The organism is Paucibacter sp. PLA-PC-4 (assembly GCF_026241155.1).
GTDB lineage: Bacteria > Pseudomonadota > Gammaproteobacteria > Burkholderiales > Burkholderiaceae_C > Roseateles_E.
This window is the reverse complement of record NZ_JAPFGP010000004.1, coordinates 278,821-391,376: the sequence shown is the minus strand read 5'-3', so window position 1 is coordinate 391,376 and position 112,556 is coordinate 278,821. Positions and strand designations below refer to the sequence as shown.

Here is a 112,556-nt window from a genome sequence, read left to right as displayed (position 1 = left end):
GCGCTGGAAGGTCCTGGCTAGCCAAGTGGGACGTGCCGGCAGTTGCGCCGTGCGCAGACGATGGGAAGTGCCGAACACCGCCTCGATCAGCAGGCAAAGACGCGGTGCCACATCCGTCAGCCGGGTCACGGGCCGACTCGGTGTCTTGGCCCGGTGCTGTCGCCAGAAGTTCTGCGTGAAGACGGTCGCGTGTCGGGCCAGGTCGGTGATCACGTCCTCGGCTTCGGCCATCGCGGTCTTGCTCGATCAGGCAAAGCTGGCGTCGACCAGGTCGCGCATCGCGGCCACCAGCGCCTCGTCGTCGGACAGCGGTGACACCACAGCGCTGAGGCAGGCCTGCTGTATCGGGATGCCGCTGACCACCAGCGCCGCCGCCGCGATCAGCAAGCGGGTGCTCGGCACCTCGGCCAGGCCACGGTCGCGCAAAGCGCGAAGCCTATGCCCAAGCGATACCAGCGCCATGGCCGTGCCATGGTCGGCGCCGGTCTCGTTCTCGATGATCGCCCCTTCGCGAGCGGCAGGTGGGAAGTCGAAGTCGAGCGCGACGAAGCGCTGTCGCGTGCTGGGCTTCAGGTCCTTGAGCATGCGCTGGTAGCCCGGGTTGTAGGAGATGACCAGCTGAAAACCCGGGGCGGCCACCAGCGTCTCGCCGGTCTTGTCGATCGGCAGGATGCGGCGATGGTCGGTCAATGAATGCAGGACCACCATGGTGTCTTGGCGGGCTTCGACCACTTCGTCGAGGTAGCAGATGGCGCCTTCGCGCACGGCGCGGGTGAGGGGCCCATCCTGCCAGGCGGTACCGTCGTGGCGTATCAAGAAGCGGCCGATCAGATCACTGGCGCTCAGGTCGTCATGGCAGGAGATCGTGATCAGGGGGAGCTGCAGTTTCCAGGCCATGTGCTCGACAAAGCGGGTCTTGCCACAGCCGGTAGGACCTTTGAGCATCACCGCCAGCTGCAAGGCATGGCAGTGTTGGAAGACGGCCACCTCGGCACCTGAGGGCTGGTAGTAGGGTTCATCGGCGATCGATGGCGCCGGCCCCTCCTGCGGGCCGATGGCGCGGATCAGTGCAGCGGTCAAGAGGCACTCACCGCGTTGGGCGCACCTGCTGCATTGAGCTCTTCTTCAATGTCGAAGCGGGGTATATGGCGGAAGAAGTCATAGATGAACAATCCCACGCCGACTGCGAACAGCGAACCGGTGGCAATCAGCATCACGAAGTGCACCTGTATCTTCAGTTGTGCGTCGAGATAGCCCATGCCCATGATGCGCTCCAGGTACACCTGCGCAATGCCTGCGGTGGCAAACGACAGGGTCATGCCAAACATGCCGCCCAGCTGCATCCAGAATGCCCAGTAGCCAAGACTGCTGCCCTGCTCGCTGCGCCCCGGCGTCATCGCCGGCAGGGCATAGGTGATCATCGCCAGCACGATCATGGCGTAGGCGCCATAGAAGGCCGCATGCCCATGCATCGCGGTGATCAGCGTGCCGTGGGTCCATTTATTGACGTCGGGGAAAGTATGCGCCAGGCCCAGCAGGCCGGCTCCGAAGAGCGTGAACAGTGCACTGCCGATGGTCCAGTGCAAAGCCAGCGTATTGGGGTGCGAGAAGCCCGCCCGGCGCATGGCCGAGTAAGCGAACATCGCCATGCCCACCAGGGCTGCGGGCTCAAGCGCGCTGAAGATGCCGCCGATAGGCAACCAGTAGGACGGGACGCCCACCCAGTAGTAATGGTGCGCCGTTCCCAGGATGCCGGCGATGAAGACCAGGCCGACGATCACATACAGCCACTTCTCCATGACCTCTCGATCGGCACCGGACAGCCGTATCAGCAGGTAGGCCAGGAAGCCGCCCTGGATCATCACCCAGACCCCCTCGACCCAGAGGTGAATCGTCCACCAGCGGTAATAGATGGATACGGTGTAGTTCTCGTACTCCAGCAAGGCGGGCAAGTACAGCAGCGCGCCCAGTGCCAGTCCGAGCACGAGCACGCCCTCTGTCGTGGTGAAGCGTTTGGATTGCCAGATCGTCATGCCGATGTTGTAGAGAAAGATCAGCATGCAGATCACGATCACGATTTTGTGGGGCAGCGGCTGCTCCAGCAGCTTGTTGCCCGTGCCGTAGCGGAACAGATAGCCCACCACGGCGGTCACACCCATCAGGGTCCAGAGGATCAGTTGCACATAGGCGAGCTTGGTGCTGTAGAGCTCGGTGCGCGATTCGTCCGGCACCATCCAGTAGGTGGCGCCCATGAAGCCGGTCAGCACCCACACGATCAGCAGATTGGTGTGGATGACCTTGGTCACATCGAAGGGCAGGATGTTCAGCAGCGGATCAGGTCCGACGTACTTGGCGGCCGAAAGCAGGCCGAACACCAGTTGCAGCCCAAACAAGACCATCGCCACGGCGAAGTACCAGTAAGCAACCGATTGAGACCTGTAGCGCATGGGGATGCTCCTGCAGAGGCGGCCGCAATGGACCGCGGCCTGTTTTGGAATGGGCGCGAAAAGTCCGCTACTTGAAGGTCGCCAGGTACGCAGCGAGGTGGCCGAGCTGTTCGGCGCTCAGGTCTTTTTCGTAGGTGTTCGGCATGAACGAGACGCCGTCGGCGGAATACATTGCGCCCGTCACCAGGTGCGCGCTGGGGTGGGTGACGGATTCGCGAATGAAAGCCTCGAGGTCGGTGGCCTTGCCCTTGTAGGCAGGAGACGCCAAGGTCTGCTGAGTGCGCGTGGCGATGCCGGCAAGTGAAGGTCCGGCCATATCGACGCCCGCCACGATGGAGTGGCAGGCGGTGCAGGCGGGCGCGGCGCTTCTGAACACGCGCTCGCCCAAAGCCACCGGATCCTTGCCGGAATCGGTCGCACGCGATCCCGCAACTGACGTTGAAGGCCCAGCCAGTGCGGCCTGAGGAAGGATCGCGACTCCCGCCGCTGTGCCCACGCCGGTGACCGTGATCGGCCGAGGCGGCCAGCCCTGGTTGTCCACCCGACTGACCCAGTCTAGAAAAGCGATCAGACCATCGATGTCGGCGTCGCTGAGATCTTGCTGTGGCATCAGCCGGCGGTGGCGCTGCTCGTCGTAGAACTTCGACGGGTCCTTCAGGAATGCCCGCAAGTAAGGCGCACCGCGCTGTTGTGCGATCTTGGTGAGGTCCGGTGCGTAGTAGGCACCCTCGCCGAAGATCGTGTGGCAGTTGATGCAGTTGTTCTTGTGCCAGACGTTCTTGCCCAGGGTGACCGCCGGCGTGATGTTCTGCGCGTTGGTCAGTTTCGGAAACTGACGGTGACTGTCGACGGTGAGCCCCAGAAAGATCAGTGTGGCGACCAGCGTGGAGCCGATTGCAAAGTAGCGTGCTTGGCGTTTGTTCATGGGGCTGCGACCTGCGTCAGACGCTGATGCCTGTCCAGTAGATGACGCTGATGGCGCCTGCGTACGCGATACCGGCGCCCATTAACCCGAGCACGACGTAGCTGAACACCTGGAGGCTTCGGAATGCGGTCATTGCAGGCACCTCGACATTGCATTCACGCGCTCTCTCAGGGCAAGGGAGGCAGTGAGCCGATGCAGGGTGGCAAGTCCAACTCCTGCCGTCAGTGCGGCAGCGCACATAGCTGAAACTTTCGCAAACGTGCGTGCGTCGCGAACGCCCAGATGCCCGCATCGGAATGACCCGGCGACGCGCCAATTTGAATGACCGCTCATTCGCCAACAGCAGGGGAAGGCTGCGGGCTGAGCTTGCGCCAATCTCTGCTGTTGCGATGCACCGCCGAGCATCTGCGGGCGCGGCAGGACGGCGGAGGCGACGGCCAAGCCAATATCGCTGCGGCCTGCGCCCACTGCAACGCATTGCGGCATCGGGCTCGGGATCCCCTGTCGCCGCTTGCTTTCGCGGCCATGTCCAGCACCGTTGAATCGGGGTGCTTGGCTGCCTATCGGGATGCTGGGCAAGCTGGGCGGGCGGGGCGGCGTTGCGCGCCGAAGTTAGAAGCTGTCGCGCATCGGCTTGTCGCGCGGGATGCAGGCTTGGACGCAATTGGACTGGGCGGGGCAGCCCGTCCCGTGCCAGGGGTAGCGGGCCTGTTCCCTTCCCGCGTGGCGGGAATGGCCCGCCTGGCCGAACTGGCGTTGCCAGATCGGCTGCCCTGGCACCCGCCACGCCCGATGCCGGGCTGCCCTTGCTACGTCGGGCTTGGCTTCTGCTTCGTCCTGCGATCTGGTGGTGGTGGTGCGGGCGCAGGTTTTGGTTCTGCGGACAGCTTCTCGGTGCTGGGATCTTCAGCCTTCTGATGAATCTCGCTCATGAGCTTGTCGAAGGCACTTGGCGGCTGGTCGTCGATGAACTTGAGGTCGCTTTGGGCCAGGAGCCAATACAGGGGCGCGGGGCTGTCGACGCCGCAGGCGGAGCAGGAAGCTCGCTCTGTGAGGAAGAGCGACATCGCGTTGGCCCGGTCGAACTTGAATGGCCTCTTGCAATGCAGGCAGGTCAACATCGACTTCAGCGCTTTGGTGATGAACCTTGTCGATGGCCGCGGGCCACGGCTCAAAAGGTTCTCGTGTGCGCACAGTGAAACCAAGACCAAGTGATTGGCCGTCGCAACGTTTGCGTGGGCGATCTCGGAGAATGCGCGCAGCGACAGTTGTACGAGGAACAGCATCAGGTACGGGAGCATGGTGTAGGCCGCGTCATAGAGGTGGTCCGACCTGGCATCGTTGAAGATGAAGTTGATGTTCAGGTCTTCGGTCCTCAGGTGCCTGCCCTGGCTGGTGATGAGATGGGTCGCCTTTTGCCATAGGGGTTCCAGTCCGTTCTCCATCTCCTTGGAAAACACCCATTGCTCGATGAGGTTGCCGTCGAAGGCCTCCTTCATCGCGAGCTTGTCTGCGGCGAGCTTGAAGATTTCCTGCCTGCGTGCCGGCTGCAGTCCGTTGAGCGAGCTGTAGTTGTCCTTCTCGAACCGGGCCAGAAAGTCTTCCGGGTCTGCCAGCAGCCAGGCGAGGAACAGCATGTTCTCCTTGAACGGCTTGCGCAGCAAGGAGAACGCCACGGCGAACTTGCGCTTCTCCAGGCAACGCATCCCCTCATACAGGAAGTGGAGCATGTCGGCCGTGAGCGCGAGCACCAGGTGCCCGATGAGTACATGCTTCACCGCCTCGGTCAGACCTGCCTCCTTCAGGAGGTCCAAGACGTCCAACTCGCCCTGGCGTCCGGTTTCCGTCGCAGCTTTTGCAATGGCGTCCGCAACCCATTGATGCGCACCCGAGGCTTCGTACTGGACCAGCAGCTCGCCGATCTGGTCATGCAGGTAGAAGCAGTACTCGTGATGGGGCCAGTACTTCGGCGGAATGTGCTGCAGATCATCCGGCGGACGCATGCCGAGATAGTGCGGTTTCATCGATCCTCCCTCGTGGTGCATTCGTATCCGGCAGCTTTCGCGTTTGGCCTGGATTTTTGATCAGATTGCCGGTTCGGCGCACGCAAAGCCGGCCCAGACGCTGGCGAGCGCCACCGGCCTGGATATGGCCGACTGGTGGCAGGCCTCGGGCGAGACCTACCTGGGTCGGGTGTCCAAGGCGCAGATCGTGCAGGCGCTGGCCGAGGTAGGAGAGGGCGAGGCCTGCGTCGGTCTGGCCAAGCTGAAGAAGGAGCAACTCGTGGAGAAGGCAGAGGCGCTGCTGGACGGCAGGCGCTGGCTGCCGGCCCTGCTGCGGGCGCAGGCCTGAGTGAGCGATCCGGGGCAAGGGCGGCGCCCTTGCCCTATGCCCTTGGCCCTGGCCCTGGCCCTGGTCCGGCGGCCCGATCCCGTGCCAGGGGACGGCGGGCTTGTTCCTTCCCGCTGCGCGGGAACGGCCCGCCGGCTGCCGAACTGGCCTTGCCAGATCGGCACCCCTGGCACCCGCCACGCCCGAAGCCGGGCCGCCTCTTTAGGTGATCGCCCCGGCTCGAACGGCGCGCCAGCCGCTGCGCTTGATGGCACGCCGCCCGCGAAAGACGCCGGGGCTCAGCCAGGGGACGGTCCTTCGGCGCAGCCTGGTGCCAGGGGACTTGGCACGGCGGCCGCGATGCCTGCGGACCGGTGATGGGGCAGTCCCCGCGCCGAGCGGGCCCACCGCGATCCCCCCACGGCGCCCCCATCCGTGGGTGAGGGGGACTTGTGGGGGGATCTTCAAGCGGCGGGCCGGGACAGCGGCGCGCCGCTCGGGCTGCCGATGAAGACACCCCACCCATCCCCAACCCCTTCCCGTGAGGGAAGGGGCCGTGCCCACCCCCCGCCCGCCCGTGGGCGGGAGCGAGGAGTCCAAGCGAGAGGATCTGCTGGAAGGCTTCCATCACGGGGCCGGTGGATCTTCTTGAAGGAGATTCATCATGGCAATCGTTCGTGTGGAACAGCGCAATGCGCATCTGGCCGGCGCGGTGCGGCTTGAGTACCTGGTCAACGGCGAGGAGCGGCTGGCCAAGGCCGTGCTGACCGCGATCAGCAATGTCCGACGCGGCAGCGGCGAGGCGCGGGAGGAGCAGAGCACCGCCGTGCAATGGACCCTCTGGGGAAAGCTCGCGGAGAACGCGAACCAGTACCTGGGCAAGGGCTCGCACGTGAACATCGTCGGCCGGCTGCGCAACAACAACTACCAGGACAAGAGCGGCGTCAATGTCTACGCCTTCGGCTTCACCGCCGAGGAGATCGACTTCCTGGACAGCCGGGGCAAAGCGTCGGAGCGCGGCTCTGTGCCAGAAGACGAAGGCTGGGGCGAGTCCTCGCTCGAACCGCCGGCCCGGCGTGGCCGCTTAGCCCCCAGCGGCTCCGGTGCGCGGGCCAAGCGCTGAACGTTCGGTCTTCATCATTCCAATCGACAGGAGATCATCATGTCTTCATCTTCCCTACTGGCCGCTCGCTTCGGCCGTGGCAGCCGCGTGCTGCAAAGCGCTGTCCCACTGGCTGAAGACCAGATGCGAGCTGCCGCTCCCTCGGTCTTTGCGGCCGGCAAGCACTGCAGCCGTTCGGAGCGCTATGCCTACATTCCGACCATTGAGGTTCTGCGTGCCCTGCACACGGAGGGCTTCGAGCCCTTCATGGTCGCGCAGAGCGCGAGCCGTATCGCCGGCAAGGCCGAGTTCACCAAGCACATGATCCGGATGCGCCATGCCGGGCAACTGCAGCAGGGGAAGTCCGAGGCCAACGAGATCATCCTGATCAACAGCCACGATGGCGCGAGCTCCTATCAGTTGTTGGCCGGGGTGTTCCGTTTTGTCTGCTGCAACGGCCTGGTGGTGGGCGATGTGGTCGAGGACATCCGCATTCCCCATAAGGGCGATATCCAGGGCGAGGTGATCGAGGGTGCGTTCCGCGTGCTGGAGGACTTCGAGGCGGTGGATGCCGCCACCGAGGGCATGAAGGCACTGACCCTGCGTGCCGAAGAGCAGCAAGCCTTCGCGACGGCCGCGCTAGCGCTGCGCTATGGAGAACCGCAGGCGGGCACCTCCCAGCCAGCGGCGCCGATCACCGCACAGCAACTGATGCAGCCGCGTCGCATGGAGGACCAGGGCGACAGCCTGTGGCTGAGTTTTCAGCGGACGCAGGAGAACCTGCTGCGCGGTGGACAGCCAGGGCGCAGTACCCAGGGCCGGCGCATGCAGACCCGCGCTGTCGGCAGCATCGACCGCAGCGTGCAGCTCAACCGCGCACTCTGGGTGCTTGCCGAGGAGATGCGCAAGCTGAAGGCCTGAGCAGCCATTCCGGCACGGCGGGCAAACCAACCAACAACCTGTCCGCTGCGCCGTGGACCGGCAGGGCATGCTGCACGGGCCTACAGGTGCAGCATGCATAAGGCCAGCAACCCTGTCAGCATGACCGAGGCCGCCGCCGATACGGTACAGGCCCACCAACTGATGCGCGAATGGTCTCGGTTCTCAGCGCAGGCCTTTGCAGCCTGAAGGAGGCTGTGCAAGGCGGGGTTCAGCTCGCTGTGGAAGAGCGCGCGGGCGAAGGCGGCCATCGATCGGCATTCGTCGTCGGCGGCGGTGTGCATGGTCTCGCGGGCGCTCCGCGCGATGTGCTTGGCCGCCACGCCCTGGGCATGCTCGGCCAATTGGGCCATGCGCGGCTCCGCCGCAGCGGCGTGCGCTTCGAGCCGTTCACAGGCACGGTCGACCGCTTCGGCGGCGGATCTCATCTCCAGCGCGACCATTTCGGCGCGATCCAAAAGCACCCCGATGTCGCCCAGCGCTTCGGCGACGAGCGCATCCCGTGCTGTGAAGGGCTCGTTCACGAGTAGCGCACCGCCGGCGCGGTGTCTGCATCAGCAAGCTCATCCAGACCGAGTGCAGTAAAACAGGCGTCAAGCGCGGGAACGGCGCCGATAGCCAGCCTGCGGGCGGCCAGCTTGAGGCCGAGCGCGAGCTTTTCCTCGCTGTCGTCCGAGTCACGGATCAGGCGCTTGTAGTCGGTCTGGTCGAGGGCCAGCGTGCCGATGTCGGTATTGCTGTCTCGCGCCAAGCCATAGATGTCGCTCGTGTACAAGCGGCAAGCCGTGTTTTCCTCCGCCAGCCGTTGCTGGGCGAGGAAGGCGAGCACGAGGTAGAACGACTCCTTGATCGGCACGCCGGGCTGAGCCATGTTGAAGACCAGCTTCAGACGCTGTGGCGGGATGCCAAACCGCGACAGCTCGATCAGCGTGGCGATGGTGTCCTTTTGCTGCTTGATTGAGGGCACAGTCGGCACGACAAAGCAGTCGAAGTCCTCGTGGCTGCCGCAGTAGGCCTTCATCAGGGTCAGAAACTCCTCGGCATTGCTCGCGCCGATGTCGATGACGGCGCTGTCGATGGTCTGCAAGTACTGCTGCAGTGCGCCGAACTGGCGGCCCCGCAGGGTCTGTGCTGTTTCAGTGTCGGCGTTGACGCTTTCCACGGCGATCAGCTCCGCAGCGGGAATGCGGGGCAGCAGAAGGTGGCGGGCCACGGTGGTCTTGCCCACGTTGCCCGAGAAGTTGATGACGGCGATCTTCATGGGTTTTCCTTTGCGCGCTTCAGGGGGTGATGGTTCTGGCTGCTGCAGAACGCCTGAGCCAGGTCTTTGCCGCTGGGTTGCTCGCATAGCTCTGCGGGGGATGGCTGTGCGCCAGGCTGCTGTGACCGGCTTGCGGCGTGGGCCGGTGCGGAGTGCGAGGCTGTGCTTGCTATGAGTAGACCGGATGAGGTGACGGCAGGGACTGCGGTTGCCATCGTGATTGGCAGCGCGCGCGTGGGGCGCTTCAGTTCCCGCCGGATGGTGGCGAGGCTGACCTCTACGCCGGCCGCAGCCAGTGATCGGCGGATGGCGGCCAGCGTGTAGCCCTCCGCTCGGAGTCTGGCGATCTCGGCCTCGAATTGCCGCGCCTTGCGCGTGGCGCGCCCGGGCGGCTCACCAGGCATCAGCTTCAGGCCTGCCGCTGAGGTCAGTCCGGGGACGCTCAGGTGCCTCTCCCAGGGCGCTCCCGGAACGCTTGATGGACGGTCAGTGGACGGACCTGAGTCACCGAGGGACGCTGCGTGGACGGCTGAGGTATTCATGATCAATCTTTAGTCCACGATTGGTCGGGAATCGGTGCTGATTTTTGCCAAAAATCAGCGCCTCAAAAGCGCGATTTCGGACCAATACTTGGTCTTGGGTTAGTGCAGCGATAGGGGCGAAGGCGCCCCGATGTATTGCACCCATCGGCGATGGAGGTGGCCATGGACAAGTCGCATCGAGAACTCTTCTGCGTGGACCTGAAGGGGATGCGAGCGCCACTGCTGGCGCGTGCGCGACTGGAGGGCGTGTCGCCCACAAACCTCATTCGGCGCGTGCTGGCTGAGCGGTTGGGTAAAGAGGAGAGGCGCGACGTCATTCCATCCGTGCTCATCAACCCCGTGAGCCGTGGGCCGGTCCGTCTGTCGCTGCGCTTGAGCGCCGCAGACGCCCAACTCATCCGCCTGGCTGCTCGGCAGGCCCGATTGTCACCAGGCGCCTACCTCGTGGGGCTTGCGAGTGAGGTGCCGTCGTTAACCGGAGGAGGAGGGCGGCCTGCGTTGCTGAACGAGCTGCACGCTTCGACAGATGAGCTGGTGACCGTACGCCGGGGACTCCTGCAACTGGCTGCTTTGCTGAGGCACGGGGAAGGTGAGGCAGCGCGCGCATACCGGGACTTGCTGCTGCGGATCGAAGCGCCAATCCACCGGCACCTGAGGCTGGCCTCGGTGGCCTTGGCGGAGGCCGGGTTGGGCAGGCCAGGATCTCGGGCGGGGTCAGCGGGAGGCGCCCGAGCAAGCGGAGAACGTCATGAATGAGCAGCCCCAGTGGATCGACGGACTGCTGGTCCAGTGGGGCGATAGGCTCTTCTACCCACCAAACCGTGTGGTGAGAAGCTCGACTCCGAAGCTCTCGGTGCAGTCCATCCATGAACGCGCCGCAGCGATTCGCCGTCACATCGGGGCAGTGGTGCTGCGGCGCGTACCGCAGGTCATGGTCAAGGTGACAGGGGGCGGACGCGGCATGAAAGCGATTGCCGCTCACTTTCGCTACATCAGCAAAGCGGGGCGGCTGGAGATCGAAGACGAGCTGGGAATGAAGGCATCCGGGCGTGAAGCGGTGCGCGAGCTGACGGACGCTTGGCGCTATGGCGGGTCGAGGATTCCGGAGGAGGGCCCGCGGCGGGAGGCGCTCAATGTGATGCTGTCGATGCCGCAGGGTACAGATCCGCTGGCCGTGCTACGGGCGGCCCGGGAGTTTGCACAGATCGAGTTCAAGGACCACCGATACGTGATGGTGCTGCACGATCACCAGGCCAATCCCCACGTTCACCTCAGCGTGCGGACGGAATCCAAGCATGGACATCGACTGAATCCGAGGAAGGCGGACTTGCGGCGTTGGCGTGAGCTCTTTGCCGAGCGGTTGAAGGGATGGGGTGTCGAGGCTGGCGCCAGCTCGCGCGCGTCACGAGGAGCCATCAGGGGCTACGAGCCGCTGTGGCGCATTCGTGCTCGTAGTGAGGGGCGCCTGTTCATGACGGAGCATGGGCCGAAATTGGAGGCCAAGGGGGGGGCCGCCAACGCCCGCAGTACTGCATGGCAGGCCATCATCCAAGTGCTGGAGTCGTCGGACGACCCTGCGGATATGAAACTGGCAAATGCGGTTCGTGGCTACATGACGGGCGGAAAAAGGCCTGCCGCTGTGCGCCAGCCACGCGTAGTCCGCGCGATGGAACTACCTGATTTGGATCGAGGAAGTCGCTGAGCCCGTCCGAGTCCATTTCTTGCGCTTCGGGCGGGGATCGGCGCCAGCCTTGCGTCGCCCAGCTCTGCTGCTTACTGTGGTGGTGTTGGACTCCGGCGGCTGGGCGGCAACTCCGCGATGGCTGACGATTGGCCATGCCGCCAAAGCCGGCCTGGCCCGAAGCTGCTCAGGCCGTGGTTGTCGCCAAACACGGAGCAACGACTGAGCTGCAGAATTTCGCCCAGTCGTCCATGAGGAGGCGACGTTTAGCCAGCATATCGCCACGCAGGTAGGCCGCAACGGTCTGGTTCGCCTCGCTATGCGCCAGTGCCTTGTCGTAAACCTTGAAGTCGTGGTCAGTTGTTTCCGCAGCCCAATCGGTCAGGGTTGACCTGAAACCGTGCACGGTCACACGGCGGCCTTCCATCCTCGGATCAATCCATGTCTTGGGTTCTCGCTCGTCCATGTTGCCGATGACGTTCAACATCGAGGTGTTGTAGAGCCCGACTCCGCGCCACTGAAAGACCAACGGGCAACTGTCCAAGCGATGGGGCTTCATCAACTGAAGGATATCCATAGCCCGGGCTGATAAGGGAACCCGTATGGGGAACTTGCCCTTCATGTGTTCCGTCGGGACTGTCCAGAGTCGCCTTTCCTCATCGATCTCGCTCCACGTGGCCAAGATGATGGGATTGGTCCGCATGGCAGTCAGGATGGCGAACTCCAAGGCCATTGCCGGAGAGATCGAACGGCGGAACTTGATGTTGGCGTCTTGGATCTCGTGTAGCCGCGTCATGAAGGCACCCATCCGCTCGTAGGGCAGGGAGGGATGATGGCCTTCGTCTTGCACCTTTTCTGGAGACGAGAGCAGATGCTGGAGGTTTGCTTTCCAGACTGCTGGGTTGTCGCCGCTGCAGTAGTTCTTCACCTTGGCCCAGCCCCACACAGCTTCCATCCGAGAGCGGACCCGGGTGGCGGTCTCGTTGATCTCAAGCCAGATCGGCTTGAGGACGGCAAAGACATCGTGCAGGGTGATCTCGTCCACCCACTTGTCGCCTAACAATGGATAGGTGTATGCGGAAAGCGTGGTTCCCCACTGCGCGGCGTGTTTAGCGTTGGTCAGTTCGGGGATCTTGACGTCGGCAACGTAGGTCTCGCAGCACCAACTCCACTTCTTACGATCGCTCCGTGCGCCCTCTTTGGCGAGTAGCGCACTTCTCTCTGAATTGCGGCTGTCGATCGGATCGACCCCTGAAAGCAATCTCGTGCGGTGTGCCTTGGCCAATTGGCGGGCCGCTTCGAGGTCAATGGAATGGAGCGGCCCGAGCCCCATTTCGCGGGACCGTCCCTTCAAGCGAAAGCGAAACAGCCAACTCTTGGCGCCACCTGGGGAGACCTGAAGGTACAAATTCCCCCCATCTGCGTAGTAACCAGGCTTCCTGGTGTTCTTTACGACCAGCGGACTCAGTCGGTGGATGACATGAGGGCCTTGCTTGGTTGCCATGGCGACTTCTCCAAAAAGTCTACCCACAAAATTTCGAGGATCTCGAAATTTCTACCCACAAAGCTTACCCCCAATCCCACCCACAAAAAAGTGCGGGAAGCAACAGGATGTTGCGAGGCGACCTGGGATGTCCTCTTGGGGTGGTGGGGGCCTTTTCCCCATGAAAAAGACGAAAAAAAGCCGTCTCTGGGACGGCTTTGGACTTCTTGAGAAGTGTGTCTTGGCGGAGAGGGCGGGATTCGAACCCGCGGTGGGGATAAACCCACACACGCTTTCCAGGCGTGCGACTTAAACCGCTCATCCACCTCTCCGAAGCCCGCCATCATAGCGCAGTTTTTGCCTGGCTTGAGCAAATGTCGCTCCGCTAGATGGGCACGCAAGTCGCACAGCGGACACCGGTGGAGCGATGCGCGCCGCTACTATGTTGGTGCCGGCGCAAGCCGGCACACGTCTTCAGGGCGGGGCGAAATTCCCCACCGGCGGTAGGCCAGCGCAAGCTGGTGAGCCCGCGAGCGCTCGAGCCTCCCCGGTTCGAGGTCAGCAGATCTGGTGCGATGCCAGAGCCGACGGTCACAGTCCGGATGAAAGAAGATGTGCCAGCAAGCGCTCGGTTGCGGCGTGGGTGACTATCGCCCGCGCGGCTGCGGGTGCTTGTTTGCGCGCCCTGAAATGTCTTCTCCCACCTTTCACGAGGAGCGTTTCAACCATGTCTCAACACGATATTTCTACCCCTGTGTACTCCGACGCTGTGGCCTGCAGCGAGCAAGAGATACTGCGCATGCCTGCACGCCTGGCGGCGGCGCTGATCGCGATGCGTGCCGGCCAGCCGGTGCTGCTGACTGACGATGACGACCGCGAGGACGAGGCCGATCTGATCATCGCGGCCGAGCACCTGACCGAGGCCTCGATGGCCCTGCTGATCCGTGAGTGCAGCGGCATCGTCTGCTTGTGCCTGCAGGATGCACACATAGAGCGGCTGGCGCTGCCGCCCATGGTCGCCAGCAACGAAAGCCGCTATGGCACGGCCTTTACTGTCAGCATCGAGGCGCGCCAGGGCGTGGGCACCGGTGTCAGTGCAGCCGATCGGTTGACGACCGTGCGTGCGGCGATTGCGCCCGATGCAGTGCCGGCAGATCTGGCCCGGCCCGGCCATGTGTTCCCCTTGCGCGCAGTGCCTGGCGGCGTGCTGGCAAGGCGTGGCCATACCGAGGGCTCGGTCGATCTGGCCTTGATGGCCGGCCTGTCGGGTGCTGCGGTGTTGTGTGAGCTGATGAATGCCGATGGCACGATGAGCCGTGGCCAGCAGGTGCTGGACTTTGCCCAACGCCATGGCTTGCCGATGCTCAGCATTGCCGAGCTGGCCGACTACCGTCAAAAAGGGTGGCGCCAGGCGGCCTGAATTTGGAGTTCAGGAGGGCTTGCTGCCCCTCATCAAGGCCATGGCTGTGCCGATCAGGCCGCCGACCTCGCTCATATTGCCGGGGACAATCATCGTGTTGTTCTTCTGGGCCAGCTGGGCATAGGCGTCGACGGCCTTTTCCGCGACCTTCAGCTGCACGGCCTGCTGACCGCCCGGTTGCTCAATGGCGGCGGCGATCTTGCGGATCGCGTCGGCGGTGGCATCGGCCACCGCCGTTATTGCGGCGGCCTCACCCTGGGCCTTGTTGATCTCTGCTTGCTTCTCGCCCTCGGAGCGGGCGATAGCCGCTTCGCGCTCGCCGGTAGCGATATTGATCTGCTCCTGACGCCGGCCCTCGGAGGCGGCGATCAGCGCACGCTTTTCTCGCTCAGCGGTGATCTGGGCCTGCATTGAATGCAGGATGGCCGGCGGCGGGGTCAGGTCTTTGATCTCGTAGCGCAGCACCTTGACGCCCCAGTTCAGCGCGGCCTCATCCAGCGCTTCGACGACCGAGGTGTTGATGATGGCGCGCTCCTCGAATGTGCGGTCCAGTTCCATGCGTCCGATCACAGAACGCAGCGTGGTCTGAGCCAGCTGGGTGATCGCGACAATATAGTTGCTGGAGCCATAGCTGGCGCGCATGGCATCAGTGACCTGGAAGTAGAGGATGCCGTCTACTGTCAGCTGGGTGTTGTCCTTGGTGATGCAGACTTGGCTGGGCACGTCGAGCGGGATTTCCTTCAGCGAGTGCTTGTAGGCTAGTCGGTCGACGAAGGGGACAAGGAAGTTCAGTCCGGGCGTCAAGGTCGCGTGGAACTTGCCCAGGCGCTCGACTACCCAGGCGTTCTGTTGCGGTACGACCTTGATCGAGCGGGCCACGAAGATGGCGGCGATGACCAGCAGAACCAGTGCGATTTCCATGAGCGAGGCTCCCTCTTGATGTTGGTGTCAGTGATCCAGCAGCAGGCAGCTGCCTTCGACCGCGCGTATCACATAGCGGCCTGTGACGGGCGTGTCGCTGCCCTGGTAGCGGGCCTGCCACTCGGCGCCGCGGTACTTGACCGTCGCGCGTCCGCCAGGCAGCCAGTGATCGACCTGCACGCTTTGGCCGATGTCAAGGTTGACATCGGGATTCGACCCGGCAGGGGCCGTCTGGCCGCGTGCGGCGCGCTTTTGATGCCAGAGCACGACGGCAGCGCCACCGATCACCGCGGCTGTGGCGATCTGCGCCGTCAGGCCCAGGCCAAGGTGGGCGGCGAGTGCGGCGGCTGCGGCGCCGACGGCGAGCATCAACAGATAAAACGTGCCGGTGGTCAGTTCGATTGCCACCAGGCCTCCGGCGATCAGCCACCAGACGGTGGCCTGATTCATGTCCATGTCACCTCCCCAAACTCATGATGTGATTCGAGTGTAGTTCTCGGGCCCGTCCGCTTTGTGAGACAAAGCACGAAGCCGTGCCCGCGTAGGCAATGCTTGGCCCTACACTTCGCGCCTTCTGTTTTTTTTGCCCCAGCCCTTTGGAGGCCCCGAATGCTGCGTTTTCGCTTTCCGATTGTGATCATTGATGAGGACTACCGCTCGGAGAATACGTCCGGTTTGGGAATCCGAGCCCTCGCCGATGCGATCCAGAAAGAGGGCTTTGAGGTGCTGGGGGTCACCAGCTACGGCGATTTGAGCCAGTTCGCCCAGCAGCAAAGCCGGGCCAGTGCCTTCATCCTGTCGATCGACGACAACGAATTCACGCCCGGCCCGGAGCTTGATCCGGCTGTACTGAGCCTGCGCAAGTTCATCGAGGAGATCCGCTTTAAGAACGCGGACATTCCGATCTATGTGTATGGCGAGACCCGGACCTCCCAGCATCTGCCCAATGACGTGCTGCGCGAGCTGCATGGCTTTATCCACATGTTCGAGGACACGCCGGAGTTCGTGGCCCGTCACATCATCCGCGAGGCAAAGAGCTACCTGGACGGGCTTGCGCCGCCGTTCTTCAAGGCGCTGATGGACTATGCGCAGGATGGCTCATACAGCTGGCATTGCCCCGGGCACTCCGGCGGCGTGGCCTTTCTGAAAAGCCCGGTGGGTCAGATGTTCCACCAGTTCTTCGGCGAAAACATGCTGCGCGCCGACGTCTGCAACGCGGTGGAGGAACTCGGTCAGCTGCTGGACCACACCGGCCCGGTTGCCGCCTCGGAGAAGAATGCGGCGCGCATCTTCAATGCCGACCATTGCTTTTTCGTCACCAATGGCACCTCGACCTCCAACAAGATGGTCTGGCACCACACGGTGGCGCCGGGCGACGTTGTTGTCGTCGACCGCAACTGCCACAAGAGCATCTTGCACGCCATCATCATGACCGGCGCTGTGCCGGTCTTTATGACCCCGACGCGCAACCACTACGGCATCATCGGTCCGATCCCCGAGAGCGAGTTCTCGCCGGAGTCGATCAAGAAGAAGATCGCAAAGAACCCGCTGCTCAAGGGTGTGGACGTCAAGAAGGTCAAGCCGCGCATCATGACCCTGACGCAGAGCACCTATGACGGTGTGCTCTACAACACCGAGACTATCAAGGCCAAGCTCGACGGCTGGATCGACACCCTGCATTTCGACGAAGCCTGGCTGCCGCACGCAGCCTTCCACAATTTTTACGGCAGCTTCCATGCGATGGGCAAGAACCGCCCGCGCCCGAAGACGGCCATGGTCTATGCCACGCAGTCGACCCACAAGCTGCTGGCTGGCCTCAGCCAGGCTTCTCAGGTGCTGGTGCAGGACTCGCAGAACGTCAAGCTGGACAAGCATCTGTTCAACGAGGCCTATCTGATGCACACCAGCACCAGTCCGCAATACTCGATCATCGCCAGCTGTGATGTTGCGGCCGCGATGATGGAGCCACCCGGCGGCACCGCGCTGGTGGAGGAGAGTATTTCGGAGGCGCTGGACTTTCGCCGTGCAATGCGCAAGGTCGAGAAGGACTACGGCAAGAAGGACTGGTGGTTCAAGGTCTGGGGACCGGATAAGCTGACCGAGGACGGCTTCGGCAAACCGGCCGACTGGATGCTGAAGGCCAACGAGAAGTGGCATGGCTTCGGCAATATCGCCGCCGGCTTCAACATGCTGGACCCGATCAAGTCCACCATCATCACGCCCGGCCTTGACATGAGCGGCAAGTTCGCGGACAGCGGAATTCCGGCCTCCATCGTCACCAAATTCCTCGCCGAGCATGGCGTCGTGGTCGAGAAGACCGGCCTGTACTCGTTCTTCATCCTGTTCACGATCGGTATCACCAAGGGCCGCTGGAACACCTTGCTGACCGCCTTGCAGCAGTTCAAGGACGACTACGACAAGAACGCGCCGCTGTGGCGCATCATGCCGGAATTCGTTGCTGCCCAACCGCGCTATGAGCGCATGGGCTTGCGTGATTTGTGCCAAAGCATCCACGAGGCCTATGCCAAGGGCGATATCGCCCGCCTGACTACTGAGGTCTATCTGTCGGACCTGGAGCCGGCGATGAAGCCCAGCGATGCCTATGCCCATATCGCACACCGAAAGACCGAGCGGGTGGCGGTCGATCATCTGGAAGGCCGGGTTACGACGTCCTTGCTGACGCCTTATCCGCCCGGCATTCCGCTCTTGATCCCTGGCGAGCGCTTCAACAAGAAGATCGTCGATTATCTGAAGTTCACCCGCGAGTTCAATGCCAAGTTCCCCGGCTTTGCCACCGATGTGCATGGCCTGGTGGAGGAGAAGGGTGAGGATGGCAAGTCGAGCTACTACGTCGACTGTGTGGCTTGATTCGTGAGTCCTTCGCCCGGAGCTCAGCTGGGCGATTCCCTGCGGGAATAGAAAAAGCGCCGGCTAGACCGGCGCTTTTTTCGTTCGGCTGCCCTTGGGTGCGGCTCGGCGGATAGCCGATTATTCGCTGGTCAGGGCGACGTGGCTGAAGCCGCCGTCGACATAGATGATCTCGGAGCTGATTCCGGCGGATAGATCGGAGAACAAGAAGGCGGCGGTGTTGCCGACATCCTCGATCGTCACATTGCGCCGGATCGGTGCGCTGGCGGCGAACTGGCTCAGCAGCTTGCCGAAGTCCTTGATGCCCGAGGCGGCAAGGGTTTTGATCGGGCCGGCAGAGATGCCGTTGACGCGCACGCCCTTGGCGCCCAGCGAATGCGCCAGATAGCGCACGCTGGCCTCCAGCGAGGCCTTGGCCAGTCCCATGGTGTTGTAGTTGGGTACATAGCGCTCCGCGCCCAGATAGCTAAGCGTCAGAAGCGCGGCACCCGGGCGCAGGCGCGGCGCGGCCAGCTTCGCCATGGCCGGGAAGCTGTAGGCGGAGATGTCGTGGGCGATGCGGAAGTTCTCGCGAGTGAGTCCGTCAAGGAAGTCGCCGGCGATTGCTTCGCGCGGCGCGAAACCGATCGAGTGCACAAAACCATCAAACTCGGGCCAGGCCTCGCCCAACTGGTCGAAAAGAGCCTGGATCTGAGCGTCGTCGGACACATCGCAATCAAAAACGAGCTTTGAGCCGAACTCGCTGGCAAACTCGGTGATGCGCTCCTTGAAACGCTCACCCTGGTAGCTGAAAGCCAGCTCGGCCCCCTCGCGGTGGCAGGCTTTGGCGATGCCGTAGGCAATCGAGCGGTTGGACAGCACGCCCGTGATCAGCAGTCGCTTGCCGGCGAGAAAACCCATGGTGGCTCCTTGTCATTAAAATAAGCCTCGGATTTTGGCATGCCATCGGTACTTCGCGAGCGCCGCAGCTTGCGGGCATGGTGCTTGCATAGTACAATCCTGCCTTCGCTGAGGGGCTTTGAATACTGTTTAACGGTTGTTCGAGGGCTTTTCGGCGGGGCACTGAGGTGGGCGGATTCATCCAGCCCATTTTTTTTGCTTGATCGCTTTTGCATACCAACAGTACCCACGAGAGCCCGAGACACCCGCTGCATGAGTCAAAGCATGAACTGGCAAGCCGCCGTTGAAAAAACCGTGACCGGTCTGGGTTACGACATGGTGGACTGCGAACGCAGCCCCGGCGGCCTGCTGCGTGTCTATATTGACAAATTGGCTGAGCAGGCCTTGGCCGGCGAGCTGATCACGGTGGAAGACTGCGAGCGCGTGACGCGCCAGTTGCAGTATGTGCTCGAAGTCGAGAACTGCGCCTATGAGCGCCTTGAGGTGTCCTCGCCCGGTCTGGATCGCCCGCTGAAGAAAGCGGCCGACTACCAGCGCTTTGTCGGCCAGGAGATCGAGGTGACCTTGCGCATGCCGTTCCAGGGGCGCAAGAAGTACAAGGGTGTGCTGGAAGCCGAGGGTGAGGGCTGGCGGCTGGTCTTCAATGACGGCAAGAGCGATCAGGCATTGGATTTTTCTCTTGAAGAAGTCCGCGAGGCGCGACTGGTGCCGGTGGTGAACTTCAAGGGGCGCGGCGCCAAGCCGGCGCCAGACAAGAAGGCCGGCAAGCTCAGTGCCGTGCCCAAGGATGACAAGGTTGACGGAGGTCCTGATCAATGAACCGCGAACTTTTGATGTTGGTGGATGCGATTTCGCGCGAGAAGAGCGTGGAGCGCGATGTGGTGTTCGGCGCGGTGGAAGCTGCCCTGGCCTCGGCCACCAAGAAGTTGTATGGCGGCGAGGTGGACATCCGCGTCTCCGTTGACCGCGATTCGGGCGCCTACGAGACCTTCCGTCGCTGGCATGTCGTGCCCAATGAGGCCGGCTTGCAGAATGCTGATGCCGAGATCCTGCTGTTTGAAGCCCAGGAGCAGATCGCCGATATCGAGGTCGAAGACCATATCGAGGAGCCGATCGACTCGGTGCCGATCGGCCGTATCGGCGCCCAGGCCGCCAAGCAGGTGATCCTGCAGAAGATCCGCGACGCCGAGCGCGAGCAGTTGCTCAACGACTTCCTGTCGCGCGGCGAGAAGATCTTCATGGGTACGGTCAAGCGCCTGGACAAGGGCGACATCATCGCCGAGTCGGGCCGCATCGAAGGCCGCCTCAAGCGTGGCGAGATGATTCCCAAGGAAAACCTGCGCACCGGTGACCGCGTACGCGCCGTCATCCTTGGTATCGATCCGACGCAGCGCGGTCCGCAAATCATGCTCTCGCGCTCATCGCCCGAGTTCATGAAGGAGCTGTTTGCCCAGGAAGTGCCAGAGATCGAGCAGGGTCTGCTGGAGATCAAGAGCTGCGCTCGTGATGCCGGCAGCCGCGCCAAGATCGCCGTGTTGTCCCACGACAAGCGGGTCGACCCGATCGGCACCTGTGTGGGCGTGCGGGGTTCTCGCGTCAACGGCGTGACCAACGAGTTGGCCGGCGAGCGGGTGGACATCGTGCTGTGGTCGGAGGACCCGGCCCAGTTCGTGATCGGCGCGCTGGCGCCTGCGAATGTGCAGTCCATCGTGGTGGACGAAGAACGACATGCCATGGACGTGGTGGTGGACGAGGAGAACCTCGCCATCGCGATTGGCCGTGGCGGCCAGAACGTGCGGCTCGCTTCCGAGCTGACCGGCTGGCGTATCAATATCATGTCGGCCGAGGAATCTGCGGCCAAGCATGAGATCGAATCGGAATCGGTGCGCAAGCTCTTCGTCGACAAGCTCGACGTCGATGCCGAAGTCGCCGACATCCTGATCGCCGAGGGTTTTACCAGCCTGGAAGAAGTGGCCTACGTGCCTATGCAGGAAATGCTGGAAATCGAGGCCTTCGACGAGGACACGGTCAACGAGTTGCGCACCCGGGCCAAGGATGCGCTGCTGACCATGGAAATTGCACGCGAGGAAAAGGTCGAGGAAGTGTCCCAAGACCTGCGCGACCTGGAGGGCATGACGCCCGAACTGGTTGCCAAACTCGCTGACGGCAATATCCATACCCGTGACGACTTGGCCGATCTGGCCGTCGACGAGCTCGTTGAACTGGCCGGCATGGACGAGGCTGCGGCCCGCGCCATGATCATGAAGGCCCGCGAACATTGGTTTGTTTGAGGCAGCGAAATGCCCGCACAAACCCGTCATTCGCACAGCAAAGAACGCATAAGTTAAGGATCCAACAATGGCTGTGACTACCGTCGCCCAGTTCGCTGCAGAGCTTCAAAGGCCTGCGAGCACGCTGCTTGAGCAGCTGCAAGCTGCGGGCGTCAAAAAGGCGTCTACCGATGACGCCCTCAACGAAGCCGACAAGGAACGTCTGCTGGACTACCTGCGCACCGCGCACGGTACCGGTGGCGCCGACCGCAAGAAAATCACGCTGACCCGCAAGTCGACCAGCGAGATCAAGCAGGCCGACGCCAGCGGCAAGGCTCGCACCATCCAGGTCGAGGTGCGCAAGAAGCGCACTTTCGTCAAGCGCGATGACGCACCTGGTGGCCTGGACGAGGCTGGGGCCGCCGCCGCCGAAGAGGCTGATCTGCAGCGCCGCGAAGAGGAAGCCCAGGCCCAGGCCGAAGCCCTGCGTCGCCAGGAAGAAGAGTTGGCGATCCGCGTGCGCGAGCGTGAGGAAGCCGAGCGCGCCGCCCGTGCCGCCGAAGAGCAGCGCCGTCAGGACAAGCTGGCTGCCGAAGCACGCGCTGCCGAGGAAGCCGCTGCCAAGGCTGCGGCCGATGCTGCTGCGGCTAAAGCCGCCAAAGCCAAACCGGCCGCTGCTGCCGACAACTCGGCAGCCCGTGAAGCCGCCAAGGTGGCCGCTGCCGCAATCAATAAGGCAGTGGCCGGTGGCGGGCGTCGCGCCGCACCTGCGGCCGCCGCACCGGCGCCCGAAGTAGCCGCACCGGCTCCGGAAGTCGCCGCACCTGCTGCGCCCGTGGCTGCGCCGGCAGCACCGGTCGAGCCGCCCAAGCCCGCGCTGCGGGTGATCAAGGCGGTCGATGTGGGTGCCGAAGAGAAGCAAAAACAGGTCGACCTGGAGCGCCGCCGCAAGGCAGCCGAGGCCGAGGCTGCGGCGATCCGCGCGATGATGAATGCACCGAAGAAGGTGATGGTCGCGAAGAAGCCGGAAGAGCCGAAGCCGGACCCGGCCAAGGAGATCAAGGGCACCATCCATAAGAAGCCGGGCACGCCGGGCGCTCCGGCGCCGGCCGCTGCTGGTGCTGCCAAGCCGGGCGACAAGAAGTCGGTCAAGTCCGAGAAGCTGTCGAGCAGTTGGGCCGACGACGCTGCCAAGAAGCGCGGTCTGAAGACCATTGGTTCGACCGGCCCCGCCGGTGCCCGTCCGTCCACGGGCTGGCGCGCACCCAAGGGTGGCGCAGGTGGCCGTCGCGGCGGTCGCGATGATCGCGGTGGCGCACCCTCGAACTTCGTCGCACCGTCGGAACCGGTGGTGCAGGAAGTGCACATCCCCGAAACCATCTCGGTGGCCGATCTGGCGCACAAGATGTCCATCAAGGCCTCCGAGGTCATCAAGCAGTTGATGAAGCTTGGCCAGATGGTCACGATCAACCAGCAGCTGGACCAGGAAACCGCGATGATCGTCGTGGAGGAAATGGGTCACAAGGCCTTCGCGGCCAAGCTGGACGATCCGGATGCTTTCCTCGAGGAAGAGGGCGTTACCGAGCAGAGTCACGAGCTGCTGTCGCGTGCGCCGGTGGTCACCGTTATGGGTCACGTCGACCACGGCAAGACCTCGCTGCTGGACTACATCCGCCGTGCCCGTGTGGCCGCAGGCGAAGCCGGTGGCATCACGCAGCATATCGGTGCTTACCACGTCGATACGCCGCGCGGCATGATCACCTTCCTGGATACCCCGGGTCACGCGGCCTTTACGCAGATGCGTGCCCGCGGCGCCAAGGCCACCGACATTGTCATTCTGGTGGTGGCGGCGGACGACGGTGTGATGCCCCAGACCAAGGAAGCCATCCACCACGCGAAGGCGGCCGGCGTGCCCCTGGTCGTGGCGATGAACAAGATCGACAAGCCCGGTGCCAATCTGGAACGCCTGAAGAGCGAACTGGTCGCCGAAGAGGTGGTGCCCGAAGAATTTGGCGGCGAGTCGCCATTCGTGCCGGTGTCGGCCAAGACCGGCGAGGGCATCGATGCCCTGCTGGAACAGGTGCTGCTGCAGGCCGAAGTGCTGGAACTCAAGGCCGCCAAGGACTCGATGGCCAAGGGCCTGGTGATCGAAGCCAAGCTGGACAAGGGCCGCGGCCCGGTCGCGACCATCCTGGTGCAAAGCGGCACCCTCAAGCGTGGCGACGTGGTGCTGGCCGGCTCGACCTATGGCCGCGTGCGCGCCATGCTGGACGAGGACGGCAAGCCTTGTACCGAGGCAGGCCCGTCGATCCCGGTGGAAATCCAAGGTCTGACCGAAGTGCCACAGGCCGGTGACGAGTTCATGGTGCTGTCCGACGAGCGTCGGGCTCGCGAGATTGCGACCTTCCGCTCGGGCAAGTACCGCGATGTCAAGCTGGCTCGCCAGCAAGCCGCCAAGCTCGAGAACATGTTCGAGAACATCGGTGGCGACCAGCAGACCCTGAGCCTGATCATCAAGGCCGATGTGCAAGGTTCGCAGGAGGCGCTGGCTTCCTCGCTGCTCAAGCTGTCGACGCCCGAAGTCAAGGTGCAGATCGTGCACGCGGCGGTGGGCGGCATCAGCGAGAGCGACGTCAACCTGGCGATCGCCTCAAAAGCGGTCATCATCGGCTTCAACACTCGGGCCGATGCCGGTGCGCGCAAGCTGGCCGAAGGCAATGCGGTCGACATCCGCTACTACAACATCATCTATGACGCCGTGGATGAGGTGAAGGCGGCGATGACCGGCATGCTGGCTCCCGAGCAGCGCGAGGAAGTCATCGGCACGGCAGAGATCCGCGTGGTCTTCGTGGCCTCCAAGATCGGCACGGTGGCCGGTTCGATGGTCACCTCGGGCCTGGTGCGCCGTGGTGCCAAGTTCCGCCTGCTGCGCGAGAACATCGTGGTTTACACCGGCGAGGTCGACTCGGTCCGTCGCGAGAAGGACGATGTCAAGGAAGTCAAGGAAGGCTTCGAGTGCGGTATCAAGCTGAAGAACTACAACGACATCGCCGAGGGCGATCAGTTGGAATTCTTCGAGATCAAGGAAGTGGCCCGAACGCTGTAAGGCGGCGTTGCCCTCAGTCGAAAGACTTGTCAGCAAACCCCGCCTTCCACACGAAGGCGGGGTTTGCGTTTACAGGGCGCCAAGGAGTTGAGCATGCGACATAAACGAGCTATTCCCAACCGCGGTTTCCGCGTTGCCGACCAGATCCAGCGCGATCTGGCCGAGCTGGTCCGTGAGTTGAAAGATCCGCGTATCGGCATGGCCACGGTCAATGCCGTCGAGGTCACGCCCGATTACGCCCATGCCAAGGTGTTTTTCTCGGTGTTGGTCGGCGATCCGGTCGAGACCGAGGCGGCGCTCAACGAGGCCGCCGGCTTTCTGCGCAACGGTCTTTTCAAGCGCTTGCAGATCCACACCGTGCCGACCTTGCACTTCCATTTCGACCGCAGCATCGAGCGTGCGGCCGAGCTGAGCTCGCTGATCCACAAAGCCAATGCGACGCGGGCACTGGACGACGAGCCCGCGCTGCCCGACAGTAGCGCTGGCGAGCCTGCCAAGGACTGAGCCATCGCGATGAACAGCCCCGCCCAGCGCCCCAGGATCACACGCCGTGCCGTGCACGGCGTGTTGTTACTGGACAAGCCGCTGGGCTTGTCCAGTAACGACGCGCTGCAGAAAGCCAAATGGCTGCTGCGGGCGGAGAAGGCCGGCCATACCGGCACCTTAGATCCGCTGGCCACCGGCCTGCTGCCGCTGTGCTTCGGTGCGGCCACCAAGTTCAGCCAGGTCAGCCTGGATGCCGACAAGGCCTACGAGGCCGTACTGCGGCTGGGCCTCACGACCACCACTGGTGACGCCGAGGGCGAAGTGCTGGAGCAGCGCGAGGTTGCGGTGACGGCCGAGCAGATCGCCGCTGCGCTGGCCGCGATGAGCGGCGAGATCGAGCAGAAGCCGCCGATGTACTCGGCGCTCAAGCACGAAGGCCGGCCGCTGTATGAATATGCCCGCGCAGGCATTGAAATCGAGCGCCCGACACGCCGTATCACGATTCACTCGATTGACATGCTGGATTGGCAGCATGACATCCTGAGCTTGCGGGTGCGCTGCTCCAAGGGGACCTATATCCGCACGCTGGCCGAAGACCTGGGCAAAATCCTGGGCTGCGGCGCCTCTCTGGGCGCGCTGCGCCGCATCGGCTCCGGCCCGCTGAGCGTCGACCAGGCCATCAGCCTGGACGCGCTGGCGGCGCTGACCGAGACTGAGCGCGAGGCCTTGCTTCGGCCCCCGGACGCCTTGTTGGCGGACTGGCCCGCGCTGTGCTTGCCCGGCGACGAGGCCGCCCGTTTTCTCACCGGTCTGCGGCGCCGTGTTGCCGTTGCAGATGCGGCGCATGTCAGGGTCTACGGGCCCGAGCCGCATGTACTTTTAGGCAGTGCATACATCAGCGCCGGCGAGTTGATCGCCGACCGACTATTGAGCGCTCAGGAGGTTGAAGGCCTTCGCAGCGAACCCAGATTTTTTGAAAGCGTCGTATGAGTAAGCAGATTCGCAACATCGCCATCATCGCCCACGTTGACCATGGCAAAACCACTATGGTCGACCAACTGCTGCGCCAGTCGGGCACCTTTGCCGAGCACGAGAAAGTGGTCGACACCGTGATGGACAACAACGCCATCGAACGCGAGCGCGGCATCACCATCCTGGCCAAGAACTGCGCGGTGAGCTGGGAGGGTACCCACATCAATATCGTCGACACCCCCGGACACGCGGACTTCGGCGGTGAAGTCGAGCGCGCGCTGTCAATGGTTGATGGTGTGGTGCTGCTGATCGATGCCCAGGAAGGCCCGATGCCGCAGACCCGCTTTGTCACCAAGAAGGCGCTGGCCCTGGGCCTGAAGCCCATCGTCGTCGTCAACAAGGTGGACAAGCCTGGTGCCAAGCCTGACGCCGTGATCAACGCCGCCTTCGACCTGTTCGACAAGCTCGGCGCCAACGACGAGCAGCTCGACTTCCCGGTCGTCTATGCCTCCGGCATCAATGGATGGACCTCGCTGGAAGAGGGCGCACCGGGTGAGCAGTGGGGCCCCGATATGTCGGCCCTGTTCAACACCGTGCTCAAGCACGTGCCGCCGCAAAAGGGCGACCCGTCCGCGCCGCTGCAACTGCAGATCTCGGCGCTGGACTACAGCACCTTCGTTGGCCGCATCGGCGTGGGCCGCATCAGCCAGGGCACGATCAAGCCGGCGATGGACGTGCTGGTGATGGAAGGCCCGGACGGCAAGGCTGTCAAGGGTCGCGTCAACAATGTGTTGACCTTCCAGGGTCTGGACCGCGTGCAGGTTACCGAAGCCGGCCCCGGCGACATCGTGCTGATCAACGGCATCGAAGAAATCGGTATCGGCGTGACGGTGACCAGCGTGGCCAACCCGGCTCCGCTGCCCATGCTCAAGGTCGATGAGCCGACCCTGACGATGAACTTCTGCGTCAACACCAGCCCGCTGGCCGGTCGCGAAGGCAAGTTCGTCACCAGCCGCCAGATCTGGGACCGCCTGCAAAAAGAGCTGCAAAGCAACGTCGCGCTGCGCGTCAAGGAAACCGACGAGGACGGCATTTTCGAGGTGATGGGTCGTGGTGAATTGCACCTGACCATCCTCTTGGAGAATATGCGCCGTGAGGGCTACGAGCTGGCTGTGAGCAAGCCGCGCGTGGTGTTCCAGGATATCGATGGCGTCAAGCATGAGCCTATCGAGCTTGTGACGGCCGATGTCGAGGAAACCCACCAGGGCGGCGTGATGCAGGCGCTGGGCGAGCGCAAGGGTGAGCTGGTCAATATGGAGCCGGACGGCCGTGGCCGTGTGCGCTTGGAGTACCGCATTCCGGCGCGTGGCCTGATCGGCTTTTCCAATGAGTTCCTCAACCTGACCCGCGGTTCGGGCCTGATCAGCAATATCTTCGACGGCTACGAGCCGCACAAGGGCGATATCGCCAGCCGCAAGAACGGCGTGCTGATCTCGATGGATGCGGGTGAGATCTTCACCTATGCGCTGGGCAAACTGGACGACCGCGGCCGCATGTTCGTCAAGCCCAACGACCCAGTCTACGAAGGCATGATCGTCGGCATCCACAGCCGCGACAACGATCTGGTCGTCAACGCCACCCGCACCAAGCAGCTGACCAACTTCCGCGTGAGCGGCAAGGAAGACGCGATCAAGATCACGCCGCCGATCGAGCTGACCTTGGAGTATGGCGTCGAATTCATCGAGGACGACGAACTTGTCGAGATCACGCCTAAGAGCGTGCGTCTGCGCAAGCGTCACCTCTCTGAAAACGAACGCAAGCGCGCGTCGCGCAACTAAGCAGCCCTCGCTGTCTGGCGGCCCTTCGGGGCCGCTCTCAATTTTGTCTATGACCCATCGTCGTGCGGTATTGCTGATGGTTGTTGTCACGCTGCTGTGGAGCACGGCGGGCGTGGTGACGCGGCATCTGGAGGCGGCACGCAGCTTCGAGGTGACGTTCTGGCGTAGTGCCTTCAATGCGCTGGCGCTGGCGGTGGCCCTGGCCTGGATGCGCGGGCCGGCGCTGGCCGGGCAAATTCGGCGGGCCTCGGCCAGCGTCTGGGTCTCGGCCCTGTGTTGGGCCACCATGTTCACCGCCTTCATGGTGAGCATCACGCTGACCTCGGTGGCCAATGTGCTGGTGACGATGTCGCTGGGACCCTTGCTGACGGCGCTGTTCGCCCGTGTCTTTTTGCGACATCGGCTGCCCACTCGTACCTGGGCTGCGATCGCGCTTGGCAGTTTGGGCATGGCCTGGATGTTCGGCCACGAGATGCAGGGTGGGCCCGGTGCGCTGATCGGCGTGGCGGTGGCATTCGCCGTGCCGCTGGCCGCCGCCACCAACTGGACCCTGCTGCAACATGTGCAACGCGGCAAGTCCGCTAGCGCCACTGACCCGGACATGCTTCTGGCCGTGCTGCTTGGCGCACTGATCTCCGCCTCGCTGACCCTGCCTTTGGCCTGGCCTGTGCAAGCCGGCGCGCATGACCTGACCCTGCTGGCCGCCCTCGGGGTGTTCCAGCTGGCCGTGCCCTGCCTGCTGGCGGTGCGGCTGACCCGCGTGCTGGCCGCACCCGAGATCGCGCTGCTGGGTTTGCTGGAAGTGATCTTCGGCGTGCTGTGGGCCTGGCTCGGTGCTGGGGAAGCCCCGTCTTCCGCGGCCCTGGCTGGGGGTGCTATGGTGCTGCTTGCTCTGCTGGGCAATGAATTGCTGGGGCTGCGCTCGCGGGCCCAGGGCACAAACTGAAAACCAAGAACAACGGGAGTTGGACATGCCGTCCGCTGCGCTAATCCCCACGCTGCAATCCGAAGGCCAGATCCTGGCCGAGACCAATGGCTGCCTGGGACTGATCACCCTGAACCGCGCGAGTGCGCTGAATGCGCTGTCGCTGGCAATGATTCGAGACATCACCCTATTGCTGCAGACCTGGGCGAGCGCGCCGCAGATCCAGGCCGTGGTGATCCTGGGCGCCGGCCGAGACGGTAAGCCGGCAGCCTTCTGTGCTGGCGGCGATATCCGCTTCTTCCATCAGACCGCGCTGTCGGCCAATCCCGACGATCGCTGCGCGCTGGAGGATTTCTTTACTGAGGAGTACGCGCTCAACCACCTGATCCACCAGTACCCCAAGCCCTATATCGCCCTGATGGATGGCGTGGTGATGGGCGGTGGCATGGGCATCAGCCAGGGCGCGAAGCTGCGCGTGCTGACCGAGCACTCGAAGCTGGCGATGCCCGAAACCCTCATCGGCCTGTTCCCCGATGTCGGGGGCGGCTACTTCCTTGGGCAATGTCCAGGTCGGATCGGCGAGTGGTTGGCGCTGAGCGGCCATGTGATCGGCGCCGGTGACGCGATTGAGCTGAACTTGGGCGATGTATTCGTGCAGAGCAGCGCGCTGCCCTCGATCGTCGAGGCCTTCCGCCATGGCGAGCAGAGCAGTGCTGAGCATGTGGTGGCCACCGTGATGGAGCGCGCTGACCTTGCACCAGCAGCTGATCACCTGGGCTTGCGCGCCCGTATTGACCGACATTTCTCGCTGCCCGATGTTGCCGCCATCATGGCCTCGTTGCGCGCCGCGGTCGATGACGAGTGGGCCCAGCACACCTATGCGGCCCTGGACAAGCGCTCGCCGCTGATGATGGCGGTGACCCTGGAGCAGTTGCGCCGCGCGCGCCAGATGAGCCTGGCCGAGGACCTGCGCATGGAGCGCGATCTGGTGCACCGCTGTTTCCAGTTGCGCCCGGGTGCGGCCAGCGAGACGGTCGAAGGCATTCGCGCGCTGGCGGTGGACAAGGACCATGCGCCGCGCTGGAACCCGTCGCGCATCGAGGAGGTAACGCCGGCCATGGTCGAGACCTTCTTTGAGAGCCCCTGGGCGCCGGATCAGCATCCGCTGCGGGCCTTGTTCTAGGGGTATCGATCCGGCATTCGCACGACGCAGCTGAGGCGGGGCAGGGAAGCAGCCTAGGATGGGGCGCCACCCCCACGGAGATTCTCATGCGACCAGCTGCCCGCCCGCTTCAACTCGCTTTGCTGCTTGCGCCGCTCTGGCTGCTCGGCAGTTGTGGAGGCAGCGATGATGACGATGAGGCGCCCGTTCCACCGCTGGCGGACACGGCTTGCCAGGCCATCAGTGATACCGGCACGGTCGTGGTCGGTTCCGGCCTGCCCGGCGATCCGGCGGCGCCCGAACCGGCCTCGGGTTATCGCGTTGGCAAGAAGCTGGTGCACGCCAAGAGCTATATGGTGGTGACGGCCAATCCGCTGGCAAGCAAGGCCGGCTGCGAGGTGCTGAAGGCCGGCGGCACGGCCACCGATGCGGCCGTGGCCGTGCAGGCGGTGCTGGGCCTGGTCGAGCCGCAGTCCAGCGGATTGGGTGGCGGAGCCTTCATGCTGCACTTTGACGCCAAGACCAAGACCGTGGTGAGCTACGACGGCCGCGAGACCGCGCCGGCCGCCGCCACTCCCAACTACCTGCGCTGGATCGATGACGCTGGCGACCAGAGCGCGCCCAAGCCGAATGCCCGAGCCAGCGGTCGCTCGATCGGCACGCCCGGTGTTGTGCGCATGCTGGAGATGGCCCACAAAGCCCATGGCAAGACCGCCTGGAAAGATCTGTTCCAGCCCGGTATCCAGCTGGCCACCAACGGTTTTGCGATCAGTGGGCGGATGGCCGCCGCGATCAGCACCTCGCGCAGCAATCTGCTGGCCGATGCCGAGGCCGCCGCCACCTATTTCAATGCAGACCAAAGCGCCAAGGCACTGGGCACGACGCTGAAGATCCCGGCTTATGCCGCAACGCTGACGGCGATCGCCAACGGCGGCGCCGATGCCTTCTACACCGGCCCCATCGCGCAGGCCATCGTCGACAAGATCGGCGTTGCGGCCACGACCGGCGGCACGCCGATCACCCCGGGCAAGACCACGCTGGCCGACCTCACCGCCTACCAGCCAAAGAAGCGCGAGGCCGTGTGCACCACCTACCGGGCCTACTGGGTCTGCGGCATGCCACCGCCCTCGTCGGGCGGCATCACGGTGGCCTCGGCCCTGGGCGTGCTGGAGAACTTCAACCTGAGTCTGCACGGCCCCAGCGCAATCGACCTAGAGGGCGGCAAGCCCAGCGTGTTCGGGGTGCACCTGATCAGCGAGGCCGGGCGCTTGGCCTATGCCGACCGCGACAAATACATCGCCGACACCGACTTCGTGCCGCTGCCCGGAGGCAACTGGGATGCGATGCTGGCCAAGCCCTATCTGCGCGGCCGCGCCGGTCTGATCAGCTTTAGCAAGAGCATGGGCACGGCGCAGCCGGGTGACTTCGGCACGCCTGCCCAAGGCCTTTCCAGCACAGCCGAGAACGGCACCACCCACATGACCATCGTCGACAAGGAGGGCAATGCCGTTGTCATGACGACCACGGTGGAAAGCTCCTTCGGCTCCTTCCACATGACCCAAGGCTTTATCCTCAACAACCAGCTGACCGATTTCTCTGCCACGCCGACCGACGCGGCCGGCCTGCCGATCGCTAACAGCGTGGCCGCCGGGAAGCGTCCGCGCAGCTCGATGGCGCCGACCTTGGTGTTCAAGACCGGTGCCGACGGCAAGATCGGCGACTTCTACATGGGCACCGGCTCGCCCGGCGGTAGCACCATCATCCAGTACGTGATCAAGACCGTGGTCGGCGCACTGGACTGGGGGCTGGACGCCCAGCAGGCGACCAATCTCATCGACTTCGGTGCCGCAAACAGCGCGACCACCAATGTCGGCGGCGAGCACCCGAATGTGAACGCCGCCAACAGCGGTGCGGCCGATCCCCTGGTCAGCGGCCTGCGAGCGCTGGGCCACACGGTGTCGGTCAATGCCCAGTCCAGCGGCATCTCCACGATCATCCGGGTGCCGGTCAATGGCACGCCCACCTTGACCGGCGGCGCCGACCCGCGCCGTGAAGGTGTTGTGCTGGGCGATAGCTTTAAGCCCTGAGTCGCACCCGCGTTCGGCCACAATCACAGGCAGCGATCAAATAAACAATGAGATGGCGGCGCTCCCAAGAGGGCGCCGCAGGGAGATGCGGTGATTGCCGTGATGCGCAGGCGTGTGGACGCCCTGGGCCGTCCGTTTCGGGCCTTGCTGTGCAGCGAGCTGCTGAGCTGGCTGGCACTGATGGTCGGTGCGGTCGCCGCGCCCTGGTGGATTGCCGGCCACGGCGGGGCCCGTGATCTGGCCATTTACGGCTTCAGCGCGGCCGCCCTAGCGGTGATCGTGATGCCGGTGCTGTCGCCGCTGGGTGACCGCCTGGCCAAACGTCGGTTGATCATGCTGGGCCTCGTGCTCTATGGGCTCGTAGCCTTGCTGCTGGCCACCCTGGTCAGCCTCGATCACTACCACCTCGGCTGGGTCCTGCTGGCTGCGCTGCTGGGCGCGCTGGCCTCGGGTCTGTTGTTGCCGGCGGTGATGACGGTGGCTGCCGACCTGGTCGAGAGCCCGCAGCTGCCCGATGCCCTGAGCCTGCAGCGCAGCGCGCAGTCGTTGGGCCGGGTACTGGGGCCGGCCTTGGGCGGCAGCCTGCTGGCCTGGTCGACCGGCGCGGCGCTGTGGCTGCAGGCCGGCCTGCTGTTCAGCGCGGTGCTGCTGGCGCGCCGGTTGCCGCATCGGGCGCCGCCGGCGCGCCAGGGGCGTGGCATGAGCGCCTGGCGCGACGACCTCCGTCTGGGTCTGCGGGCCAGCTGGACCATGCCGCTGGAGCGGGGCTGGACCCTGGTGAACTTTGTCGGCATGCTGTTCATGTTCCCGGCATTCACAATGTTGGTGCCCTTGAAGATCAAGGTCCTGGGGCTCTCGGGCGCTTGGCTTGGCGCGGCCGAGACCGGGCTGTCGCTGGGCATGCTGGTCGGCGCGTTGGGCGGCTCGGCCTGGGTGGCTCGACTTATCGGCCGCTACGCGACCCGGGTCGGCGCCACCGCCGCCCAAGGCCTGGGCCTGGCTCTGGCGGGCTGGACCGGCCAGGGCGAGGTGCTGGTGCTGGCCCTGTTTTTGGTCGGCCTGGCCAATTCCTGCGGCGTGCTGGTCGGCCAAACCCATCGCTTGCTGGCCATCCCAGAGCATTTTCGGGCTCGCCTGAGCTCGGTGGGCATGATGACGATGAACATCGCGGCGGCGGCCGGGCCTGCGCTGGCCGGTCTGGCCCTGCTGAGACTGGAGGTGTCCACGGTCTACTTCCTGTTCGGCTTGCTGTCGGCGGCCAGCGCACTCGGCTATCTGTTCGTACCCGATTTCAAAACGCTCTTGACCCTCGATCACGATCAAGTCAAGGACTGGTATGCCCACCGTCATCCGGAGCTCTTCGGCCCGCCGCCAACGCCGGGTTTGCGATAATCCGGCGGGTGCAGACCTCGCAAATCAATCCCTGGCGCCTGTCGGTCGCCCCCATGCTCGACTGGACAGATAAGCACTGTCGCAGCTTCCACCGCCTGCTGACCCGGCGCACCCGTCTCTACACCGAGATGGTGACCACCGGCGCTCTGCTGCATGGCGATCAGCCTCGCCATCTGGATTTCAACGCGCAGGAGCACCCAGTCGCGCTGCAGCTGGGTGGCTCGGAGCCGGCGGATCTGGCGGCTTGCGCGAAGCTGGCCGAGCAGTGGGGCTATGACGAGGTCAATCTGAACTGTGGCTGCCCCAGCGAGAGGGTGCAGCGCGGGGCCTTCGGCGCTTGCCTGATGGCCGAGCCGGCCCTGGTGGCCGAGGGCATGAAGGCGATGAAGGATGCCGTCAGCATCCCGGTAACGATCAAGCACCGCATCGGCATCGACAAGGTCGAGAGCTATGAGTTCGTGCGCGACTTCGTCGGCACGATTGCGCAGGCCGGCTGCGAGGTCTTCATCGTGCACGCGCGTAATGCCTGGTTGCAGGGGCTCTCGCCCAAGGACAACCGCGAGATCCCGCCGCTGCGCTATGAGCTGGTCCACCGCCTCAAGCGCGACTTTCCGGCGCTGACCCTCGTCATCAACGGCGGCCTCAAGAGCGATGCTGAGATCGCCGAGCAGCTGCAGCATGTTGACGGCGTGATGGTCGGCCGCCAGGCCTATCACGAGCCTTGGCAGATGGCGCAATGGGATTCGCGCTTCTTCGGCACGGCCGACCTGGCCGCCAGCCGCGAGCAGGTCGAGGCTGACTGGCTTGACTATCTGCGTGCGCAGGTCGAGGCCGGCCGGCCCTGGACCCAGGCGATGCGCCATGCGCTTGGCCTGTGGAATGGCCAGGCCGGGGCCCGGCGCTGGCGCCAGGTCTGGAGCGATGCGCAACTCAAGCGCCTGCCGGTGGACGAGGTCGCGGCTCTGGCCACCCGGGAGCGTCTGGGTGTTGCCGCCCATGTGGCGCAGGACAAGGCCGAGCGGGCCATCCAGATGGTCTGACGGTCGGTCTGATGGACGCACTGTTCTTCCACTGCTACGAAACGGCCTTGGGGACCTGTGCATTGGCCTGGGGAGGACAAGGCATCGTCGGCTCACAGCTGCCCGAGGAAAGCGCTGCCGCGACGCGCGACCGCATGCGAGTGCGCTTTCCGGCTGCGCGCGAGGTGCTGGCGCTTGAACAGTTGCCGGCGCAGGTGCAGCAGGCGCGCGCCGGCGTGCAAGCTCTGCTGGCCGGCGAGCCGCGCGATTTGCTCGATATCGTGCTGGATGAACGTGGCGTGCCCGAGTTCAATCGCCAGGTCCTTGCGCTGACCCGGCGCATCCCAGTTGGCCAGACCTTGAGCTACGGCGAAATCGCGTCGCGCCTGGGTCAGCCCGGCGCCGCCCGCGCTGTCGGTCGCGCCGAAGGCAGCAACCCGTTTGCGCCTATCGTGCCCTGCCACCGGGTGATGGGGGCGGGGGGCGTCGGCACGGGGTTTTCAGCCCATGGCGGCGTCGCGACCAAGCTGCGCCTGCTCGCCATCGAAGCACGCGCCACCGGTCAGCAGATCGGTGAGCAGGCGCCGCTGTTCTAGCTTCCAGCTAGAACGAATCGCGCAAGTTTAGGCCCAGCTAAGTCTTTCGTCAGGCAATGGGGGCGCGGTCGTCCCACATGCTAAAAATCCCCAGCAGCGCAGCCTGCGGGGGATTCCTTCTGGCATTGGCGTTGCTTACTTCTTCGGCGGCATCAGCACGCGATCAATCACATGCGCCACGCCATTGGTGGCCTTGATGTCGGAGCGCTGCACCATCGCATCTTCGACGGTGACGAAGTTGCCGGCCTTGGCCAGGGCCACATTAGCGCCTTGAAGGGTCTTGGCGTTGCCGGGTTTGATGTCGGCGGCGCTAAGCTGGCTGCTCAGGATGTGATAACTCAGCACAGCCTTGAGCTGGGCGTTGTCCTTGGCCAGCGCCTCCAGGGTCTTGGCCGGAACGGCCTTGAAGGCCTCGTCGCTGGGCGCGAACACGGTCAGTGGTCCGCTGGCGCGCAGGCTGTCGCGCAGGCCGGCCTGGTCGACCAGACGGTTGAAAGTGCTCAGCTGCGGATCGCGGCCCAGCGTATCGGCCAGGGGCGCCGGCGCTGGTGCGGTGGCGCAGGCGCTCAGGCCCAGCGCCAGGGCGGCCAAGGCCAGGAATTGAGTGGATTTGTTCATGTCAGGGTCTCCGGTCCAGGGCATCAGGCCCAGCGGCACGGACTTTAGGGAGCACATGTGACAAACGGGTGAATTGATTGTGACAATGGCGTTGACTGCTTTCGCGGGTCTGGAGAGACTTCACGAGTGCCTAACGCTGTCACTGACTCGTCACATTCAAGTCATAGGATTGCGCCCATCGTCAACCAAGCACTGCGATAGGTAACTCATGAACTTCGTACATTTGAGCAAGGGTCTTGTTTTTGCGGCCGCTGCAACGCTGGCTCCGCTGGCCATGGCCCAGGACGTGACTGGCGCTGGTGCATCCTTCCCTGCACCGGTTTATGCCAAGTGGGCTGATGCCTATAACAAGGCGGTCGGTGCTCGGATCAATTACCAGTCTGTTGGCTCGGGCGCCGGCATTCGCCAGATCAAGGCCAAGACGGTGGACTTCGGTGCCTCCGACGCGCCGCTGAAGGACGATGAGCTGGCCAAGGACGGCATGATCCAATTCCCCACCGTCATCGGCGGTGTGGTCCCGGTGGTCAATATCAAGGGCATCACCCCGGGGCAGATCAAGATGACCGGCCAACTGCTGGGTGACATCTACCTGGGCAAGATTACCAAGTGGAACGACGCCGCCATCGCCGCGCTGAATCCCGGTGTTGCACTGCCGGACGCTGCCATCGCCGTGGTGCGTCGCGCCGATGGCTCGGGCACCAGCTTCCTGTTCACCAACTACCTGTCTAAGGTGAATCCGGAGTGGAAGAGCAAGGTGGGTGAGGGCACGGCCGTGAACTGGCCAACCGGTGCGGGCGGCAAGGGCAATGAGGGCGTGTCGGCCTTCGTGACCCGTCTGCCCAACTCGATCGGCTATGTCGAGTACGCCTACGCCAAGCAGAATAAAATGTCGCATGTGCAGCTGAAGAATCTGTCCGGCGCCTATGTCAATCCGGATGACAGCGCCTTCAAGGCTGCTGCTGCCGGCGCGGAATGGACCAAGAGCTTCTACCAAGTGCTGACCGAGCAGCCTGGCAAGGACAGCTGGCCGATCACTGGCGCGACCTTCATCCTGATGCACAAGAACCAGGACAAGCCCGCCAGCGCCACCGCTTCGCTGAAGTTCTTCGACTGGGCCTTTGGCAGCGGCGACAAGATGGCCGAAGACCTGGACTATGTGCCGCTGCCGGCCAGCGTCAAGGATCTGATCCGCAAGCAGTGGGCCGACAACCTGAAGGATGCTTCGGGCAAGGCCATCGCCTACAAGTGATTCTGAACTGAGCAGTCCCGGCGGCCCGGCAGTCAACGCTGTCGGGCTGTTGTCGAATGTGCCGCTGACTTTTAACGCCTGACTCCCAGGAGGCCCCGTGGCCGCAATACTCCCAGCCAATAACTTCGAGTCCGGCGACCGTCCGGTAGAGCGGGCCCAGCCGCAAGGCAGCCCGCCGCCGCGTCGCCGCGTCGCGCCCTGGGCCGACACCGTGTTTTCGCTACTGGCGCACAGCGCCGCCTGGCTGACGCTGGCCTTGCTGGTGGGCATCATCGTGTCGCTGCTGATCGGCGCGGCCCCGGCCATCCAGGAATTCGGCCTGAGTTTTCTCTGGACCAGCGAATGGGATCCAGTTCAGGAGAAATTCGGCGGCCTGGTGATGATTTACGGCACGCTGATGACCTCGTTCATCGCGCTGCTGATCGCGGTGCCGGTGAGTTTCGGCATTGCGCTGTTCCTGACCGAGCTCTCGCCCAACTGGCTGCGTCGGCCACTGGGCGTCGCGGTCGAGCTCTTGGCCGCTGTGCCATCCATCGTCTACGGCATGTGGGGCCTCTTGGTGTTCGGCCCCATCCTGGCCACCTATGTGCAGCAGCCGCTACAGGCTCTGCTGACCGGTGTGCCCTTCCTGGGTGCGCTGGTGTCGGGCCCGCCGGTGGGCATCGGCATTCTGTCGGCCGGCATCATCCTGGCCATCATGATCATCCCCTTCATCGCCTCGGTGATGCGCGATGTGTTCGAGGTCACACCGCCGATGCTGAAGGAAAGCGCTTACGGTCTGGGCGCCACCACCTGGGAGGTGGTCTGGAAGATCGTGCTGCCCTACACCAAGACCGGTGTGGTCGGCGGCATCATGCTGGGCCTGGGCCGTGCGCTGGGCGAGACCATGGCCATCACCTTTGTGATTGGCAATATGAATCAGCTGGACTCGTTGTCGGTGTTTGAGGCGGCCAATAGCATCACCTCGGCGCTGGCCAACGAGTTCGCCGAGGCCGGCGAGGGCCTGCATCAGGCTTCGCTGATCTATCTGGGCCTGGTGCTGTTCTTCATCACCTTCGTGGTGCTGGCCTGCTCCAAGGTGCTGTTGTCGCAACTGAAGAAGAGCGAGGGGACACGTTCATGAGCGCCACCACCATCTCCGCCTTGGATGCCAAGCGCCTTGCTATGCACACCAAGCGCAAGCGGGTCAATGTGATTGCCCTGGTCCTCTCGCTGGCCGCGATGGCCTTCGGCCTGTTCTGGCTGATGTGGATCCTGTTCGAGACCGTGCGTCTAGGTTTTGGCGGCCTGGCGCTGGCCACCTTCACTGAGATGACCCCGCCACCACAGGCAGAGACCGGCGGCCTGGCCAATGCCATCTTCGGCTCGGTCGTGATGGTGGGACTGGCCACCGCGCTGGGCACGCCGGTCGGTGTGCTGGCCGGTGTCTACCTGGCCGAGTACGGTCAGAAGACCTGGTTGGGCAGCACCGTGCGTTTCATCAACGACATTCTGCTGTCGGCACCGTCCATCGTCGTCGGTCTGTTCATATACGCGGTCGTTGTCGCCAAGATGAAGAGCTTCTCGGGCTTTGCTGGCATCCTGGCGCTGGCGCTGATCGTGATCCCGGTCGTGATCCGCACCACCGAGAACATGCTGAGCCTGATCCCAAATGCCTTGCGTGAGGCGGCCTACGCCTTGGGCACGCCGAAGTGGAAGGTCATCATGTCGGTGACCCTGAAGTCGGCCCGCGCCGGCGTGCTGACCGGCATCCTGCTGGCCCTGGCCCGCATCTCCGGTGAGACCGCGCCGCTGCTGTTCACCGCGCTGTCCAATCAGTTCTGGACTTCGGACCTGGGTGCGCCGATGGCCAGCCTGCCGGTCACGATCTTCAAATTCGCGATGAGCCCCTATGAGAACTGGCAGAAGCTGGCCTGGGCGGGCGTGTTCATCATCACCATTGGCGTGCTGCTGCTAAATATCCTGGCGCGCGTGCTCTTCAAGAACAAGCATTAAGAGGGCTTACCCACCATGGACGCAAAAGTCGATATGCCCATCACCGAGCGGGCCAAGCTCTCGGTCAAGAACCTGAACTTCTACTACGGCAACTTCCATGCCCTGAAGAATATCAATCTGGACATTCCTGAGAAGAAGGTCACCGCCTTCATCGGCCCTTCTGGCTGCGGCAAGTCCACCTTGCTGCGCACACTGAACCGAATGTTCGAGCTCTATCCCGAGCAGCGCGCCGAGGGCCAGATCTTGCTCGACGGCAATGACATTCTGACCAGCCGTGACGATGTTTCGCTGGTGCGCGCCAAGATCGGCATGGTCTTTCAGAAGCCGACGCCGTTCCCGATGTCGATCTACGACAACATCGCCTTCGGTGTGCGCCTCTTCGAGACGTTGCCGCGGGTCGAAATGGACGAGCGGGTTGAATGGGCGCTGAAGAAGGCGGCCCTGTGGAACGAAGTCAAGGACAAGCTCAACCAGAGCGGTTCGGGTCTGTCCGGCGGCCAGCAGCAGCGCCTGTGCATTGCGCGCGGCATCGCGATTAAGCCGGAAGTTCTGCTGCTCGACGAGCCGTGTTCGGCGCTGGACCCTATCTCCACCGGAAAAATCGAGGAGCTGATTCACGAGCTTAAGAGCGACTACACGGTGGCCATCGTGACTCACAACATGCAGCAGGCCGCGCGTTGCTCGGACTACACAGCCTATATGTACCTGGGCGACCTGATCGAGTTCGGCCCGACCGCCGAGCTGTTCATGAAGCCCAAGCGCAAGGACACAGAAGACTACATTACCGGCCGCTTCGGCTGAGCCAGGGAGACACACCATGAGCGACAAGCATCTCTCAACCCAATTCGATGCCGAGCTGAGCGGCATCTCGACCCGCGTGCTGGAAATGGGCGGTCTGGTCGAGGCCCAGGTGGCTCAGGCGGTCAACGCGCTGACCTCCTTCAGCGGTGAGATCGCCAGCGTCGTGCTGCAGACTGAGGAGCGCGTCAATGCGATGGAAGTGGAGATCGACCGCGATCTGTCCAGCATCATCGCGCGCCGTCAGCCCACGGCCCGTGATCTGCGCCTGCTGATCGCGATCTCCAAGACCATCGCCAATCTTGAGCGCGTCGGCGACGAGGCCGCGCGCATCGCCCGCACGGTGCAGCGCCTGATCAACTCCGGCGTGTCGAGCCGGCTGCGCCTGCCGATGTCGGATCTGGCCTTCGAGGCCGATCTGGCTGTGGCGCTGCTGCGCAAGGCGCTGGATGCGTTCGCGCGTCTGGATGTCGAGCGTGCCCTCGAGGTGCTGAAGCAGGACGACCAGATCGACAAGGAGTTCGACGGCCTGCTGCGCAAGCTGATCACGTACATGATGGAAGACCCTCGCACCATCTCCACGTCGATCGATATGGTCTTCGTTGCCAAGGCGATCGAACGGGTGGGCGACCATGCCAAGAACCTGGCCGAGGTCATCATCTATGTGGTCAAGGGCACCGATGTGCGTCACAACACGCCCGAGGCGGTTGAGACCATGGTGCGCTGAGACCTGGAGCAGAAGGAAAACCATATGAGCCGTATCCTGGTGGTGGAAGACGAATCGGCGATTGCCGAGTTGATCTCAATCAATCTGCGTCACGCCGGATTCGATGTCACGATTGCCGGCAGTGCCGATCAGGCGCAGCTGGAGGTCGATAGGGTCTTGCCCGATCTGGTGGTGCTGGATTGGATGCTGCCAGGCCAATCGGGCCTGGCGCTGGCGCGACTGTGGCGCGGTGCGGTGCGCACCAAGGAGTTGCCCATCATCATGCTGACCGCACGGGCCGAAGAGACCGATAAGGTGTCGGGGCTGGATGCCGGTGCCGATGACTATTTGACCAAGCCCTTTTCGACCAATGAGCTGCTGGCGCGCATCCGTGCGGTACTGCGCCGCAAGGCACCCGAGGCGCTCGATTCGGTGGTCGAAATCAGTGGCCTGAGTCTGGATCCGGGCACGCGCCGCGTCAGCCGCGAGGGAGTTGAGGTCAAGCTTGGCCCGACCGAATTCCGCCTGCTGCACTTCTTCATGACCCATCCCGAGCGAGTGCACAGCCGCTCGCAGCTGCTGGACCGAGTCTGGGGCGACCATGTCTTCATCGAGGAGCGCACGGTGGATGTGCATGTCAAGCGCCTGCGTGAGGCCCTGGAGCGCGTGCACTGCGCTCGCATGATCGAGACGGTTCGCGGTGCGGGCTACCGGCTGACGCAACAGGCCAGCGCGCTGTCGGCCTGAGCCAGAAACTGGAGTTTCAGTGAACTGGCTGCTACCGCGTATTGCTTTGGCCACCATGGCCGTGGCTCTGGGAGCCTTGGTCGGTGTGTGGGTGGGTCGCTGGTCGCAAGCACCCTTTCTGGGAGAGGTCTTGGGGGCGGGCAGTGCGGTGCTGGTGCTGGTGCTGGTCGACTCGCTGCGCGGCCACCGCCTGATCCACTGGCTGCGCGGCAACCAGCAGGGCGCCGCGCCGCGTGACACCGGCTTCTGGGGCGAGCTGGGCTATCGCATCGAGCGCGCGGTGCGCGAGCGCGAGCGCGTCATTGATCGCGAGCGCCTGCAGCTCTCACAGTTTCTGTCCGCCATCGAGGCCTCGCCCAACGGTGTGCTGATGCTCGACCGGCATGACCATATCCAGTGGTGCAACAAGGTGGCGGCCGACCACTTCGCGCTCGATCCGCAGCGCGATCTGCAGCAGCGCATCACGAACCTTGTGCGCTCGCCGGCATTTGTCGGCTATTTACAGTCGGGTCAGTACGCCGAGCCTCTCATGCTGGGCAATACCCGCGGCCCCGGCAACCTTTCTGTGGTGGTGCGCTCCTACGGCGAGGGCATGCGTCTGGTACTGTCGCAGGACGTCACCGAGCGTGAGCGCGCCGAGAGCATGCGGCGTGACTTCGTCGCCAATGTCTCGCACGAGATCCGCACGCCCCTGACGGTGCTGACCGGTTTCATAGAAACGATGAGTTCGCTTCCGCTGACCGAGGCCGAGCGCAAGCGCGTGCTCTTCCTGATGGGCCAGCAGACCCAGCGCATGCTGACACTGGTTAGTGATCTGCTGACCCTGGCTCAGTTGGAAGGCAGTCCGCGCCCCGCACCGGACCGCTGGGTCAGTCTGGACGGCCTGCTCAACCGGGTCGCATCGGACGCGCAGGCGCTATCCTCGGGCCGGCATCAGATCAGCGTGCAGACCGATACCCATGCCGATGTGGCCGGCGTCGAGCCCGAGTTGCTCAGCGCGGCCGCCAATCTGGTGACGAATGCGGTGCGCTACACGCCGGACGGCGGGGCCATCGACGTCGCCTGGCGCCTGCAGACCGATGGCAGCGGCGAGCTGAGCGTCTGCGACACGGGCCCGGGCATTGCGCGTGAGCATCTGCCGCGCCTGACCGAGCGCTTCTACCGTGTCGATGGCAGCCGCTCGCGCGAGACCGGCGGTACCGGCCTGGGCCTGTCCATCGTCAAGCATGTTGTGCAGCGTCACGGCGGCGAGCTGCACATCCAGAGCGAACCCGGCAAGGGCTCTAAGTTTCGCTTAGTGCTGCCGGCCGTACGGGTGCGGGTGGCCGGCGGTGACGCCGAGGTGGGTGTCGAGGCGGCGATGCCGCGCGTCCAGGCCTGAGGAGTTTCAGAGCCGGCGTAGCACGAGGTAGTGCTGAACTCGATCGGTCGGTCGGCGCACCTTGCCGACCAGGCCCCAGCCTTCCGGTAGCTCTGGCGTTGCCTGGGTATCGTTCTGCAGCAGCGCGTACTGGCAGCGGGTCTGTGCAAGCGGCTGGCGGGCCTCGATCACCCAGCCGCCCTGAAACTCCAGCGAGGCCAGCAGCGACATTGGCTGGCCCGGTGCGGCTAGGCAGTTGAGCTCGGCCGGCAACTGGCTGCGCAGCCGCTCGATCAGTGCTCGATTGCTGCGCGCATAGTCCAGCAGCGGCAGCCACAAGCTCATCGCCAGCAGCCACAGCAGGGCGACGCCGCCGGCCGGCAGCACCAAGCTCTTCCACAGCGCATGCTGGTGGCGGGCCGTTCGCCAGCGCACCAGTGCGATCCAGGCTGCCGTGCCGATCAGGGCCACGGCCAGCGCCAGCGGATGGAAGCTCGGTTCGAAGCCTTGCGCCAGCTTGCGGATATTGACCAGCGGCTGGGTCGGCCAGCCGGCCTGCATCGAGGCGTAGTAGGCCCAAACGAAAAGTGCGCCGGCGCTGAAGAAGAATACCGAGAACCAGTCCATCGCCGCCGCGACGCTGCGCCTCAGGGTCGGCAGCGCAAAGCTAGCTAGTACGGCCAGCGCCGGCAGCGCCAGCAGCAGTGCGCGGTCCGAACCATTCATCAGCAGGCTGGTGATCAGCGGCACCAGCACGCCCAGCAACGGCACGCTGACATGGCGATGCTGCCAATGGCGTCGCCATCGCCAGAGCGTCCACAGCGCCATCGGCCAAGCAGGCCAGCAGAACCAGGCGAGCTGGCTGATGAAACGTAGCGGGTCCTTGGCGTGGCTGTCCACGGCGACGCGCCATGCCCAGCCGCGGAATTCCCAGGCGCTCAGCGCGCCAAGTGCTACGGCCACCAGCAGCCAGGGCAGCAGGCGTCGCACCTGCTCATAGCTGGAGCGGCGCACCAGCCAGGCTCCACCAGCCCCCAGTGCAGCGGCCATTGCCGGGGCACCACTGGCGGCCAGCAGCGGCAAGGCCAGCAGCACCGCCACGCGGGCCTTGGTCTCGCGGTACGGGGCGGCCGCCAAACCGTAGATGAATAGGCTGCAGGCCAGCAACTGCATCAGCTCCGGTGTCGTCTCGTGACCAAGTAGTAGCAGGCCCAGCGAGGCCACCAGGGCCAGCAGCGCACCATCGGCCAGCGCGCGCGCGTAGTCGATCGCATGGGCTTCGCCGCCAAAGGCGAAGGCCACAGGTTGGGCCGCATCGGTGCGGGCCAGATGGAAGCTGGTATACCAGACCAGCACCAGCACGGCGACCAGGGCCAGGCCGAAGGGCAGCCGCGCGGCCAGCGCCGGGTCGAGAAAGGGCAGGGCCTTGATGAAGGCGGCACCGAGCCAGTAGGGCAGCAGGCCACCCTCGGCCGGAATGCCGGCGATCGCCGGCTGCCACCACGGAGCATGGCCTTGCGCGATGCTGGCCATGAAGCCGAAGGCGGTCATGTCGGCATTGCGCCAGGGGTCGCGACCAAAAAGGCCGGGGATCACATAGGCGGCACAGAACAGCAGCAAGGCCAAGCGTGGCAGCCGCTGGGCGCCGCGTTCGGCCACGATGGCGGGATTGGGCAGGTTCACGCGCGGGAGTCTTCTACGGGTTTGTCTCGGTGCGCATCATGCCGCAGAACCTGGGCTCGGCCCGGCGCCATGAAAAAAGGCAGCCTGAGCTGCCTTTTGCTGGACCGCCGCGCAAGCGGCGAAGTCTTTACTTCTTGAACTGCGCAAACTTGTTGCGGAACTTCTCGACGCGACCGCCCAGATTGTCGATGCTCTTTTGCTGGCCGGTGTAGAAGGGGTGCGACTCGCTGGTGGTTTCCAGCTTGACCAGGGGCAGCGTGCGGCCGTCTTCCAGGGTCACGGAGTCCTTGGTTTGCACGGTCGAGCGCGTGATGAACTGGAAACCGTTGGATTGGTCCACGAAGGCCACTTCGCGGTAATTGGGGTGAATGCCGTCTTTCATGAGAGACCTCTCGCTGCAGTGCCGGTAGCCACGCCGCACCATGCGACGAACTTTCCGACAGCGGAAAAACGCGGATTATAGCCTGAAGTAGGAGCGCCACCCTAAGGTGGCGCTCGCGCACCGCCGCAGCGGTGCCATGAAGTCCTGAAAACCCCAGCTTTTTAGCCGCCTCGACGCATCATGTCGAAGAAGTCGAGGTTGTTCTTCGTGGACTTCATCTTGTCGAGGATGAACTCCATCGCCTCGATCTCGTCCATCGGGTAGAGAAGCTTGCGCAGGATCCAGCTCTTTTGCAGGATCTCGGGCTTGAGCAGCAGTTCTTCGCGGCGGGTGCCCGACTTGTTGATCAGAATCGAGGGGTAGACGCGCTTCTCGGCCATGCGGCGATCCAGATGGATTTCGCAGTTGCCGGTGCCCTTGAACTCTTCGTAGATCACCTCGTCCATGCGGCTGCCGGTTTCCACCAGGGCCGTGCCGATGATGGTCAGCGAGCCGCCTTCCTCGATCTTGCGGGCTGCGCCGAAGAAGCGCTTGGGACGCTGCAACGCGTTGGCATCGACGCCGCCGGTCAGCACCTTGCCCGACGAAGGCAGCACGTTGTTGTAGGCGCGCGCCAGGCGGGTGATCGAGTCCAGCAGGATGATCACGTCCTTCTTCATCTCGACCAGGCGCTTGGCCCGCTCGATCACCATCTCGGCGACCTGCACATGGCGCGCGGCCGGCTCGTCGAAGGTCGAAGAGATGACCTCGCCGCGCACGGTGCGCAGCATTTCGGTCACTTCTTCCGGACGCTCGTCGACCAGCAGCACGATCAGATGGCAGTCGGGGTGATTGGCCACCAGCGCATGCGCCAGTTGCTGCATCATCACGGTCTTGCCGGTCTTGGGCTGGGCCACCAGCAGCGCGCGCTGGCCTTTGCCGATCGGCGCGATCAGATCAATGATGCGGCCGGTGATGTTTTCTTCGCTCTTGACGCCGTCGCGCTCGAGCTTGAACTGTTCGCGCGGGAATAGCGGCGTCAAGTTCTCGAACATGATCTTGTGCTTGCTCTCCTCCGGCGTCGCGTCATTGACGCGATCGACCTTGACCAGGGCAAAGTAGCGCTCGCCATCCTTGGGCACGCGCACCTCGCCTTCGATCATGTCGCCGGTGTGGAGGTTGAAGCGCCGGATCTGGCTGGGGCTCAGATAGATGTCGTCTGTCGACGCCATATAACTGGCCTCGATCGAGCGCAGGAAGCCGAAGCCATCGGGCAGCACTTCCAACACGCCATCGCCGAAGACTTGCTCTCCGGCCTTGGCGCGCTTTTTCATGATGGCAAACATCAGCTCTTGCTTGCGCAGCCGAGCGACGTTGTCGATTTCCAGCTCCTCGCCCATCTTGATGAGCTCGGAGACGTGAAGCGCTTTCAGTTCTGAAAGGTGCATGGGTGAATACCCTGAGAGTCGTCCCAGGCCCTGCCAAGGGCCACGGACAAATACTTCGGCGGCAAGCACTGCATTCAAGCCCGACAGAATCGGTGCATGAACGAGACGAAAGAAATACGCGGGAGCTTGGGCGCCGAGTCCACGCGCCAGAACCTGGTCAGGTCGGGCGTGTTGGCAGTCTGCTGTTCAGAGCGGTCGGTGCGTTTGGAACACCGGCCGCGCCGAACAGGTTGGGATCATTATAGGTTAGCGTCTAGGAAGGCCGTCAACTGGGCCTTGGACAAAGCGCCGACCTTGGTGGCGGCCAGCTGGCCACCCTTGAACAGCATCAGGGTCGGGATGCCTCGGATGCCGAACTTCGCCGGCACTTCGCGGTTTTCGTCCACATTCATCTTGGCGACCTGCAGGCGCTCCTGGTATGCGGTCGAGACCTCATCGAGGATGGGCGCAATCATCTTGCAAGGGCCGCACCACTCGGCCCAGTAATCCACCAGCACGGGCTTGTCGGCTTGGATCACGTCGGCTTCAAAAGACGCGTCGGAAATATGTTTGATCAGTTCGCTGCTCATGGGTTGTCCTTGGCTGGCCGACTTCGCGTAGGCGGCATCAGAGGCACAATGATTCTGACACAAAGCCCCGCCGCAGGATTGCGGCCGGTCACAAGGCCCATATTCGGGCGCAGCCTTCATTCTCAAGCCCTTGTCATCACGCCACCTTTTCCCTCTCGATGCCGGCCATGGCGCCGCCCAGTTTTGGCTCCGACTTGCCGAGACGGCGGCCGCCTGGCTGGAAGGTCAGGGCCTGGCGGCCCGCGATGCCGTGCTGCTGCTGCCCTTCGCGCAACACCTGGCCCCGGCGCGGCGTGCCTGGATGCAGCTCTCACGCTGGCAGCCGCGCATCGAGACCACCCACAGTCTGGCCGCTGCGCTGGGCCCGACGCCGCTTCCGCAGGCCCAGCAGATCAGCTTCGATGCGGCGATCGATGGCCTTGCCGCACGCAGCCTGCTGCAGTCGCAAAGCTGGGCCCAGGCCTTGCGCGCTCGCGATGCACGTGCCTTCGATCTGGCCGTGCAGCGCCTGGTCGAGACCGCTCATGCCTGGGCGAGGGCGGCCGCGCAGCGCTCGCCGCAGGCGCGCGAGCTGCTGTGGCAGCAGGCGCGCTTGGCCCTGCAAAGCACCGGGCCCGGCGGGCTGGAGCGGGCACTGGCGCTGGTGGCGCTTGAATGGGCGGCGGCTGATACCCGGGTGCCGCCTACCGATGCACTGTTCGAGCTGCGTCCCAGTGCATGGCTGCATCTGCAGTGCGGTGGCCCCGATCCGCTGGCTGAGGCGCTGCTGGATCGGTCCGAGGCGGCAGGCCTGCCCTGCCTGCGTTTGTCTGCCGATCTGGCGCTGGATCAGGTGTTCGCCGCCAGCCCGCCGCTGGGGCTGCTGGAGCAGGCCTTGTGCGAGGATTTCGAGGACCTGGCGCAAAGCAGCGCCGCCGCCGTGCTAGGGCATCTGCAGGCCGGCCGCAGCCCGGTCGCGCTGATCGCACAGGACCGGGTGCTGGTACGCCGGGTGCGCGCACTGCTGGAGCGCCAGCAACTCGGCATTGCCGATGAAACCGGCTGGACCCTGGCGACGATGCCGCCCGCCGCCCAGCTGATGGCCTTGCTGCGCGTCGCGCGTGGCCAGGCCAGCGTAGATGACTGGCTGGCCTTTATGAAATGCCCGCTGGCGGCTCGGCTGCGCGATCTGGCGGGCTCAGGCGCGCTGACGGCGTTGGAAGCCCGCTGCCGCGCGCGCGGTTGGTCAGCGCCGGCGGCGGTGCGGGCGGATCTGCTGAATCCAGCCAGCGCCCGGCTGTGGCAGGCTGCGCGGCAATGCCTGCAGCCGCTGTCGGCCGGCGATGCCTCGCGCAGCCTGGTCAACTGGCTGGCGGCGCTCAAGGAGGTCTTGCAGCAGCTGGGCGCCGAGGCGATGATCGAGGCCCAGGACGCTGGCGAGGCTTTGCTCGATGCGCTGTGGCTGCGCCGCTCGCCTTGGCCCGGTTCGGCTCATGAGGCCGTGCTGCAACAAGCGCAGCTGAGCATGGCCGATTTTCTAGCCTGGGTCGACGCCAGCCTCGAAGCGGCGCAGTATGTGCCGCAGCCACTTGGCGAGGTGGTGGTGATGATCACGCCACTGGCGCGCGCGATGCTGCGGCCTTTTGGCGCCGTCGTGCTGCCGGGCGCCGATGCCCAGACCCTGGGGCCGGTGCCTGCCGGGCCGGCCTTGCTCAGCGACACGCTGGCACGCGAACTGGGCCTGCCCAGCATCGAGGACAAGCGCGCGGCCATGGCTCTGACCTTTGCCCAGCTGCTGCGCGCCCCGGCCCTGACCCTGCTGCGCTGCCGCAACAAGGGCAGCGAACCGCTGGCTGCCAGCCCCTTGCTGGAGCGCCTGGCCTTGGCGCTGCAAGCCGCTTGCCATGAGCCGATAGCCGTCTGGCAAGACCGGCGCGAGCTGCTGAGCTTGCGGCCGCACTTGCTGCAACGCGCCCACGCTCAGGCCGAAGGGCGCTTGCCAGCGACGCTGAGCGCCAGCGCGGTGGAGTCGCTGCGCAATTGCCCCTACCAGTTCTTCGCCCGCGTGCTGCTGGGGCTGCGCGAGCAGGCCGAGCTGGAGGCCGAGGCCGACAAGCGCGACTACGGGACTTGGCTGCACGCGGTGCTGCATCAGTTTCACCAGCAGCGGCTGCTGCCTGCGCCGGGCGAAAGCGACGAAGCGCTGCTGCAGCGCGCGGCCGTTGAGCAAATGCAGGCCCTGGGCTTGTCTGCGGCCGAGTTCCTGCCGTTCTCGGCCGGCTTCGCGCGCTTTGTACCGCGCTATCTGTCCTGGCTGCGCGAGCAGGAGGCGGCCGGCGTGCGCTATGCCGCCGGGGAGCTGGAGCGTGAGGTCATGCCCTATGCCAATGGCGACACCGCGCTGCAGGACTTGCGGCTGCGTGGCCGGATCGACCGTGTCGATGCCTCGGGCGGTGCGCGGCTTCTGGTCGACTACAAGACCGGCAGCGTCGCGAGCCTGAAAGCCAAGGTGGCCGATCTGGCCGAGGACACGCAGCTGGCCGTCTATGCGGCCTTGATGCAGGGCGCGGCCGAGCCCGCCGGGCCGCCAGGGCTGGAGGCGCTGTATCTGGCGCTTGACGATGCCAAGGGCATCGCCGCCGTGCCGCATCCTGATGTGACAGATAGCGCCGAGCTGCTGCTCTGGGGTTTGAAGAACGATTTGCTGGCCCTGCATGAGGGTGCGCCGTTGCCGGCGCTGGGCGAAGGCATGGCCTGCGCCTATTGCGAGATGCGCGGCCTGTGCCGCCGTGATGACTGGGCCGGAGCGGCACTGTGATGCAAGAACAAGCGGCCTACACCTGCGACGGTGCCCCGGTGGCGCGCGAGCGCTTTTATGCACTAGCCTGCGATCCGCAGCGCAGCGTGGTTGTCGAGGCCTGTGCCGGCGCGGGCAAGACCTGGATGCTGGTCTCGCGCATTCTGCGGGCGTTGCTGGAGGGCGCGCAGCCGCAGGATATCGTCGCGATCACTTTCACCCGAAAGGCTGCGGGTGAGATGCGCCAGCGTCTGGGCGAATGGCTGGATGAATTCGCCCACTGCAGCGAGGCGCAGCGCCGCGAGGCGCTGATACAGCGAGGTATGCCGGCCGAGCAGGCGGCTGCGCTGGCCCCGTCGCTGGCTGGCCTGCAGCAGCAACTCCTGCAGGCTGGGCGTATGGTTGAGATTCGCACCTTTCACGCCTGGTTCTCGCAGCTGCTGCGAGCCGCGCCGCTGGAGCTGCTGGAGGCCCAGGGGATCGCGCCCGAGCTGCAACTGCTGGAGGACGAGAGCGAGCTGATGCCCGAGCTGTGGCAGCGCTTTCATGCCGCTGTACTGGCCGATCAAGAGCTGCTGGTTGCCTATCGGGCCCTGGTGTTCGAGCTGGGGCGCAACAGGGTGTTGAGTTGGCTGGCGTCGGCGTTTGAGAAGCGGGTCGAGATCGGGCTGGCCGCGCAGGCCGGGCGCCTGCACGACAGCGTGGCCGATGCTGCGAGCGTTGCGCCCGAGTTCGCCGGCCTGACGCATCCGCTGGAGGCTTTTGCTGCGATGCGCGCCGATCTGGCGACGCTGGTGCGCGTGCTTGGCCAGGCCAAGAACGCCACACCGAAGAAGGCTGCCGCAGCGATCGAGCAAGGCCTGACCCGGCCGGATGAGCAGGCGGCCGAAACCATCATCGAGGCTTTGTTCACCGCGACCGGCTCGCCGCGCAAGAACTTGGGTGAGAGTCCGGAGCTGCATTCGGCCATCGAGCGCCTGGAGCGCCTGAAGCTGGCACTGGCCCAGCACCAGGCGCGCGGCTGGCATCTGCAGATGTGCCAGCTGTCGCTATGCCTGCTCGGCGAGTTCGAGGCGCTCAAGCGCGCCCGCGGCCTGGTCGACATGAACGACCTAGAGCGTGGCGCGCTGGCCCTGCTCAGCGATGCGCCGCTGGCTGGCTGGGTGCAGGAGCGTTTGGACACCCAGATCCGCCATCTGCTGATCGACGAATTCCAGGACACCAGCCCGCTGCAATGGCATGCCCTCTATGCCTGGCTGGCTGGCTATGTCGGCGCCGGTGGCGGCGCCAGCGGCCAACGGCCGCCCTCGGTCTTCATCGTTGGCGATCCGAAGCAGAGCATCTACCGCTTTCGCCGCGCTGAGCCGCGCGTGTTTGCCGCCGCGCGCGACTTCGTCCGCGACGGCCTGGCCGGCACGGTGCTGGCCTGCGACCACACGCGCCGCAATGCGCCGCCGGTGCTGGACGCCGTCAACACGGCCTTCGATGCGGCCAGTCGGGCCCAGGAATACACCGGCTTTCGCCCGCACACGACCGAGGCGGGCGCAGTGTCGGCCCTGGACGGTGTGTTCTTCATCGATGACGATGGTGCTGATGTTGAGGTCATCGATGCGTCTGGCGACGAACTGCAAGCCTGGCGGCCCAGTCTCAGCCAGGCTCGCCACGAGCCAGAGTTGCATCGCCGCGCTGCCGAGGCGCAGCGCATCGCCGGCTGCATCGAGCAGCTGCTGAGCGAGGAGGGCGTACAGCCCGGCGAGATCTATGTGCTGGCGCGCAAGCGCGAGGGCCTGCGCGTGCTGGCGCAGACCTTGAAGTCGCGCGGCCTGCCCCATGTGGCGCCCGAGGACATGGGGCTGCTGGACTCTCCCGATGTGCGCGATTTGCTGGCCCTGCTCGATGCGCTGGCTTCGCCGGGCCACAACCTGTCGTTGGCCCATGCCTTGCGCAGCCCCTTGTTCGGCGCCAGCGAGGCCGATCTGCTGCAGCTGGCCGCCTGGTCGGGCAGTGCGGACTGGCTGGGGCAGCAGCGGCCTGAGGAGTCGGCGCGTATGGCTTGGTGGGCGTCGCTGACGCTGGCGGACGAGCAAGACCTGTCCCCGGCGCTGCGGCGCGCCCGCGAGCTGCTCAATCACTGGGAGCGGCTGGCCGGCGAGCGCAGCCCGCATGATCTGCTGGACGCCATCGTTTTCGAGGGCGATCTGATGGCACGGCTGGCCTGTGCCGTGCCGCCCAGCGAGCGGCGCTCGCGTCTGCATGCGGTAGAAGCTCTGTTGGCCCTGGCCCTGGATCTCGATGGGGGGCGCTACGCAAGCCTCTACGGCTTTGTGCGCGCGCTGAAGAGCCGCGCATTGAAGCTGGCGGCGCCGGCCGAGCCCGAGGCGGTGCAACTGCTGACCGTGCATGGCGCCAAGGGGCTGGAGGCTCGCGTCGTGTTCCTGATGGATTGCGAAGCTGGGCCGGCCCGTGCCGAGAGCAGCAGTCTGGCGATCGCCTGGCCTGTGCAGGAGTCGGCGCCCAGTGTCGTGGCCTTCTTGGCCTCGGAGAGCCGCCCACCGCCCTCGCTGCAGCCACTGCTCGATGACGAGCGCGAGCAGCGCCAGCGCGAGGAGTTGAACGCCCTCTATGTCGCGATGACGCGAGCCCGTTCGCGCCTGGTGCTCAGCCGTACGCCGCCGCTGCGCAAGCCCGTCAACGCCACCTGGTGGAGCCGCTTGCAGCCGCTGGCGATGGCCGTCCCGGTGTCGGTTGAGGCTGCTGGCGAGTCTGCTGCCGCAGCCGCGCCGTTCCAGCTCAAGGCCCTGCCACTGGCGCCACTGCGCGCCGTCGCGCCCGGCGTCGAGATGGGGCAGGGGCCGGCCGTGGTCGACGACAGCGCGGCGCTGGGCGAGGCGCTGCACCGGGTGCTTGAATGGGCCAGCGGCCCGAGCGTGACGGTTCAGCCCTTGCCGCGCCTGCTGGCGGCTGCCGCGCAGATGTTCGGCCTGGATGCCAAACGCAGCGAACGGCTGGAGCGCAGCGCGCAGGCCATCCTAGGCAGCGCCGAGTGCGCCCCGTTCTTCGACGCAGCGTCGCTGCTGTGGGCCGGCAACGAGGTGCCCATCAGCTGGCAGGGCCAGGACATGCGTCTGGACAGGCTGGTCTGTCGCCGCCCGGATGCAGCGCAGGCGCCGGTCTGGTGGGTGCTGGACTACAAGTTGCATCCCGCGCCGCAGAACAATCCCGAGTATCTGCAGCAGCTGCAACGCTACCGCGCGGCTGTGCTGATGCTGCAGCCGGGCGAGTCGGTTCGCACCGCCTTCATCACCGGCCAAGGGCGGTTGGTGGATTGCACCGAACGCGTTAAGCAGATAAGTCTGCGGAGCGAGTGAAAATTCAGGCTAGAATAGCGGTCTTAGTCGGGGCGTAGCGCAGCCTGGTAGCGCATCTGCTTTGGGAGCAGAGGGTCGCGAGTTCGAATCCCGCCGCCCCGACCAAGATCTATAAAGCAAATTAATGAGTTACAGCATAGATGCCGTAACTCATTTTTTTTCGCCTCGTCGAAGTTGCTGTGCGTGGGTAAACCTAAGCGACGACGATGCTGGTGATCGGTGATTTGGGAGGTGCAAGTTTGAGCTTGGAGAATTTGCTGCCTTGTCGGAGCGAGGGGGGCAGTGGCACAACTATCGGTTGGGTCGGGAGGTCAAGTAGGCCTTGTCGGCCGGTTGTTGGCCGAGTGCCAGTCAGCGTCAGCGTCCGCGTCCGCGGCTGGCGCGGTGCGCTGTGAAAGGCCCCCTGCGGGTAGGTCTGGTAGAAGATGTGTCCAAACAAACCCGAGCCATCGCTGACTGAACATCAGCATTTTGCTGATGTTCAGTCGAAAGCCTTCGACCTAAGATCACGATAACCGCTGCGCCTTTCCTTGGGGACTTTGGCGCGAGCGTCAGCGAGCCAGTTGTTTCGGCAGTACACCTATCGACGATGGACTTGCGAAGTGATGAAGAACGCTCCCTGAAGGGATGCGTCTTCCCGACGCATTGACGGCGCCGCAGCGGCTGTCAGGCGTGACCAAGCGCATGAGAGGACCATGGCATGGCGGAGATGCAAGCGCGACTTTCGGCGAAAACTCGGCGTCGGCCAGCTGCCGAAGCTCGAGACCGCGCAGCCACAGGCACAGCCTCGCAAACCCTTGAATACGGCTCAGCACAACACGTCGGAGCACCGCTTTCAAACGACAGCTCGGCTGTGGGTGTGCAGCTTGGCGCCATCCGGCAAATGCAGGCAAGTCCGCGCAGCAACCTGCAGCGCGAACGAATCAGCGGGCTGCGCGACGGTGCAGCGCAGTCCGCCGGTAGGGATGAATCAGCATCAACACATGGACAAGACAGATGGCGGGCTGTCCCCCTCTGGCCAGGCGCTCAAGCAGAGCATTCCCCAAGGCAGCTGCGCAAGACGTCTTCGGCGCCGGGAACAACGATCCAGCGGATGCTCGACACCACAAATCCTATACCTTCGAGTGCGGCCGTCACCACTGCGATCCCTGGAAAGGGAGGGGTCGAGCAGTGGAACTTGGACCGAAAAGAACAGGCCCCCATCACCAAAGCGGTGATCAAGAAGCAGCCTGCCCAATATGGCGGAGATGACAACAAGAAGCTCAATCGACACATAAAGCACTGGTGGGTTGTCTTTCAGACAGCGTCCAGCAGCTGGATGGAAGTCGACTTGAACCTCAGAGAGGGCTATCGCGTTCAGTGGGGAAAACAGGAGCCGTCAAAGGACGCGTTCCGAGTCAAGGAAGTCAGCGTGCCGACAGGGCTGACAACGGAAGACGTGTTGAAGGCCGTTGGCCAGTTCGCAGTGACGAAGCGGGAGTACTACAACTCGGCCGATCCGATCGGCCGTGAAAGGTACAGCTGTCAGGACTTCGTCAAGCAATTGCTCGTGGAACTGAAAAAAGAGTCGCCCGAGAAAGACTAGTAGAGCTCGGCAACTTTCATCCCAAGATTCCCGTCTGCCGATGGCAGCCCGCTTCGATGTGAAGGCATGAGGTCCCGATCAAGAAGCAGATTGGTCGCGCCGATGAAACGGGTCAAACGTTCCTCGCTAGGGAAGGTCTTGTTCCTCTTAGCTTAAGTGCTGCGGATCGAGGTCGTGCGGCCGCTGAAATCGTGTGCTATTGGCCGGTAAGGCTGCTTTGCGCGGGCAGTGTTGGCCTTGGCTCAGGCCGCAGGGCGACGTTGGGCGCTACCACGGCAGGCTGCTGCCGCTGCTGGACTCGGGGTTGCTGTGCAAGGGTCAGGTCTTGCAGATCGGCATGCCCGAGGGGGTGATCTACCGCAGGCTGTGCCTGATCTACTAGGCCTGCATAGGCCTGCTGTTGGTTTTGAGCCTGGGGTTTCTGCGCAAGAGCCTGGTTCCCTATGTGCTGCAGTCCTGGATCGAAGAGGGACTTTTGGCAGCGCGCTGCCATATGAAGCCGGACCAACTGCCGCGTCACAGTGCCAAAGTCTGGAGATTGAGCAGCGCATACATTGAGCCTGGCTAGCGGCGGTGGGCGCGATAATGCGACCTCATCAAACGGGGCCTTCATGTCTTTTGCCACCCTGGGCCTGTCCCCCGCCTTGCTGCGCGCCGTGCGCGAGCAGGGCTATCACGCACCGACGCCGATTCAATCTGCCGCCATTCCCGCCGTACTGGGCGGCGGTGACGTGCTGGGCCTGGCTCAGACAGGCTCGGGCAAGACCGCTGCCTATGCGCTGCCGCTGCTGCAGCGGGTGCTGGCCTCTCGTGACGGCGGACCGCGCCGCCTGCGAGCGCTGCTGCTGCTGCCCACGCGCGAGTTGGCCGAACAGGTCGGCGAGGTGCTGCGCGAGTTTGCGCGCTCGCTGCCCGAGCCGCTGAAGATCGCAATCGCCTATGGCGGTGTGTCCCTCAATCCGCAGTTGATGGGTTTGCGCGGCGGCGTGGACATCATGGTGGCGACGCCGGGTCGGCTGCTGGATCTGGTCGAGCACAACGCGCTGCGGCTGGACACGGCCCAGACTCTGGTGCTGGACGAGGCCGACCGCCTGCTGGCGCTGGGGTTCGCCGAGGAGTTGCAGCGGGTGCTGGGCCTGCTGCCGGCTCAGCGCCAGAACCTGTTTTTCTCCGCCACTTTCGCGCCGGCCGTGCAAGCTCTGGCCGACGCCATCCTGCGCGAGCCGCAGCGCATCGCGATCGAGGCCACGCCGGCCGAGCTACCGGACATCGTGCAGCGCGCAATCCAGGTCGATACCGCCGCGCGCACGCCGCTGCTGCGCCATCTGATCGCCTCCGAAGCCTGGCCGCGACTGCTGGTGTTTGTCGCGACCAAGTACGCGGCCGAGCATGTCTCGGACAAGCTCTGGAAGACCGGTATCAAGGCGGCGGCCCTGCATGGCGAGTTGAGCCAGGGCACGCGGCGCCAAGTGCTGGCGGCGCTAAAAGCCAATGAGATCCAGGTGCTGGTGGCCACCGATGTGGCGGCGCGCGGCCTGGACATTCCCGATCTACCGGCGGTGCTTAACTACGAGCTGCCGCGCTCGCCTGCCGACTACACCCACCGCATCGGCCGTACCGGCCGTGCCGGCGCCAGCGGCGTCGCGCTGAGCTTCATTACGGCCGATTCCGAGGCGCATTTCCGCCTGATCGAGAAGCGCCAGGGACAGCGCGTCGCGCGAGAGCAGATCGCCGGTTTCGAGCCCGGCGAAGTTGCCAGCGAGGCCCAGGCTGTTGGCGGCATCAAGGGCAAGCGCAAGAGTAAGAAGGACAAGCTGCGCGAGGCGGCGGCACAACCGACTCGTTGACCTGGACTCGTTGGGACAAAGAAAGATGATTGCCTCCGCTCGCCAGACCTGTCTGGCCGCTCTGCTCGTGCTTTTTGCAGGTGGAACCGTCGCGCAGCAGACCCTGCCGACCCTACGCATTGCCCAGACCTCGGGCATGGGCTACCCGCTGCTGACGGTGGAGGGCGGCAAGGTCAGCGGTGGCTTTCTTCGTGATCTGACCGAGCGGCTGGCGGCGGAGCTGGGCGCGCGGGCCGTGCAGCAGGTCTATCCGCGCCGTCGCATCGAGCCGGCGGTGCTGGGCGGTCAGGCCGACCTGGTCTGCTACTCCAGTCCGGTCTGGACTCCCGCGCCGGCGTCGCAATGGACCCAGGCGGTGCTGCCGCAGATCGAGCGGGTGGTCGGCCCGGCCGAGCGGCCGGCCCCGGGACATCTGCCCGAGGCCCTGGACGGCCAACGCGTGGCCGTGCTGCTGGGCTACAGCTTTCCCAGTCTGCAACCGCTGATGGAGGCGGGCCGCATCAAGCGTATCAACGATACGCAGTCCGACAACCTATTTCGCCTCGTCAGCAGGGGCATGGCCGATGTGCTGATCGTCTCGGAGGCCGAGATCGAGGGCTATTTCCGGCGCCATCCGAAAGAGCGCGAGCGCTTTGTCGTCAGTGCCAAACCCTACTCGGTGGTCGATACGCATTGCCTGGTATCGCCGAAATCGCGCTGGGCCGTCGCAACTGTGGATCGCGCCTTGCACAGCCTGCAAGCCAGCGGCGAGATCGCACGGCTAGCCCAGCGCTACGGCATGTCGATGCGCTGAGGCGCCAAGCCTCGGCGCAGGCTCAAGCCCAGGGTGGTGCGTCGGCCGGGGCTAGGTCTTGATCCGGCGGGACCAGTTCGGTGATGTCGAGTGACTTCGGGGCCGATCCCAGGAAGTCGTGCTCGCCGCCCAGGCCTTCGATCAGGGCTGGGATCAGCTCGGCGAGCTCGCCGGTGGCGATTACCGCATCGGCGTCGAACTGCTCGTCCTTCTCGGGCTTGTCATGGCCCTCGAACACCAGGTCAAGGAAGGCGATCTTCTTGATGGCCAGCGTGTCGGTCAGCAGAAAGGAGACGCGGTCCTTGTAGCTCATCGCTAGCTTCGTCGGGCGCTTACCGCTGCTCAGATGCTGGCGCACCTCCTCGATGTCCAGCGCATGGCGGGCATAGCGGACCACCGACTTCATCTCGTCCTCGCTCTTGAGCTCGCACTCGCGGTCTATTGTGAAGCCCTCGGGCGGCACACCGTCCATCAGCCAGGCGGCCATGCAGGCGGCCGGCGTCTCAGCGCTTTGAACCAGGTGCAGGGTCAGGCCGTCGAGCGCCTTGATCAGCAGGCTGACGACCTCCTCGCAGCGCGCCGGGCTGGCCGCGTCAATCATCAAGAGGCGCTGCTCGGGTGCGATCCAGACCCGGATGCTGCTGCGTTTTTTGAAGCACAGTGGCAGCAGCTCGTGGGTGGCCTGCTCCTTAAGGTCCTTCAGTGCCTTCTTGCCGGGCTTGCGGCCGGTCTGCTCCTCGATCTGGGCGGCGATCTCGTCGACGCGTTCCTTGACCACCGAGCCGGGCAGCACGCGCGACTCGATCGTCAGCTTCAGGTGCAGATGGCCGTCGATCACCTCGACCAGCGGCGCGTGCTCGATGCCTCGCGGCGGCACCCAGCCCAGCGACAGCGGCTCGCTGGGACCGCAGGGCAGGAACTGGCCCTTGGCCAGGGCCTCTTCGACCTCCTGTTGGGTGGGCTGCCAGCTCGGGCCCACGCGGTAAATCGTCAAGTTCTTGAACATCTTGTTGCTCGGCGTCGTGCGCAAATGAAACCGCCCCGAGGGCGGGGCGGTTGGTGGGAAGGGTCTGGCCTGTATTGTGACTCAGGCCGGCGGGGCGGCCTCGGCTGCGATTTGGCGCAGCGCCTGTTCGAACACTTCGCTGGGCTGACCGCCCTGGATCAGATGACGCTCGTTGATGATGATGGCCGGTACCGAGTTGATGCCCTGGCTCAGATAGAAGCTCTGGGCATCGCGCACCTCCTGCCGGTAGGCGTTCGAGCCCAGCACGGCGGCGGCCGCCTGCCTATCCAGGCCGGCCTCGGCGGCGGCGTCCAGCAGCACCTCATGGTCGCCCGGGTTCTTGCCTGCCGTGAAGTAGGCGCCGAACAGGGCCAGCTTCAAGGCCTTCTGCCGATCCGGGTCTTGCAGTCCAGCCCAGTGCAGCAGGCGATGTGCGTCAAAGGTGTTGTAGATACGACTGCGGGCACCGACGGTGAAGGTGAAACCCAGCGCCGCGCCTCGTTGGCGGATCGCTTCGCGGGTGGCCGCCAGCTGATCCGGGCCCGCGCCGTACTTCTGTGCCAGATGTTCGTCAATGTCCTGGCCTTCCGGGGCCATCTGCGGGTTGAGCTCGAAGGGCTGGAAGTGAAGGTCCACCGCCAGCTCGGGCAGCCGGGCCAGGGCCTGCTCCAGCGACTTCAGGCCGATCACGCACCAGGGGCAGGAAACGTCGGAGACAAAATCGATACGCATGGTCCGCACTCTAGCCGAGCCGGCGTTGGCTCGCTCGCGCCAGGTAGAACCACTCGCTGCCGGGCTGGGCATTGACCGCTGGGAAGACGATGCGGCCGTCGTCGGGCGCCAGCACCGGCGTGCCGTCATGGCGGAGGCCGATGGTCTGGCCCTTGCTGACCGAGTCGAAGCTGACCCAGGCGCGCTCGAAGCGGTCGTCCTCGTGTTCGCGATCGATCACCTCATAGAGCTGCAGCAGCTCGGGCGGCTCGGCCGGGCGAGGTTCGACGGCACCGGGTTCCACCATGCCCAGCAGCACCATGGTGCGCAGAATGGCTTGGTAGGCGAACTCCGGCGCGGCGGGGTCCTCGTGCTGGCCGCATTCCAGCGTGATGCCGTAGCCGCCCTGCGAGCGCATGTACTCGGTGGTGCCGACGCCGTAGTGCGGGTCTTGCTGCAGGGTGGCGCGGCGCGTGCCGTCGCCGGTCTTGGCCGCGCGCCGCTGCAGACCCAAGGCATAGGTTGAAAGCCAACCCTCGACGATGCGGCCTGTGCCGACGCAGGCGGCCAGCCTTGCCTCGGCCAGCTCATGGGCAAAGGGTTCGAGCTCGCCGCTGTTGTTGCGCGGGCCCAGCATCGCAAAGGGCTGGCCCTGGCCCTGAAAGGAATGTAGGTCCAGCAGCACCTCGTGATCGGCCAGCCAGCGGCACAGCGGGCGGGCGATACGGTCCTCGAAGTCTTGCGCAATCATCGCCGGGCGCAGATTGCGGTTCAAATTGCGCTCGCCCTCGCGCCGGCCCAGCGCATGGGCCAGCGGGTTGACGATGGGAATCAGGCTCAGCGTGCCGCGCAGCAAACGCAGCGCGCCGCTGTCGAGTTCGGCCATCAGGCGCTGGATCGCGCTCACGCCGCAAATCTCGTTGCCATGCACGGCGGCGCTGACCAGCAGGCGCGGGCCGGCATGCAGGCCGGCGAACTGATGGATGCGAAGATGGGTAGGATGCTCGGACATTGCGGGGATCTTTCTCAGGGCTTCAACCAGCGTGCATCGATCGCTTGGTCGGCCGGGCACAGACGAGGAGTCAGGTCTTGCTGTGGCTGGCCGTCGGTCCACAGGCTCAGCCTGTACAGCGTGCCGAAGGCATAGCCTGGCACGGCACTGCCGGCACCGGCAAGCAGCTCGCCGCCTCGGCGCACGCTGTCTGCGAGCCAGGCCGGCAGGCGCAGGTGGTAGGGGTTGCGGGCGACTTCTCCGTGGTGGCAAGCCAGGGCCTGGACCAGGCGCGCGGTGTCGGCCACGCCGGTCTCGACCAGCCAGTTCGGCGATTGCAGCGTCGCCCAGTACTCGGTCTCGGCCAGCACGCAGCTGATGCCGCTGGCCTGCAGCGCCTGGGTCAGCAGCTTGTGCACGCCGATATGGGTGGCGATGCCGTCGCGCGCATGCGGGGCCAGCACCAAAGCGGGCTTTTGCTCGGCCAGCAACTCGGCCACGCACTGTAGATGGGCGCGCCAGAGCTGGGGTGATTCGGTCTCGGTCTCGGGCCGCACCAGGGCCAGGCCCTGCTCGGTCAGGCGGATATTGTCGAAACCCAGCACGTCGCAGGCGGCCTGCAGCTCGCGCCAGCGCGGTTCGCGGCGCTCGGGCTTGCTGCCCAGCGTCACGGCCACATTGGTGACGCGCCACTGCGCCTCCTGGCGCAGCCGCAGCGGCAGCGCGCCGACGATGCATTCGTCGTCGGGGTGGGGCGAGAAGATCATGCAGTGGCCGGGCAGCGACTTGCCGGATGCCGGCTTGGCGGCTGCGGCCGGTCGGGTCTGCAACAGTGCGGCAAAAGCTGACACCTGCTGCTGCCAGTATTCGAAGTCGTCCATGGGTAGGGGAAAGAGGAGAGGGGAGTGGTAACGGACGGAGGGTGCCGGCAATGCTAGGGCAAGGCGAGCGAGCGTCGGCGCTGCGAGGCCATAGCTTTTGTTGGGGGTCTCATGCCTTTTGGCGGGCACTCGGCGCGGTGGCCAGTAGCACGCCGGCCAGGGCCAGGCCATAGGCCAGCAACTGCGGGGCGCCGATGCGCTCGCCCAGAAAGATCAGGCCCACCAGCGCGGTGGCGATCGGCAGAAAGACCATGAAAACGCCCGCCTGCGCGGCCGGCACCTTCTTCAGCCCGGTCATCCACAGCCAGACGGTCACCATGCTGGCCGCCGCCGCATAGAACAGCAGCAGCGCCCAGTGCTGGCCGCTGGGCAGGGTGAAGTCATAGCTCAGCGCCTGCCAAAGACCTAGCGGTGTCACCAGTGCCAGGCCCCAGAGATTGATCAGCGCGCTGATGCGCTTGGGTGATAGATGGGCGGTCAGCTGCTTGCCGATCACGACATAGCCGGCCTCGCAGAATACGGCCGCCAGCAGCAGAGCCGCGCCCCAGGGCGTGGTCTGGCCCTGATCCTCGCGGTTCAGCGCCACCAGTGCAATGCCGCTGACGCTCAGCATGATGCCCGCCATCACGCGCGGGGCAATGCGCTCGCCCAGCACCAGCCGGCTCAGCACAGCCACTGCGGCCGGGATGCCGGCCATGATGACCCCTGCCACAACGGCCGTGCTCAGCTGCAGTCCGAACAGCAGGCAGACCGAGAACAGGAAGTTGCCGACAAAGGACTCCAGGAACAACAGGCGGCGCGAACGGGCATCGAGGCGGGCTTCGTCGGCGTCGCGCCGGACCCAGCCGGCCATCAGTACGGCCGCGCTGCCAAAACGCAGCCAGGCCAGCAGGAACACCGGGAACACGGCCAGCAGTATCTTGGAAAGGCCGACATAGCTGCCGACCAAGCTGGTGCTCAGTGCCAGGCAGGCATAGGCCAGCCAAGGGGTGGGAGCTGAATGGAGGCCCGCCATCAGTCGCGCCAGTCGGCTGCCTGGATGGCGTCAACGATGTTGCGGCCGGTTTGCTTGAGCGCGGCGGCGAAGTCCTCGTGCAGCAGCGCGCCACACAGCCGCGTGGCCGGGCCGCCCACCGTCAGCGCCAGCGGCTCGCGGCCGTCGCCGATGTCGATGCCGACACCGATGGCTGCGATATCGCTCTCCCATTCTGACTCCGAGCAGGCATAGCCACGCCGGGCATAGTCGGCCTCGGCCCGCTGCAGCGCCGGCTGCTGGCGGGCCCAGCGCCCGGCATCCATCGCCTGCAGGCGATGGCCCAGCAGCGCGCGCATGCCCGGCGAGGCACAGCACCACATCGCACGGCCCATCGCGGTCTCGGCCAGCGGCAGCCGGGTGCCGACATCGAGGCCCAGGATCAGCCGCGCGGTGCTGCGGCAATGCGCGACATAGACCATGCTCAAGTCATGCCGCACACCCAGCGAGATCGCGGCCTGGGTGTGCTCGGCCAGGGTCTCCATGTGGGGGCGGGCGATGCGGCCGATCTCGAAATTCGTCAGTACCGAAAATCCCAGCGACAGCACGGCCGGGCTCAGCGCGTACTCGCCCGTCTGCGGGCGGTGGCGCAGATAGCCCAGGCTGGTGAGGGTGAAGCTCAGGCGCGAGACCGTGGCTTGGGGCAGGCCGGTGCGGCGGGCGATCTCCTGGTGTGCGAGCCAGCGGTCCTGCGGCTTGAAGCAGCGCAGCAGCTCCAGCCCGCGGGCCAGCGCGGTGACGAAACGCCGATCCTCGGCCGGGTCGGCGGTGTCCGTGCCCCCGCCCTCGGCGAGGCTGCTGCGTTGTCGTCCCATGCTTGCTGCATTCCGTTTATTTTCCGCTCGACGGAATATAGCGTTGCAATCCTTGTTTCATCGCATCCGCCGATACTCGCAATCCCTGAGTGCGCATCAATTTCAATTTACAGCCGCGACAGGGCTGCGTAGACTGGTTCGCAGTGGTGGCGTATTCCGTTGAGCGGAATGTTCGATTAATCGACGAATGACGCCGGCGCGACAGCGGTGCCGCGAGCGCCGACCTATAAGCCAGGACGGAGACAAAAAGCCAGCGGCGTCGCCCTGATGCACGCCCTGGCCGAGGCCCATGAATTCAGTCCCTTCATCGCAGGCGCCGCATCTGGCGCATTGGCCTCCGGGCCTGCCGCAACACCTGACCCTGCCGCAGACGAACCTCTTCTTCAACGTCGAGGTGGCCGCCGCGCGCTACCCAGACAAGCCCTTCATCATCTTCTACGACACGGCGATCAGCTTCGCCGAGTTCCTGCGCGAGACCGAGCGCATCGCCGGTTATTTGCAGCAGGACTGTGGTGTCCAGGCTGGCGACCGGGTGCTGCTCTATATGCAGAACAGCCCGCAATGGGTCTTGGCCTTCTATGCCATCCTGCGCGCCAATGCGGTGGTTGTGCCGGTCAATCCGATGAACCGGGGTGAGGAGCTGCGCCACTATGTCGCGGACAGCGGCGCCGGCACGGCATTTGTTGCGCAGGATCTGGTGGACCAGCTGCAGCCGCTGCAGTGCGTGCCGGGCGAGGGAGGGCTGCAGCATTTGATCGTTGCGTGCTACAGCGACTATCTGCGCGCACCCACCGATCTGACGCTGCCGGACTTTGTCAGTGCGCCGGCACAGCCGCTGGTCGGCGCGGGGCAATTGGCCTGGCGCGATACGCTTGCGGCCGATCGCAAACCGGGCCCGCTGACGGCCGGGCCTGACGATCTCTGCGTGATGCCCTACACCTCGGGCACGACCGGCCAGCCCAAGGGCTGCATGCACACCCACCGCAGCGTGATGAGCACCCTGGTCGGCGGCATCAACTGGTTCGCTCGCACTCAGGACGCGGTCTATCTTTCGGTGCTGCCGTTCTTTCATGTGACCGGCTTGTCTGGCAGCCTCAACGGGCCGCTCTATATCGGCGCCACCATCGTCGTGCTGCCTCGCTGGGATCGCGATGCGGCGGCGCTGTGCATGCAGCGCTACCGGGTCTCCGTCTGGCAGACCATCTCGACGATGCTGATCGACTTCCTGGCCAACCCGAGGCTGGCGGACTATGACCTGTCCAGCCTGGCCGGCATCCGCGGAGGCGGCGCGGCGATGCCGCAGGCCATCTGCACCAAGCTGAAGGCGCTGACGGGGCTGGACTATGTCGAGGGCTACGGCATGTCCGAGACCATGGCCGCCACGCACATCAATCCGGTGCACCGGCCAAAGCCCCAGTGCCTGGGCATCCCGGTCTTCGATGTCGACGCGCGCATCGTCGACCCCGTCAGCTTGGCCGAGCTGCCGCAGGGCGAGAGCGGCGAGATCGTCATCGCAGCGCCGCAGGTGATGCAGGGCTACTGGCGCAATGCTGCCGCCACGGACCAGGCATTTGTCGAAATCGCCGGCAAGCGCTTTTTGCGCACCGGCGATCTGGGGCGCATTGACGAGGACGGCTACTTCTTCATGACCGATCGCCTCAAGCGCATGATCAATGCCTCGGGCTACAAGGTCTGGCCGGCCGAGGTCGAGGCGCTGATGTACCACCACCCGGCCGTGCAGGAGGCCTGCGTGATTGGCGTGCCCGATGTCAGGCGTGGCGAGACCGTCAAGGCCCTGCTGGTGCTCAAACCCGGTCAGCAGGGCCGGGTCAGCGAGCAGGACATCATCGACTGGGCCCATGGCTACATGGCCGCTTACAAGAGCCCGCGCATCGTCGAGTTCGTCGCCGCGCTGCCCAAGTCGGGCAGTGGCAAGGTGATGTGGCGCGAACTGCAGGAGCAGCAGTCCCGGACCTGAATCCCCTCTCTCTCTCAATAAAACCAGGAGACCAAGTGATGAGCAAGAAAACAATGATGTGGGGCCGACGCCTGATGCTGGCGGCCGCCGCTGCGGCCACCTTGGCGCCGCTCGGTGCGGCCCAGGCCCAGGCCTTCCCGAGCAAGCCGGTCACCTTGATCGTGCCCTGGCCGGCCGGCGGCTCGACAGACCGGCATCTTCGGGCCTTGTCCGAGCTCGCATCCAAGCATCTGGGCCAGCAAATCATCATCGAGAACAAGCCCGGTGGCGGCGGCACGCTAGGCCCGGGCACGATGGCGCAGACCGCCAAGCCCGACGGCTACACGATCTCGCAATACCCGCTGGGCATGCTGCGCATCCCGCATATGCAAAAAACCGCCTGGGACCCGCTGAACGACTTCACCTTCATCATCGGCATCAGCGGCTACACCTTCGGCTTCACGGTCAAGAGCGATTCGCCATTCAAGAGCTTCAACGACTATATCGAGGCCGCACGCAAGGCACCGGGTCAGATCAACTACGGCTCCACCGGCACCGGCAGCAGCCCACATCTGCTGCTGGAAGAGTTGGCCGGCAACGCCAAAGTGCAGCTCAATCACATCCCCTTCAAGGGCAACGCCGATCTGCAGCAGGCCTTGCTGGGTGGCCATGTGATGGCGCAAAGCGATGCCAGCGGCTGGGACAAGTTCGTCGACGGCGGCCAGATGCGTTTGCTGGTGACCTTTGGCGAGCAGCGCACCAAGCGATGGCCCCAGGTGCCCACCGCCAAGGAGCTGGGCTATAACGTCGTGTCGACCTCGCCCTACGGCCTGGCTGGCCCCAAGGGCATGGATCCGGCGGTCGTCAAGGCCTTGCATGATGCTTACAAGAAGGCGATGGACGACCCCAGGCACATCGAGCTGCTCGAGCAGCTGAACCAGGCCATGTGGTATCGCAACGGCGCCGAGTATCGCCAGTGGGCGGTTGAGACCTATGCCAAGGACAAGGCGCTGATCGAGCGTCTAGGCCTGGCGGCGAAGTAGACGAAGGTGGTGGGGATGGCTGTTGACCAGGACTTCCAGCGCATCACCGACCTGATCCATCAGCATGCGCTACAGAGGCCGGCCGCGCCGGCGCTGCGCCAGGGCGACACGGTGCTGAGCTATGCCGAGCTCGACACGCTGATGGATCGCATCGCCAGCGCGTTGCAGCGCGAGGGCATCTTGCCCGGCCAGGCGATCGCGCTGTGCGGCCTGAGCACGTCGCGGCTGGCGGCGCTGTTTCTCGGCGCGCTGCGGGCCGGCGTCGTCGTCGCGCCGCTGGCGCCCTCGGTCACTGCGGCGGCGCTGGGCGGCATGCTGGGCGATGCGCAGGCGCGGCTGCTCTTTGCCGACGCGGCGGCGCCCCCATCAGCTGGGATTCGCCGCATCGCGCTGGACGACGAGGCCGCCTTCGACGCCTGGCTGGCCCCGCCCGGTGCGCGGCCGCAACCCGTGGAGATAGGCGCCGATTCGGCGTTTAACCTCATCTATTCTTCCGGCACTACCGGCGCGCCCAAAGGCATCGTCCAGCCCCATGGCATGCGCTGGATGCATGTGCGACGGGGTGCGGCCTATGGCTACGGGCCCGACAGTGTGACCCTGCTGGCCACGCCGCTGTACTCGAACACGACCCTGGTGGTGTTCTTCCCGGCCCTGGCCTATGGTGGCTGCGTGCTCTTGATGGCCAAGTTCGATGCGGCCGCCTATCTGGCCCTGGCCCATGCCCACCGTGCCACGCACACGATGCTGGTGCCGGTGCAGTACCAGCGCATCATGGCTTTGCCGAACTTCGACGACCACGAGCTGAGCGCCTGCCAAATCAAGTTCTGCACCAGCGCGCCGTTCCCGGCCGTGCTGAAGGCCGAGGTGCTGGCCCGCTGGCCCGGCGGCCTGGTCGAGTTCTACGGCATGACCGAGGGCGGCGGCACTTGCATCCTCGAAGCCCATCTGCAGCCTGACAAGCTGCATACCGTGGGCCGGCCCTCCGAGGGGCACGACATCCGCCTGATCGACGAGGCCGGGCTGGAGCTGCCAGCCGGCCAGGCCGGCGAGGTGGTCGGTCACTCGCCGGCGATGATGGCCGGCTACTACGGCCAGCCCGAGAAGACGCGTGAGGCCGAGTGGTTCGCGCCGGACGGCAAGCGCTTCATCCGCACCGGCGACATTGCCCGCTTCGATGCCGAGGGCTTTCTGATCCTGCTCGACCGCAAGAAGGACATGATCATCTCGGGCGGCTTCAATATCTACCCCAGCGATCTGGAAGCGGAGCTGCGCCAACACCCGGCGGTCGCCGAGGCGGCGGTGGTGGGGGTGGCCAGCAGCGTCTGGGGCGAGACCCCGGTGGCTTTTGTCGTGTGTCGCGCCGGTTTCGACATGCCGGCCACTGCGCTGCGCGAATGGCTCAACGCCCGCGTCGGCAAGACTCAGCGTCTGGCCGATCTGCGCTTGATCGCCGAGCTGCCGCGCAGCGCCATCGGCAAGGTGCTCAAGCGCGAGCTCAGAGATGCCTACAACAAGCAGGAGACAACATGAAGACGAACCGCCGCGAGTTTGCCCTTGGCCTGGCCGCGCTGAGCGCACCGGCCTGGGCCCAGGCCTGGCCGGCCAAGCAGATCAAGCTCATCGTGCCTTACCCGCCCGGCGGCTTCACCGACGTGACCGCGCGCCTGGTCGCGCAGAAGCTGCAGGAGCGGTTGGGGCAGTCAGTCGTGGTCGACAACAAACCCGGTGCCAACAGCATCATCGGTGTCGATGCGCTGGCCAAGTCGGCGCCCGATGGCTACACGATGGCCGTTGTGATTGCCGCCTATGCGGCCAACACGACGCTGTATCCGAAGCTGCCCTACGACCCGGGCAAGGACATCGCGCCGGTCTCGCTGATCGGCCTGTCGCCGCTGGTCGCGGCGGTTCCCAACGAGGCACCCTTCAAGACCGCCTCCGAGCTCGTGGCTTATGCGAAGAAGCACCCTGGCAAGATCAGCTTTGGCTCTAGCGGCAATGGCTCGGCCGCGCACCTGAGCACCGAGCTCTTGAAGGCGCTGACTGGCAGCTATATGGTGCACATCCCCTATCGCGGCGCGGCCGCTGCGCTGACCGATCTGATGGGCGGCCAGATCCAGCTCTTTCTCGACGCCGCCTCGGGCCTGATCGCGCCTGGCAAGGCCGGCAAGGTGCGGCTGATCGGCGTAGCCAGCGACAAGCGCCTACCCGCGCTGCCCGAGCTGCCGACCTTCGTCGAGCAGGGCGTGGCCGGCTTCACCGGCAGCACCTGGGCCGGCCTGCTGGCACCGGCCGGCACCCCCGACGCGATCGTCAGGAGAGTGGCGGACGAAGTCAACGCCATCGTCCGCCTTGACGAGGTGCGCCAGCGCCTGGAGGCCATGGGCACGGTGCCTGTCGGGGGCAGCCCGGCCGAGTTCGGCAGCTTTATCGCCAGCGAAACTGCCAAATGGGGCAAAGTGATCCGCGACGCGAAGGTCAAGGTGGATTGAGGGCGGACAGCCCGCCGCAGTTGCCGATCAGGCCGGTGTCAGCGTATGGTTCGCGCCACCCGGCGTGCCGATCTGTCGCGAGGGCAGCACGCGACTGCCGTGCACGGCCTGCTCGGCAGCCAGCGCGGCGGCCATCGCCTGCTGGCCGCTGCGGCGTGCGGCGTCCAGCGCCGTCAGCAGCAGCACCTGGCGCTGCGCATGGCTGCTGCCCATCGGCTGGGTGGCGGGCAACAGTGGCAGCAGCAGCTCGGTGCAGCGCACCGGCTTGCCCTCGATCACGGCCGCAAAGCCTTCGATTGCCGGCAGCGCCAAGCGTCGCCACAACGCCTCTCCGCCCGGGCCGGCTGCCGCGCTGGCGGCCGCCTGGCGAAGCGCTTGAAGCCCGGCGCGATCACCGGCGCTGATGAAGGCCATCGCCGCATGCGGATCCACAAAGGCCGAGGCGCCCCAGACCCCTTGGGCCTTCCAACGCTGGGCGAGCGCGGTCCAGCGCTCGCCCGGCTCCCCACCCCGCAGTTGTAGCCGCCATAGCAGCGAGCTGGCATCTGCCAGATTCAGGCTCAGCACCTCGGGGCCCGGTGCCACGGTCTCGTCGTACATGGCCAGCGCTTGGGCGTGTTCGCCACGCGCCAGTTGCATCAGCGCCAGATGCCATTTTTTGTGCGCCGCCATGCCGTTGTCGTAGCGCCAGTCGGCGCGCGGGACCTTGAGCCATTGCAGCCCTTTGGCAGGGCGCCCCTGCATTTCGCAGACATGCGCTACCGCGTGCACCGCCCAGGCATCGTGGGGCTGCAGCTGGACTGCACGGCGACCGGCGACTTCTGCCTGTTCGAAAGCAAAGGTCTCCTCAAGCCCGAAGTCCAGCATGCCCAGCAGATAGCCATAGCCGCTGTCGTTCTCGCTCCAGTGACCGAGCACCCGGGCGATGCGGTCGCGCAGCATCGTCGTGCGACCCAGCACCAGATCACCCAGATGCGCGAGCTGCAGCGCGAGCAGGTCGCTCGGATGGCTGACGAGGTGATGTTCCAGCGCGCTCAGGCCGGCGTCGATATCGCCGCAGCCCATGTTTGCAGCGCGGCCAGCAGCGAGCGCTCGCGGGCGGTCGCTGTGTGTCGGCTTGTCGCCGCCAGTCGCAGGCTGTCGCCGGCCGCAGCGAACAGCGAGAACTAGAAGGCGCTGAGCATCACCGAGGCCTGCAGCAAGTGGCCGGCAATGAAGTCTGGATCTTCGGCGAGCACCGGCGCCAGCATTGCCAGCGGGTCCAGCCTCCAGCTGTGGGACAGATCGAGTGCGACGTTGTAGGCCGCCACCGAGGCGGTGTTGGAGCTTGACAGCGCCGGGCCGTGTCGGTCTTGCAGTTTCATGGAGATTTCTTGCCATCAGAGGCGTCAGTTGAGAGTGCTTGCAGCCTAGGGCCGAGGCCTGCAAGCGCTCTCAGCCATTGCGGCAAGCAAACTGACGAATCCGCCATGGGCTGCGGCGATACTGGCCGCAGCTCCACTGCCGCCTGATCGTCATGCCTGCTGCAAGCGCTGCCACCCAGGGACTGCCGACCATTGCCGTGCTTGTCACGCCGTTCAGCACGGCCTCGGTGGCCTATGGGCTGACCGACCTCTTTCAAAGTGCCGTGCGTGACTGGCCCATCGTTGTTGACGGCAGGCTGGGCCTGCCGGCCTTATGTCCGATCACGGTCGGTCGGCAAGCAGGCCCTATGCAGGTGGCCAATGGGGCGACGGTTCAGGTCAGCAGCGCCTTGGCGAACTGCCGGCCCGACGTCGTCATCGTGCCCGATCTGCGGTTCGCGCCCGATGAACCGATCACGGCAACATTTGCCGACGAACTCGAGTGGCTGCAGCGCTGCCATGCTGCGGGCACGCTGGTCACGGCGGCTTGTACCGGTGCGATTCTGCCCGCTGCCGCGGTCCTGCTGGACAACGAGGATGCGACCACGCAATGGGCCTTTTGCGACGCGATGCAGCAGCTTCACCCGCGTGTGCGCGTGCGGCCGCAGCGCTCGCTGGTGGTGTCCGGCGAAGGGTAACGGCTGGTGATGGCCGGCGGCGGCACCTGGTGGATGGACCTGGCGCTGTACCTGATCGCGCGACTGGTCAGCATCGAGGCCGCCACCCACGTGGCCTGGGTCTGGCTGATCGATTGGCACCAGGTGGGGCAGCAGCCGTTTGCACGCGTGGCTCGCACGCGCGAGTCTTGATGATGCTGTGATCGGCCGCTGCTAGACCTGGATCGGCGACAACTACGCCAGCGCCGCGCCGGTGTCCTCGCTGATCGCTCTGATCAAGCTACCTGAGCGCAGCTTCCAACGCCGCTTCAGGCTGGTCACGGGCATGACGCCGCTGGAGTATGTTCACACCCTGAGCCTCGAGGAGGCCAAACACTTGCTTGAGACGACGACCTTGCCGATCGAAGCCATTGCCGAGCAGGTGGGCTACGAGGATGCGGCTTTTTTCGGACGCTTGTTCCTACGCAAGGTGCAGCTGTCGGCGCCGCAGTACCGCCGACGCTTCGGCGGTCTGCGTGAGGCGTTGATGCAGGTCGGGTAGGCCACAGGGGCTGCGACTTGCACGCAGGTCGCCGACGACGGTATGGCGCTGTCCCCGGTGTGACAGAGTGTGGGCGCGGCATGGCGGCGACAATGCAGGGTGGCAACCGGCCCGAGGATTTGATGATGATCAAGCAATTGCCCCCCATACCCAGCTTGCAGGCTCAGGTCTCGCCCCAGGAGTGGCAGCAGCGTGTCGATCTGGCTGCGGCCTACCGTCTGGTGGCGATGTTCGGCTGGGACGACCTGGTGTTCACCCACATCTCGGCGCGGGTGCCGGGTGAGGGCGATCAGTTCCTGATCAATCCCTACGGTCTGTTCTTCGAGGAGATCACGGCTTCCAGCCTGGTCAAGGTGGATCACCACGGCCGGGCGCTGCAGGACACGCCGTTTGCGATCAACCCGGCCGGCTTCATCATCCACAGCACCGTGCACGAGGCGCGGCCCGATATGGGCTGCGTGATGCACACGCACACCCCGCATGGCATCGCGGTTTCGGCCCAGGCCGAAGGGCTACTGCCCTTGTCTCAGCAATCGGGTTTTGTGCTGGGCAGCCTGGCCTATCATGACTACGAGGGCGTCGCGCTGCGCGATGCCGAGCGGCCACGCCTGGCTGCCGATCTGGGCACGGCGCGCTTCATGATCCTGCGCAACCATGGGCTGCTGACCTGCGGTCGCAGCGTCGCCGAGGCTTTTCAGCAGATGTACACGTTGGAAGCGGCCTGCCGCATCCAGCTACTGGCGCAGGCCGGTGGTAGCGCGCTGACCCGGGTGCCGCAGACCATCATCGCCACCATGCCCGAGCAGGCGCGCGAGGGCAGCAAGGGCCTGGGCGCCAACCTGGTATGGCCGGGCCTCTTGCGTCGGCTCGATCGTTCTCTGCCGGGTTACGACAGCTGATGGCAATCCTGGTCCTCAGCGCGCCGCTGCCGGCGGCGCCATTCGTCGCGGCGCTGCGAGCGGCCGCCCCCGAGGTGCAGGTTTGGACCGATGCCGATGCGCCGCCGCCCGAGGCGGTCGAAGCCATCCTGGCCTGGCGGCTCAAGCCCGGCCAGCTCAGCGCCTATCCGAATCTGCGGCTGCTGTGCTCAACCGGCGCGGGCGTCGAGAAGCTGCTGAGCGTGCCGGACCTGCCGCCGGGGCTGCCAGTGAGTCGCGTGGTCGACCCGATGCAGGCCCGCACCATGGCCCAGTATGTAATCGCCTGCGCGCTTCATTTCAGCCGTGATCTGCCGCTGTATGCGGCCCAGCAGGCACGTGCCGAGTGGCGCCGCCACCCAGTGCGTCCCCCCGAGCGCTGCCGGGTAGGCATCCTGGGCCAGGGGGCGGTGGCCCAAGCGGTGGCGGCCGCCTTTGTGCCGTTGGGCTACTCGGTGACGCTGTGGGGCCGCCACGCCAAGCAGTTCGCTGGCCTGCACAGCCTGGCCGGTGCCGCCGCGCTGGCGCAACTGCTTGCCTGCAGCGATCTGCTGGTCTGCACCTTGCCTCTGACCGAGGCGACTCAGGGCCTGCTGAACCGCGAGCGCCTGGCCCAACTGCCGCGAGGCGCGGTACTGATCAATGTCGGCCGAGGCGGCCATCTGGTCGAGGACGATCTGCAGGACTTGCTGGACGAAGGGCATCTGGCTGGCGCCGCGCTCGATGTGTTCGAGCGCGAGCCACTGCCGGCTGAGTCCTGGCTCTGGCGCCACCCCAAGGTGCTGGCCACGCCGCATATCGCCGGCGAGGCGCGTGAGGCCGTGGTGGCTGAGCAGTGCCTTGAGGCGCTGCGAGCGGTGCGTGCAGGGCGGCCGCCCGAGTGGGCAGTGGACCGGGAGGCTGGCTACTGAGGCCATGCCCATCGGTCAATCCCCTAGCTCCAATGGGAGTGGTTGAGCGTTGCCGCCGGAATTAGTCTCGGGCCAAGACGGCTTGTCGAGCGGTCCTGGAGACAACACTTTCATGCGCTACCCGCAGACCCCCGTTGAGATCCTGAATTGGCTGGCGCTAGCGGCCTTGCTTCTTCTGGTCGCGCTGGGCCTGCGCCGCTGTGCGGCACGGCGGCGGTCGCGCCAATCCCAGCATCGGGCGCGCGAACAAGCGCAACGTGCCGCGCACGACTGCCTGGTGCAGGCAGTGCAGGGCCTGCTGCTGCAACTGCAGTCGATTGCCGAGGGAATACCGCGGCAAGATCCTGCCAGGCAGGCGCTAGAGCGGCTTCTTGATCGTGCCGATGCGGTGCTTCTTGCGGATCACGCAGCTTTGGATGCAGCCCGCGAGACCGGTGTCTCGAAGCGGCCCGGGCGATAGCTTGTTATCAGCAGATGGCCGGCAAAGGCTGTCGCGTCGGCGCGGCATGGTGACGGTGCTCGTCGCCGATCAGCCCGCGCTGCAGCGCTGTGGCGACCGCCTGGGTGCGGCTGCTGGCATCGAGCTTCTCCAGCACCGCCTTGACATGGGTCTTTACGGTGCCCAGCGCGATGCGCAGCCTTGCGGAGATGGTCTTGTTGTCCAGACCTTCACCCAGCAGCTTCAGCACATCCATTTCGCGCGGGGTCAGTGACTCCTGCACGATGCTCTCTGCCATGCTGGCGCTCGCGGCCTCGCACAAAAAGCGCTGACCCTGGTGCACGCTGTGGACCGCGCGCCGCAGCTCTTGCAGGCTGCAGTCGGCACCGACAACACCTTGCACCCCATGCTCGAGGGCCCGCCTGACCTGCCAGCATCGCGTGGACTCGGCGACGATCAGGCAGCGCGGCACTCGCGAGCGCAACCAGGGCATGGAGCGGTGGTACTGCATCAAGGTGAGGCCAGACGGGTAGTCGGAGATCACGACGGCCGGCGCCTGCGGGCCCAGCAGGCGGTCGTGGTCGATTTCAGACATTAGCGTGACCCGACACTCTGCATCCAGGGATGCCGCCAGCCCGGCCGCAATCAATGGGGTGGCATGCACCACTGTGACATCTAGTTTTGTTGTGACGAACATGAGCACCTCCGCTTTCGGCGACATCGCCTGTGCTGGCTTGATCATCGGCAAGGGTCTCGCCTCGAACCATCCCCGCCCGGGGGCATTGCGACTACCCGAAAGAGTAGTTTTTCCGACGCGGGATGTTGCCGGCCCTGAACGGCGGCCGAGGCTTGAACGGTTAAAGTGAGGTAGAGCGACGTCGTTCAATTGCAGTAACGCAAGGGGAAGCAAGCAGGTGCAGTACACAGGGCAGCCCATCCGGGTCTTGACGGTCGATGATCATCCGCTGCTGCGGGAGGGGATCGCGGCGGTGCTCAAGCGCCAGGCCGATATGCAGGTCGTCGGCGAGGCCTGCAACGGTCTGGAGGCGCTGGCGCAGTTCCGGCTGCTGTTGCCGGACATCACGCTGATGGATCTGCAGATGCCGGAGATGGACGGGGTCGAGGCCATTGCAGCGATCCGCAACGAGTATCCGCAGGCCCGCATTCTGGTGCTGACCACTTACAAAGGCGATGCCCAATCCTGGCGTGCATTGCGGGCCGGGGCGCTCGGCTACTTGCTAAAGAGCTCGCTGCGCACCGATTTGCTGGCGGCGATCCGTGCCGTCCATGCTGGCGGACGCTGGATCCCCGCCGAGATCGCGCGTGAACTGGTCAACCATGCCGGTGAGGAGCCGCTGACCCAGCGCGAGATCGAGGTCTTGCAGCGTATCGCGGCAGGCAATTCCAACCGGGAGGTCGGCGCCATGCTGTCGCTGTCGGAGGAGACGATCAAGGCGCGCATGAAGAGCATCTTGGCCAAGCTCGGCGCCAAGGACCGCACCCATGCGGTATCGATTGCGCTCAAGCGCGGGCTCATCCAGCCCTGAAATGCGGCAGTCTGATCCGCTGTTGCACTGCTTCATATGCCGCTGCCGCCCGGATACTCAGCACGAGCTCTGTCCCCCCTTCGGCCGCGCTGCGCAACTCCAAGGTTGCGCCAATCTGGTCGGCACGCTCGTGCATGCCGACCAGACCCCAGTGCCCGGGCCGGCGCCGAGCCGTCAACAAGTCGGCATTGATGCCGACACCGTCGTCGCGCACGCGCAGCGTCAATGCCGCCCGCCCGTAGTCGACAGAGATTTCGATCAGGCCGGCCCGGGCGTGGCGCTGGGCGTTGGCCAGAGCCTGCTGGCCAATACGGTAGAACTCGGCCCAGATCGCCGCGTTGATCGGTCGCGGTGCCCCGTCGACGCGGCTGACAACGCGCGGCGGCGTCGGGCCCGCGACGAGATCAGCTGCGGCGGCGGCCAGCGCCTGCGACAGCTCCAGATCCTGCTGATGACTGCGCAGATCGAGCACGCGCTCGCGCCCCTCGACCAGCACCTGCTCGGCTCGATTCAAGGCTCCCTCGATCATGGCCCGCGCCGACGGTGGCGGCGCCAGCTCGTCGAGCGCCGCCTGGAAATGCAGCGACAGACTGGCCGTGCTCTGCAGCACCGTGTCGTGCAACTCGCGAGCGATGCGTTCGCGCTCGCCCAGACGGGTCTCGATGCGCTCCCGAATGCGCGCGCACTCGCGCTGCCAACGCCAGCGGTACACAAGCCAGCTCAGCCCTGCCAGGCCCAGCAGGCCCAGTAGCAGGAAGCCGCGTGTCTGATAAAAGGCTGGAGGCACGATGAAGGCAGCGGTGCTGCCGGGCTCGCTCCAGACGCCCTCGCGGTCGGAGGCCTGCACGCTGAAACGGTAGGTGCCCGGCCCCAGATTCGTGTAGACCGCCTCTCGGCGGGTACCAACCGCTTGCCAGTCGCCGTCGACGCCGTCCAGGCGGTAGCGAAAGCGTGTGCGCTCGGCCCTCGCCAAGCCCAGCGCCGTGTACTCGATGCGCAGTTGCCGAGTGCCCACCGGCAGTTCGACAGGGGCAACTGGAAGGTACTGGCGGCCGCCGCTGTGCAAGGCCTTGATCAGCACCGGCGGTGCCGGTCTGGGCGCGCTCAATCGGGCTGGATCGAGCCGATAGATCGCATCATTGCGGGTCAGCCAGAGCTGACCGTCGCTGGCCTCAATCAACGAAGGCGTCGGGCGCAGCTGCGACACATTGCCCAGCAAGCCGTCGAGCCAGTCCAGCCGCTCGAAACGCGCGGGATGGGCTGGGTCACGTCGCACGCGCCGCACTTCATCGGCCGGTAGCCGTATCAGCCCCGAGGCCTCGTTGACCCACAAATCACCAGCGGCGGTCTCGAAGATGCCGGTGACCGCGCTGATGGCCGTGTCGCCGTCCAGCACAACGGGGTGGAATCGTCCGTCTGTCAGCTGGCTTAGACCGAACTCGCCGCCCGCCCAAAGACCTTTGTCGCGCACATGCAGCGCGGTGATACGGCCCAGGTTAAGTCCCTGGGCCTCGCCGAAAAGTTGGAGCTGCTTGCTCTCGATGCGGGCGATGCGGTTGTCTACGTAGCCGACCCAGAGTGCATCAGCCTCGCCATGCAAGCTCATGGCGTTGCTACGGGGCAGTTCGGCTAAAGCGGTTTGCCAAGTCCGACCATCCCAGCCGAACAGGCCTGCGCCGAGAAAGGACACCCACAGCACGCCGTCCTTGCCTCGTGCCATCGCCTGTACCGGCCTGGAGGGCTGGACCTGTGCTGGTGCTTTGACGCGCTGCATGCGCCCACCCGCAAGGCGCCACAGATCGGGCGTCCCACCGAACCAGATCGTGCCGTCTGGATCACGGTGGGCGCTGCCGAACACCGTATCGTCAGACCCGAAGTCACCGGGCACGGGCAGGGCGCGGCCGTCCGGCGTCAGCCGGGTCGGTTGCCGCTGCAGGCCCGCCGCCCAGACCTCGCCATCCGTGCCGGCGACCAAGCTGCCCAGAGCGGGTCCGTCGGCGTACGGGGCCAACACCAGCGGTGTGTCGCGAAAGCGGTCCAGCCCGCCGGTCGTGCCAAACCAGAGATTGCCCTCGCGGTCCTCCAGCGCCGACATCACGCGATCACCGCTCAAGCCGTCTTTCTTGCGGAAGTGCTCGATCAGGGCGGGGCCGCGGCCGTCGTGCTGCTCTGGCGCTGGAATGCGGCGCAGACCACTGCCATAGGTGTTGATCCAGAGGCTGCCGCCACGCTCGAACAGCAAGCCGCCGCGAGGTGCCTCGAGCGGCCATGCCTTGCTCGCACCGGCGGCGATACCTTTGCGTAGCGTCCCGGTCTTATCGCGGCTCCAGAGCTGTCCCAGCGGATCAAGCGTGATGTTCTGGATCTCAACGGCATGCGCGACGCGCTGAAACTGACGTGCCCCTCTGGGCAGGCGAAACAGGCCTTCCTTGTTGGTCAGCCAGAGCTGGCCTTCGGTGTCGAGCAGCAACTGGTCGGCGTAGCTGAAGTCATAGCCCCATTGCGCACCGATCTTGTGCCATCGGCCCCCATGCAGGCGGTAGGCGCCGGTGCTGCTGCTGGCCCAGACGGCACCGTCTGGCAGGATCTCGAATGAATAAATCGTACCCAGGGCCAGGCCCGAGCTCTGGTCGTACAGCAGCAGTGTGCCGTCAGCCTTCAGCAGCCCGGCGCCGCCTTGGCGAAAACCTATCCATAGTCCGCCGTCTGGCAAGGCCCGCAGCGCCGAAATATTGCTGGAGCGTCGTGTGCCCGCTGGGAAAAGCTCATAGCGCTCGAAGCGCAGGCCGTCGAACCGAAACAGGCCGCCGGTCGTGCCCAGCCACAGATAGCCATCTCGAGTCTGTTGCAGCGCGACGATATCGGTCGGAGCGCCCTCGCGTGCAGTCCAGCTGGTGTGGTGCAGCGCTGTGATCGTCCGCTCGCGATCCAGCGCCCAGGCGGGCCCGGCGCGCAGCAAGCAAAGCGACAAGATCGCCATCAGCAGGTGCGGCCCGAGTGGCTGTCGCAGTCGGGCGCGGACACCCAGGGCTGGTGGAAAAAGCATGGGAAGAGGGCAATCCAGGCAGATCGCCTGAACAGGAGGTTGCAGGCGCCCTAGGTCGCCGGATTATCCCCAGTTTACCGGGCCTGTCCCCAATGGGCTAAGGCCGAGCAGACCTTCCTGTGGTGGTCGCCGCGTGGCGGTGCTTCTAAGCTTGTCGGCATGTTTTGAGCCATGGGCGCAAGACACTTTTTTCAAACGAGGAGCACGAGCCATGTCTCATCAAGAGCCTTCTTACCCGCTCGATCCGACGCGCCGCCATGCGCTGCTTGCGGGTGTTGGCGTTGCCACCGCCTTTGCTTTGCCGGCAGCGGCCGCAGCCACTCTGTCCAAGTCCCCTTCTCACACCACAGGAGCAACCATGATGAGCAATACCATCACCACCCAGGACGGCACGCAACTCTATTTCAAGGACTGGGGTCCTCGCGACGGCAAGCCCGTGGTCTTCAGCCACGGCTGGCCTCTGAACTCGGACAGCTGGGAAGCGCAGATGCTGTTCCTGGCCGAACACGGCTACCGCGTGATCGCCCATGACCGCCGCGGTCACGGCCGTTCCAGCCAGCCCTGGGGCGGCCATGAAATGAACACCTATGCCGACGACCTGGCGGCGGTGCTCGACAAGCTGGACATCAAGGGCGCAACCCTGCTGGGCTTCTCGACCGGCGGTGGCGAGGTGGCGCGCTATATCGGGCGCCACGGGAGCAAGCGCGTCGCCAAGGCCGGTCTGATCTCGGCGGTGCCGCCGCAGATGCTGAAGACGGCCACCAATCCCGGCGGTTTGCCGATGGAGGTGTTCGACGGTATTCGCGCCGGCGAGCGCGCCAACCGTGCCCAGCTCTACAAGGACATCGCCTCCGGCCCCTTCTTCGGCTTCAATCGTCCGGGCGCCAAGCTCTCGCAAGGCCTGGTCGACACGTTCTGGATGCAAGGGATGATGGCCAGCCACAAGGCCACCTTTGACTGCATCAAGGCCTTCTCGGAGACCGACTTCACCGAAGACCTGAAGAAGTTCGACATCCCGACGCTGGTGCTGCACGGCGACGATGACCAGATCGTTCCGATCGCCGCCGCCGCCCTGGCTGCAGCCAAGCTGATCAAGAACGCCAAGCTTGTTGTCTACCCCGGCGCACCGCATGGCCTGACCGACACCCACAAAGAAAAGCTGAACGCCGATCTGCTGGCCTTCCTGAAGAGCTGATCCTGTCCGCTGGTCCGCTCGTGTTCTTCTTTCTTCATCCTTGCCCTGTCTTAAAGGACTGCTGACATGCCCATTACCGCCACCCCTACCGCCGGCGCCAAGCTGCTGACGCCGACCGACCATGCGCTGATTCTGATCGACTTCCAGTCGCAGATGGCGTTCGCGACCAAGTCCATCGACGCGATCGCGCTGCGCAACAACGCGGCCCTGATCTCGCACGCCGCCGCCGGCTTCAAGGTGCCCACCATCCTGACCACCGTGGCCGAGAAGAGCTTCTCGGGCCCGATGTTCGACGAGATCACCGCCGCGTTTCCGGGCCAGACCCTGCTGGATCGCACCTCGATGAACACCTGGGAAGACGCCGCTGTCATTAGCCAGGTCAACGCGATCGGCAAGAGTCGCCTGGTGTTCGCCGGCCTGTGGACCTCGGTCTGCATCGTCGGCCCGACGCTGTCGGCGCTGGACCAGGGCTACGAGGTCTATGTGATCACCGATGCCTGCGGCGACGTCTCGGACGAGGCGCATGAGCGAGCGGTCGAGCGCATGGTCCAGGCCGGCGTGCGCCCGATGACCGCGTTGCAATACATGCTGGAACTGCAGCGCGACTGGGCACGCACCGAGACCTATGAACTGACCACCGGCATCGCCAAGAAGTTTGGCGGCGCCTATGGTCTGGGCATCATCTATGCCAAGTCCATGTTCGGCGCCCACGAAGGCTGATTGACGGAGTCTGCCCATGAAGCCCTATCTCTTGTCGCTGGCCATCGGCCTGCTGGTCGGCGTGATCTACGCGCTGTTCAATGTGCGCTCGCCGGCGCCCCCGGTGATCGCGCTGGTGGGGCTTCTGGGCATCTTGGTCGGCGAGCAGCTGCCGCCGCTGGTGAAGAAGTTGATGCAGACCGACTCCGCACCGGTCTCCTGGCTGCATCATCAGGTCAAGCCGCATATGTTCGGTGAGTTGCCGCGCTGTGCCGCCAAGGCCGAACACGGGGAGACCAAGCATGGCTGAGACCGCCGATCTGATCCTGCACCGCGGCCAATTCACGACACTGAACCGCGCCCAACCCACGGCCTCGGCGGTGGCCATCAAGGACGGCCGCTTCATGCGCGTCGGCGATGAGCAGGCCGTGATGGCCCTGGCCGGGCCGACGACCAGGCTCATCGATGTGGGCGGACGCCGGGTGCTACCGGGCCTGATCGACAACCATATCCACATCATCCGCGGCGGCCTGAATTTCAACCTGGAGCTGCGCTGGGACGGCGTGAAGAGCTTGGCCGACGCGATGGCCATGCTCAAGCGTCAGGTCGACATCACGCCGGCGCCGCAATGGGTGCGCGTTGTCGGCGGCTTCACCGAACACCAGTTCGCCGAGAAGCGCTTGCCGACCTTGGAGGAGCTGAACGCGGTGGCACCCGACACCCCCGTCTTCATCCTGCACCTCTACGACCGAGCGCTGCTCAACGGCGCCGCGCTGCGCGCCGTCGGCTACACACGCGACACGCCTGAACCGCCAGGCGGGCAGATCCTGCGCGACGGCGCCGGCAACCCGACGGGCCTGCTGCTGGCCAAACCGAATGCGTCCATCCTCTATGCGACCCTCGCCAAGGGCCCGAAGCTGCCCGTCGAGTACCAGCTGAACTCGACCCGGCATTTCATGCGTGAGCTCAACCGCCTGGGCGTGACCGGCGTCATCGATGCCGGCGGCGGCTTTCAGAACTATCCCTACGACTACCAGGTGATCCAGCAACTGGCCGATGCCGGCCAGCTGACGATTCGCCTGGCCTACAACCTGTTCACGCAAAAGCCCAAGCAGGAGAAGGCCGACTTCCTGAACTGGACCGCCAGCTCCAGCTACAAGCAGGGCGACGACTACTTCCGCCACAACGGTGCCGGCGAGATGCTGGTGTTTTCGGCCGCCGACTTCGAGGACTTCCGCCAACCGCGCCCGGACATGGGCGCTGAGATGGAAGGCGATCTCGACGGTGTGGTGCGCATCTTGGCCCAAAACCGCTGGCCCTGGCGCATGCATGCGACCTACGACGAGACCATCAGCCGCGCCCTCGATGTGTTCGAGCGCGTCAACCAGGATGTGCCGCTTGCCGGGCTGAACTGGTTCTTCGACCATGCCGAGACCATCTCTGAGCGCTCGATGGATCGTATCGCGGCGTTGGGCGGCGGCGTCGCGGTGCAGCACCGCATGGCCTACCAGGGCGAGTACTTCGTGGAGCGCTATGGCCCCGCTGCAGCCGAGGCCACGCCGCCGGTGGCCAAGATGTTGAGCAAAGGCATGAAGGTCTCGGCCGGCACCGATGCGACCCGCGTCGCCTCCTACAACCCCTGGGTGTCGCTGGCCTGGCTGATCACTGGCAAGACCGTTGGAGGCCTACAGCTGACACCGCAGCGCAACTGCTTGGACCGCGAGCAGGCCTTGCGGATGTGGACCGAGAACGTCACTTGGTTCTCCAACGAGGAGGGCAAGAAGGGCCGCATCGAGGAGGGCATGCTGGCCGATCTGCTGGTGCCGGACCGCGACTTCTTCGCTTGCGCCGAGAGCGAGATCGTCGACACCACCGCGCTGCTGACCGTGGTCGGCGGCAAGGTGGTCTACGGCGCCGGCCCCTTCACATCGCACGACGAAGCGACACTGCCGCCGGCGATGCCCGACTGGTCGCCGGTGCGCAGCTTCAAGGGCTACGGTGCCTGGGGTGAGCAGGAAGGCAAACCCTTGCAAGCAGTCATGCAACAGCAGGCCTGCGCCTGCGCCACCGCTTGCAATGTGCACGGTCACCAGCATGCCAAGTCATGGGCCAGCTCGGCGCCGGTGTCCGATTTCAAGAGTTTCTGGGGCGCGCTGGGCTGCGCCTGCTGGGCGGTGTGATGCTGACGGCGACACAGACGAACGGCCTCGCGTCGCGCTTACGCTGGTTTTGCCTGCTGCTGCTGTGCGCTGCCTATCTGCAGGGCGGCCTGGTCAAGGCTCTTGATTTCCCGGCCGCAGTCGGCGAGATGACGCATTTCGGCCTGCAGCCGGCGCCGCTGTTCGCGGTGGCGGTGATCGTGCTGGAGCTGGGCGCCGCCGCGCTGATCCTGACGGGCTGGGTGCGCTGGCTCGGCGCGCTGGCGCTGGCGGTCTTCACCGCCGCGGCCACCTTCATCGCCAACCGTTACTGGGAGGCCACCGGTCATGAGCGCTTCATGCTGATGAATGCCTTCTTCGAGCATTGGGGACTGGTCGGCGGTTTGCTGCTGGTGGCCTGGCATGACTGGCAGGAACGCCGTGGCTGAAGCGAACAAGCCCCTAAACTCAACGGGTAGCTTCGCGCCGCTGCGTCAGCCGGTTTTTGCTGTGCTGTGGATGGCCACGGTGCTGGGCAATATCGGCAGCTTCATGCGCGATGTCGCCAGCGCCTGGCTGATCACCGACTTGTCGGCCAGTCCGACCGCCGTCGCACTGATCCAGACCGCGGCGACGCTGCCGATTTTTTTGCTGGCTATTCCCGCCGGCGTGCTCTCTGACATCCTGGATCGGCGCCGCTTCCTGATCGGCGTGCAGCTGCTGCTGGGCGCCGTCAGCGCGACCCTGCTGACGCTGTCCTGGCTCGGCCTGCAGTCGGTTGGCTCGCTGATCGCGCTGACCTTTGTCGGCGGCATCGGTGCGGCGCTGATGGGGCCGACCTGGCAGTCCATCGTGCCCGAACTGGTGCCGCGTGCTGACCTGAAGAATGCGGTGGCGCTGAACTCGTTGGGCGTCAATATCGCACGCGCCATTGGGCCGGCGGCTGGTGGCCTGATCCTCGCGAGTTTTGGCGCGGCGCTGACGTACGGCGTTGATGTGCTGAGCTATGTCTTCGTGATCGCCGCGCTGCTGTGGTGGCGCCGGCCGGCCCCGACCGAGACGGCACTGTCGGAGGACTTTCTGAGTGCCTTCCGTGCTGGTCTGCGCTACACCCGGGCCAGCCCAGAGCTGCATACGGTGTTGCTGCGCGCTGCGGTGTTTTTCCTGTTTGCCAGCGCGGTGTGGGCCTTGCTGCCCCTGGTGGCACGCCAGATGCTGGGCGGCACGGCAGGCTTCTATGGCCTGATGCTTGGCGCGGTGGGGGCTGGCGCCATCCTCGGCGCAGTCGTGATGCCATGGCTGCGTCAGCGGCTCGATGTCGATGGTCTGGTGCTGCTGGCCTCGCTGCTGGCTGCGGTCGTGATGGCGAGCCTGGTGGTGGCACCGCCGCGCTGGGCCGCAGTGGTGCTGATGATGACCCTGGGTCTGGGCTGGATCATCGCGCTGACCACGCTCAACGGCGTGGCACAGGCCATCTTGCCGAACTGGGTTCGAGGTCGGGGCCTGGCCGTCTACCTGACGGTGTTCAACGGCGCGATGGCTGCCGGCAGCTTGGGATGGGGCCTCATCGCTCAGCAGATCGGCGTGCCGGCCACGCTGGCGGCCGGGGCCGTGGGGCTGACCGTGGTCGCACTGATTTTTCACCGCATTAAGCTGCCTGCCGGCGAAGCCGATCTGCAGCCCGCCAATCATTGGCCCGAGCCGCTGCTGGCCGAGCCGGTGGCGCATGACCGCGGGCCGGTGATGGTGCAAATCGAGTACCGGGTTCGCCACGATGACCGCAAGGCCTTCCTGTTGGCGCTCAAGCACCTGGCCATCGAACGCCGGCGCGACGGCGCCTATGCCTGGGGCATCACCGAGCACACGGCCGAGCCGGAGCGTCTGATGGAGTGGTTTCTGGTCGAGTCCTGGGCCGAGCACCTACGCCAGCATCACCGTGTATCGCAGGCTGATGCGGACCTGCAGGGCGAGGCGTTGAAGTTCCATATCGGCCCGGACAGGCCAGTGGTGCATCATTTCCTGGCGTTGTGACGCCGATCAGCCAGCATTGATTCGCAGCCAGGTCGTCTTCAGTTCGGTGTACTTATCGAGAGCGTGGAGCGACTTGTCGCGGCCGTTGCCGCTTTGCTTGTAGCCGCCGAAGGGCACGGTGATGTCGTCCTCGTCGTACTGGTTAACGTGGACGGTGCCGGCCCTCAGCGCGCGGGCAACGCGGTGGGCGCGGTCGATGTGCGAGCTCCAGACGCTTGCCTGCAGGCCGTAGGCGCTGGTGTTCGCCTGTTTGACGGCATCGGCCTCGTCCTTAAAGCGCAGCACGCTCATCACCGGGCCGAATATCTCTTCGCGGGCGATCTTCATCTGGTTGGTCGCGCCGTCGAACACGGTAGGCTCGACATAGAAGCCGCCGCTGTCGCTGCGCGCCTGGCGACCGCCGACGATGGCGCGGGCTCCTTCGGATTTGCCGGACTCGATATAGCCCAGCACAGTTTTGAGCTGCGTCTCATCGACGATCGCGCCCATCACGGTGCCGGCGTCCAACGGGTCGCCAGGCTGGTATCTGGGCGCCTGCGCTGCGACCAGCTCAACGAATTGATCGGCGATGCTCTCATGCACCAGCACGCGCGAGGGTGCGTTGCAGCTCTCGCCCTGGTTGAAGAACATGGCGCCGGCCACGGTTTTGGCGGCGCGGGCGATATCGTCGAAATCGGGGAAGACGATGAAGGCCGACTTGCCGCCCAGCTCGTTGTAGACCCGCTTCAGATTGGAGCGGCCAGCGTACTCCAGCATCTTGCGGCCGACCCGGGTCGAGCCGGTGAAGCCCACCGCATCGACCTGCATATGCAGGGCTAGCGCCTCGCCGGCCTCATGGCCGTAGCCAGGCACGACGTTGAGCACCCCCTCGGGCAGGCCGGCGGCCAGCGCGAGCTCGGCCAGGCGCAGCGCTGTCAGGGGCGACTTTTCGCTGGGCTTGAGCACCACCGAGTTGCCGGCCGCCAAGGCCGGGCCTAGCTTCCAGGCTGCCATGATCATCGGGTAGTTCCAGGGCACGATGGCGCCGATCACGCCCATGGCCTCGCGCTGTATCAAGGCCAACGCGTTCGGCCCGGTCGGTGCGATCTCGTCATAGACCTTGTCGATGGCTTCTGCATACCAGGCGATGCAGCGCGCTGCGGCCGGCACGTCGACCGCGAGTGCGTACTGGATCGGCTTGCCCATGTCCAGCGTCTCCAAGAGGGCCAGTTCGTCCCGGCTCGCCAGAATGGCTTCGGCGAAGCGCAGCAGCACTTTTTTGCGTGCGGCCGGTGGCCGGGCGGACCAGCGGCCATCGTCGAAGGCGGCGCGGGCGCTGGCGACGGCGGCATCGATATCGGCAGCCTGGCCGCGCGCGATCGCACCGAGCAGCCGGCCATCGATCGGCGAATGCTTGGCGAAGGTCTCGCCGCTGGCGCTGCCGACACGTTGTCCGGCGATGAAGGCGCGGCCGTCGATGCTTTGCTCGAGCGCGCGTTGATGCCAGGTCGTATTTGTCATGTCATTCTCTTTCACAGCCAGCCGCGCCGGCTCAGTTCGTCCAGGGTCAGGTCCAGGCAACGCCGGATCAGACCCATCATCTCGTCGATCTGCGTCAGCGTCGTCACCAGCGGTGGCGCGACGATCATGCGGTCGCCGACCGCGCGCATGATCAGGCCGTTGCCGAAGCAGTGGGCGCGGCAGAGCATGCCCACGCCCAGCTCGGGTGCAAAGGTCTGCAGCGTGGTCTTGTTCCTGACCAACTGCAGCGCGCCCATCAGGCCGCAGCTCTGCGCCTCGCCGACCAGCGGGTGTTGTTCGGCCAGCTTGGCAAACTGCTCGGCTAGATAGGGGCCGCTGCTGGCCTGTACATGTTTGACCAGATTGAGCTGGCGCAGCAGCCTGATATTGGCCACCGCCACCGCGCAGGCGGTCGGGTGACCCGAGTAGGTGAAGCCGTGCTCGAACTCGCCGCCCTGATCGATCAGCACTCGTGCGATCCGCTCGCCCACCATCACGCCACCCAGAGGGATATAGCCCGAGGTCACGCCCTTGGCGAAGGTCATCAGGTCGGGCGTGAAGCCCTGCGTCTCGCAGCCAAACCAGGCGCCGGTGCGACCGAAGCCGCAGATCACCTCGTCGCTGACCAGCAGCACGCCATACTGGTCGCAGATGCGCTGGATCTCGGGCCAATAGCTGGCTGGCGGCACGATCACACCGCCGGCGCCCTGGACCGGCTCCCCGATGAAGGCGGCGACGTTCTCCGGCCCCAGCGCGAGCAGCTTGGCTTCGAGCCAGCGTGCGGCGGTGAGGCCGAAGTCCTCGCGACTTTGCTCGCGGCCCAGCGCGAACCAGTGCGGCTGCTCGATATGCGCGATGCCCGGTATCGGCAGCCCGCCCTGCGCATGCATGCCGCTCATGCCGCCCAGCGAGGCGCCGGCCATTGTCGAGCCGTGATAGCCGTTGATGCGGCCGATCACGGTCTGGCGCTGCGGCTGGCCCAGTATGTCCCAGTAGCGGCGCACCATGCGCAGCACCGTGTCATTGCCCTCTGAGCCGGAGCCGGTGAAGAACACATGCTGGAACTGCGGCGGCGTCACTTCGGCCAGCAGCTCAGCCAGCTCAATGGCGGGCGGCGTCGCCGTCTGGAAAAAGGCGTTGTAGAAGGGCAACTCCCTCATCTGGCGGGCGGCGGCATCGACCAGGGACGGCTGACCGTAGCCCACATTGACGCACCACAGCCCGCTCATCGCATCAAGGATCTTGTGGCCCTCGCTGTCCCACAGGTAGATGTTGTCTGCCCGATCGATGATGCGCGAGCCCTTGGTGGCCAGGCTCTTGAAGTCGGTGAAGGGATGGAGGAAATGTGCGGCATCTGCGCGTTGCCACTCGCTGGTGCTACGGCGCTCGATCAATGCGGCTTGTTGATGGGTCTGGCTCATCGCGGGTCCTCCTCAGACGTGCAGCAACAGATGCTCACGCTCCCAGGGCGAGATCACCTTCATGAACTCGGCATATTCGATCTCCTTGATCTCCGAATAGACGGTGATGAAGGACTCGCCGAGCACGGCTGCCAGCTCCTTGTCGGCCCGCAGCAGGGCCAGGGCCTCGCCCAGGCTGCGCGGCAACTGGTAGTCGCCCAGATAGGCATCGCCCTTGCATTCTGCCGTCGGCTCGATGCGGTTCTTGATGCCCAGGTAGCCGCAAGCCAGGGTCGCTGCATGGGCCACGTAGGGGTTGGCATCGGCGCCGATCACGCGGTTCTCGATGCGCCGCGCAGCTGGCGGCGCCAGTGGCGCACGGATGCCGACGGTGCGGTTGTCTGTGCCCCACTGGATATTGATCGGCGCTGCGGTGTGGCGGGCCAGGCGGCGGTAGCTGTTGACATAGGGAGCGAACAACGCCATTGCGGCCGGGATGTGTTTCTGCAGACCGCCGATGTACCAAAAGAACTCGCGGCTGGGCGTGCCGTCTTCGTTGCTGAACAGGTTGCGACCGGTGCGCTTGTCGACCAGGCTCTGGTGCACATGCATCGCGCTGCCCGGCTCGCCGGCGATCGGCTTGGCCATGAAGGTGGCAAACATATTGTGGCGCAGCGCCGCCTCGCGCACCGTACGCTTGAAGAAGAAGACCTCATCGGCCAGGCCCAGCGGGTGGGCATGGAAGAAGTTGATCTCCATCTGGCCGGCTCCGATTTCGTGGATCAGGGTGTCGACATTGAGCTGCATCTTCTGGCAGTAGTCGTAGACATCCTCAAACAGCGGGTCGAACTCGTTGACTGCGTCGATCGAGTAGGCCTGGCGCGAGGTCTCTGCGCGGCCGCTGCGGCCCACCGGTGGCTTCAGGGGCTGGTCGGGGTCGCTGTTGCGGGCTACCAGGTAAAACTCCAGCTCGGGGGCAACTACCGGCTCCCAGCCCTCGTCGTCGAACAGGCCGCACACCCGGCGCAGTACTGAGCGCGGCGCGAAGGGCACGAGTTGGCCGTGGCGGTCGAAGCAGTCGTGGATGATTTGCGCGGTCGGATCGCTGGCCCAGGGCACGAGGCGGGCGGTGGTGGGATCGGCGCGCAGATGCATGTCCCGGTCGTTCGGGCTGATCACATCGTAGTAAGGGCCTTCCTCGGGGAACTCGCCGGTGACGCCCATCGCGACCACGGCCTCGGGCAGGCGCATGCCGCGGTCCTCGGTGAACTTCTCGCGCGGCAGGATCTTGCCGCGCGCCACGCCGGTCAGATCGGGCACCAGGCACTCGATCTCGGTGACCCCGTGCTCGCGGAACCATTGCTCCAGCTCGCTGAATGTGAACTTGTCTCGCACCACCATGCTGCACCTCCTCGATTGATTGACTCGGCAGGTTGGTCTGCGGCGCTCCTAGGTCCGCCCGTTATTGACCTTTTTGCCGTGGTATTCGCGACAGGCCTGTCCGAAGGCCTGCAGCAGACGTTGGGAAATCGGATTGCTGTGCGCCAGCCACTCGGGATGCCATTGCACGCACAGCGAGAAGCCCGGCGCATCGGCCACCGTGAAGGCCTCGACCAGGCCGTCCTCGGCCAGGGCCTCGACGCGCAAACCCGGTGCCAAGCGCTTGATGCCCTGACCATGCAGCGAGTTGACCTCGATGGACGCGATCGACCCCAGGATCGCAGCCAGCTGGCCGCCGGGCAGGACCTGAACCGGGTGGGCGCTGGCGTACTGGATCTCGGGTGGCTGGCCCTTGACAGCGCGGTGGTCCTGCAGGCCTGGCTGCTCTTGTACGGCCTGGTGCAGGCTGCCGCCCAGCGCCACATTGGCCTCCTGGAAACCGCGGCAGATACCCAGCAGCGGCAGGCCCCGGGCCAGGGCCTTGGGGATCAGCGGCAGTGTCCAGGTATCGCGCAGCGGATCCAGCGGCAAGCTCTCGTCGTGCACGGTCTCGCCGAAATGGCTGGGGTGGACATTGCTCTGCGAGCCGGTCAGCAGCAGCCCGTCGGCCAGGGCCAGCAGTTCGTCAAGCTCGTCGGGCGTGCTGGCCGGCACGATCAGCGGCAGGCAGCCGGCAAGGCGCACCGCGTCAATGTATTTCTTGCCGGCCATCTGAAAGGGGTGCTCGCCCATCATGCGGTTGCAGGCCGGCACCAGCACCACGGGCTTACGGGAAGACAAGGTCATAAACACAAAGGGCCACCGAAGTGACCCCATCATGCCCTGTTTCAAGCCGCCCGTTTCAAGGCGCCACGCAATGTGTCGACGATCTGGTCGATATGGCTGCGCTCGATGATCAGCGGTGGCGACAGCGCGATGGTGTCGCCAGTCGTGCGTATCAGCAGGCCCTTCTCATAGCAGTCCAGGAAGATGTTGAAGGCGCGCTTGGCCGGCTCGCCCGGCAGGGGCGCCAGCTCGATGCCGCCGACCAGGCCGATATTGCGGATGTCGATCACGTTGGGCTCGTTCTTCAGCGCATGCAAGCTCTCGGCGAAGTAGCCCTGCAGCTCAGCCGCGCGCGTCAGCAGTCCCTCGTCGGCATAGGTGTCCAGCGTGCCCAGCGCGGCGGCACAGGCCAGCGGGTGGGCTGAGTAGGTGTAGCCGTGGAAGAACTCGATCAGGTGCTCGGGTCCGTTCATGAAGGCGTCATGGATGTGCTGCTTGGCGAACACCGCGCCCATCGGCACGCAGCCGTTGGTCAGGCCCTTGGCCACCGTCATCAGGTCCGGCGTGACGCCAAAGGTCTGTGCGCCGAATGGGTTGCCGGTGCGGCCGAAGCCGGTGATGACCTCGTCGAAGATCAAGAGGATGCCGTGCTTGTCGCAGATCTCGCGCAAGCGCTGTAGATAGCCCTGCGGCGGGATCAGCACCCCAGTGGAGCCCGCGACCGGCTCAACAATGACGGCGGCGATGGTGCTGGCGTCATGCAGCGCGATCAGGCGTTCCAGGTCGTCGGCGAACTCGGCGCCATGGGCCGGTTGGCCCAGTGAGAAGGCGTTGCGCGCGTGGTCATGGGTGTGGCGAATATGGTCGACGCCGCTGAGCAGGGTGCCGAACATCTTGCGGTTGGCCACCATGCCGCCGACGGAGATGCCACCGAAGTTGACGCCGTGATAGCCGCGCTCGCGGCCGATCAAGCGGGTGCGCGCGCCCTCGCCACGCACCCGGTGGTAGGCCAGGGCCATCTTCAGTGCCGTTTCGACCGACTCCGACCCCGAGTTCGTGAAGAAGACCTTGTTGAGCCCGGCAGGGGTCAGCACTGCCAAGCGCTCGGCCAGCTCGAAGGCCTTGGGGTGGGCCATCTGGAAGGGTGGGGCGAAGTCCAGTTCGGCCGCCTGCTGCTGGATGGCCTGGACAATCTTGGGCCGGTTGTGGCCGGCGTTGACGCACCAAAGGCCGGCAATGCCGTCCAGGATCTGGCGGCCCTTGTCGTCCGTGAAGTACATCCCGTCAGCGCGGGTCAGCAGGCGCGGCGCTTTCTTGAACTGGCGGTTCGCGGTGAACGGCATCCAGTAGGCGTCCATTGCGGGATCGGTGGTGTGGTCGGACATGGCAGGGCTCCTTGAATGCCGACCAGTCTAGACAGGGCCTCGCGCAATGTGCAGGCGCAATGGCTTGGCGTTAACCCGAGTTTTTGCATCTTCGTGCGATCATCAGAGGATCAAACCGCAGGAAATTCGAACGATGGGCTCGGAAGTGCAACTGGATGCGATTGACCGTGCCATCCTCAGGGAGCTGCAGCAGGACGGCCGGCGCTCCAATGTGGAGCTGGCGCAGCGGGTGCACCTGTCGCCGTCGGCGTGTCTACGCCGGGTCAAGCAGCTGGAGGATGCGGGGGTGATTGCCGGCTATGTGGCTCTGGTCAATCCGAAGGCGGTGGGCAAGCCCGGTACCAGCTACACCATCATCAATCTGGAGCGAATGACACCTCAAGCGCTGGGAGCCTTCGAGCAGGCGGTGCGCGACGTGCCGGAGATCCTCGATTGCTTTTACGTGGCCGGCACGAATGACTATCTCTTGCGCTTTGCCTACAAGGATGCCGAAGATCTGGAGCGCCTGCACAGCGATGTGCTGATGCATCTGCCCGGGGTGGCGCGCTCTAATTCGATGCTGGTGCTGCGAACCGTCAAGAAGACGACGGCGTTCGAACTCTAGCGGGCGTGGCAGCCGCTCGATCAGGCGCCCAGCAGAGCCAGCAGCGAGGTGGCGCCGAACAGGGCCAGCAGAGCAGCGAAAGCATAGGTCTCGATGCGGCCGCTGGATGCGCTGGCGGAATCGGCCAGCAGATAGGCGTTGTTGTGGCTCAGCGAAATATTAGCGTTGGTCATGATTTGAGTCTCCGTTGCCATTCAAGTGAATGACTTCAGGAGCGATTCTGGCATGACTAAGTGAAAACCCTGTGAAAAACCTAAGGGTTTTCGCTAATAAACACCGGTTTCCGGGTCCTCAGCAGCGGCAGCAGCTGGATCGCCAGCATGCTGGCCAGGATGAGGCCGCAGCCCAGCAGGCCGGCCTCACCCAGCCGGTCGCCCATCAACAGATAGCCAAACAGCGCCGCAAACAGCGTTTCGGACGAGAGGATGATGGCGGCATCGGCCGCATGAGCATAGCGCTGGGCCACCACCTGGGCGGTGAAGGCCACGCCGACCGAAAGAACGCCAGTGTAGGCAATCGGCAGTGCAGCAGCTTGCAGACCCGCCCAGCTCAGCGGCTCGAACAGCAAGGCCCAGGCCAGCGCAAGCAGACCACAGACAACAAACTGCCCGCAGGCCACCAGGAAGGGGGCGTTCATGCGGTCGGCCACCCGGCCAACCAGCAACACATGGAGGGCCCAGGGCATGGCGGAGGCAATGATCCAGCTGTCCCCCAGGCTGACCTGCAGGGTATGAGCCCCCGAAAGCAAAAAGGCGCCCACCAGGCAGGCCAGCGCGCCGGGCCAGACCGACCAGTGCGGCAACTGGCGCAGCAGCAGCCAGCCGAGCACCGGCACCAGGGGCACATACAGCGCCGTCAGGAAGCCGGCATTGGTGACCGTGGTGCTGACGATGCCGATCTGCTGCATCGCTGCGCCCAGCAGCAGCAAGCAGCCCAGCCCGCCGATCTTCAGCCCGTCGACCGGCTGTAGGGGCCTTGCCTGGCGCTGCAGGCCCTGCCACTCGCGCCAGGCCAGCGGGGCCACGACCAGGGCGCCGATCAGGAAGCGCACGCCGGTGAAGGCCATCGGCCCGATATCAGCCATGCCATGGCTTTGCGCGACAAAGGCCGAACCCCAGATCAGGGCGATAAGAACGAGCAGGAGATTGGCTTGGACACGGGACACAGCAAGGACGGCGGGCGCAAAAATGAGCAAGGGCGGGATGATAAGTCCCGCCCTTGCTTCTCGATCACAGACAAGGCGTTCGCCAGGCCGCCCCAAGAACGACTTGCGCCCCCCGGGGAAGCGCTCGCGTTCTCGCGGGTGGGGCGGCTACTTACTCGTCACGGCCACCGAAGATGCCCAGCAGGGCCAGCAGCGACTGGAACACGTTGTAGATGCTCAGGTACACGCCCAGGGTAGCGGTGATGTAGTTGGTTTCCAGGCCGTCCTGCACGCGCTTGAGGTCATACAGGATGAATGCCGAGAAGATGCCGATCGCCAGCACCGACAGTGTGATCATCAGCGCGCTGGATTGCAGGAAGATGTTGGCGATGCCGGCCACCAGCAACATGATCATGCCGATGAAGAGGAACTTGCCCATCGAACTCAGGTCACGCTTGATCACCGAGGACAGCGAGGCCATGCCCAGGAAGATCGCCCCAGTGCCGGCGAAGGCGGTCATGATCAGGCTGGCACCATTGGCCAGGCCCAGCACCGTGCCGACCAGTCGCGACAGCATCACGCCCATGAAGAAGGTGAAAGCCAGCAGCATGGGCACGCCAGCAGCCGAGTTCTTGGTTTTCTCGATCGCATACATGAAGCCGAAGGCGCCGGCCATGAAGACGATCAGGCTGACCATCGGCGACATCGCGCGAGCGATACCGGTGCTGACGCCCAGCCAGGCGCCCAGCACGGTAGGCACCATGGACAGGGCGAGCAGCCAGTAGGTGTTGCGCAACACGCGGTTGCGTTCAACGCTGACTGCCGTGCCGCCGGTGGCGGTGGCGTAGTGGTTCAGGTTTTGGTTCATGACAGCTCCTTGGAGTGGGAATGAGAGAGGGATTCGGGCTTGGCAAGCGCCTGGCGCTTGCTGCGGGCCCGGATATTCAGGGCTTCGACCGCCAGCGAGAAGCACATCGCGGCGTAGATATAGCCCTTGGGAATTTCTTGATCGAAGGCTTCGGCGGTCAGCGCCATGCCGACCATGACGAGGAAGGCCAGTGCCAGCACCTTGACTGAGGGGTGACGGTCGACGAAGTCGCCGATCGGCTTGGCCGCCACCAGCATCACGCCGACCGAGGTGACTACGGCGGCCACCATCACGCCGATCTGGTCGACCATACCGACCGCGGTGATCACCGAGTCCAGCGAGAACACGATGTCGATGATGGCGATCTGGCCGATGATGGCCCAGAACAGACGCTGGCCGGCGGCCTTCATCTCGGCCGTCTCGGTGACAGGCGGGCCGTCCTGCTCATGTGCCTCGACCTCGACAAAGATCTCGTGCGAGGCCTTGTAGAGCAGGAACAGGCCACCGAACAGCAGCACCAGGTCGCGCCCGCTGATGCCTTGGCCCAGCACCGTGAACAGATCGGCCGTCAGCCCCATCACCCAGCTCAGCGTGAACAGCAAAGCCAGGCGCGACACCATCGCAAAACCCAGGCCCAGGCGGCGTGCCTTGTCGCGCATATGCGGCGGAAGGCGGCCGACCAGGATGGAGATGAAGATGATGTTGTCGATGCCAAGGACAATCTCCAGGGCGGTCAGCATCGCGAAGGCGATCCAGATATTGGGGTCGAGAAGAATGTCCATGGCCGGGGTCCGATGGCGGCCAGCTTCGAGGGCTGGTCGCGCCGAGTGAGTTCAGTAGTGAGAGAGAGGTATGGTGCAAGGGCGTGCAGGGTTCGACCTGGCCCGAGCCGGGCTCAGGCGTGCAGGGCTGCCGCGCGGGGGGGGCGTTGCGGCCCCTTCAGAAAGGGCGGGGGCATCACGATCGCGCTCTGGCTTGGCGGTGTCACGTCGATCCGGTCCTCGGATCCAAGCGGACGGGGGCCGTCGAACAGCTCGGGGATCTCCAGCGCGCCGTCCATGGGCAGATGCTCGGCGACCGCGCCAGCGGGTGTGCTCGGGCCGGACGGCTCTGAGCCATCGCACCAAGCCTGTTGCTCGCCCAGACTGGTCTGCACCTGTCCCGACGCGGGCGCAAGTGCAAGGACGAGCATCACAGCGGTGAGGATGGCAAGAATCCAGCGAGGCATACAAACGCTAGTGTACTTGCCTGTGGCTAGGATTGCAGATAGGCCAGCTCTTCCGCACTGAACCCGGCTGCATGGCGGGCTGACAGATTGAAGGGCGGGCGCAGCCGCGGCGCCTCGTACTGGCGGACCAGATCGGGATAGAGGGCCACCGGATCGAGGCCGCGCTCGCGGCACAGCTGGCGATACCAGCGGTTGCCGATCTCGACATGGCCGATCTCGTCGCGCAGGATGACGGACAGGATCTCGACTGCGCGGGTGTCACCCGCACGGGCCAGCTTGGCCTGCAGCGGTGGTGTGGCGTCCAGGCCGCGCGCCTCCAACGTGCGCGGTACCAGAGCCATGCGGGCCAGCACATCGCCGGCGGTGCGTTCGGCCATGGTCCACAGGCCGTCATGGGCGTCAAAGTCGCCATAGCGCCGGCCCAGGCCTTGCAGATGCTCGTGCAGCAGCGTGAAATGCAGCGCTTCCTCGGCCGCGACCTTGAGCCAGTCCAGATAGAACTCGCGCGGCATGCCGGCAAAGCGCCAGACCGCATCCAGCGCCAGATTGATCGCGTTGAACTCGATATGGGCGATCGCATGCAGCAGCGCGGCGCGGCCCTCTGTCGTGAAGGGGGAGCGTTTGGGCACCTGTAGCGTCGGCACCAGTCGTGGGTGCTCGGGGCGACCCGGCAGGCCGTCCGGCCGTACGAATGCCTGGGCTGTGTCGAGCGGCAGATCGCCCCGGGCGGCGTCGTAGAGCTCGCGTGCTGCTGTCGCTTTTTGCGCCGGATCGGCGATACACAAGACCTTCAGGGCGCGTCTACGGGCTTCCATTCTTACAATTATCGCTTTGTGCCCAGAGGAGACGAGCGATGGCCAAGTACGAGCTGGGCGAACACAAGCCCGATATTGCCGACTCGGCCTGGGTGGCTGACAGCGCCCAGGTGATAGGCCGGGTCACGCTGGCCGAGGACTGCAGCGTGTGGTTCAACGCCGTCTTGCGCGGCGACAGCGACTCACTGACCATAGGCCGGGGCACGAATATTCAGGACGGCTCGGTGCTGCATGCGGACACCGGCTTCCCACTACAGTTGGGCGAGAACGTCACGGTCGGCCACCAGGTCATGCTGCATGGCTGCACTGTGGGTGAGAACTCGCTGATTGGTATCGGGGCGATAGTGCTCAATGGCGCGAAGATCGGCAAGAACTCGCTGGTCGGTGCCGGCGCGCTGGTGACCGAGGGCAAGGAATTTCCGGACGGGGTGCTGATCGTCGGCAGCCCGGCCAAGGTGGTGCGTGAGCTCAGCCCGGCACAGATCGAAGGTTTAAAAGCCAGTGCCCGCCACTACATAGACAACTCCCGGCGCTATTCGACGGGTTTGAAAAAGATCAAGTAATGAGTGAATTGCATAAGTTTCTGTTCGAAGGCCTGCCTGTGCGCGGCATGCTGGTGCGACTGACCGGCAGCTGGCAAGAGGTGCTCAAGCGCCGCGAGACCGTCGGTGCCCATCCGCCCGAGCTGCGTTCGCTGCTGGGCGAGATGGCGGCTGCTGGCGTGCTGATGCAGTCGAACATCAAGTTCAATGGCGCCCTGGTGCTGCAGGTCTTCGGCGACGGCCCGGTCAAGCTGGCTGTGGCCGAGGTGCAGCCAGACCTGAGTTTCCGCGCCACAGCCAAGCTGGTCGGCGAGGTGCCCGAGGGAGCCAAGCTGGAGGCGATGCTGAATGTTCACGGCAAGGGACGCTGCGCGATCACGCTGGACCCCAAGGACAAGTTCCCCGGCCAGCAGCCCTACCAGGGTGTCGTGCCCCTGCATGGCGACCAGCGCGAGCCGCTGCAGCAACTCTCCGAGGTGCTGGAGCACTACATGCTGCAGTCCGAACAACTGGATACCAAGCTGGTGCTGGCGGCGAATGACCAAATCGCCGCCGGCCTGCTGATTCAGCGCCTGCCGGTGCAGGGCGAGGGCAATCTGGCCGGCGCGAAGAACGAGGACGATATCGGGCTGTCCGATGCCTACAACCGCATCAGCATCCTGGCCGCGACCCTGACCAGCGAGGAGCTATTGACCCTGGATGCCGACACGATCTTGCGCCGGCTGTTCTGGGAGGAAACGGTGCGCCGCTTCGAGCCGCAGACCCCGAGCTTTGCCTGCAGCTGCTCACGCGAGCGGGTAGGTTCGATGCTGAAAAGCCTGGGCCGCGAGGAGATCGACTCGGTCGTGGCCGAGCGCGGCCATGTCGAGGTCGGCTGCGAGTTCTGCGGCCTGCAGTATCACTACGACGCTGTGGATGTGGCCGAGCTCTTCACCGTCGGCCATCAGGCCCAGCCGAGCTCGGGCACCTTGCAGTAGGTCGACTCAGTTCAGGCGCTGGACCCGGTCGAGCGCGCTGGGGGTGATATTGGGCTGGGTGGTGAGATATCGCTCCAGCGCGTCCACGTCCATCACCCCGGTGCGAGCGTTCTTGCCCTCGGTCAACACGCGAAAGCCATCGCCGCCGCTGGCGATGAAACTGTTGACGGTGACGCGGTAGCCGGTCTGCGGATCCAGCGTCTGGCCATTGAGCTTGATGCTCTCGGCCGGCACGCGCGAGCCCAGCGGCTTCTTCGCATCCCAGCTGTAGCTGAATCCCTTGGAGACCTGCAGGAAGGCGCCGCGCACATCCTCGCTGCGCCATTGCTGCTCCAGCAGGCGGTGGATCTGCGCGCCGGTCAGCGTCATCGTGACCAGGTTGTTGTAGAAGGGCTGGACCGCAAAGGCGTCGGCATAAGTGACCTCGCCGCTGGCGCTTTTGTTCAGCGCGGCACGAACGCCGCCGGCGTTCATCAGCGCCATCACCGCGCCGCCCTCGTTGGCGCCGGCCGTCGCGGCCAACTGGGCGTCGGCGATCAGCTGGCCCATAGGCATCGCGCCGGCCGGGCTGGCCTCGCGCGAGATGCTGTCGCTGATGCGGCCAACGACGCGCTTGGCCAATGGCTCGGCCAGCTTCTCGTAGGCGGCGATCAGCTGGGTCTGGGCCGGGTCCTTGGCATAGCGCTCGGTGCGCACGATCACATTGTTGGCGCTGGCGCTGATAACGTCCCGGCTCTTCGGGTCGAGCTGCAGATCTATCTCGGTGACGATGGTGCCGTACTTGTCACCGCTGGTCACCAGGCGGCCGTCGATATTGCACTGGTAGGCGCGGTGGGTATGGCCGCTGACGACCAAGTCGACCGCCTTGTCCAGCTTCTTGACGATGTCTACGATGGGGCCCGAGATGCCTGGGCATTCGTTGTAGTCGCCGGTCGGGAAGCCGCCCTCGTGGATCAGCAGTGCGATCGCCTCGATGCCCTGTGCCCGCAGCTCGGGCACCAGCTTGTTGACGGTCTCGGCCTCGTCATCGAAGCGCAGCCCCGCCACTCCGCTGGGCGTGACGATCTCTGGCGTGCCCTTCAAGGTCAGGCCGATGAAGGCCATCGGCACGCCGTTGAAGCGCTTGACGTGATAGGCCGGCAGCACGGTCTTGCCGGTCTTGGTATCCCAGGTGCTGGCAGCCAGGTACTGGAACTTTGCGCCTTTGAACTGGGTCGGACCCTTGCAGCCATGCATCGGATGGCAGCCACCATATTGCTTGCGCAGCAACTCGGCGATGCCGCCGTCGAACTCGTGATTGCCTACGGCCGCGACTTCCAGCCCCATCAGGCTCAGCGATTCGATCGTCGGCTCGTCATAGAACAGCGCCGACAGCAGCGGGCTGCCGCCGATCAGGTCACCGGCGGCGACGAAGATGTGATTGGGGTTCTTTTGGATCAACTGCCGCGCCGCGGTGGCCAGGTGTTCGGCGCCGCCGGCCGGCACGGTGATGGTCTTGCTGGGGTCGGCCGGGTCCTTGATGCGGATGCCGCTGGTCGGCTTCAGATTGCCGTGGAAGTCATTGATCGCCAGCACCTTGACCGCCACCGGGCCACTGGGCGCCGGGCTCAGCATCGCGCAGCCCGACAAGGCCAGGGCTGAGGCCAGCAGGGTGAGGGCGGAACTCTTCATCATCAGGACACTCCGGGCAAACGTTTGCAAGCAGGTTGCGAGTGTCGATGGCCGAGCTTGGCATCGTCAAGTGTCGAAACCCGCAGAGCCTTCAGATTCCCGTCGTCGCGTACGCTGCAAGCTGGCGTGCTCGCACTCGGGCACATCGCAGTCGCGGCAGATCCAGGACTGCGAGGGCAGGGCGTCCTGGCGCGCCTGCAAGCGGGTGAACAGGCCTTGGCCGGCACTGAGCTGCCTGCTCAGCAATGGAGTCACCGCCGTCAGCGCGGCCTCCAGCCGGTCCTGGCCCTGGCCGGAAATGACGGCCCAATTCAGCCTTGACTGAATCAGCGCCTGGCGCAAGGCCGCGTCGACCGGGGCTTGCACATGGGCGCCGTCACGTTGCAGGCCGTCTGCCACCCAGGGCAGGTCCAGCGCGGTCAGCAAGGTCAGTGCGAAGCGGCGCTGTGCTTGAAGGGCGCCGGGCAGCAGGCTCTTGTCGTCGAACAGCAGCTGGCTGTAGACGGCCGTCATCAGCGGCGTGGTGTCGGCGACCACGACATCGTGATCGATGCGTGCCGCGTCGATCATCGCGAGCTGCGTGGCGGCAATCGCCGTCTGCTCATCGGCGCGCGGCGTGCGCCCGGCGCGCTCGCACCAGTGGCGCAGATGCTCGGAGACGAAAGTGCAGCGCAGGTCGGTATCGACCGCCAGCCTCAGGGCCAGCTCTTTGGCCAAGCGGCTCTTACCGGTGCTCTCGGCGCCGACGATGGCAATGCACAGGCCCGCCATCAGGCCGTGACGGCAGGCTGCAACTGGCGCTGCCAGGCACGCCAGCCGGCCACCGACATCGGGATGAAGACGGCATACAGCAGCACGGTCAGCCAGTAGCCCTTGTAGGCGAACAGGCTGACGCTGACCACATTGACCAGCACCCAGACGCTCCAGTTCTCCTGGTACTTGCGTCCCAGTAGATACTGGCCCAAGAGGCTGGCCACGGTCGGGAAGGCATCCCAGTAGGGCGCGGGGGAGTCGGTCTGGCGCTGCAGGAACAAGCCCAGCAGTGGCCAGGCCAGCAGCACGGCCAGCACCGCCAGCCAGCGCCCCCGAGGGCTCAGCAGGCGCACCCGCAAGTCCTGACCCCGCTCGTCCTTGCCGCGCAGCCATTGCCACCAGCCCCAGACCGCCAGGCTGGCGAAGACCAGTTGCAGGCTTGCCTCCCCGTACAGCTTGCCGCTCCAAAACAGCAGAAAGTAGAGCAGGGAGCTCAACAGAGCCAGCGGCCAGGCCAATACATGAACGCGCATATTGCACAGCACCATCCAGACCGCCAGCACAAAGGCCAGGATCTCGGTCCAGGTGATCGGGCTGCCGAAGGCCTCAAAGGCCGGGGCGAGCAGAGGTTGCAGCGGCTGCAGCATCGCATCGATCATGACGGAGTCATCTCAGCGCCGCAGCTGGACGAAGATCTCGTCGGGCTTGATCATGCCCAGCTCGAAGCGGGCCTTTTCCTCGACCATCTCCAGGCCCTCCCGCAGATCGCGCAGCTCGGCGTCGAGCTGCGCATTGCGCGCGCGGGCCTTGTCATTGGCCAGCTGCTGCTCAGCCAGCTCGGCCCGCAGCTGCACGACACGCGGCATGCCGCCCTTGCCGAACCAGAGCTGGGCCTGGATGGCCAGCAGAAAGCAGGCCAGGATGATGCTGAGAATTTTCACGCCCGCAGTCTAGCTGCTCGCGCGGTCAGCGCAGGTTGTAGAAGGCCGCGCGGCCGGGGTACACGGCCACATCGCCCAGGTCTTCTTCGATGCGCAGCAGCTGGTTGTACTTGGCCATGCGGTCCGAGCGGCTCAGCGAGCCTGTCTTGATCTGACCGGCGTTCAGGCCGACGGCGATGTCGGAGATGGTCGAGTCTTCCGTCTCGCCCGAGCGGTGCGAGATCACGGCGGTGTAGCCGGCGCGCTTGGCCATCTCGATCGCGGCGAAGGTCTCGGTCAGGGTGCCGATCTGGTTGATCTTGATCAGGATCGAGTTGGCGATGCCTTTGTCGATGCCTTCCTTCAGGATCTTGGTGTTGGTGACGAAGAGGTCGTCCCCGACGATCTGCACATTCTTGCCCAGGCGGTCGGTCAGGATCTTCCAGCCATCCCAGTCGCCCTCGGCCATACCGTCTTCGATCGAGATGATCGGGTATTTGTCGACCCAGGTGGCCAGCATGTCGGTCCATTCTTGCGAGGACAGCTGGATGCCGCCTTCGCCTTCGAGCACATACTTGCCGTCCTTGTAGAACTCGCTGGCGGCGCAGTCCAGGCCCAGCGCGATCTGCTCGCCTGCGGTGTAGCCGGCCTTGTCGATCGCTTCCAGAATCATCTGGATCGCAGCTTCATGATTCTCGACGTTAGGGGCGAAGCCGCCTTCGTCGCCAACCGCGGTGCTGATGTGCTTGTCGTGCAGGATCTTCTTGAGCGCGTGGAAGACTTCGGCACCCCAGCGCAACGCTTCTCGAAAGCTCGGTGCGCCGACCGGGATGATCATCAGCTCTTGCAGGTCGAGATTATTGTTGGCGTGCTCGCCGCCGTTGATGACGTTCATCATCGGCACGGGCAACTGGTTGCCGTTCATGCCGCCGAAATAGCGGTACAGCGGAAGGCCGGACTCCTCGGCGGCTGCACGGGCCACGGCCATCGAGACCGCCAGCATTGCGTTCGCACCCAGGCGGCTCTTGTTCTCGGTGCCGTCCAGATCGATCAGCGTGCGGTCCAGAAAGGCCTGCTCGGAGGCGTCCAGGCCCAGCACGGCCTCGGAGATTTCGGTGTTGATGTGCTCGACGGCCTTCAGCACGCCCTTACCCAGATAGCGGCTCTTGTCGCCGTCGCGCAGCTCGATAGCTTCGCGCGAACCGGTCGATGCACCCGAAGGCACGGCGGCGCGGCCCATCACGCCGGACTCAAGCAGCACATCGCACTCGACGGTGGGATTGCCGCGGCTGTCCAGAATCTCACGGCCGACGATGTCAACAATAGCGCTCATATTCTCGAGGTCTCCAGAAGGTCAAAAAATCTTTGGGCGGCGCGATGGTGCCGGATTTTCGTTACCAGCGCACAACAAGATGCCGGCTGTATGGGGGCTCAAACGCCTTCGATCAAGACCATGCGCATCACGGCCGCGCCCTGGCGCGCCGCGCGGGCTTGGCCATACTCAGGCGAGTCATTGAAGGCCCGGGCGGCTTCGACCGACGCAAACTTCAGCAGTACGACACGGCCGGGCGTCCAGTCGCCTTCCAGCACCTCGACCTTGCCACCGCGCACGCAGACTTCGGCGCCATGGGCTTGCATCGCGGCCGAGGAGAATTTCTTGTACTCCTCGTACTGCGCGGGGTTGGTGACCTGGACGTTGGCAAGGATGTAGGCAGAAGGCATTGCGATCAGCGGCTGAAGTCGTTCCGGTGAAGCGACTTCTCCTCAGCAGGAGAAGTCATTTTCTAGAAGGGGTTGGGTCTTGACCACGCGGTCCAGCGCAACGAGTTGCTCCAGCAGCGTTCGCATGTGTTGCAGCGGCACTGCGTTGGGCCCGTCGGACCAGGCCTCTGCCGGACGCGGATGGGTTTCCATGAAGAGACCGGCCACGCCCGCGCCTACGCCGGCGCGGGCCAGGACTGGCACCATTTCGCGGGCGCCGCCGCTGCTCGTGCCCTGACCACCGGGCTTTTGCACCGAGTGGGTCACGTCGAACACCACCGGCGCGCCGGATTTACGCATCTCGGCCAGGCTGCTCATATCGGCCACAAGGTTGTTGTAGCCGAAGCTCACGCCGCGCTCGCAGGCCAGGAAGCGGTCTTCCGACAGGCCAGCTTCGCGAGCCGCATCGCGCGCCTTGTCGATGACGTTCTTCATGTCCCAGGGCGCGAGGAACTGACCCTTCTTAATGTTCACCGGCTTGCCAGACTTGGCCACTGCGCGGATGAAGTCGGTCTGGCGGCACAGGAAGGCCGGGGTCTGCAGCACGTCGACCACTGCGGCTACATCGGCCACCTGCGCTTCGTCATGCACATCGGTCAGGATGGGTAGATGCAGTTGACGGCGCACCTCGTCCAGGATCTTCAGGCCTGCCTCCAGCCCCAAGCCGCGCTTGGTGCTGCCCGACGAGCGGTTGGCCTTGTCGAAGGAGCCCTTGTAGATCAGCGGGATGCCTAGGGCTGAGCAGGCCTCCTTGAGCCGGCCGGCCACTTCCATGCTCATCTCCAGGCCCTCGATCGAGCATGTGCCAGCGATCAGGAAGAAGGGACGGTCGATTCCGACCTCAAAATCGCACAGCTTCATGGCAGGTGTTCCTTCAGGCTTGTTTGTGTTCGAGCGCCGCCTTGATAAAGGCGGTGAACAGCGGGTGCCCGTCCCAGGGTGTGGACTTGAATTCCGGGTGGAATTGCACGCCGACATACCAGGGATGGACAGAACGCGGCAACTCGACCATCTCGGTCAGTTTCTCGCGCTGGGTGATGGCCGAGATCACCAGGCCGGCCTCTTGCAGGCGGTCTAGATAGTGCTCGTTGGCCTCATACCGATGGCGATGGCGCTCGGTGACCACCGGGCCGTAGATGTCATGGGCCAGGGTGCCGGGCTTGACGTCCGAGCTCTGCGCGCCCAGACGCATCGTGCCGCCCAGATCGCTCTTCTCATCGCGTTTCTGGATCGTGCCGTCGGCGTCCTGCCATTCGTCGATCAAGGCGATCACCGGGTTGGGAGTCTCGGGCTCGAACTCCGTCGAATTGGCGCCAGCCAGGCCGGCCATATGGCGGGCGTACTCGATGGTCGCGACCTGCATGCCCAAGCAGATACCCAGATAAGGCACCTTGTGCTCGCGGGCGTACTTGGCCGCCAGGATCTTGCCCTCGACGCCGCGCTTGCCGAAGCCACCCGGCACCAGGATGGCGTCGTACTGGCCGAGCTGATCGATGTTGTCGGGCGTCAGCAGCTCCGAGTCCACATACTCGATCTTCACGCCCGAATGGTTGTGGATGCCGGCGTGGCGCAGTGCCTCGTTGAGCGATTTGTAGGAGTCGCTCAGATCGGTGTACTTGCCGCACATGGCGATCGTGACATGTTTGGTCGGATGCTCAACCTCGTGCACCAGGGTGTCCCAGCGCTTGAGGTCGGCGGACTTCGTGTTGAGCTGCAGCTTGGTGCAAATCAGCTGGTCCAGACCCTGCTCGTGCAGCATGCGCGGCACCTTGTAGATGGTGTTCACGTCCCACATCGAGATCACACCGTACTCGGCCACATTGGTGAACAGCGAGATCTTCTCGCGCTCATCGTCCGGGATGCGGCGGTCGGCGCGGCACAGAAGCGCGTCCGGCTGGATGCCGATCTCGCGCAGCTTCTGCACCGTGTGCTGGGTCGGCTTGGTCTTGAGCTCACCGGCCGCGGCGATCCAGGGCACATAGGTCAGGTGCACGAACGCGACATTGTTCGGGCCTGCCTTCAGGCTCATCTGGCGAGCCGCTTCGAGGAAGGGCAGGGATTCGATATCGCCGACCGTGCCGCCGATCTCGACGATGGCCACATCGACGGCATCCGGCGTGCCCTGGCCGGCGCCGCGACGGATGAAATCCTGCATCTCATTGGTGATGTGGGGGATCACCTGGACGGTCTTGCCCAGGTAGTCGCCGCGGCGTTCCTTCTCCAGCACCGACATATAGATCTGGCCGGTGGTGAAGTTATTGCTCTTCCTCATCCGCGTGGTGATGAAGCGCTCGTAGTGGCCCAGGTCCAGATCGGTTTCGGCCCCGTCATCGGTGACGAAGACCTCGCCATGCTGGAAGGGCGACATAGTGCCCGGATCCACGTTGATGTAGGGATCGAGCTTGATCAGGGTGACCTTGAGGCCGCGCGATTCGAGGATGGCAGCCAGTGAGGCCGATGCGATGCCCTTGCCGAGTGAGGACACCACACCGCCTGTGACGAAGACGTACTTGGTCATGTCTTGCAGCGCCCGTGCAAGAACGCTGTGGTGGTAAAGCGTGATTATAGCGAGGCGGCTCGCGCTGCCCGGAGCTCGTCGAGCATTTGCAGTACCAAGGCGGCCGTGTCGTCGGGTCGCTCGAAGGGATAGAGGTGGCTGCCTTCCATCCAGCGGAAATGCTGGCGTGCCAGCGCCTTCGAGGCGGCGGCCCCAGCCTGGCGCAGTTCTTCAGACTGTGTGCCGGCGACAAAGCCGATCGGGCAGCGCGGCGGGTACCGGCGCAGCAGGGCTGGCAGATGATGAGGCAAGGTGTTGTAGATGCGGGTCTCGATCTCGCGCTGAAAGGTCAGCCGGGTCTTGTCTGCGTGCTCCTCGAAGCCGCTGGCCACATAGTCGGCCAGCACCCGCGGGTCCCAGCGGGCGAACTTGTGCTTGGCGGCGAAGTGCTCCTGCACCGCCGCCCGCGTCGGCCATTCATGGCGGCGGTGGCTGGAGATCTTGCCGGGCGAGATGCGGGGCATCAGCCGCGTCGCCTTGGCCATGCGCACGCTGTGGGCGCGCCAGCCGCTGACGACTGGACTGTCCAGCATCAGCAGGCCTTCGACCAGATCGGGCCGGCGGCAGGCCACCAGCAGACTCAGCATGCCGCCCAGCGAATGGCCGGCCAGCATGACCGGGCCGCTGGGTTTGATCTCGCGCTCGATGAAGTGAATCAGTTGATCGCGCAGATGCGGCCAGTTGCTTGTGACCGGGTAGGCCGGGTCATGGCCAATACGGGGCAGGGCATGGACATCCCAGCCGGCCGCGCGCCAGGCCTCGAACAGAACCCGGTAGCAGCCGGCGCCAAAGCCATTGGCGTGGGAGAAGACGAGCGTGCCTTGATTCATATGCAGCGAGTCTTTCGCCAAAAAACCAGGGTCTTGGGCGCGGCGGCGAGGGTCATGTCTTGCTGAGTTTCTTCAATCGGTACAGCGCGTCGAGCGCCTCGCGCGGGCTCAGTGCGTCGGGATCCAGATCTTGCAATGCCCGCAGGGCCGGGCTGGTCGCATCGGCGACAGCGGCAACAGGCTCGGGCGGTGTGGCGAACAGATCGATCTGCGCCTCGTCTTCGCAGGCCTTGGCCTCCAGTGCCTCGAGCGTGGCCCGCGCCTGGCGCACCAGGCTGGCGGGCATGCCGGCCAGCCGCGCCACCTGCACGCCGTAGCTGCGGCTGGCCGGGCCGGCTTGCAACTCGTGCAGAAAAACGATGTCGTCGCCGCTCTCGACCGCACCGACATGGCTGTTGAGCGCGCCGGCATGCTTGGCCGGGAACTCGGTCAGCTCGAAATAATGGGTCGCAAACAGCGTGAACGCGCGGCTCTTGTCATGCAGATGGCTGGCGATGGCGCCGGCCAGCGCCAGGCCGTCGAAGGTCGAGGTGCCGCGCCCGATCTCGTCCATCAGCACCAGCGACTGCTCGGTCGCGCTGTGCAGGATGGCGGCAGCCTCGGTCATCTCCAGCATGAAGGTAGATTGCGCATTGGCCAGATCGTCGGCCGCGCCGATGCGGGTGTGGATTGCGTCCATCGGTCCAAGTCGGCAGCTGGTGGCCGGCACATAGGAGCCTATGGCGGCCAGCAGGCTGATCAGGGCCACCTGGCGCATGAACGTGCTCTTGCCGCCCATATTCGGGCCGGTGATGATCAGCATGCGGGTGCGGGCGTCGAGTCGGCAGTCATTGGCCATGAACTCGCCGGCGCCGGTCTCACGCAGCCGCATCTCGACAACCGGATGCCGGCCGGCACCGATCTCGATGCAAGGCTGGCTGACGAACTCGGGCCGACACCAGCGCAGGCTGGCGGCCCGCTCGGCCAGTGCCGCCAGCGCGTCCAAGCTGGCCAGCGCCCGGCCCAGCGCGGTCAGCGGCTGCAGCTCCTCCACCAGATGGTCGATCACTGCCTCATAGAGCAGCTTCTCGCGCGCCAGCGAGCGCTCCTGGGCCGACAGCGCCTTGTCCTCGAAGGCCTTCAGCTCGGGCGTGATGTAGCGCTCGGCATTCTTCAAGGTCTGGCGGCGCTGGTAGTCCATCGGCACCTTGTCGATCTGGCCCTGGGTGACCTCGATATAGAAGCCATGCACCTTGTTGAACTGCACGCGCAGATTGGCGATGCCGGTACGGGCGCGCTCGCGCGCCTCCAGGTCCAGGAGGAAGGCGTCGCAGTTCTGGCTGATGCCACGCAGCTCGTCGAGTTCGGCGTCGAAGCCGGCGGCAATCACACCACCGTCGCGCAATAGCACGGCCGGCTCCTCGGCGATGGCGCGACTCAGCAGTTCTTGGATATGCGGCGAGGCGGCCAGCCCCTCGGCCAGTTGGTCGATCAGCGGCGCGCCGCTGGGCAAGGTCTGGGCCAGCTCAGGCAGTATCTGCAGGGTCGCGCGCAGGCCGGTCAGCTCGCGCGGACGCACCTGGCGCAGCGCGACGCGAGCGGCAATGCGCTCGACATCGCAGACATGGCGCATGGCTTCGCGCAGCGGCTCGGGGCTGGCCGCCAGCAGGCTGGCAATCGCCTGATGCCGGGCTAGCGCCTCGCCGCGCTCGCGCCGCGGGTGCAAGAGCCAGTGGCGCAGCGCGCGGCTGCCCATGCCTGTGCGGCAGCTGTCGAGCACCGACAGCAGGGTCGGCGAACTCTCGCCGCGCAAGGTCTGGGTCAGCTCCAGATTGCGCTGGGTGGCCGGTGGCAAGTCCAGCAGGTCGCTGCTGCGCTGCACCTGCAGGCTCTTCACATGGGCCAGCGCCCGACCCTGTGTGTGTTCGGCATAGCTCAGCAGCGCGGCCGCGGCGGCATGGGCCGTGTTCAGCGCCTGCGCATTGAAGCCTGCCAAGCTGGCCACGCCCAGTTGCTCGCAGAGCTTGCGCACGCCCAGCGCGGTGTCGAACTGCCAGCTCGGCCGGTTCGTGATCGGCAGCCGCGCAGCCAGTACGCCGGCGGGCTGGCGCTCGCGGTCCACCAGCACCTCGGCCGGGCTCATGCGGGCCAGCCAGGACGGCAGCTCGCGCTCACTGCATTCGGCCAGACCCAGCTCTCCCTTGGTAAGCGACAGCCAGGCCAAGCCCAAGCTCTTTCCTTGGGCGGCAACGGCCAGCAGGATGGAGTCCTGCTTGTCGGCCAGCAGCTCGGTGTCCGTGACCGTGCCTGGCGTGACCACGCGCACGACCTTGCGCTCGACGGGCCCCTTGGCCGTGGCCACATCGCCGACCTGCTCGGCAATTGCGACTGCCTCGCCCAGCTTGATCAGCTTGGCCAGATAGCTCTCCAGCGCGTTTACCGGCACCCCGGCCATCACGACTGGCTGGCCGGCGCTCTGGCCCCGCGTGGTCAGCGTGATGTCCAGCAGCGCATTGGCCTTGCGGGCGTCGTCGAAAAAGACCTCGTAGAAGTCGCCCATGCGGAAGAACACCAGCACATCGGGGTACTCGGCCTTGATGCGCAGGTATTGCGCCATCACCGGGGTGTGGGCCGAAAAGTCCTGAGGGGCGGCGACAGAAATCTGGCTCATGAGTAGGTGGTCTGGAAATGAACAAAGCCCTCGGGCGAGGGCTTTGCAGGGGCTCTGAGCGGGAGTTTAGGTCAGCTTCAGGCAGTGTCGCCCTCACTGCCCTTCTTGATGCGCACCGAGGCGCGCTTCTTCGGCGCGGCGGCGACATCGGCAGCCACGACATCGGCAGCGCTGGGCTTGGCTTCTGCGGCTTCCTCTTCAGCCTTGATCACGCGGCTGTAGGGCGCCAGGATGGGCACCAACTGGCCGTAAATCTTGGGGCTGCCAGCGAGCACTTCGCGCTGGTTCATGAAGTCGGACTCACCGGTGAAGTTGCCGATCAGGCCACCGGCCTCGGTGATGATCAGCGAGCCGGCGGCCACGTCCCAGGGGTTCAGACCGGTCTCGAAAAATGCGTCGTAATAGCCGGCGGCTACGTAGCAGAGGTCCAGCGCGGCCGCGCCCGGGCGGCGCAAGCCGGCGCACAAGGGCATGATCTCCTCAAACATCTTCAGATAGCGCTTGAAGTTGTCGCCACGGCGGAAGGGGAAGCCGGTGCCAATCAGCGCGTCGCTCATGCGGGTGCGCTTGGAGACGCGCAGGCGGCGGTCGTTGAGGAAGGCACCGCGGCCCTTGGTCGCGTAGAACAGGTCGTTGCGCGTCGGGTCGTAGACCACAGCCTGCTGCACCACGCCGCGATGTGCCAGCGCGATCGACACGCAGTACATCGGCAAGCCGTGGATGAAGTTGGTCGTGCCGTCCAGCGGATCGATGATCCAGACGAACTCGGAGTGCTTGGCGCCATGCTCGCGACCCGACTCCTCGGCCAGGATGCCGTGGTCGGGGTAGGCTTGCAGCAGGATCTCGATGATGGCGTTTTCCGCCGCCTGGTCCACCTCGGTCACGAAGTCATTGGGCGACTTGGTGTTGATCTTCAGGATGTCGAGGTCCAGGGACGCGCGGTTGATGATGGAACCTGCTGCGCGCGCCGCCTTGATGGCGACATTTAGCATGGGATGGAGAGCAACTTGCGTCATGCGTGGTGAACCTGCAAACGAATTGGGGGGTGGACTGGCGAAAGGAAAGAGCGTTGCGATACGAGGGGCGATGCCCTGGCCGCAGATAATCCGACATTTTAGCCGAGACCGGCAAGGGGCACCGTGGATTCCACACGATTCATCCTGATTGAGACCAGCCACCCGGGCAATGTGGGGGCCGCCGCCCGGGCAATGAAGGTGATGGGTTTCGCCGAGCTGGTGCTGGTGCGGCCGCGTTTTGCTGATGTCTTGTGCCAGGAGGACACGGTGGCGATGGCCAGCGGGGCGGCCGATATCTTGGCCCGGGCTCGCGTCGTCACGAGTCTGGAGGAGGCGCTGGACGGTGTCACCTTCGCCTGCGCCACCGCGATGACACCGCGCGATTTCGGCCCGCCGACGCGTGAGCCGCGTGCCCTGTTCGCCGAGCTGGCCCTGGCGCAGCACAAGATCGGCTTGGTGTTCGGCTCCGAGCGTTACGGCATGAGCAACGAGGACGTCTACCGCTGCCATGCGGTGCTATCGATCCCGACCCATCCCGACTACGGCTCGCTGAACCTGGCCCAGGCCGTGCAGCTGCTGGCCTATGACCTGCGCCAGGCGCTGGGCGGCTTCGCCGTGCAGGCACGCACGGCCGACCCCGAGCTGGCCGATGCCCAGGCTGTGCAGGGCCTGCTGAGCCATCTGCAGGCCTCGTTGGAGGCGATCGGCTTTCTGGACCCGGCTGCACCGCGCAAGCTGATGCCGCGGCTCAACCAGCTCTTCAACCGCGCGCAGCTGACCCGCGAGGAGGTCCATATCCTGCGCGGCATCGCGCGTCAGATGGTCAAGCCCCGCGCCAGCGAGGATTGAGCGCGGCCGCTAAACTGTTTGGCCACTTCTCCATGATTTCCAATGTTCCAGCGCCTTCGCGAAGACATCGCCTGCATTCTTGAGCGAGACCCCGCCGCCCGTTCGGCCTGGGAGGCGCTGACCTGTTATCCGGGTCTGCATGCGCTGGTGCTGCACCGCCGCGCCCACTGGTGCTGGACCCATGGCCTGAAATGGCTGGGGCGCTTCATCTCGCACTGCGGTCGCTTCCTGACCGGCATCGAGATCCATCCCGGCGCGACCATAGGCCGCAAGGTCTTCATCGACCATGGCATGGGGGTTGTGATCGGTGAGATGGCCGAGATCGGCGATGGCTGCACCATCTACCAGGGCGTGACCCTGGGCGGCACGGCCCTGATCAAGGGCGCAAAGCGCCACCCGACCCTAGAGGCCGGCGTCATCGTTGGCGCCAATGCCTGTGTGCTGGGCGGCTTCACAGTGGGGGCTGGTGCGCGCATCGGCTCGTTGGCCGTGGTCACGAAACCGGTGCCGCCGGGCGCCACTGCGGTGGGCAACCCGGCGCGCATCATTGAGGCCAAAGCAGATGCCGAGCGCGAGGCCCAGGCGGCCAGGATGGGATTCTCGGCCTATGGCGTAACGCAGAGCGACGACCCCTTGTCCCAGGCCCTGCGCGGGCTGATTGACAACGCCTCGGGCCAGGACCACCAGATCGCGCTGCTCTGGCAGGCCATCGAGACTCTTTCCAAGGTGCGCAGCTCAGACAAGGACTGTGTGCCCTCGGATGCGGCCCGTACCGAGTGTTTCGAGGCTGCCAAGCTCAATCAGCTGATCGGCAAGTAGGGCAGGCTCAGCCAGGCCATGCTTGACATGGCATGGACTTCGACAGGGGGGGGCGGCCGGTCCCCAGGGACTGGCTATATTCCCGTCTCAATGATGATGACCATGGTCGCCGTGTGCGTGGCCATGGGCCACTTCCTCGGCGCTGGCCGCGCGCACCGAGACCACCTTGACGGTGACCTTCAGGCTCATGCCGGCCAGTGGGTGGTTGCCGTCCAGGATCACGGTATCGCCCTTGATCTTGACGACGTTGAAGAGTTGAAACTCGCCCTCGGCCTCGCGCAGCTCCAATTGGCCGCCGACCTTGACGCCCGGCGGGAAGTCCTTCTTGGCGATGCTGCGCAACAGGCTCTCATCGCGCTCGCCGAAGGCAGTCTCGGGCGTCAGGTTCAGCGTGATCAGGAAGCCGGCCTCCTGTCCCATCAAGGCGTCTTCGACGGCCGGCAAGGTGTTGCCATAGCCGCCAATCAGGCAGGCCATGGGCTCCTTCGATTCCTCGATCAGCTTGCCTTTGGCATCCGCCACCTTCAGCTTCAAGGTGGCAATGGTGTCTTTCTGGATCTTCATGGGTTTGTCGGCTTCTTCAGCGCGGATTTCGGACGGAAGGCCTTGCAGACCTCGTCGCGGGTTTCGAGATAGGGGCCGCCGATCAGGTCGATGCAATAGGGCACGGCCGCAAAAATGCCGCTCGCGCCAGCATGGCCTGCCAGGGTCTCCGCGATGGCCTTAGGCTGGCCCGGCAGATTGATGATCAGGCTCTGGCCGCGTATCACCGCGACCTGGCGCGACAGGATGGCGGTGGGCACGAAATGCATTGAAATCTGGCGCATCTGCTCGCCAAAGCCCGGCATTTCGCGGTCTGCCACGTCCAGCGTGGCTTCCGGGGTTACATCGCGCAGGGCAGGGCCTGTGCCGCCAGTGGTCAGCACCAGATCGCACTTGGCCTCGTCGACCAGTTCACGCAAGGTCGCCGCAATCAACGGGCGCTCGTCAGGGATCAGGCGAGGCTCGAAGTGGATGGGGTTCAGCAGCGCGGCCGTGAGCCAGCCCTGCAGCGCCGGCAGGCCCTTATCTTCGTAGGCGCCGCTGGAGGCGCGGTCGCTGATCGAGACAATGCCGATGCGGACCGCCTGCTCACTCATCGGTCGGCTCCACGCGCAGTTGCTCGGTCTTGATCAACTGGAACAGCTCGCGGAAGGCGCGGCCACTGCGCTGCTCGGGTGCCGCAGCGGCATCCTTGCGAGCCGCGCGCACCAGGCTGCGCAGCTGCTGCACATCGACCTCGGGATGCTCGCTGACAAAGGCTTGCAATTCATCATCGCTGGCCAGCAGGCGTTCTCGCCAGCGCTCGCTCTGGTGAAGGGCCAGGCTGTCTTTGGCATGGCCCAGCTTGAAAGCGGCCACGGCCTCCTTGATCGGCTCGGGGTCGACCTTGCGCATCAGCTTGCCGATGTACTGCATCTGGCGGCGCCGGGCCTCGTGGGCGGTGATCTTCTTGGCGGCCTTGACGGCGTCGAGCAGGATTTCTGGCAGGCCCAGCGGGGCGACGCGGTCGGCCGGCAGGGTCAGCAAATCCTCGCCCAGCGACTGGAGCTCATGGGAGTCCTTCTTCTTCTGGGTCTTGCTGGGACGGTCGTAGAAGTCGTCGTCGTCCGGAATGTTCTCTTCTTGGGGGTAGGTCATAAGGCTCTCTGATCAGGCGGGCAGCGCCGGCGCCCGTATGATTGTCGCCCACAACCGATCTCCCGCGCCCCGCCCCTCCATGCCCAAGTCCACCCCCGCCCCCGTCCCCACCGCCGAAGCCGGCTTCGCCTACAGCCAGGAACGATTCCGCGAGCTGGTCGACGAGGTGCTGGCCGAAGCCAAGCGCCTGGGCGCCAGCGACGCCGGCGCCGAGGTTTCCGAGGGCTGCGGCCTGTCGGTCTCGGTGCGCAAGGGCGAGCTGGAGAATGTTGAGCGCAATCGTGACAAGTCGCTGGGCATTTCGGTCTATGTGGGCCAGCGCCGCGGCAACGCCAGTACCTCGGACTTCTCGGCCAAGGCGCTGCAGGACACCGTGCGCGCGGCCTTCGACATTGCCCGCTTTACTGCCGAAGACCCGGTGGCCGGCCTGCCCGACGAGCAAGACCTGTCCCTCGACGCCACAGCTCGCCCCGAGCTGGACCTGTTTCACCCTTGGGCCATCGATGCCGAGGGCGCGGCCGCGCTGGCGATGCGCTGCGAGGCCGCCGCGCTGAGTACCGACAAGCGCATCACCAATTCCGAAGGCGCGGCCGTGTCGGCCCAGCAGTCGCACTTCTTCTCCGGTAACAGCCGGGGATTCCGCGGTGGCTACGCCAGCTCGCGGCACTCGCTCTCGGTCGCGCCGATTGCCGGTCGCGGCGCCGGCATGCAGCGCGACTCCTGGTACAGCTCGATGCGCGATGCCGCCGAGTTGGCCGCGCCGGAGGCCGTGGGGCGTTATGCCGCCGAGCGCGCGCTATCGCGCCTGAAGTCGCGCAAGGTGAAGACCGCCGAAGTGCCGGTGCTGTTCGAGAGCACGGTCGCGGCCGGTCTGCTGGGCGCGCTGGTGCAGGCGACCAGTGGCGGCGCGTTGTATCGCAAGGCCAGCTTCCTGCTCGACAGTCTGGGCAAGCCGGTGCTGGCCGAGCACCTGGACATCAGCGAGGATCCGCATGAGTTGAAGGGCAAGGGCAGCTCGCCGTTCGACGACGAGGGCGTGATCACGCGGCCGCGTCAGGTCGTCGAGGCCGGCGTGCTGCAGGGCTATTTCCTGTCCACTTATTCAGCGCGCAAGCTGGGCCTGCGCACCACCGGCCATGCCGGCGGTTCGCACAATCTGCGATTGACGAGTCGCTGGACCGCGCCGGGCGATGACCTGAAGACCATGCTGCGCCGTATGGGCCGGGGCCTGTTTGTGACCGAGCTGATGGGGCAGGGCGTCAACTACGTGACCGGCGACTACTCGCGCGGCGCCAGCGGCTACTGGGTCGAGAACGGCGAGATTGCCTACCCCGTGCATGAGGTGACGATTGCCGGCCACCTGCCCGAGATGTTCCGACAGATCGTCGGTGTCGGT

At 65.1% G+C, this 112,556-nt stretch carries 106 protein-coding genes, 2 tRNA genes and 1 riboswitch (2 of these 109 only partly in view); of the genes, 56 read left to right on the top strand and 52 right to left on the bottom strand.

The features are described 5' to 3' along the window. From OOZ63_RS08965 to OOZ63_RS08950, 4 genes are all read right to left on the bottom strand, one after another. Positions 1-231, bottom strand: the start of a protein-coding gene (locus tag OOZ63_RS08965) for a nitric oxide reductase activation protein NorD (protein ID WP_266005076.1). Its footprint begins 1,797 nt before the window's first position; only the first 231 of its 2,028 coding nucleotides appear in the window; the start codon lies at positions 229-231; its stop codon lies beyond the left edge, outside the window. Between the two features lie 15 nt (positions 232-246). After that, complete coding sequence (locus tag OOZ63_RS08960) at positions 247-1,056, bottom strand: CbbQ/NirQ/NorQ/GpvN family protein (RefSeq protein ID WP_323055735.1); 810 nt, start codon at positions 1,054-1,056, stop codon at positions 247-249. Between the two features lie 20 nt (positions 1,057-1,076). Further along, a complete protein-coding gene (locus tag OOZ63_RS08955) occupies positions 1,077-2,447 on the bottom strand; it encodes a cbb3-type cytochrome c oxidase subunit I (RefSeq protein WP_266005075.1) in 1,371 nt (456 codons plus the stop codon). A 67-nt stretch (positions 2,448-2,514) separates the two neighbouring features. Further along, entirely contained in the window at positions 2,515-3,372 is an 858-nt protein-coding gene (locus tag OOZ63_RS08950; protein WP_266005074.1) for a c-type cytochrome, read from the bottom strand. Positions 3,373-3,693: 321 nt separating this feature from the next. Here OOZ63_RS08950 and OOZ63_RS29070 point away from each other — a divergent pair, with 321 nt between their 5' ends. Continuing rightward, a complete protein-coding gene (locus OOZ63_RS29070; protein WP_323055734.1) occupies positions 3,694-4,290 on the top strand; it encodes an HNH endonuclease in 597 nt (198 codons plus the stop codon). Here OOZ63_RS29070 and OOZ63_RS08945 read toward each other — a convergent pair. Continuing rightward, positions 4,182-5,396 (bottom strand): hypothetical protein, encoded by a 1,215-nt coding sequence (locus OOZ63_RS08945; RefSeq protein WP_266005073.1) that lies wholly within the window; start codon positions 5,394-5,396, stop codon positions 4,182-4,184. The two genes, OOZ63_RS29070 and OOZ63_RS08945, sit on opposite strands and share 109 nt — an antisense overlap. 43 nt (positions 5,397-5,439) lie before the next feature. On the opposite strand from OOZ63_RS08945, the gene OOZ63_RS08940 reads away from it, so the two are divergent. The 3 genes from OOZ63_RS08940 (at position 5,440) to OOZ63_RS08930 (ending at position 7,726) form a co-directional block, all read left to right on the top strand. Continuing rightward, entirely contained in the window at positions 5,440-5,724 is a 285-nt protein-coding gene (locus OOZ63_RS08940) for a hypothetical protein (RefSeq protein ID WP_266005072.1), read from the top strand. Positions 5,725-6,367: 643 nt separating this feature from the next. Continuing rightward, the gene (locus tag OOZ63_RS08935; protein WP_266005071.1) at positions 6,368-6,826 is read left to right on the top strand and encodes a single-stranded DNA-binding protein; all 459 of its coding nucleotides are present in this window, start codon (positions 6,368-6,370) and stop codon (positions 6,824-6,826) included. A gap of 39 nt (positions 6,827-6,865) precedes the next feature. Further along, complete coding sequence (locus tag OOZ63_RS08930) at positions 6,866-7,726, top strand: DUF932 domain-containing protein (RefSeq protein ID WP_266005070.1); 861 nt, start codon at positions 6,866-6,868, stop codon at positions 7,724-7,726. Between the two features lie 80 nt (positions 7,727-7,806). Here OOZ63_RS08930 and OOZ63_RS08925 read toward each other — a convergent pair whose 3' ends face one another. Beyond that, positions 7,807-8,268 (bottom strand): hypothetical protein, encoded by a 462-nt coding sequence (locus OOZ63_RS08925; RefSeq protein ID WP_266005069.1) that lies wholly within the window; start codon positions 8,266-8,268, stop codon positions 7,807-7,809. Then, positions 8,265-9,005, bottom strand: a complete 741-nt coding sequence (stbB, locus tag OOZ63_RS08920) for a StbB family protein (RefSeq protein ID WP_266005068.1) — start codon at positions 9,003-9,005, stop codon at positions 8,265-8,267. The genes OOZ63_RS08925 and stbB overlap by 4 nt, the downstream gene beginning before the upstream one ends. A gap of 704 nt (positions 9,006-9,709) precedes the next feature. Here stbB and OOZ63_RS08915 point away from each other — a divergent pair. Together OOZ63_RS08915 and OOZ63_RS08910 are read left to right on the top strand one after the other, a co-directional pair. Beyond that, the gene (locus OOZ63_RS08915; protein WP_266005067.1) at positions 9,710-10,303 is read left to right on the top strand and encodes a hypothetical protein; all 594 of its coding nucleotides are present in this window, start codon (positions 9,710-9,712) and stop codon (positions 10,301-10,303) included. Continuing rightward, a complete protein-coding gene (locus OOZ63_RS08910) occupies positions 10,296-11,249 on the top strand; it encodes a relaxase/mobilization nuclease domain-containing protein (RefSeq protein WP_266005066.1) in 954 nt (317 codons plus the stop codon). Before OOZ63_RS08915 ends, OOZ63_RS08910 begins: the two co-directional genes overlap by 8 nt. Positions 11,250-11,415: 166 nt before the next feature. Here OOZ63_RS08910 and OOZ63_RS08905 read toward each other — a convergent pair whose 3' ends face one another. Beyond that, positions 11,416-12,732: a tyrosine-type recombinase/integrase gene (locus OOZ63_RS08905; RefSeq protein WP_266005065.1), complete on the bottom strand. Its 1,317-nt coding sequence runs from the start codon at positions 12,730-12,732 to the stop codon at positions 11,416-11,418. Between the two features lie 221 nt (positions 12,733-12,953). Further along, a tRNA-Ser gene (locus tag OOZ63_RS08900) sits at positions 12,954-13,043 on the bottom strand. A gap of 134 nt (positions 13,044-13,177) precedes the next feature. Next, a riboswitch (FMN riboswitch) is annotated at positions 13,178-13,329 on the top strand. 109 nt (positions 13,330-13,438) lie between these two features. On the opposite strand from OOZ63_RS08900, the gene ribB reads away from it, so the two are divergent. Next, on the top strand, positions 13,439-14,131 hold the full coding sequence (ribB, locus tag OOZ63_RS08895; RefSeq protein ID WP_416234710.1) for a 3,4-dihydroxy-2-butanone-4-phosphate synthase: 693 nt from the start codon (positions 13,439-13,441) through the stop codon (positions 14,129-14,131). Between the two features lie 9 nt (positions 14,132-14,140). On the opposite strand, the gene OOZ63_RS08890 is transcribed toward ribB, so the two are convergent. Both OOZ63_RS08890 and OOZ63_RS08885 read right to left on the bottom strand, forming a co-directional pair. After that, positions 14,141-15,052 (bottom strand): SPFH domain-containing protein, encoded by a 912-nt coding sequence (locus OOZ63_RS08890; protein ID WP_266005064.1) that lies wholly within the window; start codon positions 15,050-15,052, stop codon positions 14,141-14,143. 27 nt (positions 15,053-15,079) lie between these two features. Next, positions 15,080-15,508 (bottom strand): NfeD family protein, encoded by a 429-nt coding sequence (locus tag OOZ63_RS08885; RefSeq protein ID WP_323055733.1) that lies wholly within the window; start codon positions 15,506-15,508, stop codon positions 15,080-15,082. Positions 15,509-15,661: 153 nt separating this feature from the next. Here OOZ63_RS08885 and OOZ63_RS08880 point away from each other — a divergent pair, with 153 nt between their 5' ends. Further along, entirely contained in the window at positions 15,662-17,920 is a 2,259-nt protein-coding gene (locus OOZ63_RS08880) for an arginine/lysine/ornithine decarboxylase (RefSeq protein WP_266005063.1), read from the top strand. Positions 17,921-18,040: 120 nt separating this feature from the next. Here OOZ63_RS08880 and fabI read toward each other — a convergent pair whose 3' ends face one another. Continuing rightward, positions 18,041-18,820: an enoyl-ACP reductase FabI gene (gene fabI / locus OOZ63_RS08875; RefSeq protein WP_266005062.1), complete on the bottom strand. Its 780-nt coding sequence runs from the start codon at positions 18,818-18,820 to the stop codon at positions 18,041-18,043. 264 nt (positions 18,821-19,084) lie between these two features. Between fabI and rimP the strand changes: the two genes are divergently transcribed. From rimP to OOZ63_RS08815, 12 genes are all read left to right on the top strand, one after another. Then, positions 19,085-19,639: a ribosome maturation factor RimP gene (gene rimP / locus OOZ63_RS08870; RefSeq protein ID WP_266005061.1), complete on the top strand. Its 555-nt coding sequence runs from the start codon at positions 19,085-19,087 to the stop codon at positions 19,637-19,639. Continuing rightward, positions 19,636-21,111 (top strand): transcription termination factor NusA, encoded by a 1,476-nt coding sequence (gene nusA, locus OOZ63_RS08865; RefSeq protein ID WP_262972709.1) that lies wholly within the window; start codon positions 19,636-19,638, stop codon positions 21,109-21,111. The genes rimP and nusA overlap by 4 nt, the downstream gene beginning before the upstream one ends. Positions 21,112-21,178: 67 nt before the next feature. Further along, the gene (infB, locus tag OOZ63_RS08860; RefSeq protein WP_266005060.1) at positions 21,179-24,196 is read left to right on the top strand and encodes a translation initiation factor IF-2; all 3,018 of its coding nucleotides are present in this window, start codon (positions 21,179-21,181) and stop codon (positions 24,194-24,196) included. 93 nt (positions 24,197-24,289) lie between these two features. Further along, complete coding sequence (gene rbfA, locus OOZ63_RS08855) at positions 24,290-24,700, top strand: 30S ribosome-binding factor RbfA (RefSeq protein ID WP_137944965.1); 411 nt, start codon at positions 24,290-24,292, stop codon at positions 24,698-24,700. Between the two features lie 9 nt (positions 24,701-24,709). Further along, positions 24,710-25,672, top strand: a complete 963-nt coding sequence (gene truB, locus OOZ63_RS08850) for a tRNA pseudouridine(55) synthase TruB (RefSeq protein WP_266005059.1) — start codon at positions 24,710-24,712, stop codon at positions 25,670-25,672. Beyond that, positions 25,669-27,492: a translational GTPase TypA gene (typA, locus tag OOZ63_RS08845; protein WP_266005058.1), complete on the top strand. Its 1,824-nt coding sequence runs from the start codon at positions 25,669-25,671 to the stop codon at positions 27,490-27,492. The genes truB and typA overlap by 4 nt, the downstream gene beginning before the upstream one ends. Positions 27,493-27,541: 49 nt before the next feature. After that, positions 27,542-28,438: a DMT family transporter gene (locus tag OOZ63_RS08840; protein ID WP_266005057.1), complete on the top strand. Its 897-nt coding sequence runs from the start codon at positions 27,542-27,544 to the stop codon at positions 28,436-28,438. A 25-nt stretch (positions 28,439-28,463) separates the two neighbouring features. Continuing rightward, a complete protein-coding gene (locus OOZ63_RS08835; RefSeq protein ID WP_266005056.1) occupies positions 28,464-29,600 on the top strand; it encodes an enoyl-CoA hydratase/isomerase family protein in 1,137 nt (378 codons plus the stop codon). Positions 29,601-29,686: 86 nt separating this feature from the next. Further along, positions 29,687-31,666, top strand: a complete 1,980-nt coding sequence (ggt, locus tag OOZ63_RS08830; protein WP_266005055.1) for a gamma-glutamyltransferase — start codon at positions 29,687-29,689, stop codon at positions 31,664-31,666. 90 nt (positions 31,667-31,756) lie between these two features. Further along, positions 31,757-33,058: an MFS transporter gene (locus OOZ63_RS08825; RefSeq protein WP_266005054.1), complete on the top strand. Its 1,302-nt coding sequence runs from the start codon at positions 31,757-31,759 to the stop codon at positions 33,056-33,058. Positions 33,059-33,111: 53 nt separating this feature from the next. Then, positions 33,112-34,098, top strand: a complete 987-nt coding sequence (gene dusA / locus OOZ63_RS08820) for a tRNA dihydrouridine(20/20a) synthase DusA (RefSeq protein WP_416234713.1) — start codon at positions 33,112-33,114, stop codon at positions 34,096-34,098. 11 nt (positions 34,099-34,109) lie between these two features. Continuing rightward, positions 34,110-34,673: a methylated-DNA--[protein]-cysteine S-methyltransferase gene (locus tag OOZ63_RS08815; protein ID WP_266005052.1), complete on the top strand. Its 564-nt coding sequence runs from the start codon at positions 34,110-34,112 to the stop codon at positions 34,671-34,673. A 135-nt stretch (positions 34,674-34,808) separates the two neighbouring features. Here OOZ63_RS08815 and OOZ63_RS08810 read toward each other — a convergent pair whose 3' ends face one another. Next, positions 34,809-35,291, bottom strand: coding sequence for a fasciclin domain-containing protein (locus OOZ63_RS08810; protein WP_266005051.1), 483 nt, complete (start codon positions 35,289-35,291; stop codon positions 34,809-34,811). Between the two features lie 208 nt (positions 35,292-35,499). Here OOZ63_RS08810 and pstS point away from each other — a divergent pair, with 208 nt between their 5' ends. The 7 genes from pstS to phoR all read left to right on the top strand — a co-directional run bounded on the left by pstS (position 35,500) and on the right by phoR (position 42,167). Then, a complete protein-coding gene (gene pstS / locus OOZ63_RS08805) occupies positions 35,500-36,540 on the top strand; it encodes a phosphate ABC transporter substrate-binding protein PstS (protein ID WP_266005050.1) in 1,041 nt (346 codons plus the stop codon). Between the two features lie 97 nt (positions 36,541-36,637). Then, entirely contained in the window at positions 36,638-37,663 is a 1,026-nt protein-coding gene (pstC, locus tag OOZ63_RS08800) for a phosphate ABC transporter permease PstC (RefSeq protein ID WP_416234709.1), read from the top strand. After that, a complete protein-coding gene (gene pstA, locus OOZ63_RS08795; protein ID WP_266005049.1) occupies positions 37,660-38,535 on the top strand; it encodes a phosphate ABC transporter permease PstA in 876 nt (291 codons plus the stop codon). Before pstC ends, pstA begins: the two co-directional genes overlap by 4 nt. A 15-nt stretch (positions 38,536-38,550) precedes the next feature. Continuing rightward, entirely contained in the window at positions 38,551-39,336 is a 786-nt protein-coding gene (pstB, locus tag OOZ63_RS08790) for a phosphate ABC transporter ATP-binding protein PstB (protein ID WP_137945591.1), read from the top strand. A 16-nt stretch (positions 39,337-39,352) separates the two neighbouring features. Further along, the gene (gene phoU, locus OOZ63_RS08785; RefSeq protein ID WP_266005048.1) at positions 39,353-40,060 is read left to right on the top strand and encodes a phosphate signaling complex protein PhoU; all 708 of its coding nucleotides are present in this window, start codon (positions 39,353-39,355) and stop codon (positions 40,058-40,060) included. 24 nt (positions 40,061-40,084) lie between these two features. Next, complete coding sequence (gene phoB / locus OOZ63_RS08780) at positions 40,085-40,786, top strand: phosphate regulon transcriptional regulator PhoB (RefSeq protein WP_262973776.1); 702 nt, start codon at positions 40,085-40,087, stop codon at positions 40,784-40,786. 19 nt (positions 40,787-40,805) lie between these two features. After that, on the top strand, positions 40,806-42,167 hold the full coding sequence (phoR, locus tag OOZ63_RS08775; RefSeq protein ID WP_266005047.1) for a phosphate regulon sensor histidine kinase PhoR: 1,362 nt from the start codon (positions 40,806-40,808) through the stop codon (positions 42,165-42,167). A 6-nt stretch (positions 42,168-42,173) separates the two neighbouring features. Here the strand turns inward: phoR and OOZ63_RS08770 are convergent, their stop codons facing one another. From OOZ63_RS08770 to trxA, 4 genes are all read right to left on the bottom strand, one after another. Continuing rightward, positions 42,174-43,829 (bottom strand): hypothetical protein, encoded by a 1,656-nt coding sequence (locus tag OOZ63_RS08770; protein WP_266005046.1) that lies wholly within the window; start codon positions 43,827-43,829, stop codon positions 42,174-42,176. Positions 43,830-43,956: 127 nt separating this feature from the next. Beyond that, positions 43,957-44,211 carry a type B 50S ribosomal protein L31 gene (locus tag OOZ63_RS08765; RefSeq protein ID WP_137945596.1) on the bottom strand — a complete coding sequence of 85 codons (255 nt, stop codon included), beginning with the start codon at positions 44,209-44,211 and terminating at the stop codon, positions 43,957-43,959. Positions 44,212-44,372: 161 nt separating this feature from the next. Then, positions 44,373-45,638, bottom strand: coding sequence for a transcription termination factor Rho (gene rho, locus OOZ63_RS08760; protein ID WP_137945597.1), 1,266 nt, complete (start codon positions 45,636-45,638; stop codon positions 44,373-44,375). Between the two features lie 239 nt (positions 45,639-45,877). After that, positions 45,878-46,207, bottom strand: coding sequence for a thioredoxin TrxA (trxA, locus tag OOZ63_RS08755; protein WP_266005045.1), 330 nt, complete (start codon positions 46,205-46,207; stop codon positions 45,878-45,880). A gap of 130 nt (positions 46,208-46,337) precedes the next feature. On the opposite strand from trxA, the gene OOZ63_RS08750 reads away from it, so the two are divergent. From OOZ63_RS08750 to OOZ63_RS08725, 6 genes are all read left to right on the top strand, one after another. After that, positions 46,338-49,004 (top strand): PD-(D/E)XK nuclease family protein, encoded by a 2,667-nt coding sequence (locus tag OOZ63_RS08750; protein ID WP_266005044.1) that lies wholly within the window; start codon positions 46,338-46,340, stop codon positions 49,002-49,004. Beyond that, positions 49,004-52,351 carry a UvrD-helicase domain-containing protein gene (locus OOZ63_RS08745; protein ID WP_266005043.1) on the top strand — a complete coding sequence of 1,116 codons (3,348 nt, stop codon included), beginning with the start codon at positions 49,004-49,006 and terminating at the stop codon, positions 52,349-52,351. The genes OOZ63_RS08750 and OOZ63_RS08745 overlap by 1 nt, the downstream gene beginning before the upstream one ends. Before the next feature lie 28 nt (positions 52,352-52,379). After that, positions 52,380-52,456: transfer RNA gene (locus OOZ63_RS08740), tRNA-Pro, on the top strand. Positions 52,457-53,051: 595 nt separating this feature from the next. After that, positions 53,052-53,936: a hypothetical protein gene (locus tag OOZ63_RS08735; RefSeq protein ID WP_266005042.1), complete on the top strand. Its 885-nt coding sequence runs from the start codon at positions 53,052-53,054 to the stop codon at positions 53,934-53,936. A gap of 611 nt (positions 53,937-54,547) precedes the next feature. Further along, complete coding sequence (locus OOZ63_RS08730) at positions 54,548-55,783, top strand: DEAD/DEAH box helicase (RefSeq protein WP_266005041.1); 1,236 nt, start codon at positions 54,548-54,550, stop codon at positions 55,781-55,783. 25 nt (positions 55,784-55,808) lie between these two features. Then, on the top strand, positions 55,809-56,576 hold the full coding sequence (locus OOZ63_RS08725; protein WP_266005040.1) for a substrate-binding periplasmic protein: 768 nt from the start codon (positions 55,809-55,811) through the stop codon (positions 56,574-56,576). A 22-nt stretch (positions 56,577-56,598) separates the two neighbouring features. On the opposite strand, the gene OOZ63_RS08720 is transcribed toward OOZ63_RS08725, so the two are convergent. The 6 genes from OOZ63_RS08720 to OOZ63_RS08695 form a co-directional block, all read right to left on the bottom strand. Further along, a complete protein-coding gene (locus OOZ63_RS08720) occupies positions 56,599-57,582 on the bottom strand; it encodes a recombination-associated protein RdgC (protein WP_266005039.1) in 984 nt (327 codons plus the stop codon). 81 nt (positions 57,583-57,663) lie between these two features. Continuing rightward, complete coding sequence (locus tag OOZ63_RS08715) at positions 57,664-58,314, bottom strand: DsbA family oxidoreductase (RefSeq protein WP_266005038.1); 651 nt, start codon at positions 58,312-58,314, stop codon at positions 57,664-57,666. Positions 58,315-58,324: 10 nt separating this feature from the next. Further along, positions 58,325-59,305, bottom strand: a complete 981-nt coding sequence (locus OOZ63_RS08710; protein ID WP_266005037.1) for a succinylglutamate desuccinylase/aspartoacylase family protein — start codon at positions 59,303-59,305, stop codon at positions 58,325-58,327. A 14-nt stretch (positions 59,306-59,319) separates the two neighbouring features. Next, complete coding sequence (locus OOZ63_RS08705; RefSeq protein WP_266005036.1) at positions 59,320-60,165, bottom strand: PIG-L deacetylase family protein; 846 nt, start codon at positions 60,163-60,165, stop codon at positions 59,320-59,322. A 109-nt stretch (positions 60,166-60,274) separates the two neighbouring features. Further along, on the bottom strand, positions 60,275-61,180 hold the full coding sequence (locus OOZ63_RS08700) for a DMT family transporter (RefSeq protein ID WP_266005035.1): 906 nt from the start codon (positions 61,178-61,180) through the stop codon (positions 60,275-60,277). Next, positions 61,180-62,013 (bottom strand): IclR family transcriptional regulator, encoded by an 834-nt coding sequence (locus tag OOZ63_RS08695; protein WP_266005034.1) that lies wholly within the window; start codon positions 62,011-62,013, stop codon positions 61,180-61,182. Before OOZ63_RS08695 ends, OOZ63_RS08700 begins: the two co-directional genes overlap by 1 nt. Positions 62,014-62,302: 289 nt before the next feature. Between OOZ63_RS08695 and OOZ63_RS08690 the strand changes: the two genes are divergently transcribed. From OOZ63_RS08690 to OOZ63_RS08675, 4 genes are read left to right on the top strand one after another with little or no spacing between them, the layout of a single operon-like run. Beyond that, positions 62,303-63,991 carry a long-chain fatty acid--CoA ligase gene (locus tag OOZ63_RS08690; protein ID WP_266005033.1) on the top strand — a complete coding sequence of 563 codons (1,689 nt, stop codon included), beginning with the start codon at positions 62,303-62,305 and terminating at the stop codon, positions 63,989-63,991. A 38-nt stretch (positions 63,992-64,029) separates the two neighbouring features. Next, positions 64,030-65,013 carry a tripartite tricarboxylate transporter substrate binding protein gene (locus tag OOZ63_RS08685; protein WP_416234708.1) on the top strand — a complete coding sequence of 328 codons (984 nt, stop codon included), beginning with the start codon at positions 64,030-64,032 and terminating at the stop codon, positions 65,011-65,013. Between the two features lie 15 nt (positions 65,014-65,028). Further along, positions 65,029-66,543: a class I adenylate-forming enzyme family protein gene (locus OOZ63_RS08680; protein ID WP_266005032.1), complete on the top strand. Its 1,515-nt coding sequence runs from the start codon at positions 65,029-65,031 to the stop codon at positions 66,541-66,543. Beyond that, positions 66,540-67,502, top strand: coding sequence for a tripartite tricarboxylate transporter substrate binding protein (locus OOZ63_RS08675; protein WP_266005031.1), 963 nt, complete (start codon positions 66,540-66,542; stop codon positions 67,500-67,502). The genes OOZ63_RS08680 and OOZ63_RS08675 overlap by 4 nt, the downstream gene beginning before the upstream one ends. 27 nt (positions 67,503-67,529) lie before the next feature. On the opposite strand, the gene OOZ63_RS08670 is transcribed toward OOZ63_RS08675, so the two are convergent. Next, entirely contained in the window at positions 67,530-68,567 is a 1,038-nt protein-coding gene (locus OOZ63_RS08670; RefSeq protein WP_266005030.1) for a tetratricopeptide repeat protein, read from the bottom strand. 101 nt (positions 68,568-68,668) lie between these two features. Beyond that, entirely contained in the window at positions 68,669-68,866 is a 198-nt protein-coding gene (locus tag OOZ63_RS08665; RefSeq protein WP_266005029.1) for a hypothetical protein, read from the bottom strand. A gap of 152 nt (positions 68,867-69,018) precedes the next feature. Here OOZ63_RS08665 and OOZ63_RS08660 point away from each other — a divergent pair, with 152 nt between their 5' ends. The 6 genes from OOZ63_RS08660 (at position 69,019) to OOZ63_RS08635 (ending at position 72,351) form a co-directional block, all read left to right on the top strand. After that, positions 69,019-69,543, top strand: a complete 525-nt coding sequence (locus OOZ63_RS08660; RefSeq protein ID WP_266005028.1) for a hypothetical protein — start codon at positions 69,019-69,021, stop codon at positions 69,541-69,543. A 6-nt stretch (positions 69,544-69,549) separates the two neighbouring features. Next, positions 69,550-69,714 (top strand): hypothetical protein, encoded by a 165-nt coding sequence (locus tag OOZ63_RS08655; RefSeq protein ID WP_266005027.1) that lies wholly within the window; start codon positions 69,550-69,552, stop codon positions 69,712-69,714. Between the two features lie 61 nt (positions 69,715-69,775). After that, positions 69,776-70,063 (top strand): helix-turn-helix domain-containing protein, encoded by a 288-nt coding sequence (locus tag OOZ63_RS08650; protein ID WP_266005026.1) that lies wholly within the window; start codon positions 69,776-69,778, stop codon positions 70,061-70,063. Between the two features lie 125 nt (positions 70,064-70,188). After that, a complete protein-coding gene (locus tag OOZ63_RS08645) occupies positions 70,189-70,962 on the top strand; it encodes a class II aldolase/adducin family protein (RefSeq protein WP_266005025.1) in 774 nt (257 codons plus the stop codon). Then, a complete protein-coding gene (locus OOZ63_RS08640) occupies positions 70,962-71,891 on the top strand; it encodes a 2-hydroxyacid dehydrogenase (protein ID WP_266005024.1) in 930 nt (309 codons plus the stop codon). Before OOZ63_RS08645 ends, OOZ63_RS08640 begins: the two co-directional genes overlap by 1 nt. A gap of 112 nt (positions 71,892-72,003) precedes the next feature. Continuing rightward, the gene (locus tag OOZ63_RS08635) at positions 72,004-72,351 is read left to right on the top strand and encodes a hypothetical protein (RefSeq protein ID WP_266005023.1); all 348 of its coding nucleotides are present in this window, start codon (positions 72,004-72,006) and stop codon (positions 72,349-72,351) included. A gap of 7 nt (positions 72,352-72,358) precedes the next feature. On the opposite strand, the gene OOZ63_RS08630 is transcribed toward OOZ63_RS08635, so the two are convergent. Next, positions 72,359-72,925 carry a response regulator transcription factor gene (locus OOZ63_RS08630; protein WP_266005022.1) on the bottom strand — a complete coding sequence of 189 codons (567 nt, stop codon included), beginning with the start codon at positions 72,923-72,925 and terminating at the stop codon, positions 72,359-72,361. A 319-nt stretch (positions 72,926-73,244) separates the two neighbouring features. Here OOZ63_RS08630 and OOZ63_RS08625 point away from each other — a divergent pair, with 319 nt between their 5' ends. Then, positions 73,245-73,877 carry a response regulator transcription factor gene (locus OOZ63_RS08625; RefSeq protein ID WP_266005021.1) on the top strand — a complete coding sequence of 211 codons (633 nt, stop codon included), beginning with the start codon at positions 73,245-73,247 and terminating at the stop codon, positions 73,875-73,877. On the opposite strand, the gene OOZ63_RS08620 is transcribed toward OOZ63_RS08625, so the two are convergent. Next, complete coding sequence (locus tag OOZ63_RS08620) at positions 73,864-76,923, bottom strand: sensor histidine kinase (RefSeq protein WP_266005020.1); 3,060 nt, start codon at positions 76,921-76,923, stop codon at positions 73,864-73,866. The two genes, OOZ63_RS08625 and OOZ63_RS08620, sit on opposite strands and share 14 nt — an antisense overlap. 211 nt (positions 76,924-77,134) lie before the next feature. On the opposite strand from OOZ63_RS08620, the gene OOZ63_RS08615 reads away from it, so the two are divergent. The 6 genes from OOZ63_RS08615 to OOZ63_RS08590 all read left to right on the top strand — a co-directional run bounded on the left by OOZ63_RS08615 (position 77,135) and on the right by OOZ63_RS08590 (position 82,986). Then, a complete protein-coding gene (locus tag OOZ63_RS08615; protein WP_266005019.1) occupies positions 77,135-78,118 on the top strand; it encodes an alpha/beta fold hydrolase in 984 nt (327 codons plus the stop codon). Between the two features lie 66 nt (positions 78,119-78,184). Continuing rightward, a complete protein-coding gene (locus OOZ63_RS08610) occupies positions 78,185-78,838 on the top strand; it encodes a hydrolase (protein WP_266005018.1) in 654 nt (217 codons plus the stop codon). Between the two features lie 16 nt (positions 78,839-78,854). Continuing rightward, a complete protein-coding gene (locus OOZ63_RS08605; protein ID WP_266005017.1) occupies positions 78,855-79,127 on the top strand; it encodes a XapX domain-containing protein in 273 nt (90 codons plus the stop codon). Next, positions 79,120-80,997, top strand: a complete 1,878-nt coding sequence (locus OOZ63_RS08600; protein ID WP_266005016.1) for an amidohydrolase — start codon at positions 79,120-79,122, stop codon at positions 80,995-80,997. Before OOZ63_RS08605 ends, OOZ63_RS08600 begins: the two co-directional genes overlap by 8 nt. After that, positions 80,997-81,404 (top strand): DoxX family protein, encoded by a 408-nt coding sequence (locus tag OOZ63_RS08595; protein WP_266005014.1) that lies wholly within the window; start codon positions 80,997-80,999, stop codon positions 81,402-81,404. Before OOZ63_RS08600 ends, OOZ63_RS08595 begins: the two co-directional genes overlap by 1 nt. Further along, positions 81,379-82,986 (top strand): MFS transporter, encoded by a 1,608-nt coding sequence (locus OOZ63_RS08590; RefSeq protein ID WP_416234707.1) that lies wholly within the window; start codon positions 81,379-81,381, stop codon positions 82,984-82,986. Before OOZ63_RS08595 ends, OOZ63_RS08590 begins: the two co-directional genes overlap by 26 nt. Before the next feature lie 6 nt (positions 82,987-82,992). On the opposite strand, the gene OOZ63_RS08585 is transcribed toward OOZ63_RS08590, so the two are convergent. The 5 genes from OOZ63_RS08585 to OOZ63_RS08565 are packed head-to-tail and all read right to left on the bottom strand — an operon-like array spanning position 82,993 to position 89,476. Further along, positions 82,993-84,486 carry an aldehyde dehydrogenase gene (locus OOZ63_RS08585; RefSeq protein ID WP_266005012.1) on the bottom strand — a complete coding sequence of 498 codons (1,494 nt, stop codon included), beginning with the start codon at positions 84,484-84,486 and terminating at the stop codon, positions 82,993-82,995. A gap of 11 nt (positions 84,487-84,497) precedes the next feature. Continuing rightward, a complete protein-coding gene (locus OOZ63_RS08580; protein ID WP_266005011.1) occupies positions 84,498-85,907 on the bottom strand; it encodes an aspartate aminotransferase family protein in 1,410 nt (469 codons plus the stop codon). A gap of 12 nt (positions 85,908-85,919) precedes the next feature. Beyond that, complete coding sequence (locus tag OOZ63_RS08575; RefSeq protein ID WP_266005010.1) at positions 85,920-87,287, bottom strand: glutamine synthetase family protein; 1,368 nt, start codon at positions 87,285-87,287, stop codon at positions 85,920-85,922. 48 nt (positions 87,288-87,335) lie between these two features. Further along, the gene (locus tag OOZ63_RS08570) at positions 87,336-88,112 is read right to left on the bottom strand and encodes a gamma-glutamyl-gamma-aminobutyrate hydrolase family protein (protein WP_266005008.1); all 777 of its coding nucleotides are present in this window, start codon (positions 88,110-88,112) and stop codon (positions 87,336-87,338) included. Positions 88,113-88,153: 41 nt separating this feature from the next. Then, the gene (locus OOZ63_RS08565) at positions 88,154-89,476 is read right to left on the bottom strand and encodes an aspartate aminotransferase family protein (protein WP_266005006.1); all 1,323 of its coding nucleotides are present in this window, start codon (positions 89,474-89,476) and stop codon (positions 88,154-88,156) included. A 133-nt stretch (positions 89,477-89,609) separates the two neighbouring features. Here OOZ63_RS08565 and OOZ63_RS08560 point away from each other — a divergent pair, with 133 nt between their 5' ends. Next, positions 89,610-90,080: an Lrp/AsnC family transcriptional regulator gene (locus OOZ63_RS08560; RefSeq protein WP_137945008.1), complete on the top strand. Its 471-nt coding sequence runs from the start codon at positions 89,610-89,612 to the stop codon at positions 90,078-90,080. Between the two features lie 20 nt (positions 90,081-90,100). Here OOZ63_RS08560 and OOZ63_RS08555 read toward each other — a convergent pair whose 3' ends face one another. The 6 genes from OOZ63_RS08555 to OOZ63_RS08530 form a co-directional block, all read right to left on the bottom strand. After that, a complete protein-coding gene (locus tag OOZ63_RS08555) occupies positions 90,101-90,253 on the bottom strand; it encodes a hypothetical protein (RefSeq protein ID WP_171018425.1) in 153 nt (50 codons plus the stop codon). 80 nt (positions 90,254-90,333) lie between these two features. Then, positions 90,334-91,245, bottom strand: a complete 912-nt coding sequence (locus OOZ63_RS08550) for a DMT family transporter (protein WP_266005004.1) — start codon at positions 91,243-91,245, stop codon at positions 90,334-90,336. Between the two features lie 151 nt (positions 91,246-91,396). Then, positions 91,397-92,092 (bottom strand): Bax inhibitor-1/YccA family protein, encoded by a 696-nt coding sequence (locus OOZ63_RS08545; RefSeq protein WP_137945010.1) that lies wholly within the window; start codon positions 92,090-92,092, stop codon positions 91,397-91,399. Further along, positions 92,089-92,874, bottom strand: coding sequence for a TerC family protein (locus OOZ63_RS08540; RefSeq protein WP_266005002.1), 786 nt, complete (start codon positions 92,872-92,874; stop codon positions 92,089-92,091). Before OOZ63_RS08540 ends, OOZ63_RS08545 begins: the two co-directional genes overlap by 4 nt. A 113-nt stretch (positions 92,875-92,987) precedes the next feature. Further along, positions 92,988-93,320, bottom strand: a complete 333-nt coding sequence (locus OOZ63_RS08535; RefSeq protein WP_266005001.1) for a hypothetical protein — start codon at positions 93,318-93,320, stop codon at positions 92,988-92,990. 26 nt (positions 93,321-93,346) lie between these two features. Then, the gene (locus OOZ63_RS08530) at positions 93,347-94,135 is read right to left on the bottom strand and encodes a ferritin-like domain-containing protein (protein ID WP_266005000.1); all 789 of its coding nucleotides are present in this window, start codon (positions 94,133-94,135) and stop codon (positions 93,347-93,349) included. Between the two features lie 38 nt (positions 94,136-94,173). On the opposite strand from OOZ63_RS08530, the gene OOZ63_RS08525 reads away from it, so the two are divergent. Together OOZ63_RS08525 and OOZ63_RS08520 are read left to right on the top strand one after the other, a co-directional pair. Beyond that, the gene (locus tag OOZ63_RS08525; protein WP_266004999.1) at positions 94,174-94,698 is read left to right on the top strand and encodes a gamma carbonic anhydrase family protein; all 525 of its coding nucleotides are present in this window, start codon (positions 94,174-94,176) and stop codon (positions 94,696-94,698) included. Continuing rightward, positions 94,698-95,654 carry an Hsp33 family molecular chaperone HslO gene (locus OOZ63_RS08520; RefSeq protein ID WP_137945015.1) on the top strand — a complete coding sequence of 319 codons (957 nt, stop codon included), beginning with the start codon at positions 94,698-94,700 and terminating at the stop codon, positions 95,652-95,654. Before OOZ63_RS08525 ends, OOZ63_RS08520 begins: the two co-directional genes overlap by 1 nt. 6 nt (positions 95,655-95,660) lie before the next feature. Here the strand turns inward: OOZ63_RS08520 and OOZ63_RS08515 are convergent, their stop codons facing one another. From OOZ63_RS08515 to OOZ63_RS08465, 11 genes are all read right to left on the bottom strand, one after another. Next, positions 95,661-97,328: a bifunctional metallophosphatase/5'-nucleotidase gene (locus OOZ63_RS08515; protein ID WP_266004998.1), complete on the bottom strand. Its 1,668-nt coding sequence runs from the start codon at positions 97,326-97,328 to the stop codon at positions 95,661-95,663. A 63-nt stretch (positions 97,329-97,391) separates the two neighbouring features. Then, a complete protein-coding gene (locus OOZ63_RS08510) occupies positions 97,392-98,096 on the bottom strand; it encodes an AAA family ATPase (protein ID WP_266004997.1) in 705 nt (234 codons plus the stop codon). Next, positions 98,096-98,737 (bottom strand): nicotinamide riboside transporter PnuC, encoded by a 642-nt coding sequence (gene pnuC / locus OOZ63_RS08505; RefSeq protein WP_266004996.1) that lies wholly within the window; start codon positions 98,735-98,737, stop codon positions 98,096-98,098. The genes OOZ63_RS08510 and pnuC overlap by 1 nt, the downstream gene beginning before the upstream one ends. Before the next feature lie 12 nt (positions 98,738-98,749). Then, on the bottom strand, positions 98,750-99,019 hold the full coding sequence (gene ftsB, locus OOZ63_RS08500; RefSeq protein WP_266004995.1) for a cell division protein FtsB: 270 nt from the start codon (positions 99,017-99,019) through the stop codon (positions 98,750-98,752). A gap of 25 nt (positions 99,020-99,044) precedes the next feature. Further along, positions 99,045-100,331, bottom strand: a complete 1,287-nt coding sequence (gene eno, locus OOZ63_RS08495) for a phosphopyruvate hydratase (protein WP_266004994.1) — start codon at positions 100,329-100,331, stop codon at positions 99,045-99,047. Between the two features lie 98 nt (positions 100,332-100,429). Next, positions 100,430-100,720, bottom strand: coding sequence for a DUF1330 domain-containing protein (locus OOZ63_RS08490; RefSeq protein ID WP_266004993.1), 291 nt, complete (start codon positions 100,718-100,720; stop codon positions 100,430-100,432). A gap of 42 nt (positions 100,721-100,762) precedes the next feature. Next, positions 100,763-101,620 carry a 3-deoxy-8-phosphooctulonate synthase gene (gene kdsA, locus OOZ63_RS08485; RefSeq protein ID WP_266004992.1) on the bottom strand — a complete coding sequence of 286 codons (858 nt, stop codon included), beginning with the start codon at positions 101,618-101,620 and terminating at the stop codon, positions 100,763-100,765. Between the two features lie 13 nt (positions 101,621-101,633). Further along, the gene (locus OOZ63_RS08480; protein ID WP_266004991.1) at positions 101,634-103,277 is read right to left on the bottom strand and encodes a CTP synthase; all 1,644 of its coding nucleotides are present in this window, start codon (positions 103,275-103,277) and stop codon (positions 101,634-101,636) included. A 44-nt stretch (positions 103,278-103,321) separates the two neighbouring features. Beyond that, on the bottom strand, positions 103,322-104,146 hold the full coding sequence (locus tag OOZ63_RS08475) for an alpha/beta hydrolase (protein WP_266004990.1): 825 nt from the start codon (positions 104,144-104,146) through the stop codon (positions 103,322-103,324). A 52-nt stretch (positions 104,147-104,198) separates the two neighbouring features. After that, positions 104,199-106,796 carry a DNA mismatch repair protein MutS gene (mutS, locus tag OOZ63_RS08470; RefSeq protein WP_266004989.1) on the bottom strand — a complete coding sequence of 866 codons (2,598 nt, stop codon included), beginning with the start codon at positions 106,794-106,796 and terminating at the stop codon, positions 104,199-104,201. 77 nt (positions 106,797-106,873) lie between these two features. Continuing rightward, on the bottom strand, positions 106,874-107,812 hold the full coding sequence (locus OOZ63_RS08465; RefSeq protein ID WP_266004988.1) for an inositol monophosphatase family protein: 939 nt from the start codon (positions 107,810-107,812) through the stop codon (positions 106,874-106,876). A gap of 123 nt (positions 107,813-107,935) precedes the next feature. Here OOZ63_RS08465 and OOZ63_RS08460 point away from each other — a divergent pair, with 123 nt between their 5' ends. After that, a complete protein-coding gene (locus OOZ63_RS08460) occupies positions 107,936-108,661 on the top strand; it encodes an RNA methyltransferase (protein ID WP_266004986.1) in 726 nt (241 codons plus the stop codon). Positions 108,662-108,703: 42 nt separating this feature from the next. Next, on the top strand, positions 108,704-109,480 hold the full coding sequence (cysE, locus tag OOZ63_RS08455; RefSeq protein WP_266004985.1) for a serine O-acetyltransferase: 777 nt from the start codon (positions 108,704-108,706) through the stop codon (positions 109,478-109,480). 87 nt (positions 109,481-109,567) lie between these two features. On the opposite strand, the gene OOZ63_RS08450 is transcribed toward cysE, so the two are convergent. From OOZ63_RS08450 to yjgA, 3 genes are read right to left on the bottom strand one after another with little or no spacing between them, the layout of a single operon-like run. Next, positions 109,568-110,044, bottom strand: a complete 477-nt coding sequence (locus OOZ63_RS08450) for an FKBP-type peptidyl-prolyl cis-trans isomerase (protein WP_266004984.1) — start codon at positions 110,042-110,044, stop codon at positions 109,568-109,570. Further along, a complete protein-coding gene (mog, locus tag OOZ63_RS08445) occupies positions 110,041-110,619 on the bottom strand; it encodes a molybdopterin adenylyltransferase (protein WP_266004983.1) in 579 nt (192 codons plus the stop codon). The genes OOZ63_RS08450 and mog overlap by 4 nt, the downstream gene beginning before the upstream one ends. Then, positions 110,612-111,160, bottom strand: coding sequence for a ribosome biogenesis factor YjgA (gene yjgA / locus OOZ63_RS08440; RefSeq protein ID WP_266004982.1), 549 nt, complete (start codon positions 111,158-111,160; stop codon positions 110,612-110,614). The genes mog and yjgA overlap by 8 nt, the downstream gene beginning before the upstream one ends. Before the next feature lie 79 nt (positions 111,161-111,239). Here yjgA and pmbA point away from each other — a divergent pair, with 79 nt between their 5' ends. After that, positions 111,240-112,556: the 5' portion of a metalloprotease PmbA gene (gene pmbA / locus OOZ63_RS08435; RefSeq protein WP_266004981.1), read on the top strand. 75 nt of this gene lie beyond the right edge of the window; the window shows 1,317 of its 1,392 coding nt (coding positions 1-1,317); it begins with the start codon at positions 111,240-111,242; the stop codon falls past the right edge of the window.

Coding starts and splice junctions, on each gene's coding strand:
- OOZ63_RS08670 (WP_266005030.1), bottom strand. CDS start 68,567: ATGGGCTGCGGCGATATCGACGCCGGCCTGAGCGCGCTGGAACATCAC.
- mutS (WP_266004989.1), bottom strand. CDS start 106,796: ATGAGCCAGATTTCTGTCGCCGCCCCTCAGGACTTTTCGGCCCACACC.
- OOZ63_RS08730 (WP_266005041.1), top strand. CDS start 54,548: ATGTCTTTTGCCACCCTGGGCCTGTCCCCCGCCTTGCTGCGCGCCGTG.
- OOZ63_RS08715 (WP_266005038.1), bottom strand. CDS start 58,314: ATGCGTATCGATTTTGTCTCCGACGTTTCCTGCCCCTGGTGCGTGATC.
- OOZ63_RS08660 (WP_266005028.1), top strand. CDS start 69,019: ATGCCTGCTGCAAGCGCTGCCACCCAGGGACTGCCGACCATTGCCGTG.
- OOZ63_RS08695 (WP_266005034.1), bottom strand. CDS start 62,013: ATGGGACGACAACGCAGCAGCCTCGCCGAGGGCGGGGGCACGGACACC.
- OOZ63_RS08645 (WP_266005025.1), top strand. CDS start 70,189: ATGATCAAGCAATTGCCCCCCATACCCAGCTTGCAGGCTCAGGTCTCG.
- OOZ63_RS08555 (WP_171018425.1), bottom strand. CDS start 90,253: ATGACCAACGCTAATATTTCGCTGAGCCACAACAACGCCTATCTGCTG.
- OOZ63_RS08450 (WP_266004984.1), bottom strand. CDS start 110,044: ATGAAGATCCAGAAAGACACCATTGCCACCTTGAAGCTGAAGGTGGCG.
- OOZ63_RS08700 (WP_266005035.1), bottom strand. CDS start 61,180: ATGGCGGGCCTCCATTCAGCTCCCACCCCTTGGCTGGCCTATGCCTGC.
- trxA (WP_266005045.1), bottom strand. CDS start 46,207: ATGAGCAGCGAACTGATCAAACATATTTCCGACGCGTCTTTTGAAGCC.
- OOZ63_RS08930 (WP_266005070.1), top strand. CDS start 6,866: ATGTCTTCATCTTCCCTACTGGCCGCTCGCTTCGGCCGTGGCAGCCGC.
- OOZ63_RS08490 (WP_266004993.1), bottom strand. CDS start 100,720: ATGCCTTCTGCCTACATCCTTGCCAACGTCCAGGTCACCAACCCCGCG.
- OOZ63_RS08705 (WP_266005036.1), bottom strand. CDS start 60,165: ATGGACGACTTCGAATACTGGCAGCAGCAGGTGTCAGCTTTTGCCGCA.
- OOZ63_RS08580 (WP_266005011.1), bottom strand. CDS start 85,907: ATGAGCCAGACCCATCAACAAGCCGCATTGATCGAGCGCCGTAGCACC.
- fabI (WP_266005062.1), bottom strand. CDS start 18,820: ATGGGTTTTCTCGCCGGCAAGCGACTGCTGATCACGGGCGTGCTGTCC.
- OOZ63_RS08540 (WP_266005002.1), bottom strand. CDS start 92,874: ATGGACATTCTTCTCGACCCCAATATCTGGATCGCCTTCGCGATGCTG.
- OOZ63_RS08535 (WP_266005001.1), bottom strand. CDS start 93,320: ATGCCTCGCTGGATTCTTGCCATCCTCACCGCTGTGATGCTCGTCCTT.
- OOZ63_RS08835 (WP_266005056.1), top strand. CDS start 28,464: ATGCCGTCCGCTGCGCTAATCCCCACGCTGCAATCCGAAGGCCAGATC.
- typA (WP_266005058.1), top strand. CDS start 25,669: ATGAGTAAGCAGATTCGCAACATCGCCATCATCGCCCACGTTGACCAT.
- nusA (WP_262972709.1), top strand. CDS start 19,636: ATGAACCGCGAACTTTTGATGTTGGTGGATGCGATTTCGCGCGAGAAG.
- OOZ63_RS08565 (WP_266005006.1), bottom strand. CDS start 89,476: ATGTCCGACCACACCACCGATCCCGCAATGGACGCCTACTGGATGCCG.
- OOZ63_RS08945 (WP_266005073.1), bottom strand. CDS start 5,396: ATGAAACCGCACTATCTCGGCATGCGTCCGCCGGATGATCTGCAGCAC.
- OOZ63_RS08735 (WP_266005042.1), top strand. CDS start 53,052: ATGGCGGAGATGCAAGCGCGACTTTCGGCGAAAACTCGGCGTCGGCCA.
- OOZ63_RS08545 (WP_137945010.1), bottom strand. CDS start 92,092: ATGAACCAAAACCTGAACCACTACGCCACCGCCACCGGCGGCACGGCA.
- OOZ63_RS08530 (WP_266005000.1), bottom strand. CDS start 94,135: ATGGAAGCCCGTAGACGCGCCCTGAAGGTCTTGTGTATCGCCGATCCG.
- OOZ63_RS08950 (WP_266005074.1), bottom strand. CDS start 3,372: ATGAACAAACGCCAAGCACGCTACTTTGCAATCGGCTCCACGCTGGTC.
- OOZ63_RS08515 (WP_266004998.1), bottom strand. CDS start 97,328: ATGATGAAGAGTTCCGCCCTCACCCTGCTGGCCTCAGCCCTGGCCTTG.
- OOZ63_RS08575 (WP_266005010.1), bottom strand. CDS start 87,287: ATGGTGGTGCGAGACAAGTTCACATTCAGCGAGCTGGAGCAATGGTTC.
- pnuC (WP_266004996.1), bottom strand. CDS start 98,737: ATGATCGATGCGATGCTGCAGCCGCTGCAACCTCTGCTCGCCCCGGCC.
- OOZ63_RS08590 (WP_416234707.1), top strand. CDS start 81,379: ATGACTGGCAGGAACGCCGTGGCTGAAGCGAACAAGCCCCTAAACTCA.
- OOZ63_RS08475 (WP_266004990.1), bottom strand. CDS start 104,146: ATGAATCAAGGCACGCTCGTCTTCTCCCACGCCAATGGCTTTGGCGCC.
- OOZ63_RS08510 (WP_266004997.1), bottom strand. CDS start 98,096: ATGGCGGGCCTGTGCATTGCCATCGTCGGCGCCGAGAGCACCGGTAAG.
- phoB (WP_262973776.1), top strand. CDS start 40,085: ATGAGCCGTATCCTGGTGGTGGAAGACGAATCGGCGATTGCCGAGTTG.
- OOZ63_RS08725 (WP_266005040.1), top strand. CDS start 55,809: ATGATTGCCTCCGCTCGCCAGACCTGTCTGGCCGCTCTGCTCGTGCTT.
- OOZ63_RS08765 (WP_137945596.1), bottom strand. CDS start 44,211: ATGAAAGACGGCATTCACCCCAATTACCGCGAAGTGGCCTTCGTGGAC.
- OOZ63_RS08620 (WP_266005020.1), bottom strand. CDS start 76,923: ATGCTTTTTCCACCAGCCCTGGGTGTCCGCGCCCGACTGCGACAGCCA.
- OOZ63_RS08935 (WP_266005071.1), top strand. CDS start 6,368: ATGGCAATCGTTCGTGTGGAACAGCGCAATGCGCATCTGGCCGGCGCG.
- OOZ63_RS08480 (WP_266004991.1), bottom strand. CDS start 103,277: ATGACCAAGTACGTCTTCGTCACAGGCGGTGTGGTGTCCTCACTCGGC.
- OOZ63_RS08640 (WP_266005024.1), top strand. CDS start 70,962: ATGGCAATCCTGGTCCTCAGCGCGCCGCTGCCGGCGGCGCCATTCGTC.
- OOZ63_RS08745 (WP_266005043.1), top strand. CDS start 49,004: ATGCAAGAACAAGCGGCCTACACCTGCGACGGTGCCCCGGTGGCGCGC.
- OOZ63_RS08955 (WP_266005075.1), bottom strand. CDS start 2,447: ATGCGCTACAGGTCTCAATCGGTTGCTTACTGGTACTTCGCCGTGGCG.
- yjgA (WP_266004982.1), bottom strand. CDS start 111,160: ATGACCTACCCCCAAGAAGAGAACATTCCGGACGACGACGACTTCTAC.
- OOZ63_RS08600 (WP_266005016.1), top strand. CDS start 79,120: ATGGCTGAGACCGCCGATCTGATCCTGCACCGCGGCCAATTCACGACA.
- OOZ63_RS08610 (WP_266005018.1), top strand. CDS start 78,185: ATGCCCATTACCGCCACCCCTACCGCCGGCGCCAAGCTGCTGACGCCG.
- OOZ63_RS08605 (WP_266005017.1), top strand. CDS start 78,855: ATGAAGCCCTATCTCTTGTCGCTGGCCATCGGCCTGCTGGTCGGCGTG.
- OOZ63_RS08880 (WP_266005063.1), top strand. CDS start 15,662: ATGCTGCGTTTTCGCTTTCCGATTGTGATCATTGATGAGGACTACCGC.
- infB (WP_266005060.1), top strand. CDS start 21,179: ATGGCTGTGACTACCGTCGCCCAGTTCGCTGCAGAGCTTCAAAGGCCT.
- OOZ63_RS08840 (WP_266005057.1), top strand. CDS start 27,542: ATGACCCATCGTCGTGCGGTATTGCTGATGGTTGTTGTCACGCTGCTG.
- OOZ63_RS08615 (WP_266005019.1), top strand. CDS start 77,135: ATGTCTCATCAAGAGCCTTCTTACCCGCTCGATCCGACGCGCCGCCAT.
- OOZ63_RS08690 (WP_266005033.1), top strand. CDS start 62,303: ATGAATTCAGTCCCTTCATCGCAGGCGCCGCATCTGGCGCATTGGCCT.
- OOZ63_RS08915 (WP_266005067.1), top strand. CDS start 9,710: ATGGACAAGTCGCATCGAGAACTCTTCTGCGTGGACCTGAAGGGGATG.
- OOZ63_RS08890 (WP_266005064.1), bottom strand. CDS start 15,052: ATGGAAATCGCACTGGTTCTGCTGGTCATCGCCGCCATCTTCGTGGCC.
- dusA (WP_416234713.1), top strand. CDS start 33,112: ATGCTCGACTGGACAGATAAGCACTGTCGCAGCTTCCACCGCCTGCTG.
- truB (WP_266005059.1), top strand. CDS start 24,710: ATGAACAGCCCCGCCCAGCGCCCCAGGATCACACGCCGTGCCGTGCAC.
- cysE (WP_266004985.1), top strand. CDS start 108,704: ATGTTCCAGCGCCTTCGCGAAGACATCGCCTGCATTCTTGAGCGAGAC.
- OOZ63_RS08630 (WP_266005022.1), bottom strand. CDS start 72,925: ATGTCTGAAATCGACCACGACCGCCTGCTGGGCCCGCAGGCGCCGGCC.
- OOZ63_RS08810 (WP_266005051.1), bottom strand. CDS start 35,291: ATGAACAAATCCACTCAATTCCTGGCCTTGGCCGCCCTGGCGCTGGGC.
- pstB (WP_137945591.1), top strand. CDS start 38,551: ATGGACGCAAAAGTCGATATGCCCATCACCGAGCGGGCCAAGCTCTCG.
- OOZ63_RS08465 (WP_266004988.1), bottom strand. CDS start 107,812: ATGACGCAAGTTGCTCTCCATCCCATGCTAAATGTCGCCATCAAGGCG.
- mog (WP_266004983.1), bottom strand. CDS start 110,619: ATGAGTGAGCAGGCGGTCCGCATCGGCATTGTCTCGATCAGCGACCGC.
- OOZ63_RS08570 (WP_266005008.1), bottom strand. CDS start 88,112: ATGACCTTGTCTTCCCGTAAGCCCGTGGTGCTGGTGCCGGCCTGCAAC.
- OOZ63_RS29070 (WP_323055734.1), top strand. CDS start 3,694: ATGACCGCTCATTCGCCAACAGCAGGGGAAGGCTGCGGGCTGAGCTTG.
- OOZ63_RS08905 (WP_266005065.1), bottom strand. CDS start 12,732: ATGGCAACCAAGCAAGGCCCTCATGTCATCCACCGACTGAGTCCGCTG.
- eno (WP_266004994.1), bottom strand. CDS start 100,331: ATGAGCGCTATTGTTGACATCGTCGGCCGTGAGATTCTGGACAGCCGC.
- OOZ63_RS08525 (WP_266004999.1), top strand. CDS start 94,174: ATGGCCAAGTACGAGCTGGGCGAACACAAGCCCGATATTGCCGACTCG.
- OOZ63_RS08685 (WP_416234708.1), top strand. CDS start 64,030: ATGAGCAAGAAAACAATGATGTGGGGCCGACGCCTGATGCTGGCGGCC.
- OOZ63_RS08585 (WP_266005012.1), bottom strand. CDS start 84,486: ATGACAAATACGACCTGGCATCAACGCGCGCTCGAGCAAAGCATCGAC.
- OOZ63_RS08560 (WP_137945008.1), top strand. CDS start 89,610: ATGGGCTCGGAAGTGCAACTGGATGCGATTGACCGTGCCATCCTCAGG.
- rbfA (WP_137944965.1), top strand. CDS start 24,290: ATGCGACATAAACGAGCTATTCCCAACCGCGGTTTCCGCGTTGCCGAC.
- OOZ63_RS08815 (WP_266005052.1), top strand. CDS start 34,110: ATGGACGCACTGTTCTTCCACTGCTACGAAACGGCCTTGGGGACCTGT.
- ribB (WP_416234710.1), top strand. CDS start 13,439: ATGTCTCAACACGATATTTCTACCCCTGTGTACTCCGACGCTGTGGCC.
- rimP (WP_266005061.1), top strand. CDS start 19,085: ATGAACTGGCAAGCCGCCGTTGAAAAAACCGTGACCGGTCTGGGTTAC.
- OOZ63_RS08680 (WP_266005032.1), top strand. CDS start 65,029: ATGGCTGTTGACCAGGACTTCCAGCGCATCACCGACCTGATCCATCAG.
- OOZ63_RS08635 (WP_266005023.1), top strand. CDS start 72,004: ATGCGCTACCCGCAGACCCCCGTTGAGATCCTGAATTGGCTGGCGCTA.
- OOZ63_RS08710 (WP_266005037.1), bottom strand. CDS start 59,305: ATGTCCGAGCATCCTACCCATCTTCGCATCCATCAGTTCGCCGGCCTG.
- OOZ63_RS08665 (WP_266005029.1), bottom strand. CDS start 68,866: ATGAAACTGCAAGACCGACACGGCCCGGCGCTGTCAAGCTCCAACACC.
- OOZ63_RS08885 (WP_323055733.1), bottom strand. CDS start 15,508: ATGGACATGAATCAGGCCACCGTCTGGTGGCTGATCGCCGGAGGCCTG.
- pstA (WP_266005049.1), top strand. CDS start 37,660: ATGAGCGCCACCACCATCTCCGCCTTGGATGCCAAGCGCCTTGCTATG.
- phoU (WP_266005048.1), top strand. CDS start 39,353: ATGAGCGACAAGCATCTCTCAACCCAATTCGATGCCGAGCTGAGCGGC.
- OOZ63_RS08675 (WP_266005031.1), top strand. CDS start 66,540: ATGAAGACGAACCGCCGCGAGTTTGCCCTTGGCCTGGCCGCGCTGAGC.
- stbB (WP_266005068.1), bottom strand. CDS start 9,005: ATGAAGATCGCCGTCATCAACTTCTCGGGCAACGTGGGCAAGACCACC.
- OOZ63_RS08720 (WP_266005039.1), bottom strand. CDS start 57,582: ATGTTCAAGAACTTGACGATTTACCGCGTGGGCCCGAGCTGGCAGCCC.
- ggt (WP_266005055.1), top strand. CDS start 29,687: ATGCGACCAGCTGCCCGCCCGCTTCAACTCGCTTTGCTGCTTGCGCCG.
- OOZ63_RS08520 (WP_137945015.1), top strand. CDS start 94,698: ATGAGTGAATTGCATAAGTTTCTGTTCGAAGGCCTGCCTGTGCGCGGC.
- OOZ63_RS08595 (WP_266005014.1), top strand. CDS start 80,997: ATGCTGACGGCGACACAGACGAACGGCCTCGCGTCGCGCTTACGCTGG.
- OOZ63_RS08910 (WP_266005066.1), top strand. CDS start 10,296: ATGAATGAGCAGCCCCAGTGGATCGACGGACTGCTGGTCCAGTGGGGC.
- rho (WP_137945597.1), bottom strand. CDS start 45,638: ATGCACCTTTCAGAACTGAAAGCGCTTCACGTCTCCGAGCTCATCAAG.
- pstS (WP_266005050.1), top strand. CDS start 35,500: ATGAACTTCGTACATTTGAGCAAGGGTCTTGTTTTTGCGGCCGCTGCA.
- kdsA (WP_266004992.1), bottom strand. CDS start 101,620: ATGAAGCTGTGCGATTTTGAGGTCGGAATCGACCGTCCCTTCTTCCTG.